Origin of the sequence: Simplicispira hankyongi (assembly GCF_003570885.1) — a bacterium.
Taxonomy (GTDB): Bacteria; Pseudomonadota; Gammaproteobacteria; order Burkholderiales; family Burkholderiaceae_C; genus Simplicispira; species Simplicispira hankyongi.
Map to the genome: position 1 here is coordinate 1 of NZ_QXJC01000003.1, position 114,589 is coordinate 114,589.

The 114,589-nt window shown below is 65.6% G+C and carries 102 protein-coding genes, 1 tRNA gene and 1 pseudogene (1 of these 104 cut by a window edge); 64 read left to right on the plus strand and 40 right to left on the minus strand.

The annotated features are described in order from the left end of the window. Together D3F03_RS06720 and arsB are read left to right on the plus strand one after the other, a co-directional pair. Positions 1–327, plus strand: a pseudogene (locus D3F03_RS06720) (hypothetical protein); the annotation flags it as partial. A gap of 1 nt (position 328) precedes the next feature. Then, entirely contained in the window at positions 329–1,411 is a 1,083-nt protein-coding gene (arsB, locus tag D3F03_RS06725) for an ACR3 family arsenite efflux transporter (RefSeq protein ID WP_199665424.1), read from the plus strand. A gap of 70 nt (positions 1,412–1,481) precedes the next feature. Here the strand turns inward: arsB and D3F03_RS06730 are convergent, their stop codons facing one another. Then, positions 1,482–2,048, minus strand: a complete 567-nt coding sequence (locus tag D3F03_RS06730) for an aspartate carbamoyltransferase (protein ID WP_119108643.1) — start codon at positions 2,046–2,048, stop codon at positions 1,482–1,484. 71 nt (positions 2,049–2,119) lie between these two features. Here D3F03_RS06730 and D3F03_RS06735 point away from each other — a divergent pair, with 71 nt between their 5' ends. The 12 genes from D3F03_RS06735 (at position 2,120) to pgm (ending at position 16,566) form a co-directional block, all read left to right on the plus strand. Next, positions 2,120–2,749 (plus strand): Crp/Fnr family transcriptional regulator, encoded by a 630-nt coding sequence (locus D3F03_RS06735; protein WP_119108644.1) that lies wholly within the window; start codon positions 2,120–2,122, stop codon positions 2,747–2,749. Between the two features lie 154 nt (positions 2,750–2,903). Then, entirely contained in the window at positions 2,904–5,495 is a 2,592-nt protein-coding gene (gene mutS / locus D3F03_RS06740; RefSeq protein WP_119108645.1) for a DNA mismatch repair protein MutS, read from the plus strand. Positions 5,496–5,694: 199 nt separating this feature from the next. Then, positions 5,695–5,994, plus strand: a complete 300-nt coding sequence (locus D3F03_RS06745) for a hypothetical protein (protein ID WP_147414709.1) — start codon at positions 5,695–5,697, stop codon at positions 5,992–5,994. Between the two features lie 3 nt (positions 5,995–5,997). Then, positions 5,998–6,312 carry a CcdB family protein gene (locus D3F03_RS06750; RefSeq protein WP_119108647.1) on the plus strand — a complete coding sequence of 105 codons (315 nt, stop codon included), beginning with the start codon at positions 5,998–6,000 and terminating at the stop codon, positions 6,310–6,312. A gap of 384 nt (positions 6,313–6,696) precedes the next feature. Further along, entirely contained in the window at positions 6,697–7,041 is a 345-nt protein-coding gene (locus D3F03_RS06755) for a hypothetical protein (RefSeq protein WP_199665425.1), read from the plus strand. 17 nt (positions 7,042–7,058) lie between these two features. Then, positions 7,059–7,322: a hypothetical protein gene (locus tag D3F03_RS06760; RefSeq protein ID WP_119108648.1), complete on the plus strand. Its 264-nt coding sequence runs from the start codon at positions 7,059–7,061 to the stop codon at positions 7,320–7,322. A gap of 204 nt (positions 7,323–7,526) precedes the next feature. After that, positions 7,527–8,561, plus strand: coding sequence for a phosphogluconate dehydrogenase (NAD(+)-dependent, decarboxylating) (gene gnd, locus D3F03_RS06765; RefSeq protein ID WP_119108649.1), 1,035 nt, complete (start codon positions 7,527–7,529; stop codon positions 8,559–8,561). Between the two features lies 1 nt (position 8,562). Next, entirely contained in the window at positions 8,563–9,990 is a 1,428-nt protein-coding gene (gene zwf, locus D3F03_RS06770) for a glucose-6-phosphate dehydrogenase (protein ID WP_119108650.1), read from the plus strand. Further along, the gene (gene tal / locus D3F03_RS06775; protein WP_119108651.1) at positions 9,987–11,078 is read left to right on the plus strand and encodes a transaldolase; all 1,092 of its coding nucleotides are present in this window, start codon (positions 9,987–9,989) and stop codon (positions 11,076–11,078) included. Before zwf ends, tal begins: the two co-directional genes overlap by 4 nt. Further along, positions 11,075–12,754: a glucose-6-phosphate isomerase gene (gene pgi, locus D3F03_RS06780; RefSeq protein ID WP_119108652.1), complete on the plus strand. Its 1,680-nt coding sequence runs from the start codon at positions 11,075–11,077 to the stop codon at positions 12,752–12,754. The genes tal and pgi overlap by 4 nt, the downstream gene beginning before the upstream one ends. Beyond that, the gene (gene tkt / locus D3F03_RS06785; RefSeq protein ID WP_245960535.1) at positions 12,751–14,904 is read left to right on the plus strand and encodes a transketolase; all 2,154 of its coding nucleotides are present in this window, start codon (positions 12,751–12,753) and stop codon (positions 14,902–14,904) included. The genes pgi and tkt overlap by 4 nt, the downstream gene beginning before the upstream one ends. 3 nt (positions 14,905–14,907) lie before the next feature. Beyond that, entirely contained in the window at positions 14,908–16,566 is a 1,659-nt protein-coding gene (pgm, locus tag D3F03_RS06790) for a phosphoglucomutase (alpha-D-glucose-1,6-bisphosphate-dependent) (protein ID WP_119108653.1), read from the plus strand. A gap of 273 nt (positions 16,567–16,839) precedes the next feature. On the opposite strand, the gene D3F03_RS06800 is transcribed toward pgm, so the two are convergent. Then, positions 16,840–18,072, minus strand: coding sequence for an alpha/beta hydrolase family protein (locus D3F03_RS06800; RefSeq protein WP_119108654.1), 1,233 nt, complete (start codon positions 18,070–18,072; stop codon positions 16,840–16,842). Between the two features lie 133 nt (positions 18,073–18,205). Here D3F03_RS06800 and D3F03_RS06805 point away from each other — a divergent pair, with 133 nt between their 5' ends. Further along, complete coding sequence (locus D3F03_RS06805) at positions 18,206–19,030, plus strand: alpha/beta fold hydrolase (RefSeq protein ID WP_119108655.1); 825 nt, start codon at positions 18,206–18,208, stop codon at positions 19,028–19,030. Here D3F03_RS06805 and D3F03_RS06810 read toward each other — a convergent pair. Together D3F03_RS06810 and D3F03_RS06815 are read right to left on the minus strand one after the other, a co-directional pair. Further along, the gene (locus D3F03_RS06810; RefSeq protein ID WP_158606141.1) at positions 19,027–19,884 is read right to left on the minus strand and encodes a MipA/OmpV family protein; all 858 of its coding nucleotides are present in this window, start codon (positions 19,882–19,884) and stop codon (positions 19,027–19,029) included. The genes D3F03_RS06805 and D3F03_RS06810 overlap by 4 nt on opposite strands. Before the next feature lie 8 nt (positions 19,885–19,892). Beyond that, positions 19,893–20,720, minus strand: coding sequence for an undecaprenyl-diphosphate phosphatase (locus tag D3F03_RS06815; RefSeq protein WP_119108657.1), 828 nt, complete (start codon positions 20,718–20,720; stop codon positions 19,893–19,895). Positions 20,721–20,883: 163 nt separating this feature from the next. On the opposite strand from D3F03_RS06815, the gene D3F03_RS06820 reads away from it, so the two are divergent. Further along, a complete protein-coding gene (locus D3F03_RS06820; RefSeq protein ID WP_119108658.1) occupies positions 20,884–22,389 on the plus strand; it encodes an FAD-binding oxidoreductase in 1,506 nt (501 codons plus the stop codon). On the opposite strand, the gene D3F03_RS06825 is transcribed toward D3F03_RS06820, so the two are convergent. Then, positions 22,368–23,687: a diguanylate cyclase domain-containing protein gene (locus tag D3F03_RS06825; RefSeq protein ID WP_119108659.1), complete on the minus strand. Its 1,320-nt coding sequence runs from the start codon at positions 23,685–23,687 to the stop codon at positions 22,368–22,370. The two genes, D3F03_RS06820 and D3F03_RS06825, sit on opposite strands and share 22 nt — an antisense overlap. A 302-nt stretch (positions 23,688–23,989) precedes the next feature. On the opposite strand from D3F03_RS06825, the gene D3F03_RS06830 reads away from it, so the two are divergent. Genes D3F03_RS06830 through D3F03_RS06855 form a run of 6 tightly spaced genes read left to right on the plus strand, consistent with a single transcriptional unit; the run spans position 23,990 to position 28,201 of the window. After that, positions 23,990–24,556 carry a DUF6622 family protein gene (locus D3F03_RS06830; RefSeq protein WP_119108660.1) on the plus strand — a complete coding sequence of 189 codons (567 nt, stop codon included), beginning with the start codon at positions 23,990–23,992 and terminating at the stop codon, positions 24,554–24,556. 11 nt (positions 24,557–24,567) lie between these two features. Further along, entirely contained in the window at positions 24,568–24,867 is a 300-nt protein-coding gene (locus tag D3F03_RS06835) for a 2TM domain-containing protein (RefSeq protein WP_119108661.1), read from the plus strand. A gap of 26 nt (positions 24,868–24,893) precedes the next feature. After that, positions 24,894–25,940 (plus strand): alpha/beta hydrolase family protein, encoded by a 1,047-nt coding sequence (locus D3F03_RS06840; protein ID WP_119108662.1) that lies wholly within the window; start codon positions 24,894–24,896, stop codon positions 25,938–25,940. Positions 25,941–25,999: 59 nt separating this feature from the next. After that, entirely contained in the window at positions 26,000–26,296 is a 297-nt protein-coding gene (locus D3F03_RS06845) for a 2TM domain-containing protein (RefSeq protein WP_199665426.1), read from the plus strand. After that, on the plus strand, positions 26,286–27,386 hold the full coding sequence (locus tag D3F03_RS06850; RefSeq protein WP_119108664.1) for a sensor histidine kinase: 1,101 nt from the start codon (positions 26,286–26,288) through the stop codon (positions 27,384–27,386). Before D3F03_RS06845 ends, D3F03_RS06850 begins: the two co-directional genes overlap by 11 nt. Beyond that, positions 27,383–28,201 (plus strand): LytR/AlgR family response regulator transcription factor, encoded by an 819-nt coding sequence (locus tag D3F03_RS06855; RefSeq protein WP_119108665.1) that lies wholly within the window; start codon positions 27,383–27,385, stop codon positions 28,199–28,201. The genes D3F03_RS06850 and D3F03_RS06855 overlap by 4 nt, the downstream gene beginning before the upstream one ends. A gap of 72 nt (positions 28,202–28,273) precedes the next feature. Here the strand turns inward: D3F03_RS06855 and D3F03_RS06860 are convergent, their stop codons facing one another. Then, positions 28,274–28,891 (minus strand): ABC transporter ATP-binding protein, encoded by a 618-nt coding sequence (locus D3F03_RS06860; RefSeq protein WP_158606142.1) that lies wholly within the window; start codon positions 28,889–28,891, stop codon positions 28,274–28,276. Between the two features lie 25 nt (positions 28,892–28,916). Between D3F03_RS06860 and D3F03_RS06865 the strand changes: the two genes are divergently transcribed. Next, a complete protein-coding gene (locus D3F03_RS06865) occupies positions 28,917–29,282 on the plus strand; it encodes a hypothetical protein (RefSeq protein ID WP_119108667.1) in 366 nt (121 codons plus the stop codon). Here D3F03_RS06865 and D3F03_RS06870 read toward each other — a convergent pair. The 12 genes from D3F03_RS06870 to D3F03_RS06925 all read right to left on the minus strand — a co-directional run bounded on the left by D3F03_RS06870 (position 29,271) and on the right by D3F03_RS06925 (position 49,648). Continuing rightward, on the minus strand, positions 29,271–30,710 hold the full coding sequence (locus D3F03_RS06870; protein ID WP_119108668.1) for an efflux transporter outer membrane subunit: 1,440 nt from the start codon (positions 30,708–30,710) through the stop codon (positions 29,271–29,273). The genes D3F03_RS06865 and D3F03_RS06870 overlap by 12 nt on opposite strands. Next, positions 30,710–33,799 (minus strand): efflux RND transporter permease subunit, encoded by a 3,090-nt coding sequence (locus D3F03_RS06875; protein WP_119108669.1) that lies wholly within the window; start codon positions 33,797–33,799, stop codon positions 30,710–30,712. The genes D3F03_RS06870 and D3F03_RS06875 overlap by 1 nt, the downstream gene beginning before the upstream one ends. A 1,008-nt stretch (positions 33,800–34,807) precedes the next feature. Then, a complete protein-coding gene (locus tag D3F03_RS06880) occupies positions 34,808–37,957 on the minus strand; it encodes an efflux RND transporter permease subunit (RefSeq protein WP_119108670.1) in 3,150 nt (1,049 codons plus the stop codon). 37 nt (positions 37,958–37,994) lie between these two features. Continuing rightward, positions 37,995–39,410, minus strand: coding sequence for an efflux RND transporter periplasmic adaptor subunit (locus tag D3F03_RS06885; RefSeq protein WP_119108671.1), 1,416 nt, complete (start codon positions 39,408–39,410; stop codon positions 37,995–37,997). Positions 39,411–39,662: 252 nt separating this feature from the next. Next, positions 39,663–41,351: an AMP-binding protein gene (locus D3F03_RS06890; RefSeq protein ID WP_119108672.1), complete on the minus strand. Its 1,689-nt coding sequence runs from the start codon at positions 41,349–41,351 to the stop codon at positions 39,663–39,665. A 142-nt stretch (positions 41,352–41,493) separates the two neighbouring features. Then, positions 41,494–42,519 (minus strand): XdhC family protein, encoded by a 1,026-nt coding sequence (locus D3F03_RS06895; RefSeq protein WP_119108673.1) that lies wholly within the window; start codon positions 42,517–42,519, stop codon positions 41,494–41,496. Positions 42,520–42,527: 8 nt separating this feature from the next. Beyond that, positions 42,528–43,187, minus strand: a complete 660-nt coding sequence (locus D3F03_RS06900; RefSeq protein WP_119108674.1) for an SRPBCC family protein — start codon at positions 43,185–43,187, stop codon at positions 42,528–42,530. 24 nt (positions 43,188–43,211) lie between these two features. Then, a complete protein-coding gene (locus D3F03_RS06905) occupies positions 43,212–44,438 on the minus strand; it encodes a vWA domain-containing protein (protein WP_199665427.1) in 1,227 nt (408 codons plus the stop codon). Between the two features lie 364 nt (positions 44,439–44,802). Further along, on the minus strand, positions 44,803–45,729 hold the full coding sequence (locus D3F03_RS06910; RefSeq protein ID WP_119108676.1) for an AAA family ATPase: 927 nt from the start codon (positions 45,727–45,729) through the stop codon (positions 44,803–44,805). Between the two features lie 84 nt (positions 45,730–45,813). Continuing rightward, the gene (locus D3F03_RS06915; protein WP_119108677.1) at positions 45,814–46,605 is read right to left on the minus strand and encodes an FAD binding domain-containing protein; all 792 of its coding nucleotides are present in this window, start codon (positions 46,603–46,605) and stop codon (positions 45,814–45,816) included. Between the two features lie 155 nt (positions 46,606–46,760). Beyond that, positions 46,761–49,148 carry a xanthine dehydrogenase family protein molybdopterin-binding subunit gene (locus D3F03_RS06920; protein ID WP_119108678.1) on the minus strand — a complete coding sequence of 796 codons (2,388 nt, stop codon included), beginning with the start codon at positions 49,146–49,148 and terminating at the stop codon, positions 46,761–46,763. 23 nt (positions 49,149–49,171) lie between these two features. Continuing rightward, entirely contained in the window at positions 49,172–49,648 is a 477-nt protein-coding gene (locus D3F03_RS06925; RefSeq protein ID WP_119108679.1) for a (2Fe-2S)-binding protein, read from the minus strand. 168 nt (positions 49,649–49,816) lie between these two features. On the opposite strand from D3F03_RS06925, the gene D3F03_RS06930 reads away from it, so the two are divergent. After that, a complete protein-coding gene (locus D3F03_RS06930) occupies positions 49,817–50,917 on the plus strand; it encodes a helix-turn-helix domain-containing protein (RefSeq protein ID WP_245960536.1) in 1,101 nt (366 codons plus the stop codon). 98 nt (positions 50,918–51,015) lie between these two features. Here the strand turns inward: D3F03_RS06930 and D3F03_RS06935 are convergent, their stop codons facing one another. Together D3F03_RS06935 and D3F03_RS06940 are read right to left on the minus strand one after the other, a co-directional pair. Next, entirely contained in the window at positions 51,016–51,699 is a 684-nt protein-coding gene (locus tag D3F03_RS06935) for an SRPBCC family protein (RefSeq protein ID WP_119108680.1), read from the minus strand. A 39-nt stretch (positions 51,700–51,738) separates the two neighbouring features. Further along, positions 51,739–52,575: a TOBE domain-containing protein gene (locus tag D3F03_RS06940; protein WP_119108681.1), complete on the minus strand. Its 837-nt coding sequence runs from the start codon at positions 52,573–52,575 to the stop codon at positions 51,739–51,741. A gap of 244 nt (positions 52,576–52,819) precedes the next feature. On the opposite strand from D3F03_RS06940, the gene D3F03_RS17215 reads away from it, so the two are divergent. The 3 genes from D3F03_RS17215 to D3F03_RS06955 are packed head-to-tail and all read left to right on the plus strand — an operon-like array spanning position 52,820 to position 55,976. Continuing rightward, positions 52,820–53,365 (plus strand): phosphatase PAP2 family protein, encoded by a 546-nt coding sequence (locus tag D3F03_RS17215; protein ID WP_158606143.1) that lies wholly within the window; start codon positions 52,820–52,822, stop codon positions 53,363–53,365. Continuing rightward, positions 53,362–54,432: a glycosyltransferase family 2 protein gene (locus D3F03_RS06950; protein ID WP_119108682.1), complete on the plus strand. Its 1,071-nt coding sequence runs from the start codon at positions 53,362–53,364 to the stop codon at positions 54,430–54,432. Before D3F03_RS17215 ends, D3F03_RS06950 begins: the two co-directional genes overlap by 4 nt. Beyond that, positions 54,432–55,976 carry a glycosyltransferase family 39 protein gene (locus D3F03_RS06955; RefSeq protein WP_119108683.1) on the plus strand — a complete coding sequence of 515 codons (1,545 nt, stop codon included), beginning with the start codon at positions 54,432–54,434 and terminating at the stop codon, positions 55,974–55,976. The genes D3F03_RS06950 and D3F03_RS06955 overlap by 1 nt, the downstream gene beginning before the upstream one ends. Here D3F03_RS06955 and D3F03_RS06960 read toward each other — a convergent pair. Next, entirely contained in the window at positions 55,954–56,439 is a 486-nt protein-coding gene (locus D3F03_RS06960; protein WP_342769305.1) for a GtrA family protein, read from the minus strand. The two genes, D3F03_RS06955 and D3F03_RS06960, sit on opposite strands and share 23 nt — an antisense overlap. A 21-nt stretch (positions 56,440–56,460) precedes the next feature. Here D3F03_RS06960 and D3F03_RS06965 point away from each other — a divergent pair, with 21 nt between their 5' ends. The 12 genes from D3F03_RS06965 (at position 56,461) to modC (ending at position 68,877) form a co-directional block, all read left to right on the plus strand. Then, positions 56,461–57,231 (plus strand): ChbG/HpnK family deacetylase, encoded by a 771-nt coding sequence (locus tag D3F03_RS06965; RefSeq protein WP_245960537.1) that lies wholly within the window; start codon positions 56,461–56,463, stop codon positions 57,229–57,231. Positions 57,232–57,518: 287 nt separating this feature from the next. Next, complete coding sequence (locus tag D3F03_RS06970) at positions 57,519–58,817, plus strand: ATP-grasp domain-containing protein (RefSeq protein ID WP_147414710.1); 1,299 nt, start codon at positions 57,519–57,521, stop codon at positions 58,815–58,817. Next, positions 58,814–59,983: a hypothetical protein gene (locus tag D3F03_RS06975; protein WP_119108685.1), complete on the plus strand. Its 1,170-nt coding sequence runs from the start codon at positions 58,814–58,816 to the stop codon at positions 59,981–59,983. The genes D3F03_RS06970 and D3F03_RS06975 overlap by 4 nt, the downstream gene beginning before the upstream one ends. Beyond that, positions 59,976–61,136, plus strand: a complete 1,161-nt coding sequence (locus D3F03_RS06980; protein ID WP_119108686.1) for a type III PLP-dependent enzyme domain-containing protein — start codon at positions 59,976–59,978, stop codon at positions 61,134–61,136. Before D3F03_RS06975 ends, D3F03_RS06980 begins: the two co-directional genes overlap by 8 nt. A gap of 219 nt (positions 61,137–61,355) precedes the next feature. After that, positions 61,356–62,135, plus strand: coding sequence for a COG4705 family protein (locus tag D3F03_RS06985; RefSeq protein WP_119108687.1), 780 nt, complete (start codon positions 61,356–61,358; stop codon positions 62,133–62,135). 40 nt (positions 62,136–62,175) lie between these two features. Next, positions 62,176–62,934, plus strand: a complete 759-nt coding sequence (locus D3F03_RS06990; protein ID WP_119108688.1) for a COG4705 family protein — start codon at positions 62,176–62,178, stop codon at positions 62,932–62,934. A gap of 22 nt (positions 62,935–62,956) precedes the next feature. Beyond that, complete coding sequence (locus D3F03_RS06995; protein ID WP_119108689.1) at positions 62,957–63,622, plus strand: response regulator; 666 nt, start codon at positions 62,957–62,959, stop codon at positions 63,620–63,622. Further along, positions 63,598–64,959 (plus strand): sensor histidine kinase, encoded by a 1,362-nt coding sequence (locus tag D3F03_RS07000; protein WP_119108690.1) that lies wholly within the window; start codon positions 63,598–63,600, stop codon positions 64,957–64,959. Before D3F03_RS06995 ends, D3F03_RS07000 begins: the two co-directional genes overlap by 25 nt. A gap of 239 nt (positions 64,960–65,198) precedes the next feature. After that, positions 65,199–66,248: a DMT family transporter gene (locus D3F03_RS07005; protein WP_281271418.1), complete on the plus strand. Its 1,050-nt coding sequence runs from the start codon at positions 65,199–65,201 to the stop codon at positions 66,246–66,248. A gap of 70 nt (positions 66,249–66,318) precedes the next feature. Next, entirely contained in the window at positions 66,319–67,077 is a 759-nt protein-coding gene (modA, locus tag D3F03_RS07010) for a molybdate ABC transporter substrate-binding protein (RefSeq protein WP_119108692.1), read from the plus strand. Positions 67,078–67,093: 16 nt separating this feature from the next. Next, a complete protein-coding gene (gene modB, locus D3F03_RS07015; RefSeq protein WP_119108693.1) occupies positions 67,094–67,771 on the plus strand; it encodes a molybdate ABC transporter permease subunit in 678 nt (225 codons plus the stop codon). Beyond that, on the plus strand, positions 67,768–68,877 hold the full coding sequence (modC, locus tag D3F03_RS07020) for a molybdenum ABC transporter ATP-binding protein (RefSeq protein WP_119108694.1): 1,110 nt from the start codon (positions 67,768–67,770) through the stop codon (positions 68,875–68,877). The genes modB and modC overlap by 4 nt, the downstream gene beginning before the upstream one ends. Before the next feature lie 95 nt (positions 68,878–68,972). Here modC and D3F03_RS07025 read toward each other — a convergent pair whose 3' ends face one another. From D3F03_RS07025 to D3F03_RS07035, 3 genes are read right to left on the minus strand one after another with little or no spacing between them, the layout of a single operon-like run. After that, positions 68,973–69,794 (minus strand): ABC transporter substrate-binding protein, encoded by an 822-nt coding sequence (locus D3F03_RS07025; protein WP_425453095.1) that lies wholly within the window; start codon positions 69,792–69,794, stop codon positions 68,973–68,975. Next, positions 69,791–70,513 carry an ATP-binding cassette domain-containing protein gene (locus tag D3F03_RS07030; protein ID WP_119108696.1) on the minus strand — a complete coding sequence of 241 codons (723 nt, stop codon included), beginning with the start codon at positions 70,511–70,513 and terminating at the stop codon, positions 69,791–69,793. The genes D3F03_RS07025 and D3F03_RS07030 overlap by 4 nt, the downstream gene beginning before the upstream one ends. Beyond that, the gene (locus D3F03_RS07035; protein ID WP_119108697.1) at positions 70,513–71,262 is read right to left on the minus strand and encodes an ABC transporter permease; all 750 of its coding nucleotides are present in this window, start codon (positions 71,260–71,262) and stop codon (positions 70,513–70,515) included. Before D3F03_RS07035 ends, D3F03_RS07030 begins: the two co-directional genes overlap by 1 nt. A gap of 65 nt (positions 71,263–71,327) precedes the next feature. On the opposite strand from D3F03_RS07035, the gene D3F03_RS07040 reads away from it, so the two are divergent. The 3 genes from D3F03_RS07040 (at position 71,328) to D3F03_RS07050 (ending at position 75,141) form a co-directional block, all read left to right on the plus strand. Next, complete coding sequence (locus D3F03_RS07040; protein WP_119108698.1) at positions 71,328–72,479, plus strand: substrate-binding domain-containing protein; 1,152 nt, start codon at positions 71,328–71,330, stop codon at positions 72,477–72,479. A 266-nt stretch (positions 72,480–72,745) separates the two neighbouring features. Beyond that, complete coding sequence (locus D3F03_RS07045) at positions 72,746–73,366, plus strand: TRAP transporter small permease subunit (RefSeq protein WP_119108699.1); 621 nt, start codon at positions 72,746–72,748, stop codon at positions 73,364–73,366. A gap of 14 nt (positions 73,367–73,380) precedes the next feature. Then, complete coding sequence (locus tag D3F03_RS07050) at positions 73,381–75,141, plus strand: TRAP transporter large permease (RefSeq protein ID WP_119108700.1); 1,761 nt, start codon at positions 73,381–73,383, stop codon at positions 75,139–75,141. 572 nt (positions 75,142–75,713) lie between these two features. On the opposite strand, the gene D3F03_RS07055 is transcribed toward D3F03_RS07050, so the two are convergent. From D3F03_RS07055 to xseB, 5 genes are all read right to left on the minus strand, one after another. After that, the gene (locus D3F03_RS07055) at positions 75,714–76,793 is read right to left on the minus strand and encodes a TRAP transporter substrate-binding protein (RefSeq protein WP_119108701.1); all 1,080 of its coding nucleotides are present in this window, start codon (positions 76,791–76,793) and stop codon (positions 75,714–75,716) included. Positions 76,794–76,946: 153 nt separating this feature from the next. Then, positions 76,947–78,029: a TRAP transporter substrate-binding protein gene (locus D3F03_RS07060; RefSeq protein WP_119108702.1), complete on the minus strand. Its 1,083-nt coding sequence runs from the start codon at positions 78,027–78,029 to the stop codon at positions 76,947–76,949. A 233-nt stretch (positions 78,030–78,262) separates the two neighbouring features. After that, the gene (gene dxs / locus D3F03_RS07065; RefSeq protein ID WP_119108703.1) at positions 78,263–80,179 is read right to left on the minus strand and encodes a 1-deoxy-D-xylulose-5-phosphate synthase; all 1,917 of its coding nucleotides are present in this window, start codon (positions 80,177–80,179) and stop codon (positions 78,263–78,265) included. 64 nt (positions 80,180–80,243) lie between these two features. Further along, complete coding sequence (locus tag D3F03_RS07070) at positions 80,244–81,182, minus strand: polyprenyl synthetase family protein (protein WP_119108704.1); 939 nt, start codon at positions 81,180–81,182, stop codon at positions 80,244–80,246. Next, positions 81,179–81,406, minus strand: coding sequence for an exodeoxyribonuclease VII small subunit (gene xseB / locus D3F03_RS07075; protein ID WP_119108705.1), 228 nt, complete (start codon positions 81,404–81,406; stop codon positions 81,179–81,181). Before xseB ends, D3F03_RS07070 begins: the two co-directional genes overlap by 4 nt. Positions 81,407–81,645: 239 nt before the next feature. Here xseB and D3F03_RS07080 point away from each other — a divergent pair, with 239 nt between their 5' ends. The 5 genes from D3F03_RS07080 to flhC all read left to right on the plus strand — a co-directional run bounded on the left by D3F03_RS07080 (position 81,646) and on the right by flhC (position 85,939). Beyond that, positions 81,646–82,776 (plus strand): aromatic ring-hydroxylating oxygenase subunit alpha, encoded by a 1,131-nt coding sequence (locus D3F03_RS07080; RefSeq protein WP_119108706.1) that lies wholly within the window; start codon positions 81,646–81,648, stop codon positions 82,774–82,776. A gap of 136 nt (positions 82,777–82,912) precedes the next feature. Continuing rightward, positions 82,913–83,830 carry a DMT family transporter gene (locus D3F03_RS07085; protein ID WP_119108707.1) on the plus strand — a complete coding sequence of 306 codons (918 nt, stop codon included), beginning with the start codon at positions 82,913–82,915 and terminating at the stop codon, positions 83,828–83,830. Between the two features lie 41 nt (positions 83,831–83,871). Further along, a complete protein-coding gene (locus tag D3F03_RS07090) occupies positions 83,872–84,774 on the plus strand; it encodes a sulfurtransferase (RefSeq protein WP_119108708.1) in 903 nt (300 codons plus the stop codon). 219 nt (positions 84,775–84,993) lie between these two features. After that, positions 84,994–85,323, plus strand: coding sequence for a flagellar transcriptional regulator FlhD (gene flhD, locus D3F03_RS07095; RefSeq protein WP_119108709.1), 330 nt, complete (start codon positions 84,994–84,996; stop codon positions 85,321–85,323). A gap of 43 nt (positions 85,324–85,366) precedes the next feature. Beyond that, positions 85,367–85,939, plus strand: a complete 573-nt coding sequence (gene flhC, locus D3F03_RS07100) for a flagellar transcriptional regulator FlhC (protein ID WP_119108710.1) — start codon at positions 85,367–85,369, stop codon at positions 85,937–85,939. A gap of 115 nt (positions 85,940–86,054) precedes the next feature. On the opposite strand, the gene D3F03_RS07105 is transcribed toward flhC, so the two are convergent. Then, positions 86,055–86,708 carry a FlgO family outer membrane protein gene (locus D3F03_RS07105; RefSeq protein ID WP_158606144.1) on the minus strand — a complete coding sequence of 218 codons (654 nt, stop codon included), beginning with the start codon at positions 86,706–86,708 and terminating at the stop codon, positions 86,055–86,057. After that, on the minus strand, positions 86,705–87,412 hold the full coding sequence (locus D3F03_RS07110; RefSeq protein ID WP_119108711.1) for a hypothetical protein: 708 nt from the start codon (positions 87,410–87,412) through the stop codon (positions 86,705–86,707). Before D3F03_RS07110 ends, D3F03_RS07105 begins: the two co-directional genes overlap by 4 nt. A 139-nt stretch (positions 87,413–87,551) precedes the next feature. On the opposite strand from D3F03_RS07110, the gene D3F03_RS07115 reads away from it, so the two are divergent. Then, positions 87,552–88,802, plus strand: coding sequence for an AI-2E family transporter (locus D3F03_RS07115; protein WP_119108712.1), 1,251 nt, complete (start codon positions 87,552–87,554; stop codon positions 88,800–88,802). A gap of 231 nt (positions 88,803–89,033) precedes the next feature. Here the strand turns inward: D3F03_RS07115 and ppc are convergent, their stop codons facing one another. Beyond that, positions 89,034–91,835, minus strand: a complete 2,802-nt coding sequence (gene ppc / locus D3F03_RS07120; RefSeq protein WP_119108713.1) for a phosphoenolpyruvate carboxylase — start codon at positions 91,833–91,835, stop codon at positions 89,034–89,036. A 92-nt stretch (positions 91,836–91,927) separates the two neighbouring features. Between ppc and hemC the strand changes: the two genes are divergently transcribed. The 5 genes from hemC to D3F03_RS07145 all read left to right on the plus strand — a co-directional run bounded on the left by hemC (position 91,928) and on the right by D3F03_RS07145 (position 96,661). Beyond that, complete coding sequence (hemC, locus tag D3F03_RS07125; protein WP_119108714.1) at positions 91,928–92,842, plus strand: hydroxymethylbilane synthase; 915 nt, start codon at positions 91,928–91,930, stop codon at positions 92,840–92,842. 14 nt (positions 92,843–92,856) lie between these two features. Continuing rightward, positions 92,857–93,663, plus strand: coding sequence for a uroporphyrinogen-III synthase (locus tag D3F03_RS07130; RefSeq protein ID WP_119108715.1), 807 nt, complete (start codon positions 92,857–92,859; stop codon positions 93,661–93,663). After that, positions 93,660–94,730, plus strand: coding sequence for a uroporphyrinogen-III C-methyltransferase (locus D3F03_RS07135; protein WP_119108716.1), 1,071 nt, complete (start codon positions 93,660–93,662; stop codon positions 94,728–94,730). Before D3F03_RS07130 ends, D3F03_RS07135 begins: the two co-directional genes overlap by 4 nt. Positions 94,731–94,745: 15 nt before the next feature. After that, entirely contained in the window at positions 94,746–96,026 is a 1,281-nt protein-coding gene (locus D3F03_RS07140) for a heme biosynthesis protein HemY (protein WP_119108717.1), read from the plus strand. Between the two features lie 71 nt (positions 96,027–96,097). Continuing rightward, a complete protein-coding gene (locus tag D3F03_RS07145; protein WP_119108718.1) occupies positions 96,098–96,661 on the plus strand; it encodes a YceI family protein in 564 nt (187 codons plus the stop codon). A 50-nt stretch (positions 96,662–96,711) separates the two neighbouring features. Here the strand turns inward: D3F03_RS07145 and D3F03_RS07150 are convergent, their stop codons facing one another. Beyond that, the gene (locus tag D3F03_RS07150) at positions 96,712–97,716 is read right to left on the minus strand and encodes an AraC family transcriptional regulator (protein ID WP_158606145.1); all 1,005 of its coding nucleotides are present in this window, start codon (positions 97,714–97,716) and stop codon (positions 96,712–96,714) included. A 144-nt stretch (positions 97,717–97,860) separates the two neighbouring features. Between D3F03_RS07150 and D3F03_RS07155 the strand changes: the two genes are divergently transcribed. The 7 genes from D3F03_RS07155 (at position 97,861) to galU (ending at position 107,527) form a co-directional block, all read left to right on the plus strand. Next, on the plus strand, positions 97,861–98,796 hold the full coding sequence (locus D3F03_RS07155) for a bile acid:sodium symporter family protein (RefSeq protein ID WP_119109428.1): 936 nt from the start codon (positions 97,861–97,863) through the stop codon (positions 98,794–98,796). Continuing rightward, a complete protein-coding gene (locus D3F03_RS07160) occupies positions 98,793–99,770 on the plus strand; it encodes an SDR family oxidoreductase (RefSeq protein ID WP_119108719.1) in 978 nt (325 codons plus the stop codon). The genes D3F03_RS07155 and D3F03_RS07160 overlap by 4 nt, the downstream gene beginning before the upstream one ends. Positions 99,771–99,772: 2 nt before the next feature. Further along, complete coding sequence (locus D3F03_RS07165; RefSeq protein WP_119108720.1) at positions 99,773–100,591, plus strand: SDR family oxidoreductase; 819 nt, start codon at positions 99,773–99,775, stop codon at positions 100,589–100,591. Positions 100,592–100,611: 20 nt separating this feature from the next. After that, the gene (locus D3F03_RS07170; RefSeq protein WP_147414712.1) at positions 100,612–102,411 is read left to right on the plus strand and encodes a Vgb family protein; all 1,800 of its coding nucleotides are present in this window, start codon (positions 100,612–100,614) and stop codon (positions 102,409–102,411) included. A 16-nt stretch (positions 102,412–102,427) separates the two neighbouring features. Next, the gene (locus D3F03_RS07175; protein ID WP_119108722.1) at positions 102,428–103,615 is read left to right on the plus strand and encodes an MFS transporter; all 1,188 of its coding nucleotides are present in this window, start codon (positions 102,428–102,430) and stop codon (positions 103,613–103,615) included. A gap of 109 nt (positions 103,616–103,724) precedes the next feature. Continuing rightward, positions 103,725–106,601: a valine--tRNA ligase gene (locus D3F03_RS07180; RefSeq protein ID WP_119108723.1), complete on the plus strand. Its 2,877-nt coding sequence runs from the start codon at positions 103,725–103,727 to the stop codon at positions 106,599–106,601. Between the two features lie 32 nt (positions 106,602–106,633). Beyond that, positions 106,634–107,527: a UTP--glucose-1-phosphate uridylyltransferase GalU gene (gene galU / locus D3F03_RS07185; RefSeq protein WP_119108724.1), complete on the plus strand. Its 894-nt coding sequence runs from the start codon at positions 106,634–106,636 to the stop codon at positions 107,525–107,527. Positions 107,528–107,629: 102 nt separating this feature from the next. On the opposite strand, the gene D3F03_RS07190 is transcribed toward galU, so the two are convergent. The 3 genes from D3F03_RS07190 to cysM all read right to left on the minus strand — a co-directional run bounded on the left by D3F03_RS07190 (position 107,630) and on the right by cysM (position 109,397). Further along, a complete protein-coding gene (locus D3F03_RS07190; protein WP_119108725.1) occupies positions 107,630–107,857 on the minus strand; it encodes a sulfurtransferase TusA family protein in 228 nt (75 codons plus the stop codon). Between the two features lie 5 nt (positions 107,858–107,862). Next, entirely contained in the window at positions 107,863–108,429 is a 567-nt protein-coding gene (locus tag D3F03_RS07195; protein WP_119108726.1) for an NUDIX domain-containing protein, read from the minus strand. A gap of 65 nt (positions 108,430–108,494) precedes the next feature. Continuing rightward, the gene (cysM, locus tag D3F03_RS07200; RefSeq protein ID WP_119109429.1) at positions 108,495–109,397 is read right to left on the minus strand and encodes a cysteine synthase CysM; all 903 of its coding nucleotides are present in this window, start codon (positions 109,395–109,397) and stop codon (positions 108,495–108,497) included. Positions 109,398–109,435: 38 nt separating this feature from the next. Here cysM and D3F03_RS07205 point away from each other — a divergent pair. Then, positions 109,436–109,520: transfer RNA gene (locus tag D3F03_RS07205), tRNA-Leu, on the plus strand. Positions 109,521–109,582: 62 nt separating this feature from the next. Here the strand turns inward: D3F03_RS07205 and D3F03_RS07210 are convergent. The 3 genes from D3F03_RS07210 to D3F03_RS07220 form a co-directional block, all read right to left on the minus strand. Then, positions 109,583–109,801 carry a hypothetical protein gene (locus D3F03_RS07210; RefSeq protein ID WP_119108727.1) on the minus strand — a complete coding sequence of 73 codons (219 nt, stop codon included), beginning with the start codon at positions 109,799–109,801 and terminating at the stop codon, positions 109,583–109,585. A gap of 27 nt (positions 109,802–109,828) precedes the next feature. Further along, positions 109,829–110,143, minus strand: coding sequence for a hypothetical protein (locus D3F03_RS07215; RefSeq protein WP_119108728.1), 315 nt, complete (start codon positions 110,141–110,143; stop codon positions 109,829–109,831). A 99-nt stretch (positions 110,144–110,242) separates the two neighbouring features. After that, a complete protein-coding gene (locus D3F03_RS07220; protein WP_119108729.1) occupies positions 110,243–111,160 on the minus strand; it encodes a LysR substrate-binding domain-containing protein in 918 nt (305 codons plus the stop codon). Positions 111,161–111,350: 190 nt separating this feature from the next. Between D3F03_RS07220 and D3F03_RS07225 the strand changes: the two genes are divergently transcribed. The 3 genes from D3F03_RS07225 (at position 111,351) to D3F03_RS07235 (ending at position 114,128) form a co-directional block, all read left to right on the plus strand. Then, positions 111,351–112,547, plus strand: coding sequence for an acyl-CoA dehydrogenase (locus D3F03_RS07225; protein ID WP_119109430.1), 1,197 nt, complete (start codon positions 111,351–111,353; stop codon positions 112,545–112,547). Positions 112,548–112,615: 68 nt separating this feature from the next. Continuing rightward, positions 112,616–113,875, plus strand: coding sequence for a CaiB/BaiF CoA transferase family protein (locus D3F03_RS07230; RefSeq protein ID WP_119108730.1), 1,260 nt, complete (start codon positions 112,616–112,618; stop codon positions 113,873–113,875). A gap of 40 nt (positions 113,876–113,915) precedes the next feature. Beyond that, complete coding sequence (locus D3F03_RS07235) at positions 113,916–114,128, plus strand: hypervirulence associated TUDOR domain-containing protein (protein ID WP_119108731.1); 213 nt, start codon at positions 113,916–113,918, stop codon at positions 114,126–114,128. 10 nt (positions 114,129–114,138) lie between these two features. Here D3F03_RS07235 and D3F03_RS07240 read toward each other — a convergent pair whose 3' ends face one another. Beyond that, positions 114,139–114,589, minus strand: partial view of a hypothetical protein gene (locus tag D3F03_RS07240; protein WP_119108732.1) — the 3' portion only. It continues 35 nt past the right edge of the window; 451 of the gene's 486 nt are visible here — the last part of the coding sequence; its start codon lies off the right edge, out of view; the stop codon is at positions 114,139–114,141.

Consider the following 114,589-nt stretch of genomic DNA (forward strand, 5'->3'; position numbering starts at 1 on the left):
CTGCGTTCCACCATGCCATATTCGGCAGGCCAACGCCACGTGTTTCTTCGGCACGATTTGCGGCACGGGCGGGCCGATTACTTCGCTAACCCCACCAAGGCAAACCCCATGAAACGATTCCATGTCCATGTGCATGTTGACACGCTCGCCAAATGGATGCTTGACGATCCTTCCAAAGGCGACGCGCCCGATGACCAGAAGTTTGAAGCCTTCCGCAAGACCGTTCACCTGATCAAGTGCCGGTTTGACCTTTTGATCAAGCTGCCGTCTGGCAAGCTGGACAAGGCTTTGCTTCAAACAACCGCCCGCGAACTCGCAAAGGAATGACATGAGCGTCCAATGTGCGGCAACAGCAAAACGGGCGACCGGCGCCCCCATGAGCGTGTTCGAGCGGTATCTAACCGTATGGGTGTTCCTATGCATCATCGCTGGCATCGCGCTGGGACAACTCCTGCCCAGCGTGTTTCAAGCGGTTGGCCGCATGGAGATCGCGAAGGTCAACCTGCCGGTGGGCCTGCTGATCTGGGTGATGATCATCCCGATGCTGGTCAAGGTGGACTTCTCCGCTCTGGGCGAAGTGCGCAAGCACGTCAAGGGCATTGGCGTAACGCTGTTTGTGAACTGGCTGGTCAAGCCGTTCTCGATGGCGTTTCTCGGCTGGCTATTTATTCGCCACTGGTTCGCTCCACTTTTGCCACCTGACCAGCTCGACAGCTACATTGCCGGACTGATTTTGCTGGCTGCCGCGCCGTGCACAGCCATGGTTTTCGTGTGGAGCCGACTCACTGGCGGTGATCCCCTGTTCACGCTCTCGCAAGTCGCGCTCAACGACAGCATCATGGTGATCGCCTTCGCGCCGCTGGTGGCGTTTCTGTTGGGCCTGTCCGCCATCACGGTGCCATGGGACACCCTGTTGACCTCGGTCGCCCTCTACATCGTGATTCCGGTGATCCTGGCGCAGTTGCTGCGCAAATTTCTGCTGTCCAAGGGGCAATCGGCATTCGACGCCACAATGGCCAAAATCGGACCGTGGTCGATCACGGCCCTGCTCGCCACGCTGGTGCTGCTGTTCGCCTTCCAGGGCGAGGCGATCCTAAAGCAGCCTCTCGTGATTGGCCTTCTGGCGGTGCCGATCCTGATTCAGGTGTTTTTCAATTCCGCGCTGGCCTATTGGCTCAATCGCGTGGCAGGAGAAAAGCACAACATTGCATGCCCATCCGCATTGATCGGTGCCTCCAATTTTTTCGAATTGGCGGTGGCCGCTGCGATCAGTCTTTTCGGCTTCAACTCCGGGGCGGCGCTGGCGACCGTGGTGGGCGTGTTGATCGAAGTGCCCGCTATGTTGCTGGTGGTGAGCATCGCCAACAACAGCAAAGGGTGGTATGAGCGTTCAGAGGTCCAATCGGCATGATCGAAATCGGCATCTATCACAACCCCAAGTGCGGCACACCAACGCTTTAAAGACGAAGTAGCGCTCTTTGCTACTTCATATCGCCGTGGTTGGCGTGACCTTCCATGGCATCCTTGCCGTGGTCGGCAAGCTGTGCGTCAAACCATGTGTGCAGGGCTGCCACCAAAGAGGCATCCGCCGTCCTGTAAGTCAACTGGCCGCCGCCCTTGATGTCTTGGTAGTCGATCGCGATTTGGCCCACCTTTGCCTCTTTGAGTTCGGCGAGACCGGGCATGTCCTGGCCGTGAATGTGCGATGGCCCTGAAAAATCCCCCTTCAAAAACTGCTCGCGAATCTCTTGCAGATGGCCACGCGCCAAGTGGACTTGCGCCGCATCGGTGGCTCTCTTGGCCACCACCTGTTGCACACCGCCCTCGGCGGTCTTGCTGAAGACGTGCGTGGTCGCCGCAAGGCTGAATGGCATCACATCCTTGCCGCGCTCGGCGACAGCGGCCTGGCGCTGAGTTTGTTCCATCATCGTAATATGGGCGGCATCGTCCATGTTTGAATGGTCCATGGCCGTGGAACCCCTCATTTGGGCTTGTGCTCCCGATGCGAGAGTGGCCAGGGCACATGAGGTGATGAGGGTTTTGAACATGGTGTTTCTCTGATAGCGACGCTGCCCCATCCTATGGTTCCATAGCCCTATAGGGTTATGATCCAAATCATATGCAATCCGCCATCGAAAAGCTGGACTGGCCTTCCCTCATTGAGGCCCAACCCGCCGCAGGCTTGATCCCGATCGGCCTGCGCCAACAAGCCAAACGCCTTGATGCACAGGCACACGAGCCACTCTTTCGCATTGGTGATCCCGTCCGTTGCGTCTATTTGGTGGTCTCAGGGGAGGCACGTTTGATTCGATTGGCCCGCAACGGCAGCGAGGTGATATTGCAGCGCTCGCGGGGCGGCTTCCTTGCCGAGGCGAGTCTTGAAGCCCGCTCTTACCACTGCGATGCAATCACGACCAAGCCCACGACCATCCTGATGCTTCCCGTCGCCGCGTTTCGCGCCGCCTTGGAAGAGGACCCCATATTTCGCAGCGCTTGGCAATCGCAGTTGACCAAAGAGATCCGAAAACTTCGGGCGCAATGCGAGCGCCTGAGCCTCAACAGCGCGGCCGACCGCATCAGCCATTACATTGAATCCGAAGGCGCCGACGGTATTTTGACTCTCAACCAATCCCGCAAGTCGTGGGCAGCCGAGCTTGGGCTGTCTCACGAAGCGCTTTACAGAACGCTGAGACGAATGCAAAGCGAGGGGGTGCTTGATGTTGACGGAGTCCGACTTGCAACAAAGTAATGGGCAGGTGCACATTCACGCCAACCCCACGCGAATGGTGGCGATGGTAGGCCTATGCCGCACGAATGGCTCCATTAAAATATCGTAACTTATTGATTTAAAACGGACTTTCAAATTGACATCGCAAGAAAAGGAGCCCATCCCTCATACCCCAATGATGCAGCAGTACCTCGCCCTCAAGGCCGGGTATCACGACACGCTGCTGCTCTACCGCATGGGCGATTTCTACGAGGTCTTTTTTGCCGATGCCGAAAAGGCCGCCCGCCTGCTCGACATCACGCTCACCCAGCGCGGCCAGTCGGCCGGCCAGCCCGTGGTGATGGCGGGCGTGCCCTTTCACGCGCTTGAGAACTACCTGGCACGCCTCATCCGCATGGGCGAATCGGTGGCCATTGCCGAGCAGGTGGGCGACGTGGCCACCGCCAAGGGCCCGGTGGAGCGCAAGGTGGTGCGCGTGGTGACCCCCGGCACGCTGACCGACACCGAGCTGCTGTCCGACAAGCAGGAGTCCACCCTGCTTGCCGTGCACGCCGGCAAGCGCGCACGCTGCGGCCTGGCGTGGCTGAGCGTGACGCAGGGCTGCGTGCTGCTGGCCGAGTGCGCACTGGACGAACTGCCCGCCTGGCTAGCCCGCATTGCGCCCAGCGAGCTGATCTACAGCGCCGGCGCCACCGAGCGCTTTGAGCACCACCTCAAAACCCTGCGCCAGCAAGGCGTTTTTGGCTGCCCGCTGGCGCCGCGCCCGGACTGGCAGTTCGACGCCGCGCTGGGCGAGCGCACCCTGCTCGCGCACCTGCAAGTGGCGACGCTGCAGGCCTTTGGCGCGCACGAGCTGCACGAGGCCCACGCCGCTGCCGCCGCGCTGCTGCACTACGCCGAGCACACGCAGGGCCGACCACTGACGCACATCCACAGCCTGCGCGTGCAGCGGGGCAGCGAGCTGATCGACCTGCCCGCCAGCACCCGGCGCAACCTCGAACTCGTCAAGACGCTGCGCGGCGACGACGCGCCCACGCTGTTTTCCTTGCTCGACACCTGCATGACCGGCATGGGCAGCCGCCTGCTGCGCCGCTGGCTGCTGGAGCCCGAGCGCGACCGCGCCCCGGCCCGCGCACGCCTCTCGGCAACTACTGCGCTGCGCAACGACGGCAGTTGGACGCGCCTGCGCGCCGCGCTCAAGGGCGTGTGCGATGTGGAGCGCATCACCGCCCGCGTGGCCCTCGGCCAGGTGCGCCCGCGCGAATTGCTGGCGCTGGGCCAGACACTACAAAAAACAGAGCTGCTAGCGCAAGCAGGGTATGCGCCAGAGCCCTATTTGACCCATATTTTTTCTGCGCTGACACCGCCCAGTGACTGCACCGCCCTGCTGGCGCGCGCCATCGCCCCCGAGCCCGCCGCGCTGGTGCGCGACGGCGGTGTCATCGCCACCGGCTACGACGCCGAGCTGGACGAGCTGCGCGCCATCCAGACCAACTGCGACACCTTCCTGCTCGACCTGGAAACGCGCGAGCGCGAACGCAGCGGCATCGCCAACCTGCGCGTGCAGTTCAACAAGGTGCACGGCTTCTATATCGAAGTCACCAGCAGCCAACTCGGCAAAGTTCCCGAGGATTACCGCCGCCGCCAGACTTTAAAGAACGCCGAGCGCTTCATCACCCCCGAACTCAAGGCATTTGAAGACAAGGCACTGTCGGCCTCCGAGCGGGCGCTGGCGCGCGAGAAATGGCTCTACGACCAGGTGCTGGTGCAGCTCCAGCCCCACGTGCCGGCGCTCACCCGCCTGGCCGAGGCGCTGGCCACGCTGGACGTGCTGTGCTGCCTGGCCGAGCGCTCGCTCACGCTGAACTGGTGCGCGCCGCAGTTTGTGGGCGAGCCCTGCATCGAGATCGAAGCCGGCCGCCACCCGGTGGTGGAAGCGCGCCTGGCGGAAACGTCGAGCGGCGCCTTCATCGCCAACAGCACACGCCTCAACGCCAACACGCGCATGCAGGTCATCACCGGCCCGAACATGGGCGGCAAATCGACCTACATGCGCCAGGTGGCGCTGATCGTGCTGCTCGCCAGCATCGGCAGCCATGTGCCGGCCGCCAGTTGCCGGCTCGGCCCGATCGACGCCATCCACACCCGCATTGGCGCGGCGGATGACTTGGCCAACGCGCAATCGACCTTCATGCTGGAGATGCTGGAGGCCGCGCAAATCCTGCACGCCGCCACGCCGCACAGTCTGGTGCTGATGGACGAAATCGGCCGCGGCACCAGCACCTTCGACGGCCTGGCGCTGGCCGGCAGCATCGCCACCCAACTGCACGACAAGACCCGCGCCTTCACGCTGTTTGCCACGCACTACTTCGAGCTGACCGAGCTGCCCGCCAAAGCGCGCCACGCGGTCAACATGCATGTCAGCGCGGCCGAATCGGGCAGCGACATCGTCTTCCTGCACGAAATCGCCCCCGGCCCGGCCAGCCGCAGCTACGGCATTCAGGTGGCGAAACTTGCCGGCATGCCCACCGCCGTGCTCAACCATGCGCGCCACGCGCTCGAAGCCCTGGAGGCGCGGGCCGGCGAAGGCAAGCTGCAAGTGGACCTGTTCGCCCCACCGCCGGCGCCCGAAATGCTGGCCCCCAGCCGCGTGGAAGCCGCCTTGGCCGCCATCGACCCCGACAAGCTCAGCCCACGCGAGGCGCTCGACGCGCTGTACCAGCTCAAGGCAGCGATGCCTAGGGCGATGCTGAATAAGTCACCATGATGATGCGCGCCGTGCATCGGGATGGGATGCAAGGCGCAAACCGCAGCCATAGCCGCAGCTATGGCGAGGATTTGCAACGCCGCAGACCGCCCGAGGTGCGGATGCGCGGCGCGTGAGGGACTTGTTCAGCATTGCCCTAGAGCTTGACCCGTGAAATTTCATGCCGCATGATGGCATGACACGCACCAGGAGCCATGCCATGTTGAAAGAAGTGGGCGCCAGCGGCCAGATCTCGCTGGGCAAGAGGTACGCCGGACAGTTGTTCCAAGTCGAGACCCTGGCGGACGGCAGCATCGTGATGCACCCCGTCAAAGTGGTGCCGGCCACCCCCTCGGTGCAGGAAGAGCCGGCTCGCTATGGCACGCAGCCTGCAACCACCGCGCCAACCGCGCAATGGGCAGAGCAGCATGCCGAGCAAATTGCGCAATACAACGCGTGGGCGACTGAGCGCGAACCCTACTCGCAGCGCGTGCGCCGCTGGCGCAGCGAAGGCGTTTAAGCCGTGGCGCGATTCGACATCTACCCCAACCCCATAGAGCCAGACCGGGCCGACTTCCCCTTTGTGCTGGAAATCCAGAGCGACCTGCTCTACCAGTTTGCCGAGCGCGTCTGCGTCCCCCTCGCACGGCCCGGCGCCTTTCCCGGCATGACCGAGCGCTTCAACCCGGCCATCGCGGTGGGCGGCCAAACGGTGCGCCTGCACCCACTGGGTATTGCCGTTTTCTTGCAGTCTGAGTTGCGCCAAAGCTGCAACAGCGCCATAGCGCAAATGCTGGAAATAGAAACCGCACTCGACATGCTGCTGCGCGGCTATTGAGTCAAAACTTGCCCTGCCATGACCCCCCAAGACTTCATCGCCAAATGGGGCACGCCCGGCGGCGTTCCCGGCCCTGCCTACGCGCGCAACGAAGAGCAAGCGCTCTTTGTGGAAGCGAATTGCCCCAAAGGTTCTGGATCACATGTCTTTCGGGCTCGGTAAGAGCATGCCTAGATTGCTTCGAAGCTCTCACGGCTGCAGTTGTAAAAGAACTGCCTGACGTAGAGACTCCCCACAAGGCTGGCAGTGCATCAGATGTATCCCTCCTGTGACTGCATGGCGCGTTCTCAGACGCCCCGACCAGCCTTCACAGCTAAATATTTAGAGCCAAATAGGCCTCTAGCGCATATGGGGCAAGCGCAACCAGCTATCGAAACAATAGTATTGCGGCAGCACGCCACCGCCATCGCCCAGGCCGCGCAGCGCCTGAACGCCCTGCGCGAAGCCTGGCTGAACCCGCCCGAATGGACAGCGCGCGTGCCCGAAGTGGTGCCGCTGGGCCTGGCCGCATCGCCCTACCCCGACCGCACCGTGGCCAAAGCGGGGTTCGAGAAAGAGCGGGCCAAGCGCACGCTCACCCAGCTCTACAACCAGCGCCCCGCCTGGCTCGCCGCCGCCGTGGCAGCGGCCTATGGCTGGCGCGACTACACGGGCGACATGCCTGACGACGAAATCCTGCGCCGCCTGCTGGCGCTGAACCTGGCGCGCAGCGCCGCTGGGGGCGCCTGATTGAGAAACGGAATGCCATGCCGCCACACCCGGACACACCCAACAACAGCGGCAACGGCGAAGACCGGCCCGTGGACGTGCACGCCCCCGAAGTGCCCGCCAGCGTGCGCCAGGCGGTGCTCGCCATCGTGCAGCCCGGCGACCAGCTCTGGCGCTGCCCGCGCCGCTCGGCGCCGCGCGGCGCGCTGGGCATTCTGGGGCTGGGGCCGCGCAGCGTGGTGATCGAATGGTGGCTGCTCGATGCCCAGGGCGCGCTGATCGAAGCGTTCTGGGAACAGTGACCGGCGTGGCACCCACGGCGCCTGCGAAACGCCACTGTCGGTCTTGGCCGACAGCCTTGCCCCGGCGCAAGGTCTAGCATCGTGGCTGCGCCCGGACCGCGAAACGCTCGGGTGTTGCCCGTGTGCCTGCCCACCTTCCCGTGCCGACGACAGCCGCGAACGCGCAGAAAACCACCAGTCGACGCGGAAGAACAGGACGATGGCATGCGACTGGGAATGATTGGTTTGGGACGCATGGGGGCCAGCATGAGCACCCGTTTGCTGCGCGGCGGGCACGCCTTGGTGGTGCACGACCAAAGTGCCGAGGCCGTCCAGCGGCTGGTGGGCCTGGGTGCCACGGGCAGCACCACGCTGCAAGATTTCGTCGCTGCCCTCGCCCTGCCCCGCGCCATCTGGCTCATGGTGCCGGCCGCCGTGGTCGATGGCGTGCTGGACGGTCTGGTGCCCTTGCTCAGCCCCGGTGACACCGTCATCGACGGCGGCAATTCGTACTACCACGACGACCTGCGCCGCGCCGCTGCGCTGGAGGCCAAGGGCATCCACTACCTCGACGTGGGCACCAGCGGCGGCGTGGCCGGCCTCACGCGCGGCTACTGCCAGATGGTGGGCGGCAAGGACGAGGCCGTCGCCCAACTGGCGCCGATTTTCGAGACGCTGGCGCCCGGCGCCGGTGTGCTGACACCCACTCCTGGCCGCAAGGCGGGCGGCGGCACCGCAGAGCGCGGCTGGCTGCACTGCGGCCCACACGGCGCGGGGCACTTTGTGAAGATGGTGCACAACGGCATTGAATACGGAATCATGGCCGCCTACGCCGAGGGACTGAACATCCTGCACCACGCCAATGTGGGCAAGCTCCAGCACGAAGTCGATGCCGAAACCACGCCGCTGCGCCACCCCGAGCACTACCAGTACGCGCTGGACCTGCCTGAAATCACCGAGCTGTGGCGGCGCGGCAGCGTGATTGGCTCGTGGCTGCTCGATTTGACCGCCGAGGCGCTGGCCGCCGACCCCCAACTCGACAACTTTGCCGGCCGCGTCTCCGATTCCGGCGAAGGCCGCTGGACGGTGCAGGCTGCGATTGACGCCGCCGTGCCGGCCCCCGTGCTGAGCGCTGCGCTCTATGCGCGCTTTGGCTCACGCGGCGAGGCCGACTTTGCCAACCGCGTGCAATCGGCCATGCGGCACGAGTTTGGCGGGCATGCGGAAAAAGCCGGCCCCGCACCCACGAGCGGGGGTTGACATGGCGCACGACGGCACGCAGCCACCCGCCCGCTCCGACGCCCTGGTGGTGTTTGGCGCCACGGGCGATCTGGCGCACAAGAAAGTCTTACCGGCACTCTATGCACTGCACCTGCGGGGCGACCTGAACGTGCCCGTCATTGGCGTGGCCTCGTCGCCCTGGAGCCAGGAGGAGTTTCGCACGCGCGCACGCGCCAGCGTGCAGGCCTCTGGCGCAGCGGCAGCGGGTGGCAAGCTCGACAGCTTCCTCGCGCAGCTGCAGTACGTCAGCGGCAACTACCAGGACAGCGCCACCTTCGGCGCGCTGAAAGCAGCCCTGGGAACCGCCCGGCGGCCGGCGCACTACCTCGCCATTCCGCCCGCGCTGTTCCCGGTGGTGATCCGCAGCCTCGGCGCTGCGGGCCTGGCACAGGACGCCCGCGTCATCATTGAGAAACCCTTTGGCCGCGATCTGGCTTCGGCGCGCACGCTCAACCAGGTGGCGCGGGAAGTGTTTGCCGACAACGCCATCTTTCGCATCGACCACTTCCTGGGCAAGGAAGCGATCATGAATTTGCTCTACTTCCGCTTTGCCAACGCGTTCCTGGAGCCGCTGTGGAACCGCCAGCACGTCAAAAGCGTGCAGATCACCCTGGCCGAAGATTTTGGCGTGCAGGGCCGGGGCGGTTTTTATGAAAGCGCCGGGTGCCTGCGCGACGTGGTGCAAAACCATTTGCTGCAAATCGTCGCCCTGCTGGCCATGGAGCCGCCGGGCGGCCAGCACTTCAGCGCGGTGGAGGCCGAGAAGTTCCAGGTGTTGAACGCCATGCGGCCCTTGCGGCCCGAAGACCTGGTGCGCGGCCAGTACCAGGGCTACCGTGATGAAGGGCAGGTGGCGGGCGACTCCGATGTGGAGACGTTCTGCGCGCTGCGCCTGTCCATCGACTCCTGGCGCTGGGCCGGCGTGCCCTGGTTCCTGCGCTCGGGCAAATGCCTGCCCACCACCGCCTGCGAAGTGCTGGTGCGGCTCGAACCCCCACCGGTGCGGCTGTTTGACGATGCCGGCGCGGGCGGAGACGAGGTGAACCACCTGCGCTTTCGCCTCTCGCCCCATTCGGTGATTGCCCTGGCAGCACGCGTCAAACGCGTCGGCAAAGCCTTTACCGGCGAACAAAAGGAACTGGTACTGACCGAAGAAGAAGCCGGCGAGCAAAGCCCGTATGAGCGCCTGTTGGGCGACGCCATGGCGGGCGACCCCGCCTTGTTCGCCAGCGAAGGCGCCATTGAAGCCGCCTGGCGCGTGGTGGACCCAGTGCTCACCGAGCACATGCCCGCCACACCCTACCCACAAGGCAGTTGGGGCCCCGCCGCAGCCGATACGCTGATGACAGTGCACGGCGGCTGGCACAACCCCAGTGTGCTGTCCCCTCCCGCAAAGGACACCCCATGAAAGCCACGCAACAACTCCACGCGCTCGGCCAGAGCCTGTGGCTCGACAACATCACCCGCCCGCTGCTCGACAGCGGCGCGCTGGCGCGCTACATCACGCAATATTCGATTACCGGGCTGACCTCGAACCCGACCATCTTCGAGCACGCCATCGGCACCTCGGACGCGTATGACGAGGCGATTGCACGCGGCACGTCCAAGGGCCAGGCGGGCGAAGCGCTGTTCTTCGACCTGGCCATTGCCGACCTGCGCCGCGCCGCCGACCTGTTCCGCCCGGTGTTCGAAGCCACGGGCGGCGTGGACGGCTGGGTGTCGCTGGAGGTCTCGCCGCTGCTGGCGCACGACGCCAAGGGCACGGTTGCGGCGGCGGTGCACCTGCACCAGCTGGCCGACCGGCCGAACCTGTACATCAAGATTCCCGGCACGCCCGAGGGCGTGGTGGCCATAGAAGAATCCATCTTTGCTGGCGTGCCGGTCAACGTCACGCTGCTGTTTTCGGCGGCACAGTACCAGGCGGCGGCCGAGGCCTATCTGCGCGGCATCGAGCGGCGCGTGGCCGCAGGGCTGGACGCCAAGGTGAATTCGGTCGCCTCGCTCTTTGTCAGCCGCTGGGACGTGGCCGCCAACAAGCGGCTGCCGGGCGCGCTGCACAACCGCCTGGGTATCGCGGTCGCCGCGCAGACCTACCGCGCCTACCGCGAGCTGCTGGCCTTGCCGCGCTGGCACCGCCTCGCCGCCGCTGGCGCGCATGTGCAGCGCCTGCTGTGGGCAAGCACCGGTACGAAAGACCCTGCGGCGCCCGACACGCTGTACGTCGAGGCACTGGCCGCGCCCGACACCATCAATACCCTGCCAGAAAAAACGCTGTTTGCGTTTTCTGACCACGGCAAGGTGCAGCCAAGCCTGCAGGGCGATGGCAATGGCGGCGACGCCACCATCGCCCAATGCCGCGAGGCAGGCATCGACATCGACGCGCTGGCTGAGCAATTGCAGCGCGAAGGCGCAGAGTCGTTTTCGCAGTCCTGGGCCAAGCTGCTGGACAACCTTGCCAACAAAGCCACGCCTTCCTCTGCGAAGACCGACCCATGACCGATTTCAACGCACCGCGCACACCGCCAAAACTGACAAGCTTGTCGGCGTGGCAGGCCCTCACCGCCCACCACGAGCAGCACCGCGGGCAGCACCTGCACGAGCTGTTTGCCAGCGACCCCGGCCGGGGTGAGCGCCTGAGCGCAGAGGCTGCCGGCTGGTACCTTGATTACTCGAAGCAGCGCATCACGGACGACACCCTGCGCCTGCTGCTCCAGCTAGCCGAGCAATGCGGCGTGAGCGAGCGCATTGCCGCCATGTTTCGCGGCGACGCCATCAACACCACCGAGCACCGCGCAGCCCTGCACACGGCCTTGCGCGCGCCCACGGGCACGCAGATTTTGGTGGACGGCGTCGATGTCGTGCCCGAGGTGCACGCCATGCTGCGCCGCATGGCAGCGTTTGCCGATGCCGTGCGCAGCGGCGCGTGGCGCGGCCACAGCGGCAAGCGCATTCGCACCGTCATCAACATTGGCATTGGCGGCTCCGATCTGGGGCCGGTGATGGCGTACGAGGCACTGCGCCACTACAGCCAGCGCGATCTGCAATGCCGCTTTGTCTCCAATGTGGACGCGACAGCACTGGTCGAGGCCACGCGCGACCTGGACGCGGGCGAGACGCTGTTCATCGTCTGCTCCAAGACCTTCACCACGCTGGAAACGCTGACCAACGCGCACGCCGCGCGTGCCTGGTGCGTGGCGCAACTGGGCAGCGACGCGGCGGTGGCCAGGCACTTCGTGGCCGTGTCCACCAATGCCGAGGGGGTGGCCCAATTTGGCATTGCGCCGGAACACATGTTCGGGTTCTGGGACTGGGTGGGCGGGCGCTACTCCATGGATTCGGCCATTGGCCTCTCACTCATGGTGGCCATTGGGCCGGTGCAGTTTGGCGACATGCTGGCCGGCTTTCGCGCCATGGACGAGCATTTCAAAAATACCCCGCTGGCGCAGAACCTGCCGGTGCTGATGGGCCTGTTGGCGGTGTGGAACACCAATTTCTTGGGGGCGCAGACACAAGCCGTGCTGCCTTATGCGCAGTACCTGAGCCGCTTTCCCGCCTACCTGCAGCAGCTCACGATGGAGAGCAACGGCAAGCACATGACGCTGACCGGTGCACGGGTGAACTACGCCACCTCAGCCATTGTGTGGGGCGAGCCGGGCACCAACGGCCAGCACTCGTTCTACCAACTGCTGCACCAGGGCACATCGACCGTGCCCTGCGACTTCATCGGCTTTTGCCAGACGCTCAACCCGCTGGAGCCAGACGCCAGCGGCAGCGACAGCCAGCACAACCTGCTGATGGCGAACTTCTTCGCGCAGACCGAGGCGCTGGCCTTCGGCAAGAGCTTGCAGCAGGTACTCAGCGAAGGCGCAGACCCCAGCGTTGCGCCGCACCGCACGTTCGAAGGCAACCGCCCCAGCAGCAGCTTGCTGGCCGAGCGCTTGAGCCCGCACTCGCTCGGTGCGCTGGTGGCGCTGTACGAGCACAGCGTGTTCACGCAGGGTGTGGTCTGGAACATCGACCCGTTCGACCAGTGGGGCGTGGAACTGGGCAAGGTGCTGGCGGGCACCACGGCGAAAGAGCTCGCCGCCGTTGATGCGCCGCAACTGGCGCACGACAGCTCTACCAACGCGCTGATGCGCCGTTACCGCCAACTGCGCAAGGAGATGGGATGACTGAACGCGACACCATGGACACCACAACCGCCACGGCCCCCGCCACGGAGCTGGACCAGTTGTGCATCAACACGCTGCGCACCCTGGCCATCGACATGGTACAACAGGCCGACTCCGGCCACCCCGGCACGCCCATGGGCGCGGCGCCCACGGCCTACTGCCTGTGGCAGCGCTTCCTCAACTACGATCCGCACGCACCCGCCTGGCCCAACCGCGACCGCTTCGTGCTCTCGTGCGGCCACGCCTGCGCCCTGCTCTACGGCCTGCTGTTCCTGGGCGACGTCAAGCCCGGCAGCGGCGACGATGCACGCGGTTCGCTGGGCCAAGCGGTCACGCTCGACGAGATCAGGAGCTTTCGCCAACTGGGCAGCCGCTGCACCGGCCACCCCGAGCACGGTTGGGCCACCGGGTTCGAGACCACCACTGGCCCGCTGGGCCAAGGCGTGGCCACGTCGGTCGGCATGGCGATGGCCGAGGCCTGGCTGGCCGCGACCTACAACCGCCCCGGTTTCACGCTGTTCGACCACAAGGTGTATGCCCTGGCAAGCGACGGCGACATGATGGAAGGCGTCAGCGCCGAGGCGGCTTCGCTGGCCGGCCATCTGCAGCTCGCCAACCTGTGCTGGATCTACGACAGCAACCACATCAGCATCGAAGGCGCGACGGACATCACGTTCACCGAAGACGTGGGTGCGCGCTTCGAGGCCTATGGCTGGCGCGTGCTGCACGTGGCAGATGCCAACGCCATTGAGCAGCTGTCTGCCCATCTCGAGACCTTTGCCCTGCAGCCGAGCCTGCCGACGCTGATCGTCGTGCAAAGCCACATCGGCTATGGCGCGCCGCACAAGCAGGACGAGAAAGAGGCCCACGGCGAGCCGCTGGGCGAAGACGAAGTGCGGCTGACCAAGGAGTTTTATGGTTGGGACCCGGACGCAAAATTTCTGGTGCCCAGCGTTGTGCCCCAGCACTTCAAGGCGCACTTCGGCCAGCGTGGAGCAAAGGCGCATGCCACCTGGGAATCGCTTTACCAAAAATACCAGGTGCAATACCCAGACTTGGCGCAGCAAATTGCCCACATGCAGGCGGGCACGCTGCCCGAAGGCTGGGACGCGCCATTGCCCCGCTTTGAAGCCAGTGCCAAGGGGGTCTCCACCCGCGACGCGGCAGGCAAGGTGCAGAACGCCATCGCCAGGCAGGTACCCTGGGTGCTGGGCGGCGCGGCCGACCTGGCGCCGTCCACCAAAACCGTGCTGACCTTCGATTTTGCGGGTGTCTTCGAGCCTGGTCCGCTGGCAGACGACGGCGAACGCGCGAAAGCCGACGCTCACAGTTTCGCTGGACGCAACTTCCATTTCGGTATCCGCGAGCACGCCATGTGCGCCGCCGTGAGCGGCATGGCGCTCGCCGGGCTGCGGCCCTTTGCGGCGGGCTTTCTGATCTTCACCGACTACGCGCGCGGTGCGATGCGCCTGGCCGCCATGATGGGCCTGCCCGTCACCTACATCTGGACGCACGACTCGATTGCGCTGGGCGAAGACGGCCCCACCCACCAGCCCATCGAGCAGCTCGCCTCGCTGCGCGCGATGCCCGGCATGCGCGTGCTGCGCCCGGCCGACGCCAACGAGACGGTGGAGGCCTGGCGGATTGCCATGCAGAGCACCGATGGCCCCACCAGCCTGGTGCTCACGCGCCAAGCCTTGCCCACACTGGACCGCACGCAGTACGCCAGCGCAGCAGGCGTGGCCCATGGCGCCTACGTGCTGGCCGATTGCGAGGGGGGATCGCCCGAGGTGCTGCTGCTGGCCACCGGCAGCGAAGTGGCGCTGTGCATCGCTGCGTACGAGCAACTTAAAAAAGATGGCGTTCGCGCCAGGGTGGTCAGCATGCCGTCGTGGGAGCTGTTCGAGCGCCAGGACGCGGCCTACCAGGAGAGCGTGCTGCCCGACGCGGTGCAGGCGCGCGTCTCGGTAGAAGCCGGCTCCGGCCTGGGCTGGGAGCGCTATGTGGGCCGCCATGGCGCCATTTTGGCCATGCACTCGTTTGGCACGTCGGCACCCGGCAAGGACGTACTGGCCCATTTTGGTTTCGACGCCGCCCACGTGGTGCGCGCTGCGCAAGAGCAACTGCGCCGCCACCAAGCGAAGGCCTGAGCCATGAACCCGCACCAAAGCCCTTTTGCCGGCCAGAGCGCACCGACGTCCGCGCTCATCGACGTGGACCAGCTGCTGGCGGCCTATTTTTCCGAGCGCCCCGACCCCAGCGTGGCCGTACAGCGCGTGGCGTTTGGCACTTCGGGCCACCGTGGTTCGGCGTTCGACGTGTCGTTCAACGAATGGCATGTTCTGGCCATCACCCAGGCCATTTGCGACCACCGCCGCGCGCAGGGCATTGCCGGGCCGCTGTTCCTGGGCATCGACACCCACGCGCTCTCCAAGCCCGCCTGCGACAGCGCGCTCGAAGTGCTTGCCGCCAATGGCGTGGACGTGATGCTGGCGCCGGGTGGAGAGTTCACCCCGACCCCAGCCGTTTCGCACGCCATCCTTGTGCACAACCGTACTGGCAGCAGCGCGCAGGCCGACGGCATCGTCGCCACGCCCTCGCACAACCCACCACGGGACGGTGGCTTCAAGTACAACCCGCCGCACGGCGGCCCGGCCGGTTCGGACATCACCCAGGCTATCGGCGCGGCTGCGAACCGCTATCTGGAGCAGGGCCTGCAAGGCGTACGCCGCATGCCGCTTACAGCGGCGCTGCGGGCCAGTACCACGCACCGCCACGATTTTCTGCGCCACTACGTGGACGACCTCGACCACGCCATCGACATGGAAGCCATTCGCGGCTCGGGGCTGCGTTTGGGGGTGGACCCGCTGGGCGGTGCCGGCGTGCACTACTGGCCGGCGATTGCCGAGCGCTGGCGGCTCGATCTCACCGTGCTGAGTGAGGTGGTGGACCCACAGTTCGCTTTCATGGCGCTGGACTGGGACGGGCAGATCCGCATGGACCCGTCGTCGCGTTTCGCCATGCAACGGCTCATTGCCGCCAAAGACCGGTTCGACGTCGGTTTTGCCTGCGACACCGACCACGACCGGCACGGCATCGTCACGCCCGGCGCGGGCTTGCTGGCGCCCAACCATTACCTCTCCGTAGTGGTCGACTACCTCTTTCGCCACCGTCCGAAATGGGGCGCACACGCGGCGGTGGGCAAGACGGTGGTGACCACCGCGCTGATCGAGCGCGTGGCCGCCCGGCTCAAGCGCGCGGTCTTCGACGTGCCCGTGGGCTTCAAGTGGTTCTCACAAGGTTTACTGGACGGCCGCCTGGGGTTTGCCGGCGAAGAGAGCGCCGGCGCGGCCTTTTTGCGCCGCGACGGGACGGCGTGGACGACAGACAAGGACGGCATTGCCGCCGCCCTGCTGGCCGCCGAGATCACCGCCGTCACCGGCAGCGACCCTGGCCGCTTGTACGGTGCCTTGACCAAAGACTTGGGTGAGCCTGCCGCAGACCGCGTGGAAGCACCGGCAAACGCGCAGCAGAAGCAGGCGCTGGCCGCACTTTCGGCGAGCCAGATCACCACCACCACGCTGGCGGGGGAACCCATCACCTCCGTGTGCACCCAGGCCCCCGGCAACGGCGCCGCCATCGGCGGCATCAAGGTGAGTGCCCCTAGCGGCTGGTATGCCGCACGGCCCTCGGGCACCGAAGACATCTACAAAATCTACGGCGAGAGTTTTCGCGGGGCGGAGCACCTGGCGCAGATTCTGGCCGAGGCACAAAAGACGGTGGACGCCGCCTTGCAGGCAGCCAGCAACTGAGAACGTGTTCACGATCTCGCAGGAGCCGCGTTGGAGCGAAATCGGGATGAGTGGATGCTTCGGATGCGCCGCATGGGCTCATGCCCATGCAAGCAGCCGGGGCGTCCAATCGCCCGATTTCGCTCCAACCCTTTGGGCAGTGGTCTTTGCGGGCGGTCTGCTGCGTTGCGGCGCTTGCCAATAGCGGGGCTATTGGCCGCCCACCGCGCCTTGCATCCCATCCCGCAAAGACCGCTGCGCGGCCTCTGGGAGATCGTAAACACGTTCTGAAAGCTACAGACCCTGCGCCACAGCCCCAACGCGCCCCAGCATGAACGCCACAAACGGCGGCACGCACGGAATGTGGCCAGCCGGAGTGGCTTGGCAATCGGTCAGCGACACCAGATCGCCCGCGCCCCTCTTTTGCATGGCTTGCAGGGTGTTCACTGAGCTGGCATAGGGCACGGTCTGGTCGTCCCGGCCATGGAACAGCGCCACCGGCACCTGCGGGCGCCAGTCGTAGACGCTGCTGTCCTGGGCAATGGCACGTGAGTCGTCAGCAAAAAAGCTGTCGAGGAAGCGCGTGTCGTAGACCACGTCGGCATCGCCCGGGATCAGCTGGCTCAGCACGGCGCGGCGCACTTCGCTCTGCACGCTGCTGCCCAGGTAGCGCAGAAAACCCAGGTTGATCAGGGCCCCCAGAAGCGGCTGTTTGGCACTCACCACAGCAATCAGGCTATCGAGCGTGGTCTGCACGTCGTAGGGCCCGGCGCCGAGCACTGCCATACGCAACTGGGCCAGCTGCGGCGAGCCGCTGGCCTGCAGGTCGCGGTGCGCGGCCATGGTGGCGTAGCCACCCTCCGAATAGCCGGTGAGGAAGAGCTGGCCGTTGTCCTGCACCCCATTGGCGGCACGCCAGTAGGTTGCCGCCGTGAGGAAATCGTTGACCGCCGCCGCCGTGGGCGCTGCCAGCAAATAGGGGTGCGGCGTGCCGCGCGAAACACCAAACCCCACGTAGTCGGGCGCCACCACCACGTAGCCCAGAGAGGCCAGCACCACCGCCACCTCGTTCGGCGCGGCATGGTTGCTGGGCGCCTCGGCGTCATGAAAAATGGTGCCGTGCTGGTAGCTGAGCACGGGACTGGTGCTGCCGGCAGGCTTTTGCGGCACGCTGATGAGGCCGGAGGCACGCACCTCGTGGCCGTCGGCGTCCAGTGTCGTGTATTCCAGCCGCCAGGAGGCCACGACATAGCGCGGCACGACACCCTGCACCTGCGTCTTGTCAAGGGCGAGCGCGTCGGCGATTGCGGCCGGGGCAATACTGCCCAAGGGGCTGCTGGCCTTGAGCTCACCCCGCCCCACCGGGTTGGCCGGGATCGGCGGCTGCACGGCCACGGGCCCGTCATCGTGGCCACCGCCACAGGCCACCAGTGCGGTGAGCGCTGCGCCGCAGACGACTGCGCGCCAGCGGTGGTGGATGCCGTACGGCCTACGGTCGCGCAGTGCGCATGGATTCACATCAGGCATGGTGGACCCCAGAAAACGAGCAGACACCGCTTCATGATAGAGGCATCACCCGCAAGTACAGGCCACTACACTTGCGCCCCTCACGCTCTCATGGCGCACTGCACCCGCTCGCCCACGCAACGCGCCTCCTCTCATGACCCCTATCGTTTTCTCGCACGGCAACAGCTTCCCAGGCGGCACCTACAGCCTGCTTTTTCAGCATCTGCGTGAGCGCGGCTTCACCCTGAGCGCCATCGACCGCTTTGGCCACGACCCGCGCTACCCCGTCACCAGCAACTGGCCGCACCTGGTGCAGCAGCTGGCGGATTTCGCAGCCGATGCGGTGGCCAAGCACGGTGGGCCGGTGTTTCTGGTCGGGCATTCGCTTGGTGGCATCGTCAGCGCGATGACCGCCGCCCTGCACCCGCAAATCGCGCGCGGAGTGCTCATGCTTGACTCCCCTCTCATCAGCGGCTGGCGCGCCAACGCGGTCAACGTCGCCAAGCGCACGCAGATGGTGGGCACGGTTTCGCCCGGACGGGTCAGCAGCCGCCGCCGCAAGCACTGGGCCAGCGATGAGGAAGCTCTGCAGCACTTCGCCCGCAAGAAGGCATTTGCCCGCTGGCACCCTCAGGTGCTCGCCGACTACATCACCCACGGGCTGCAGGACGAAGACGGCCAGCGCGCGCTGCGCTTCGACCGGGACGTGGAGACCGCCATCTACAACACACTGCCGCACAACCTGGTTGCGCTCTTGCGCAAGCACCCGCTGCGCTGCCCGGCGGCCTTCGTTGGCGGCCTTGCCTCGGTCGAAATGCAGCAGGTAGGCATGGCGCTGACGGCGCGCGTGACCGAGGGGCGCATCTCGATGCTGGACGGCACGCACCTCTTTCCCATGGAGCAGCCGCTCACCACGGCGGCTGCGGTGGAAGCGGCGCTGCTCAATCTGGAGAGCGTGGCTGCAGGATCGGTCCGCTAATGGCAGCAGCGGTAGGCAAGTCCCACCGTCACCCCATAGTTGTTCGGCTTGACCACGATCGGGCTGTTGCGCGCATCGCTGCGCAGTTGGCTCAAGCGCACGCCGCCAAACACGATCCACCGGTCGGTAATCGCGCTCTTGACTTCTAGCCCCAAGTCGGTGCTCATCACGCCTGCGCCGGGCGAATAGGCAGGGAACGGCGTACGCACCAAGGCCACGTCGGCGGGTACGCCAAAGTAGCTGCGCAGATAAATCGCGTCGGCCAGGGTGAAACCGGCGGCCAGGCCAATTTCGGTGCGCGGCGTCACCTGCCACTCATACTGCAGCGTCGTCTGCACCGTGGTTCCACCCCTGCGACCCAGCAAGTCCTGGTTAAGCGAGCTGCGCAGACTGAACTCTGGCGTCAGCATCCAGGCTGCTGACAGGCGCGCCAGCAGCGTGCGGCGCACATCGGGCAGGCCGTAGATCGGCGAATCGGCGTCAGGGGTACGGCCACCGCCGATGCGCAAGCCTGCACTCAGGTGAAAACGCTCGGCATCGAACAGCCGCGCGCTCAAGCCAGTGAAGCGCGGCTCCAAGTCGAAATCGAGCAGCGAGCCACCGCCACCGCTGCTGAGGGTGTAGCGCCCAATGTCCACGCCGATGACCGGGCGCAGGCTATTGCCGCGCTTGCTACTCCCTGCGTAGTCGGGTCCATTGGACGCCGCCAGCCCCAACGCCCAGGTATAGCCCGGGTCTTTTGCAACGGGCGATGCCTGGGCCGCATCAGCCGGCGCAGCCCATGCTGCGCAAGGAACCAGAAGCGTCGCGACGAAAGCGAGTGCTGTGGCATGGGGAAAGAGGAATGGGCGCATGGCCTGCATCATGCCGCGTCCCAGCGCACCCATCCAGCCAAAGAGGTGGCCATTACCACACACCCAAAGGCAATGCGGTACCAGGCAAAGGGCACGAAGCTGTGGCTGCTGATGTAGCGCAGCAGCCAGCGCACACAGATCCAGGCGCTGACGAAGGAAAACACCAGCCCGACCACAAACAGGGGCACATCGCCCACAGACAGTAGCGCACGCTCTTTGTACAGGCTGTAGACGCCTGCGCCAATCAAGGTGGGCATGGCAAGAAAGAACGAGTAATCGGTGGCCGCCTTGCGCGAGAGCCCCATGAGCATGCCGCCAATGATGGTGGCACCGCTGCGGCTGGTGCCCGGCACCAGCGCCAGGCACTGCGCCAGCCCGACCTTGAAGGCGTCGAGCGGCGTCATATCGTCCACCGTGGCCACCCGCGTGGCCACTGGCGCGCGCCGCTCGGCCCACAGGATGATGAAACCGCCCAGGATGAAGGTGCTGGCCACCACCAGCGGCGTGAACAGATGCTCCTTGATCACCTTGCCAAACGCCAGGCCGAGCACGACCGCAGGCAGGAAGCCAACGAACACGTTGAGGGCAAAGCGCTGCGCCTGCCGCGAGCTGGGCAGTGCGACCACGGTTTCGCGGATCTTTTGCCAGTACACCAGGATGACGGCAAAGATGGCGCCGGTCTGGATGGCGATATCAAACACCTTGGCCTTGTCGTCGTCAAAGCCCAGCAGCGCGCCTGCCAGGATGAGGTGGCCGGTGGAAGAAATGGGCAGAAACTCGGTCAGGCCCTCAACCACCCCCATGATGACCGCCTTGAGCAGCAAAACAGTGTCCACGCGTGCGTCCTTTGGCCCCTCGGGGCGTGCTGAAAGCGGTGGATTATCCCGCCCCGCCAAGCGCATGGCGGCACCGGCTGTGTACAGAATGCTTCTGATTCGCTTGCGCAAGTGAGGCAGGTTGCGCTACACACGAGGACTTTTCTCTCTGGAGCAGATTTCCATGGCCCATCGCAAGAGTCCAGCCCGCCTCGCCAAAGACGCCCGCGTAGCATATTTTCAAGCATTGGGGGCCAGTCAGGCGGCACCCCCCACCCTGCCATGGGATGCTGCGGCACGGCTGGAGGCGGCACTGGCGGGGCGCATCGTGCTGCCTTCGAGCCCCGACTACAACGCCGCCCGGCAAGAGTCGAATCCCGCGTTCCAGGCATTCCCGCAGCTCATCGTGTACTGCATCTGTGAGAACGATGTGCTCGAATGCCTGGCCGTCGCACAGCGATACAACCTCTGGGTGGCCGTGCGCTGCGGCGGCCACAGCACCGCCGGCTACTCGGTGAACGACGGCATGGTGGTGGATCTGAGCGAAATGCGCGGCGTGGTGCTCGACCGCCCGGCCCACCGGGTGCATGTGCTGCCCGGCACTGATTTCGACCATTTCAACGCTGCCATGAACCACACCGGCTGGCATGTGCCGACCGGGGCCTGCGGCAGCGTGTGTGTCGGCGGCTTTGTGCAGGGTGGCGGCTATGGCTACACCTCACGCGCGTTTGGCATCCAGAGCGATCTGGTCGAATCCATGCGCGTGGCGCTTGCCGATGGCCGTATCGTCACCGCCAGCGAGCGCGAAAACCCTCTGCTGTGGTGGGCCATGCGCGGAGGCACGGGCGGCAACTTCGGCGTGCTGCTACAGGTGACCTACCGCATGCTGCCGCTCGACCAGGTCTGGGCCTGGTCCATTGGCTGGGATGCTGCCAGCGCTGCGCAGGTGCTTGAACTGCTGCAGCGTCACTACATGCGCACAGGAGCGCCGGATGCGCTGGGCTACATGATGAACCTGGGCATCCTGAACGGGCAACCGGTGTACATGGCACAGGGCATGTTCTGCGGCACGGCCGAGGCGGGCATGCAGGCCATTGCGCCCTTGCTCGCCATCCCCGGCGCACAGTTGCTGGTCAGCAAAACCGGGACCTATCCGGACATGAACGTCTGGCTCGAAGACCACCCTTACACGCTGCCCGACGCCCTGCCAGAGGGTATTTGCGAAACCAAAGCCTGCGGTTACATCAGCCAACCCCTTACACAGGCGCAGTGGCAAAGCATCGTCGACTTCTTCGCCACCTCGCCCAACCCGTGGTCGCTTGCCTACCTGGAGCCATACGGTGGCGCCATCAACCGCTACCCGGTGCAGGACAGCGCCTTCATTCACCGCAATGTGGACGCCGACTTGGTGGTCGATGTGTTCTGGCGCAACCCGCAGGAGCGCGTACAGATGGAGGCCTGGCTCGATCGTTTCATGCAACTGGTACGCCCATTTCTGAACGGGCACGTGTACCAGAACTACCCCGACAGCCGTCTGCAAAATTTCAGCGACGCCTATTGGGGGCCAGCCTACCCGACCCTGCAGCGCGCCAAGGCAGCGTACGACCCAGGCAATTTCTTTTGCTTCGAACAAAGCATTGCCCTGCCAGGCGGCCAAGGGGGCAACGCTCAGGCAGGCATATCGGCGTAGCGCAGGCATCCTTTGCCTTCGCGCTTGGCGGCATACATCGCCTGGTCGGCAGCCCCCATTAGCACGTCGATCTCGCCCGCCATGGGTGGGTGCACCGCCACGCCAATGCTGGCGCCCACGCACAGGCTGTTTCCGTCCACCACCATGGGCTGATTCAGCGCTTCGATGATGCGGTGCCCTATGACATGGGGTTCGTGGAGCGTGAGGTCGCTGTCGAGCATGACGAGGAACTCATCTCCCCCCAGACGCGCCACGGTATCGCCCTCGCGCACCGCACCCATCAGCCGCTGCGCGACGATGCGCAGGACTTCGTCGCCCGCCTGGTGGCCCTGCTCATCATTGACGCGCTTGAAACCATCGAGGTCAATGAACAGCAGCGCCACGCCGCTGCCACCGCACTTGGCCAGCGCCAACGAGATGCCGAGTTGCTCATGAAACGCGGCGCGGTTGTACAAACCCGTGAGCGCATCGTGGTTCGCCACATACTGCTGTTGGCGCGCGATCTGCACCCGGTCCGACACATCCTGCACCAGCGCCATGATGGACGTGACACTGCCATGCGTGTCCGTCAACGCCGAGTTGAACCACTCGGCGTGAATTTCGGTGCCGTCTTGGCGCACCAAACAGGTTTCTGCACGGTTTTGCCCTTCGTGCCCTTGTTGCAGACGCTGCAGCGCCTGGTTCAGACGCTCGTCCACCGACTGAAGCAAATCCGGCAAATAGCGCCCCTCAAGCGTCTCCTCCTGCTCCCAGCCCATGAGTTGAACGGCACGTTCCGAGCAATGCAGCAGGCGCAGCTCCTGGTCCATCTCCAGCACCGCCAACGGGCTGTTGTCCATGTGCGAGGAGAGGCGCTGGTTCGCAGCCCGCAGGGCGCTCATGGTCACCTGCAGCTCGTGCACATCGAGCGCCGAGGTGATGAAACCGGCAATCTCGCCGCTGGCATTGCGCGCCGGCGTCAGGCAGATGGTGCGCCAATCCTCCGCGCCATAGGGGTTGCGCAGCAGGCGCTGGTATTCCATGCGCTCACCAGCTAACACCCGTTCGACAAAAGGCATGAAGCGCAGGCTGTCTGCAGCGCCATAGAGGTCAATGAGGGTCTTGCCCACAATTTGATCGCTCGTGGTTTCGAACCAGCGTGCGTATTCGTCGTTGCAATAGACCACCTGCAACTCGCGATTGATCAGCGCCACCGTTGCGCCAGTGCCGCGCGTGATCACGTCCAGGATGGCGCTGTCTGGCAGCCCCAGTGCAAGTGAACTGGCGGAATGGGGCGGTGGTGGGCAGTCGGTTGTCATGCGAAGACGAAAGCGGCGTCCAAATCGGTGAGCCGTCTGCAAGCGGCGGCACGTGGCATCAAGACAGCCCTTCTCGAATGAAGATTCGTTAGAGCGATGTAACCATTTGTTGAAACCAGCTTATCAGCTTTTGCGCAGGCACGTGCGCCGCCGAAACCGGGAGAAGACCCACAAGGGCAACGCATTTCACGCACCGATAAAGCACTTGGCGGCGGGAATTTCGCATTCTGTCGCAATCGTGTAGCCAGGAAAGGCCGTGGCAGCGAGAGTACGGCCTCCTCGCCAATATTCAAAGGTTCACCATGCTTCTGACCCTCGCCACCCAGCAGCCCCGCATGCTGCTAGCCATCGTCCAGCACACTCCCACCTGGGTGTGGATGCTGCTTGCCGCCCTGATCTGGCTGGGCGCCAGCCAGCTCTTTGCGCGCAGCGCCGGCCTGCGCCGGGTGCTGTTGATGCCAATGACCATGGCGGTGTTCTCGGCCTGGGGCATGGCTTCGGCCTTTGGCGGCGCATCGCAGATCGCCGGCATTCTGGCCGCCTGGCTGGCCACCGCCTGCGCCGTGGCGGCGGTCTCGCTGTGGCTGCACCGCGCGCCACCCGCGGGCGCACGCTACGACGCCACGAGCCAGCGCTTTCATCTGCCGGGCAGCGCCTGGCCCCTGCTGCTCATCGTGGGGATATTCTTGGTGAAATATGGGGTGGGCGTGGAGCTGGCCTTACAGCCGCCACTGGCACACGACAACCACTTTGCCTTCCAGGTTGCCATGCTGTATGGGGCTTTCAACGGCGTGTTTGCGGCCCGCGCCGGGCGGCTGCTGCGCCTGGCAAGAACCGGCACCCCCGCACAAACCATCGCCATCGCCTGAAAGACTACACCATGGCCCGCACCACATCCCCCCTGAGCGCCGAAGCACTCGAACGCTTGGCGCAGCGCCGCGCCAGGGCCAAAATGGGCTGGTACGCGCACGCCTCGGTGTACCTCCTGGTCAATCTGCTGCTGGTCACGCTGTCGGCGAGCAGCGGCCGCCACTGGGCGGTGTTCCCGGCGCTCGGCTGGGGTCTGGGCCTGCTGGTGCATGGTGTGTCCGTGTTTCTGTTGGCCAGCGGCAGCGATCTGCACGAGCGCCTGGTGCAGGCCGAGCGCAATCGCCTGGTTGCGCAAGACCGCCGCTCCTGAGTGCGCTACCCCCGAGAGACAGCTTCATGAAGCAGCTACTGACGGCATCTTGCCTGGCCTTTGCCACCATGGCAGGCCACGCGGGCGTGGGTTTGATGGAACTGCCCGGCGCCCAAGGTGATGGCCCGGTCACCGTGTTCTACCCAGCCAGCGAAGCAGACGAACCCGTTCAGCGCGGCCCCTTCTCGCTGCAACTGGCCTGGCAAGGCACCCCCGTGCAAGGCAATGGCCGGCTGGTTGTCATCTCGCATGGCTCCGGCGGCAGCCCCTGGGTGCACACCGATCTGGCCCGCGCGCTGGTCACGGCCGGATTCGTGGTGGCGCTGCCCGAACATGCGGGCGACAACTACAAAGACCCGTCCAGCCCCGGCCCAGAGAGCTGGAAACGGCGCCCCGCCGAGGTCTCCCGCGCGGTGGATACCGTGGCACGGGATGCCCGGCTGGCGCCCCTTCTGGCCCTGGACAAGGTGGGCATTTTCGGCGGCTCGGCCGGCGGCCATACGGCCCTGGTGTTCGCCGGGGGCCGCTGGTCCCCCGCGCGCTTTGCGCAGCATTGCGAAGCCCACATCGCAGAGGACTTCTCTTCCTGCGTGGGCTTCATTACGCGCTTGCACGGCGACCTGCTGGACGGGCTGAAGAAGGCCGTGGCGCTGGCCGTGATCCGCTACCGCTTTGGCGACGACACCCTGTACGCCTACCACGACCCGCGCGTGCAGGCGGCCGTGGCCAGCGTGCCCTTTGCCGCCGACTTCGACATGGCCAGCCTGGCCGCCCCGCGCATTCCCTTGGGCCTGGTCACCGCCGGGAAAGACACCAACCAGGTGCCGCGCTTTCACAGCAGCGCCGTGCTGGCCGCCTGCCAGGACCGCTGCACGCTCATCGCCCACCTGCCGAACGCGGGCCATGGCGCCATGCTCTCGCCGATGCCCCCATTGCGCCTGCTCAATGGCGTGGAGCGCGAACTGCTGGGCGACCCGCCCGATTTCGACCGCAGCGTATTGCCCCAGGTGGATGCACGCATCGTGGCCTTCTTTGCCGCGCACCTGCAACCCTTGCAACAGCGCGCGCAATGAAGGCGGACTTTGCCCCCGGTGCGCCAAGACCGAACACCCGCCCTTGCCTAAAATCCCCCATGCCCACACCCCTCTCCCCCGAAACGATCGAACAGCTCGCCCGCAGGCGTGCCGGCGCCAAGCTCGGCTGGTACCTGCACGCGCTGGTGTTCATCCTGGTGAATCTGGGGCTCTTCGCCCTGTCGCGCCATGGATTCGGCAGCCGGCCCTGGTCGGTCTTCCCGCTGCTGGGCTGGGGTTTGGGGCTGGCGCTGCACGGTATCTCGGTGTTTGTGCTGGGCACAGGCAGCAGCCTGCGCGAGCGCATGGTGCAAAAGGAGCGCGAGCGGTTGCAGCGCCAGCGCGATGGACACTGACACCGCGACCCAAGCGGCGCAAGCCCAAAGAATCGACTGGATCGACAAGCTGCGGCATCTGCTGCAGACCCTGGCCTTCTGCCTGGCCATCGCGGCCCTTCAATATGCCGTCCAGCCCGAACGGCCCTACGAATTCCCCCTGGTCTATTCGCTGGCCATCGGCAGCCTGACCTGGGCCTGCATCGATTTCGGGCGCCATCTGTTCCCCTCCAGTGCCGCGACCGGTTGGCCCGCCGGTGTGCCAGGCATTGCGCTGCCTGCGTGCGGCATGGTGCTGGGCTACCTGGGCGGCACGGCGCTAGCCGACGCGTGGTTTGGGTTTTCCTCGTGGGATACGGGTGGTCGGGCGCAACTGCGTATTTCGGTGGTCATCACGCTGGTGGCCGGGCTTGTGGGCACGTATTTCTTCTACAGCCGGGGGCACCGCGCCACGCTGCGTGCACAGATGAGCGAAGTCCGTGCCCAGGCCACCGAAACACGGCTCAAACTCCTGGAAGCCCAGTTGGAGCCTCACATGGTGTTCAACACCCTGGCCAACCTGCGCGTGCTGATCGCCACCGACCCGCCGCGCGCCCAGGCCATGCTGGACCACCTGATCGCCTACCTGCGCGCCACTCTGGGCGGTGCCCGCTCCGCGCTGCACCCGCTCGCCGATGAGTTTGCGCGCCTGGCCGACTACCTGGAAATCATGGCCGTGCGCATGGGGCCGCGCCTGGCCTTCACACTGGAGTTGCCCGATGCGCTGCGGGATATGCCGGTGCCGCCGCTGCTGCTGCAGCCACTGGTGGAGAACGCCATTCGCCACGGGCTGGAGCCGCAGGTCGGCGGTGGCCACATCGCTCTGCGCGCCAGCACCCTGCCCGGCCCTGCGGGCACGCTGCTGCGGCTCGAAGTGGTGGATACCGGCGTCGGCCTTCGTGCGTCGCCCGAGCACGCCACGGACCGCCCCGGCAGCCACTTTGGGCTGGTGCAGGTGCGCGAGCGGCTCAGCACCTTGTACGGCGAGCACGGAACTCTCGAATTGATAGCTTGTGGCGCAAGCGGAACAAGCGCTAGAGTCACTTTTCCATTGAATTCACCCACCCCATGAATCTCTCCCACCCGCGCGCCCTGATTGCCGAGGACGAGCCCCTGCTGGCAGCCGACCTGCAGCACGCGCTGGCCCAGGCCTGGCCCGAACTGCAGATTCTGGCCAGCGTGGGCGACGGCCTGTCTGCCGTGCGCGAAGCGCTGGCGCTGCAGCCTGAAGTGCTGTTCTTCGACATCCGCATGCCGGGCCAGAGTGGGCTGGACGCCGCCGCTGAACTGGTGGACGCCTGGCCGGACGGCAACCCCTTCCCGGCGCTGGTCTTCCTCACCGCCTACGACCAGTACGCCGTACAGGCTTTCGAGGCGCAGGCGGTGGACTATTTGCTCAAACCCCTGCAGGCCGGGCGCTTGCAGAAAACCGTGGCGCGCGTGCAGCAACTGCTGGCCGCACGCAGCAGCGCCGCGCTGCTGCCAGAGACCACGCTCGCCCAGTTGCGCAGCCTGCTCGGGGCCGGGCCCAGCCCTGCGACGGGCGCCGCCCCCGCAGGCGGCCTGCTGCGCTTCATCCAGGCCGGACACGGCAGCCGCATCGAGATGGTGCCGGTCGATGAGGTGCTGGTGTTCGAGGCGGCCGACAAATACGTGCGCGTGCTCACCGCCACGCGCGAGCACCTGATCCGCACGCCGCTGCGCGAACTGTTGGCCCAGCTCGACACGCAGCAGTTCTGGCAGATCCACCGTGGCACGCTGGTGCGCGCCAGCGCCATCGCCAGCGCGGTGCGCAGCGAGAGCGGCAAGCTCACCCTGCAGCTGCATGGCCGGGCGGAAGCATTCGCCGTCAGCCGGCTGTATGCGGCGCAGTTCCGGGCGATGTAGCCAGAATTTCAAGCATTTTTGGCCTCTAGCGCAATAGCAGCAAGCGCGAGCAGCTATTATTTCTGAAGCACTTTATGCCGCATCCGGCAGCGCCAGCTCCGCCGCCCAGGGCACATCCGCCAGAGGTGCATCGTGCGCCACCACGATCACGCGATTCGGCTGCTGCGCCGCTTCGGCAATGGCGGCTGCCAGGTAGCGTGCCGAAGCAAGGTCCAGCCCGGCCAGCGGCTCGTCGATCAGCGTCAGCGGCGCGCCACTGGCCAGCGCGGCCGCCAGCCAGGCCTTGCGGCGCGTGCCGGTCGAGAGCATGAAGAAGGCCTTTTCCTGGTGCGGCGCCAGCGCAAAGCCATCCACATGCCGCGCCAGTGCCGCGGCGTCCCAAGCCGGGTAGCGCGCCGCAAGCGCACGCCACCAGTCGCGCACCAGCCGCTTTTCGCAGCCCGCGGCGTCGCGCTCGGACCAGAACACCTGGGCAGGCTGCACGGGGGCGCCGTGCAGCAGAATGCGCCCCCGCGCTGCCGGCAAGGCACCTGCCAGCAAGCGCAAGACGGTGGTCTTGCCGCTGCCCGGCCCACCCTGCACCAGGGCGGCGCCAGCGGGCACGCGCCAGTCGAGCGCAGGAAACGGCGTGCCGTGCGGCCAGTGCACCTCTATCTGTTCAAGGACGAGAGCGGGTTCGATGCGGGTCATGGCGGGCGGAGGGGACAATGCCCCCATGGTGTTGAACTACCTCGATTTTGACTACAGCGAAGACGGCCATGGCAGCGCTAGCTGGGACGCCATGGCCTGCGTGCTGCCCGAGCGCCTGGACGCGGCGCTGCGCGAGGTGCAGGCCGTGCTCACCTGGGCGTGCGCCGAATGGGGAGCGCCCGTTGAAGGGGACGCTGCCGCCGACTGGGACTTCGACCTGCAATGCCAGCAGGAGGATGCGGGTGACCTGAGCACGCGCTTCGACGTCGAGACGGCCCGTCTGCAGCACAGCCCACCGGCCATGGGCGGCGGGCGCTGCACGCTCACGCTGACGTTGAGCGCCACCCCAGCTTTTGGCGAGGCCCTGCAGGAACGGTTCTCAATCGGTTAACGCCTGCTCGGGCCAGCCGCCCCCCAGGTTTTTCAACAAGGTGTTGACCGCCACCAGTTGCTGGCGCTGCAGCTCGATCAGGCTGCGCTGGCCCGCGAGTAGCGTGGCCTGCGCCGACAGCACGTTCAGGTAGCCGACGGTGCCCGCGCGGTACTGGTTTTGCGCCACCGCGAACGCCCGCTGGGCGGCGGCTACGGCAAGCTGCTGCGCCTGTGCCTGCTGTTGCAGGGAGGCGCCGGTACTGAGCGCATCTTCCACCTCCTGCAGCGCGGTAATGACCGCCCCCCGGTACGTGGCTGCCGCCAGGTCCACATTGGCCATGGCGCCCTCCACCGCCGCCGTGCGCGCACCACCGTCGAACAACGCCAGCGCCATTTGCGGCCCCAGCGACCACACCAAGTTGGGGGCCGAAATGAGCGATGCCAGGCTGCTGGCACGGTAGCCCGCACTGGCCGAGAGCGTGAGCGCCGGGAAAAAGGCGCTGTGCGCCACGCCGAGCTGGGCATTGGCGGCGGCCACGTTGAACTGGGCGGCAGCGATATCGGGGCGGCGCTGCAGCAGCTCGGCGGGCAGCGCCAGCGGCACAGCCGGCGGTCGGGGGAGCTGCGCCGACGGCGCCAGCGCAAAGTTGGCGGGCGCCTCGCCCACCAGCGCGGCCAGGGCGTGCTCCCATTGGGCGCGGGTGGCCTGCGCGTCCAGCCACTGGGCGCGTGTGCTCTGGTACTGGGACTCGGCTTGGTCAGCGTCGGACGGCGGGGCCACCCCAGCCTGCACACGGTTGCGGGTAAGCGTGCGGCTTTCGTCGTAGGCGGCGAGCGTGGAGGTCAGCAATTGCTCCTGCGCTTCGGCAGCGCGCAGCGCGAAATAGCTTTGTGCCACCAGCGCCTGCAGCGACAAGCGGGCCGCTGCCAGATCGGCGCTGCTGGCCTGGGCACTGGCCTGGGCGGCATCGACGCTGCCTGCCACGCGCCCCCACAGGTCAACTTCCCAACTGGCGTTCAGGCCCAGCGACTGGCTGTTGGCAGGGCTGCTGCCTGGCGTCGCCCGCGCGCGCTGGCTGCTGGCGGCCAGGCCCAGTTGCGGCAACAGCGGCGCACGCGCACCGGCCACGGCGGCCTGCGCGCCGCGCAGACGCGCAGCACTTTGCGCCAGGCCTGGGTTGCCGCGCTGCGCCTGGTCTTGCAGGGTGTTGAGCACCGGGTCGCCATAGCGCGTCCACCACTCTGTCTGCACCCCCTCCCCCGGCTGCGCCAGGTGCCAAAAGCCGGCCTGGGCCGCAGCGCCCTCTTTCCACGCGGCGGGCACCGGCGCGGCGGGCAATGCCTGTCTGGGGGGTGCGGCGCAGCCAACAAGCAGGCAGACCAGGGCGATCTGAGCCAGTGCGATTCGTGGCGGCGCGAACAGGAACAAGCGGTGCAAAGCCAACATCAAACGGTCTCCAGGCGGGGTACGGCTGCAGGGCGGGGCGGCGTGCGCTGCACCCGCTGGCGCAGGCGCTCAAGCACCATGTACACCACAGGCGTGGTGTACAGCGTGAGCAACTGGCTCACCAGCAGGCCACCGACCACGGCGATGCCCAGCGGCTGGCGCAGCTCGGCGCCGTCGCCCCGGCCGAGCGCCAGTGGCAGCGCACCGAATATGGCGGCCATGGTGGTCATCAAAATGGGGCGCAGACGCAGCGAGGCGGCGCGGTAGATGGACTGGGCAGCGCTGGCATGGCCGCTGCGCTGGTGCGCCAGGGCGAAGTCGATCATCAGGATGGCGTTTTTCTTGACGATGCCGATCAAGAGAAACACCCCAATCAGCGCGATGAGGGAAAACTCGGTGTGAAACAGCATCAGCGCCAGCAGCGCGCCGACCCCGGCCGACGGCAGGGTCGAAAGGATGGTGAGCGGGTGCACCAGGCTCTCGTACAACACCCCCAGTACCAGGTAAATGGTCACCAGGGCCGCAAGAATCAGCAGCGGCTGGCTTGCCAGCGCCTTCTGGAACGCCCCCGCGTTGCCGCCAAAGCTGCCGCGCACCGACACCGGAACGCCCAGGCTGGCCACGGCCTGCTCGATGGCGTCGGTGGCGTCCGACAGCGACATGTTTTGCGCCAGGCCAAAGCTGATGGTGCTGGCGGGCGTGCCGCCCTCGTGGCTCACGGCCAGCGGCGTAATGGTGCTGCGCAGTTTGGCAAAGGCCGACAGTGGCACCTGCTGGCCGGTTTTCGAGATGAAAAAGAAGCCGTCCAGGGCCTTGGGATCTTGCAGGAAGCGCGGCGCCGCCTCCATCACCACGCGGTACTGGTTGAGCGGGTTGTAGATGACGCCGACCTGGCGCTGGCCGAAGGCGTCGTTGAGCGTCGCGTCCACCTGCGCCACCGTGAGGCCCAGGCGCGCGAGGGCATCGCGGTCGATGTCCAGCGTGGTCTGCTCGCCGTGGTCCTGCACGTCGCTGTTGACGTCTTCGAGCTGCGGCAGCGCGGCCAGGGCCTCGCGGATGCGTGGCTCCCAGGTGCGCAGGTCGGCCACGTCGTCGGCCTGCAGCGTGTAGTCGTACGAGCCGCTGCTCTGGCGCCCACCAATGCGGATATCGCGCTGGGGCACCATGAACAGGCGCGCGCCAGGCTCATCCTTGAGCTGGTTGCGCAGGCGGGCAATCACCGCGTCGGACGACTGCCCCCGCTTGAGCGTCATGAACATGGCGCCCGCGTTGCTCTGGCCGCCCCCGGTGAAGCCTGTGACGTTTTCCACCGCCGGATCGGCCTCCACAATGGCGAGAAACCGCTTGATGCGCCGCTCCATCGCCTGGTAGGAACTGGCCTGGTCGGCGCGGATGAACCCCATGATGCGGCCCGTGTCCTGCTCGGGCAGGAAGCCCTTCTCAATCGTGGCGTACAGAAATACGTTGAGCCCGATGACCCCCACCAGCGCGCCGAGCACCAGCGCCGGGTGGCGCAGGCACCACGCGAGGCTGCGGCGGTACAGGCGCTGGCTGCGCGCCCCGAACCGGTCCATGACCTGGCCCATGCGCGAAGGAGCGCGCACGGGCCGCGGGCGCAGCAGCAAAGCGCACAAGGTGGGCGTGGTGGTGAGCGAGACCAGCATCGAAATCAAAATGGCGGCCGACATGACGACGGCAAACTCGCGGAAGAACCGGCCCACCACGTCGCCCATGAACATGATGGGGACGAACACCGCCACCAGCGAAATGCTCATCGAGAGCACGGTGAAGGCCATCTCGCGCGAACCCGCAAGCGCCGCCTGCAGCGCGCTCTTACCGCCCTCCATGTGGCGCGCGATGTTCTCCAGCACGGCAATGGCGTCGTCCACCACGAAACCCGTGGCAATGGTGAGTGCCATGAGCGAGAGGTTGTCCAGCGTATAGCCTGCCAGGTACATGACGCCAAACGCGCCCATGAGCGACGCCGGCACGGCCACGCTGGGCACCAGTGCGGCGCGAAAACTGCGCAGAAACAGGAACACCACCATCACCACCAGCGCCACGGCAAGCAACAGCGCACGCTGCACTTCGCGCACCGAGGCGCGCAGCGTGGGCGTGCGGTCGGAGACGATCTGCACGTTGATGGCCGCCGGGATGGAGGCTTCGAGCTGCGGCAACAAGGCCCGCACGCGATCCACCGCGTCCAGGATGTTCGCCCCCGGCTGCTTGTACACCTGCAGCAGGATGGCCGGCTTGCCATTGGCCACGCCGTAATTGCGCACGTCCTGCACGCCGTTGACCACGTCGGCCACGTCGCGCAGCAGCACGGCGCTGCCGTTGGCGTTCCAGCGCAGCACCAGCGGGGCGTAGTCGGCGGCCACGCTCGCCTGGTCGTTGGCGCCAATTTGCCAGTAATGGTCTTCACGCTCCACCACCCCCAAGGGCCGCCGGCCGTTGCTGCTGGTGATGGCGCTGCGCACCTGATCCAGCGAAATACCGTTGGCGGACAGGCGTGTCGGATCGAGCTCGACGCGCACGGCCGGCAGTGCGCCGCCACTCACCGTGGCCTGGCCCACGCCTTCGACCTGCGAGAGCTTTTGCGCCAGCACGGTGGAGGCGGCGTCGTACATCTGCCCGCGCGTCAGCGTGGGCGAAGTCAGCGCCAGGATCAGGATGGGCGAATCCGCCGGGTTGACCTTGCGGTAACTCGGGTTACTGGGCATGCCGCTGGGCAGCAGCCTGCGCGAGGCGTTGATGGCCGCCTGCACGTCGCGCGCCGCGCCATCGACCGTGCGGCCCAGGTCAAACTGCAGCGTGACGCGGGTACTGCCCTGGGACGAGCGCGATGTCATCTCGGTCACGCCGGCAATCGCGCCCAGCGCACGCTCAAGCGGCGTGGCCACGGTGGCGGCCATGGTGTCGGGGCTGGCGCCAGGCAGGCTAGCAGACACGGAAATGGTGGGGTAATCGACCTGCGGCAACGGCGCCACGGGCAGCAAAAAGTAGGCGACACCCCCCGCGAGCACCAGCGCCAGCGTCAGCAGCAGCGTGCCCACCGGGCGGTGGATGAAGGGGGTGGAGAGGCTCATGGCTGGCTTCTCCTGCAAGATTTATAGTGTTTTTGGCCTCTAGCGCTTATGGGTATTGCGCTGACAGCTATATTTTTTGACTGTTTGTTTTTGCTGAGGACGGAGGCCGGGGTATGCGCCTGGCAGCGTAGGGTGGAATTGGGGTCAGATTCCAATTCTTTGACTAATTTGAGGGCGGGAGCCGGGGTATGCGCCCGGCGGCGCAGTAACTTTCTCTTGGTCGCCAAGAGAAAGTCACCAAAGAGAAGGCGACCCTGCTGTCTGCGTCCCCTTCGCTGCGCTACGGGGCAACCTGCGGCGAAGCACTTGCGGGGTGCGCCGCATAACTCACTGCGCGCCTGCAGCGCTTCGTTCGGACAAATGCGGCGAATCAGTTGACGAAGCATGCGCGCTCCGACGCGCATACCACCCCGCAAGCACTCCGCCACAGGCGCATCCAGAAGGGGGTTGGGCACGACACGGGCCATCGCTGCGCTCGGCCTTGTTTTCGCGGCGCGCAGCGCCTGCCCCAGCGAGGCGGAGCGCAGCGATGGCCCGTATTGCCGGGGTCCCTTCTGGCCGTGCCGAGAAGCGCAGGGCGCGGGGCGGGCGTGTGCCGAAGGACACACGCCTTCGTCATCTGACTCGCCGTGGTTGTTCGAGCGAAGCGCGCCAGCGCGTAGCGAGTTCCACGGCGCGCTCCGCGAACGAGCATCGCAGGCGTTGGATTTTGGGGTCAGAGCCCCATTCCACCGCGCCTTTGGCGCGCCCGGAGGGTGCGGTGCAAAGCACCGCAGTGAAATGGGTGTCTGACCCCAATATTCCATCACGGCCAGCAGGGTCGCCCTTTCTTTGGTGACTTTCTTTCGGCGACGCGAAAGAAAGTTACTGCGCCGCCGGGCGCACACCCCGGCCTCCGCCCTCCAACCAGGCAAAAAATTGGAATCTGACCCCAATTTCAAGTTGCTATGTTTTTCGACTTCCATGCGCAAGCAGGACGTGCGCTTGCGGCCGATTTCGCCTAAAAAATCAGGTAGGTGCATGGCCCGATTCCTTGCGTGCCCGGCGCGCGTGCCAGCGTTCGGCGGCATGCTCAAACGTCAGATAAATCACCGGTGTCGTGAACAGCGTCAGCAACTGGCTCAGGATCAGCCCGCCCACCACCGTGACCCCCAGCGGAAAGCGCAGCTCGCTGCCCACGCCGCTGCCCAGCATCATTGGGAGCGCACCAAACAGCGCCGCCAGCGTGGTCATCAGGATGGGCCGAAAGCGCAGCAGGCAGGCCTCGGTGATGGAGGCGCGGGGCGTAAGGCCCCGCTCACGCTGGGCGTCGAGCGCGAAGTCGATCATCATGATGGCGTTCTTCTTGACGATGCCGATGAGCAGCACGATGCCGATCACGGCCACGATGTCGAGTTCGGCCCCGGCCAGCTTGAGCGCCAGCAACGCCCCCACCGTGGCCGAAGGCAGGGTCGAGAGAATCGTCACCGGATGCACCATGCTCTCGTAGAGCACGCCGAGCACGATGTACATGGTGACCACCGCCGCCAGGATCAGCAGCAGCGTGTTCGACAGCGACGCCTGAAAGGCCAGCGCCGCCCCTTGAAAGCTCGCGTCGACTGCGGCGCCGACAGCGCCGTCGGCGCGTGCCTGCTCCAGCGCCTTTTGCACCTGGGCGACCGCATCGCCCAGCGCCACCCCAGGCGCAGCGTTGAACGACAGCGTCGCAGCCGGCAACTGGCCCACATGGTTGACGGCCAGCGGTGTGTGCCGCTCTTCGATATGCGCCACGGATGAGAGCGGCACCGGCGCGCCGCCCGCCACCCCCGTTGTCGGCACGTAGATGCCGGCCAGTGCCTCCGGGCCGATGGCGAAGCGCGGTGCCACTTCCAGCACCACGCGGTACTGGTTGGACTGCGTGAAGATGGTGGATATCAGGCGCTGGCCGAAGGCGTTGTAGAGCGCGGTATCGATCGCCGCCACGGTGACACCCAGTCGGCCGGCCTGCGCGCGGTCGATGGCAACGTAGGCCTGCAAGCCCTGGTCCTGCAAGTCGCTGGCCACGTCCGAGAGCCCCGGCAGCGCGCGCAACCGCCCTTGCATCGCCTGGGTCGCCGTCTCGAGCGCCGCGGCATCGGGAGACGACAGCAGCAATTGGTACTGGGTGCGCGCCACGCGGTCTTCAATCGTCAAATCCTGCACCGGCTGCACGAACAGCCGGATGCCGGGCAGGCCCTGCGCGGCCGCCAGCAGCCGCTGCTGCACCACGGGAGCCGCATCGCGCGTGCTGTGTGGGCGCAGGTCGATCAGCATGCGGCCGCTGTTGAGCGTGGTGTTCTGCCCATCCACACCGATGAACGAGGAGACGCTTTGCACCGCCGGGTCTTGCAGCAAGCGCTCGGCCACGGCCTGCTGGCGCTCGGCCATGGCGGCAAACGAGATGGATTGGTCGGCCTCGGTGGTGGCCTGCAAAAGCCCCGTGTCCTGTGTCGGGAAAAACCCCTTGGGCACCCAGAAATAGAGCAGCGCCGTGAGCGCCAACGTGGCCAGGAACACCACCCAGGTCAATACGCTGTGGTCCAGCACCACTTCGAGCGTGCGGCCATAGGCGGCGATGGTGCGGTCAAAGAAGCGCCCCGTGGCGTTGAACAGCCGGCCGTGCTTTTTCGGATCGGGCGCGCGCAGCAGGCGCGCACTGAGCATGGGCGTGAGCGTCAGCGACACGCCAGCAGAGATCACGATGGACACCGCCATGGTGATGGCGAATTCATGGAACAAGCGCCCCACCACGTCGCCCATGAACAAGAGCGGAATCAGCACCGCGATGAGCGAAATCGTCAGCGAGATGATGGTGAAACCGATCTGGCGCGAGCCTTCGAGAGCGGCTTGAAGCGGGGTGAGCGGCACTGCCTCGGGATGCTCTAGATGACGGGCAATGTTCTCGATCATCACAATGGCATCGTCCACGACGAATCCGGTCGAAATCGTCAGCGCCATCAAAGTCAGGTTGTTGATGGAAAACCCAGCCAAATACATCACGCCCAAGGTGCCAATCAGCGAGAGCGGCACGGCCACGGCCGGGATCAGCGTGGCGGTGGGGCTGCGCAAAAACACGAAGATGACGGCCACCACCAGCGCAATGGCCAGCAGCAACTCGTACTGCATGTCGCGCACCGAGGCGCGGATGGTGACGGTGCGATCGCTCAGCACCTGCACGTCAAGCGAAGCCGGCAAGCTGCTGCGCAGTTGCGGCAGCAGCGCCTGGATGCGGTCCACCGTGTCAATGACGTTGGCGCCGGGCTGGCGCTGGATGTTGAGGATGACGCCGGCACGGCTGCCCGTCGCCGGTGTGCCAGCCCAGGCGGCCAGGCGCGTGTTCTCGGCGTCGTCCACGGTTTCGGCAATGTCGCTGAGGCGAATGGGGGACCCATTGCGAAACGCCAGCACCAGGTTGCGGTACTCGGTGGCCGATTGCAGCTGGTCGTTGGCGTCGATGCTCGACGCTCGATCCGGCCCGTCAAAGCTGCCCTTGGCCTGGCGCACGTTGGCCGCGGCTATTGCCGCGCGCACGTCGTCCAGGCCCAAACCCAGGCCCGCCAGCGTGGCCGGGTTGACCTGGATGCGCACGGCCGGCCGGCGCCCGCCCGCCACCGCCACCAGGCCCACACCGGACACCTGGGAAAGTCGCGGGGCCAGACGGTTTTCGACCAGGTCGTTGACGCGGATCACCGGCAGCGAGGGCGAGGTGATCGCCAGCGTCATGATGGGCGCATCCGCCGGGTTGACCTTGCTGTAGAGCGGCGGCATCGGCAAGTCGTTCGGCAGCAGGTTGCTGCCGGCATTGATGGCCGCCTGCACCTCCTGCTCGGCCACGTCCATGGCCACGCCCAGTGAAAAGCGCAGCGTGATCACCGAGGCGCCGCCCGAACTGGTGGACGACATCTGCGTCAGGCCCTGCATCTGGCCGAACTGGCGCTCCAGCGGCGCGGTGACCGTGGCGGTCATCACATCAGGGCTGGCGCCTGGGTAGAGCGTGGTGACCTGGATGGTGGGGTAATCCACCTCGGGCAGGGCCGACACCGGCAGCAGGCGCAGCGCCAGCAGGCCGCTGAGCAGCAAGGCGAGCATCAGCAGCGACGTTGCCACCGGCCGCAGGATGAAAAGGCGCGAGATATTCATGCGAAAAGGACCCGCCGCAAGAGACCGGCCGAGGCGATCACGGCCGACCGGCCGACGCTGGGACCGAGGCGGGCGCCGGGGCCGAGGCCGCAGCAGTGGCCGCTTCGACCGGACGGCTGGCCGCAGCCTTGGCCCGGCGCGCGGAGAGGAACGCGCGGCGCTCTTCGGGCGACATCGCGGCCAGCTTGGCGCGCACCTCGGGCGGCAGCGTCGAGGGGTCAAACCGCCGCGCCTTCACCACCGGCGCCACGCCCGGTGCGGCGGGCGCGATGACATTGACCTTGGCGCCATCGCGCAGGCGGTCCAGCCCATCGGTCACCACCTTCGCCCCCACGGGAAGATCCGCCTGCACGCTCAGTCGATCGCCGTCCTGCGGGCCGGCGCGCACCGCTGTCCAGGCCACGGTGCCATCGTCCTTGACCAGGTACACATGGCCATTTTGCAGGGCCGTGGCGGGGACCGTGAGCGTATCTTTCAAGGTGTCGAGTTCAAGCTTGACATTGACGAACTGGTTGGGAAACAGCGCGCCGTTCTCGTTGGGAAAGGCCGCCTTGATGCGGATGCTGCCCGTGGCGGTGTCGATGGCGTTGTCCAGCGCACTGACCACGCCCGATCCCAGGCGCTGGCGCATCTCGCGGTCCCACAGCTCGACGGGCAGCGGGGTCTTGCTCGCCAGGCGCGGTGTGATTTGCGGCAGCAGGCCTTCGGGCACCGAGAACACGGCGTCGATGGGCCGCACCTGCGTGATGGTGACGATGCCGTTCGCGTCCCCCGGGGCCACCACGTTGCCCCGGTCAGCCTGGCGCAGGCCGAGGCGCCCCGAAATGGGCGCCGTGATGCGGGTGTACGAGAGCTGCAGCTGTGCCGCATCGCGCGCCGCGCGGTCTGCGGCCACCGTGCCTTCGAGCTGGCGCACCAGGGCGGCCTGCGTGTCCACCTGCTGGCTGGCAATGGAGTTTTGCTGCTGCAGCTCGCGGTAGCGCGCCAGGTCCATGCGCGCGTTGGCCAGCAAGGCCTCGTCCCGGGTGAGCGCGCCCTGCACCTGGCCGAGCGCAGCCTGGTAGCTGCGCGGGTCGATGCGGGCCAGCAGCGTACCGGCCTTGACCTCGTCGCCTTCCTTGAAGTGCAGTTCGGTGAGTTCGCCCGACACCTTTGCCCTCACCACCGCCGTGGCGCGCGCGCTCATGCTGCCAATGGCGCTGACGCGCACCCGCAGGTTCTCGCGCCGCACCTCGCCCACCGATACGGGCTGTACGGCCGGCCCCGCGAAGCGCCCGCCACGTCCGCCCGGCTTGGTCGCCTCAACACCCTGGGCCTTGCCGGCGCGCTGTTGCCACCACCAGCCGCCGCCCGCCAGCAATGCCGCCAGCAACCCCAGGGTCAGCAGCAGGCCCCAGCGCATGCGGCCGCGCACAAAAACAAGGCGGAAGTGGTGGGGGCGGGAAATTGGCATGGGCAGGCAACGCGGCAAAGCGGGGCAATAGCCTGCGATGGTAGCCAGCCGGCACCCCGCCCACCCGCCACCACGGCAGGTTTTACCAACCCTTTACTGGCGCGTGCCCCCGCCCCGCTTGCAACCGAGCCGGAGCAGCTGCGGCCAAGCCAGTTCGATCGCTATGAATAAAAGAGCTGCAAACGCTTGTGGAATAAGCGCTTGAGGCATATTTTCATCAAAATTTCAGGGCATAGCAACGTGTTGGAGCTCCTACGACCAGAGCACCTTCTTGCGCGAGGTTTCCCATTCTTCAAATTTCGCGGCGTACAGGTCTTCGATACGGTTGCGCTTGACCTTGAAGGTGGGCGTGATGATGTCGTTCTCCACCGTCCAGGGCGTGCGGCTGACCACCAGGCACTGCAATTGCTCGTGCGGGTCCAGCGTGGCGTTCACCTTCGCCAGATGCTGCGCCAGCGAATGCTCGAGTGCCTTGCGCCCCTCGGCCGATTGGGCCTCTGCGGCGGCGTCGGCGTTCAGCATCAAAATGCCCAGCGGCTGGCCCAGGTTGGCGCCAGTGACCACGCAGGCCTCGATGGCCGGGTGGTCACCCAGCTTGTCTTCAATCGGCGCGGGCGCGACATACTTGCCCTTGCCGGTCTTGAACAAATCCTTCACGCGGCCGGTGATGTGCAAGCACTTGTCAGAATCGATGCGGCCCTTGTCGCCGGTGCGCAGCCAGCCGTCGTGCGTGAAGGCATCGCGCGTCTGCTCGGGGGCCTTGTAGTAGCCCTGCATCACCGCCGGGCTCTTCATCTGGATTTCGCCCGTTTCGGGGTCGATGCGGTCTTGCACACCCTCGTAGGCCGGGCCAACGCTGCCCTGCTGGTTCTTGCCCGGCACGGTGATGTGCGAGACGGCGAGGTTTTCCGTCATGCCGTAGCCTTCATTGATGGCGATGCCCAGCTTGCTGTACCACTGCAGCAGCGCCAGCGGCATGGGCGCGGCGCCACCGGCGCAGATGCGTGCCTGGTCCAGGCCCAGCGTCTTTTGAATCTTGCGCCGCACCAGGCCCCCGATGAGCGGCAGGCCGAGCAGGCGCTGGAGCTTGGGCTCAGGCATTTTGTGCTGAATGGCCTGCTGGAACTTGACCCACAGGCGCGGCACCGAGAAAAAGATGGTGGGCCGGGCGCGCTGCATGTCGGTGGTGAAAGTGTCGAGCGAGTCGGCAAAGAACACGTGCATGCCGGTGCGCAGCCAGCCGTGCTCCACCAGCACACGCTCGACCACGTGGGCCAAAGGCAGATAGGACAGCATGCGGTCGTCCTTGCCCATGGGCAGGCGGCGGATCCCGGCGTCCAGCGCCCAGGCGAAGTTGTGGAAGCTGTGCATCACGCCCTTTGGCATGCCCGTGGTGCCCGAGGTGTAGATCAGTGTGGCCAGATCATCGCCACCCCGCACCGGCTGGCCAGCAAGCGGCTTGGCAGCCTTGCACAGCGTGTCCCACAGCGGGTAGGCCTTGCGCGCGGACTCGGGCGAGAGGGCGTAACTGATGCAAGTCATGTCCGCTGGCACGCCGGGTGCCATGGCCTCCCAGCCGTCAAGCTTGCCGATGAAGCAGGCGCGCGCCTCGCTGTGCTTGAGGATGTGCGCAATGGTCTCGGGCGCCAGCGTGGGGTAGAGCGGCACCGAAACGCCGCCCACCATCCAGATGGCCAGATCGCTCATCAGCCACCAGGCACAGTTCTTGGACAGGATGGCCACCTTGTCACCAGGCTGGATGCCAATCGACTGGAGATGCCCTGCCATGCAGCGCACTTGCGCGGCCAGTTCGCCCCAGCTGAAGTCCCTCACCGTGCCGTCGCCCATCGGCTGGGTCAAGGCGACCCTTGTGGGCGCCTCGCTTTCCCAGGCGTACAGGCGCTGCAGGGCGAGCAGCTCAGGGGCAATCTTGGTCGTCATCGGGTCCTCCCACGGTGGTTATTACACCAGTGTAGGAGCCCCTACGGGGGCGGAGCGTGGGGAAAGACCCTCGGATAGAGTGGTATGCCTAGCCCAATGGGCGCCCCCCATTACCGCTTTCCGAGGGCGCCGGCGGCTCCGGTCAGGGCAAGCGCTCGTGCACCTGCTTGGCCTCCCCCACCCCCATGTCGCGCGGCAGGACCACGCCGTTCTTCACCGCCAGCACCTCGGCCATGACGCTTACGGCAATCTCGGGAGGCGTCTTGCTGCCGATGTAGATGCCGATCGGTCCGCGCAGGCGCGCCAGGCTCTCGTCCGTCTGGTCGAAGTGTGTTTTCAGGCGCTCGCGCCGCGCCGCGTTGTTGCGCCGCGAGCCGATGCCGCCGACGTAGAAGGCCTCGGTATCCAGCGCCTGCAAGAGCGCCAGATCGTCGAGCTTGGGGTCGTGCGTGAGCGCCACCACGCAGGTGCGCCGGTCCGGGCGCATGGCGCTGACCACGTCGTCCGGCATGTCGCTGACCACGCGGGCGCCGGCCACGCTCCAGCTGCTGCGGTATTCCTCGCGCGGGTCGCACACGGTGACGGCAAAGCCGGAGAACAGCGCCATGGTGGCAAGGTATTCCGACATCTGGCCCGCGCCGATGATGAGCATGCGGTACTCGGGGCCAAAGGTGTTGACCACCCGCTCGGCGTCGACCACCAAGGTGGCGGGCGTGGCGGCCGGGCCCTGCACGACCGCGCCATCCTGCAAGCGCACGCTGCGCTGCATCAGCTTGCCGGCTTCCAGCGCGGACAGCAGCTCGGCCAAGGCCCCGGCGTCGGGGTCGAACTCAATCAGCAGTTCCAGCGTGCCGCCGCAGGGCAGGCCAAAGCGGTGCGCTTCGTCCGCCGTGACACCGTACTTGGCGAACACCGGCGGGCCGGACACCAGCGCCGCGTCGTCCCCCTCGCCCGCCCAGGCACGGGTGTAGCGGGCCATCAGGTCGTCCTCGATGCAGCCGCCCGAGACCGAGCCCACCACGGCGCCGCTCTCGCACAGCGCCATGATCGAGCCCTCGGGGCGGGGGGACGACCCCCAGGTGCGCACCACCGTGGCGAGCAGCGCCCGCTGGCCGGTACTGCGCCAGTGGCCCAGCGCGCGCAATACGGTGACATCGAGATTGTCCATGTCCCACCTCAGCTCAGGTAAATCGCCACCGCCACCAGCGCCGCGGCAATCGCACCCCAGACCCACATCGGAATGCCGCCCGAGGGCGCCGCCCCCGCGCGTTCCGACGCATCAGCACCAGGCCGGGAATCGAGCAGGACCGTGGCGGCGCCTTCCCGTGCCTCGGCGTCCATCGGCTCGGTATCGGCCGGCGGCTCGGCACGCGGGTGGCGGCGGCGCAATTGCTCATCAAAGCGGCGAAAAAAGTCTTCGGCCATGCCTTTGGCGGCGCCGTCGATCAGGCGCTGGCCCAGTTGGGCGATCTTGCCGCCGACGGTGGCGTGCACGGTGTAATGCAGCTCGCAGCAGGGCTGGCCGAGGGCATCGTCCGCCACGGCTTCCAGCCGTACCTGCGCCTGGCCTTTGCCAAAGCCGGCCACGCCGCCCTGGCCGTCAAAGGCAAGCTGGTAGCTCGTGGGCGGGACAATATCGCTGAGCGCGAGCTTGCCACTGAACTTGGCCGAGACCGGGCCGATCTTGAGCGCCATGCCGACGGTGTACTGCCCCTCCCCAGTGGCTTCGAGCTTGTCGCAGCCCGGGATGCACAACTTGAGCATTTCCGGGTCATTGAGCGCGTCCCAGGCCTGTTGCTGGCTGGCGGGAAGCGCCCGGCTGGCTTGCATTTCCATAGGAAGTTCTCCTCGTCGTTCGGGTTATCGGGTGCGCGCGGGCGCACGCAGCACCTGCGCCAGGCTGCTGGCGAGCTGCTGCAAGCTTTGCAGGTTGTGCACCGCGAGCATGGCGTCAGCCGCGCGGTGCAGTTCGGCTGCGCCGCGCGCGCTGGGCTCGTAGCCACCAAAGCGCAGCAGCGGGTTGAGCCACAGCAATCGCGCGCAGTGGCGCCGCAGCCAGGCCAGTTCCTGTGCCAGCACGGCAGGCTCGCCCGTGTCGAGCCCATCGCTGACCAGCAGCACCAGCGTGCGCCGACCCACCAGGCGCCGGGCGTGCCGGGTGCGCAGCTGCGCCAGCGACTCGGCCAGGCGCGTGCCGCCGGCAAAATCGGGGATGGCGGCGCTGGCCCGCTCCAGCATGGTGTCCGGGTCCTGGTGGCGAAAGGCGGGCGTGAGGTCGGTCAGCGTGGTGCCAAAGGCAAACACGTCGCGCCTGCCTCCCCTATTTGCTGCTCCGCTGCCGGGGGCCGTGGCGGCATGCAAGAACGCCAGCAGCAGGCGTGCGTAGCGCTCCATGGAGCCCGAGACGTCGAGCAGCACCAAGAGCGGCAGCGGCTGGCTTTGGCGCGCCAGGCGCGGCACCTGCACCAGCTCGCCGCCCGTGCGCATCGCGCGCTGCAGGGCCAATGGCCAGTCGGCGCGCGCGCCATGCGGGCCAGGCCGGGTGCGGCGCGCCGCGTAGCGCGGCAGAGGCAGTGGCACGCGCTGGGCCAGGCGCTGCACCAACCGGTATTCGCTGGCGGAAAGCTGGTTGAAATCGGCCGCGTGCAGGCGTTCGCGCTCGCTTGCCGTCATGGCAGCGTCGAAATCAATTTTTTCCTCTTCAGGCTCTGTGGGCGCACGGGCCGCCCGCACGGGCGCAAGCGCTTCAGCCACCCGCGGGCGGCGCTTTACCGGTTCGGCGTGGCTTTCCGCGATAGGCAGCATCTGCGCCAACAATTTTTGCGCGACGTTGGGGTTGCGAAAGTAGGTCGCAAAGAGTTCGCGAAACACCAGCAGGTCTTGCTCACGGGCGACCAGCACGGTCTCCAGCGCGGCGCACAGGTCGGCCCGCGCCAAGCCGACGAGCAGGGCGGCCTCTTGCGCCAGTGCCATGCGGGCAGCGTCCACCGGGACACCGGCGCGGCGCAGGGCCCGGCCAAAGCCGGTGAGGTTGTCGGCCAACTTGCCACGCCGCGCGTCGCCCAACTGGCTGTATGTGGCCCCCACGCTCCCCGCTGCGCGTGGTTCGCTGCCCCCCGAGGGGGCGCGATTCGCCTTGGGGCGGCCCGGCGGCGAATCGGTAGCCCCCACGCTCCCCGCTGCGCGTGGTTCGCTGCCCCCCGAGGGGGCGCGATTCGCCTTGGGGCGGCCCGGCGGCGAATCGGTAGCCCCCACGCTCCCCGCTGCGCGTGGTTCGCTGCCCCCCGAGGGGGCGCGATTCGCCTTGGGGCGGCCCGGCGGCGAATCGGTAGCCCCCACGCTCCCCGCTGCGCGTGGTTCGCTGCCCCCCGAGGGGGCGCGATTCGCCTTCGGAAGCGCGCCCGGCGGCGAATCGGTAGCCCCCACGCTCCCCGCGTACTGCGTGTGCACGTTAGCTCTCCGCATCGCTGGGGGTGAGCAACTCCGCCGCCATGTCCTGCGTCAGCGCTGCGACATCTTCACGCTGCTTGAACAGGATGCCGGCGGTGTCCTGCACCACTTCCGGATCGACCACCAGGGTATCAAGCGCCACCAGGGCCTTGGCCCATTCCACCGCCTCGGCGATGCCGGGGGCGCGCTGGAAGGCATTGGCAAAGGGCTGGCTGCGCAGACGCGCCACGAAATCGGCCACCTGCTCCGACAGGGCACTGCTGGCGCCGGGCACCTGCGAGCGGACGATGGCCAGTTCGCGCTCGCGGTCGGGGTAGTCGAGCCAGTGGTACAGGCAGCGGCGCTTGACGGCGTCGTGCAGGTCGCGCGTGCGGTTGCTGGTGAGCAGGGTGACGGGTGGCACTGCGGCGCGCACCGTGCCGAGTTCAGGGATGCTGACCTGGTACTCGCCCAGGTATTCGAGCAAGAACGCCTCGAAGGGCTCGTCGGCGCGGTCAATTTCGTCCACCAGCAGCAGCGCGCCCGGCGCCGGTGTGCGCAGGGCTTGCAGGAGCGGCCGGCTGACGAGGTAGCGCTCCTGGTAAATCTCGCGCTCAATATGTGCCGTGTCCAGCCCACCCTGGGCTTCCGCAGCACGCATGTGCAAGAGCTGCGCGCTGTAGTTCCATTCGTACAAGGCTTCGCGCTGCTCCAGCCCGTCGTAGCACTGCAGGCGGATCAGCGGCCGCCCCAGCGCGCGCGCCAGGGCCTGGGCCAGCGCCGTCTTGCCGACGCCCGGCTCGCCTTCGAGCAGCAGCGGGCGCTGCAGTTTGAGCGCGAGCCAGGCCGCCGTGGCGAGGCGCCGGTCGGCGAAATAGCCTTCGGCTTGGAGCGCCTGGGCCAGCGCGTCGATGGACGCAGGCGCGAGAACCTGCGGGTCTGCGTTCATTTGCTATTGTTTAAATAGCTGCAAGCGCTTACCCAATAAGCGTTAGAGCCATATTTTCCTTGGAATTTCAAGCGGAGGCAGGCGTCAACCCAGCATCTGCGCCACGGCGCGCTGCGTGAGCACGCTGATGAGCTGCGCGCGGTACACCGGGCTGGCGTGGATGTCGCTGCCCAGGTCCGCAGCGTCCACCTTCACTGCCGCTGCCGAGGCTGCGGTGAAGCTCTGGTTCAGCGCGGCTTCCAGCGCACTTTGGCGGAACACGCTGCTGGCCGCGCCCGTAACGGCCACGCGCACACCGCTGGCGGTCTGGGCCACGAACACGCCCACCAAGGCAAAGCGCGAGGCGCCCTGGCGAAACTTCTGGTACGAGGCCTTGCGCGGAATGGGGAAGCGCACCGCTGTGATCAGCTCGCCCTCTTGCAGCGCCGTGGTGTACATGCCAACGAAGAAATCATCGGCCGCGATTTCCCTTTGGTTGGTGACGATGGTGGCGCCCAGCGCCAGCGCAGCGCTTGGGTAGCAGGCGGCAGGGTCGTTGTTGGCGAGCGAGCCGCCCAGCGTGCCGCGGGCGCGCACCTGGCGGTCGCCAATATGGTCCGCCAGATCGGCCAGCGCGGGGATGGCCGCGCGCACTTCGGCGCTGTCGGCGACTTGCTGGTGGCGGGTCATGGCGCCGATCACCATGTGCTCGCCCTCCTTGCGGATGCCGGCCAGCTCGGGGATGCGGCCCAGGTCCACCAGTTGGCCCGGATCGGCCAGGCGCAGGCGCAGCGAGGGCAGCAGGCTTTGCCCACCGGCAATCGGGCGCGCGCCGGCGGCGGCCTGCGCGGCAGCAGCGGCGGTCGAGGTGGGCGCTTCGTAGGTGAATGCGTACATATCGGTCTCCTGTTAGTTTTCCTGTTGCGGCTGTAGAAGCTCGCAAGCCGTGGAACACGCGCGGGGCACGCCAGCGGCCGCCGCGCAAGGGCCGCCCCGCCGCGCTGGCGGCGTCCCCCTAGAGGGGGAAGGCGCGAAGCGACTCAGGGGGTATTTCATGTTTTGGCGTTCTGGATGGCCTGCCACACACGGTGCGGCGTGGCTGGCATGTCGAAGTCCTTCACGCCCAGAGGCGCGAGGGCGTCGAGCACGGCGTTGATGACCGCTGGCGGCGAGCCAATGGCGCCCGCCTCACCGCAGCCCTTGGTGCCCAGCGGGTTGTGCGTGCAGGGGGTGCAGACATGGCCCAGCTTGAACTGTGGGAAATCGTCGGCCCGCGGCATGGCGTAATCCATGTAGCTGCCGGTGAGCAGTTGCCCGGTTTCGCGGTCGTAGACGCAGTTTTCCATCAGCGCCTGGCCGATGCCCTGGACCAGGCCGCCGTGCACCTGGCCCTCGACAATCATCGGGTTGATGATGGTGCCGAAGTCGTCCACCGCAGTGAAACGGTCCACGCGCACCACGCCGGTCTGCGGGTCCACCTCGACTTCGCAGATGTAGGTGCCGGCCGGGAACGTGAAGTTGGTGGGGTCGTAAAAGGCCGTTTCGTTCAGGCCGGGTTCGAGCTTGTCGAGCGGGTAGTTGTGCGGCACGTAGGCGGCGAGGGACACCTGGGCAAACGGGATTTTCTTGTCGGTGCCCTTGACGGTGAACTCGCCGCCGGCAAAGTCGATGTCGGCGTCGCTCGCTTCCATCAGGTGCGCGGCAATCTTCTTGGCCTTGGCCTCGATCTTGTCGAGCGCCTTCATGAGGGCGGCACCGCCCACGCTGATCGAGCGCGAGCCGTAGGTGCCCATGCCAAAGGGCACGCGGCCGGTGTCGCCGTGAACGATGTCCACGTTTTCCACCGGAATGCCCAGGCGCGCCGCCACCACCTGGGCAAACGTCGTTTCATGCCCCTGACCATGGCTGTGCGAGCCGGTGAACACCGTGACGCTACCGGTAGGGTGCACCCGCACTTCGCCGCATTCAAACAGGCCGGCGCGCGCGCCGAGGGCCCCGGCAATGTTCGAGGGCGCGATGCCGCAGGCTTCGATGTAGCTGCTGTAGCCCATGCCACGTTTGAGGCCCTTGGCTTCGCTGGCTGCCCGCCTGGCTGCAAAGCCCGCCACATCGGCCAGCTCCTGCGACTGCGTCATGCAGGCGTGGTAGTCGCCCACGTCGTACTGCAGCGCCACCGGTGTCTGGTAGGGGAAGCTGGTGATGAAGTTGCGCTTGCGGATGTCGTCTTGCGAGAGCCCCATGTCCCAGGCGCAGCGGCTCACCAGGCGCTCCAGCAAATAGGTGGCCTCGGGCCGGCCGGCGCCACGGTAGGCGTCCACGGGAGACGTGTTGGTGAACCAGGTGTCCACCTCCACGTACACCTGAGGCGTGCTGTATTGGCCGGCGAGCAACGTGGCGTACAGGATGGTCGGCACCGCACTGGCGAAGGTGGACAGGTAGGCGCCCACGTTGGCGTCGGTGTGCACGCGCATGGCGAGGAACTTGCCGCTCGCGTCCATCGCCATTTCGGCGTGGCTGGCGTGGTCGCGGCCATGGGCGTCGGTCAGAAAGGACTCGCTGCGGTCGGCCACCCACTTGATGTTGCGGTTGAGCTTTTTCGACGCCCAGGTGAGGCACACGTCCTCAGCATAGAGAAAGATTTTGGAGCCGAAGCCACCGCCCACATCAGGCGCAATCACCCGCACCTTGTGCTCAGGCAGGCCCATGACGAAGGCCGTCATGAGCAAGCGCTCGACGTGCGGGTTCTGGTTGCTGACGTAGAGCGTGTACTCGTCGGTGCCCCGGTTGTACGAGCCGATGGCGGCGCGCGGCTCCATGGCGTTGGGAATCAGGCGGTTGTTGACCAGATCGAGCTTGGTGACATGCGCCGCATTGGCAAACACCGCATCGACCGCCCCTTTGTCGCCAATCGCCCACTTGAAGCAGTGGTTGTCTTCGGCAATGTCGTGCAGGCCGGCACCTGCCACGGCGCCCGCGGCCGCATCCTGCACGTTGACAACCGCCGGCAGCACGTCGTAATCGACCTCGACACGTTCGGCGGCATCGCGCGCCTGTTGCAAGGTTTCGGCCACCACCATGGCCACGCCGTCGCCCACGTAGCGCACCTTGCCCTGTGCCAGGATGGGGTGCGGCGGCTCCTTCATGGGCTCGCCGTTGGTGCTGGTAATGAGCCAGCCGCAGGGCAGGCCGTTGATGTTGTCGGCCGCCACATCGGCGCCGGTAAAGACACCGATCACACCGGGGGCAGCTTTGGCCGCATCGGTGTTGATGCTGACCACCTTGGCGTGGGCGTGCGGCGAACGGACGAAAACGGCAAAACTTTGCGCAGCCAGGACGATGTCGTCGGTGTACTGGCCAGCGCCGGTGAGAAAGCGGTAGTCCTCCTTGCGGCGGACGGATTCGCCGATGTGCGGCAGCTTGGAAAAGTCGGATGCACCCATGGCTTGTGTCTCCTTCGTTGGTCTCAGGCTGCGGAGGCAGCCATGGCCTGCTGGCCCTGCTGCACGGCTTTGACGATGTTCTGGTAACCGGTGCAGCGGCACATATTGCCGTCAAGCAGCGCGCGGATCTCGGCCTCGCTCGCGCCGGGGTAGCGCTTCACCAGATCGACGGCGGAGAGCACCATTCCGGGCGTGCAGAAGCCGCACTGCAGGCCGTGGCACTCCTTGAACGCGGCCTGCATGGGGTGCATGCCGCCGTCCGCCGTGGCCAGGCCTTCGATGGTGGTGATCTCGCAGCCCTCGGCCTGCACGGCCAGCATGGCGCAGGATTTGATGGCGCGGCCATCGAGCAGCACGGTGCAGGCGCCGCACTGGCTGGTGTCGCACCCTACATGGGTGCCGGTGAGGTGGAGGTGCTCGCGCAGCGCGTGCACAAGCAGGGTGTTGGCGGGGGCGTCGACGCTGGCCGGCCGGCCATTGACGGTGAACTGCACGGGCATCGGGCTGTCTCCTGGTGGGGATTGGCTGGAAAAGAGCAATTGCCATCTTCTGCCCCCCACCTGGGCCGGTGGCTAGGGACAACCCTGAACCCGGCTGGGCCGCTTGGCGATATTCTCAATTTGAAACATGCTGCACCGCAGCGTGCGTCCACTTTCCTTGGCGCCACCGTGACCACCGTCTCTTCCCATACGCCAGACCGCAGCGCCTCTATCGCGCAGGCACGCCATGCCCTGCTGGTGCAAGGCCTGGGGGTGCCCCCGACAGGCATGGAGCCCTGGATCGTGCGCTCCTGGCGGCGCTGTTTGCAGGCGGGTCGCTCGCCGCAACATCCGCTGGCATTTGACGGCGTCAGCGCCGCCGCATTGCGCCGCGACCACGACGAGCATGCAAGCCTGCTGCGCGCTGCCCGGCCGGTGCTGGAGCATCTCACCCATGCCACCGGCGGCATGGGCTATTTCACCCTGCTGACCAATGCGCGCGGTGTGGTGCTGGACGTTACCGGCCCGGTGGACCACCACGACCCGCGCGCCCACGCCATTGGCCGCCGCGGTATTGATCTGTCGGAGGCAAGCGTGGGCACCGCTGCCATCGGTGCCGCATTGACCGAGTTACACCCGGTCTGGCTGCACCGTGGCGAGCATTTTTTCGACGCCAATGGCAGCTACAGTTGCGCCGGTGCACCGCTGTTCGACCCACAGGGTCGCTGCGTGGGCATGCTCGATCTGACGGGTGTCGACGTCCCCGAACGGCCCGAGCTGCGGCATGTGCTCGCCCGCTCGGCACGCGCACTGGAAGACGCCTTGCTGCGCCAGCAGCCCTATGCACTGCTGCTGCGCGTCAACTGGCCCGGCGCCCAACTGGGCAGCGAAGCCGACGGCCTGATGGCCCTCGACGCCGACGGCTACCTGCTGGGCTGCAACAGTGCGGCACGCCAACTCATGCCCATGCCGCAGCAATTGCCTGGCACGTGCCTGCACTGCAGCGACTTGCTGGCACTCGACTGGCCGCGCCTGTTTGACGCATCCACCCGCGGCCAGCGTGTGGACCTGCCACTGTGGTCGGGCCTGCGTTTGCAGGCCATGGCGGTGCGCCAGAGCGCGCCCGGAAGCGCGCCCGCCGCTGCCAGTGCCTCACTGCGAGAAACCGAAACCGAATGGATCCGCAGCGCGGTACGCGAGGCGCGCGGCAACGTGGCCGAGGCCGCACGCAGCCTGGGCATCAGCCGCGCCACCGTGTACCGCAAACTGGGCACACGCAAAAACGGGTAAGGCACCTGGCGGGTAAAAAAATGGGTGATATTCGGCCATTGCGCTTATTGGATAAGCGCTATTAGCTATTATTAAAATAGCAAATCTGCACCGCCGGCCTATCGCAGGCGCGCCAACAGATAGCCCCCTACCAACACCACGAGCGCGGCAAGTGCCGCCCACGCCCAGGCCGGTGTGCCCATGGTTTTGGGCGCCGGCTGCACACGCGCCGCGGGGCGGGCACGTGGCGAGCGGTCGAGCAGCATGGTGGGCGCACCAGCGCGCTCCTGGGCATCCATATCCTCGGGCACGGCCTCCGGTTCGGCTGGCGCCGCACGCGGGTAACGCCTGCGCAACTGCTCATCAAAGCGGCGAAAAAAATGCTCGATCAAGGCCCGCGCAGCGCCCTCGACGAGGCGCGGGTCAAGCAGGGCCATGTTCCCATCCAGCACAGCGTCGACGCTGTAGTGCAACTGGCAGCGCGGATGGCCTGGAGCGTAGTCGGCCAGCGGAATCAGCCGCGCCCGCGCCACCCCCTTGCCCACGCCCGCGACCCCACCATTGCCTTCGAACTGGACTTGGTAGCGATCAGGCTCAAAGCGATCCGCCACCTGCACGCTGCCGTTGAAGCGCACCATGCCCGCGCCAATTCTCAGCTCGAGGTCCACTGCATGCTGTCCAGCCTCGCCTATGTCGAACCTCTCACAGCCAGGGATGCATACCTTGAGCAATTCGGGGTCATTCAATGCATCCCACAGTTCTTGTTGGCCAGCGGCAAACGCGCGGCGACCTTCCATTTCCATGACAGACACTCCCCTAGGTTTGCTCGTGAGGCCCCAATCTCAGGCTTGCACCAGGACCACGGCATTTTCTTCCAGCTCAAGCACCACCCGGCTGCCAGCACGCAAACCGCTGCCGGGTGCCGCAAATCCCACCATCTGTAGACCCCACGGTGCGCTGCCCCACAGCTCGGCCGCGACTTCATCGCCCAATTGTCCACGCACAACGCGCACTGCCTTGGCTTGCAGTGCACAGGCGCCCGACCGCACCACCTCGCCGCCAGTGGCGGCACGCAGAACGCGCACGGCAGTGGCCTTGCACAGCGCCTGCACCGCCTGACCCGCCGCCAAGCCCAGTAACTCGGCACTCTCGCGGGTGATCCGCGAGGTCAGGCTGGGCCACGCAGCAGCATCCTTGTGCCCCCCCAGCTCGCTCCTTGAGTCCGCTTGCGCCGTTTGCGGCACCTCCAGGGTCAGATGCACCCGCACAATCGGCCCCAACGCCTCCAGGCGTTGCACCACGCATGGCAACTGGTTGCGCATGCTGGTGCGCACCGCCAGCCGGGCGAGCGCCTGGCCGGTGTAGGGCCGCGCCTGCCAGTCTGCAATGACCGCACCGCGTGCCTGCGCCATCGCATCGGCCGCGGCCAGCAATTCCCGGCCCGCAGAGGTCAAGGAAGCGCCGCCTCCACCCGCCCCACCCACAGCACGCGCCACCAACGGCACGCGCGCCAGATTGGTCAGCGTATCCACCGCTTGCCAGGCGGCCTTGTAGCTCACGCCGACAGCGCGGGCAGCTTGCGAAATGGAGCCGCACACGCCGATCTCGCGCAGAATGGCAATGCGCTTGTCGGTAAGCTCATGTCCGAGGGCGGCAGGCAGGGCAAGGGGCAAAGTCATAGGGCGCAATAGTGCCTCAGGAAGCAACCGGGCAAGGCTTGAGGAGTGTTGTCCCCTCCCCATACGGTGCAGGACGCCACCGCAAACGCGTTTTCCGGACCGCACCGAGGGAACGCAGGACGCTGCCCAAGGTGCGGATGCGCCCCCAGGCCGAGAAGAATTTGATCAGCGTCGCCCTAATTTTGTCCTAAGACTTGGCGTTGACAATTGCATGTTTGCTCTCCACCTGACCGAAGCTGTAGCCATGTCTCTCAACTCTGCGCTCTTTTTAGCGATCAATGGATCGGCAACTTCGCCGCATTGGTTGACAGCGCTGGCCCTGTTCGCAACCAACCATTTGCCGCAACTGATGGCAGGCGGAATTGCCGGCGTTTTTGTGGCGGGAGACCGCCAGGTGAAGTTGCGCGTGCTGCATGTGTTGATCGCCATGGCGATGGCATGGCTGCTGGCACGGCTGACCCAGCATTTCATTCCTGTCGATCGACCCTTTGTTCTCGGGCTTGGCAAACAGTTGCTGCCGCACGCAGCTTCCCCTAGCTTTCCCAGCAGCCATGCAAGCGTGGCCTTCGGGTTTGCCACGGCTGTCGCACTGACGGCGGGACGTGCGTATTGGGCGTTGCTGGCTCTGGCTGCTGCCGTGCTTGTGGCCTGGAGCCGTGTGTACCTTGGGCTGCATTTCCCCTCCGATGTTCTGGCCGGCGCCTTGGTGGGTGCCACCAGCGCCTGGCTAACATTTCACATCGTCTTCCGGCGTCCAATACGGTCAGCCACCACCATAGGACTTCCATGATCGCCAATCCAGGTGCTGCCACAGTGCCGCAGCATCACGAAGCCGACGCTTCGCCACGCTGCGACGTACGCCACCATGCCGCCCACACCGAAGCACCCGTCACCATCCAGCCACCACCGCGCGAATCCGGCTCTGTCTCTTGTGTTGTTCCCTGCCACAACGAAGCGAGGAACCTTGAACAATTGCTGCCCCAGTTGCGCGACACCCTCCAGGCTTGCTCGCACCCGTGGGAAGTGATTCTGGTGGACGATGGCAGCTCGGACGCCACCAGCCTGGTGCTTGCCAAATGGGCGCAGACACCGGGTTTTCGGGCGCTGCTGCTGTCACGCAACTTCGGCAAGGAGGCGGCGCTTACCGCCGGATTGGAGGCGGCGCGGGGAGATGCCATCGTGATGATGGATGCCGATCTGCAGCATTCGCCTTCATTTATTCCCACCTTCCTGGAGCATTGGCGCCAGGGCCGCGATGTGGTCTACGCGCTGCGCGAAGATCGGCAAGATGAAAGCCTGTTCAAACGCCTGGGCACGCGCGTGTTCTACAAGCTTGTCAATATGGCGGGGCGCTTCGAGGTGCCAGCCGGCGCAGGGGACTTTCGCCTGATGGACCGCGCCGTGGTAAATGCCCTGCTGTCGCTGCCAGAGCGCAACCGGTTCATGAAGGGACTGTACGCCTGGGTCGGCTTCGATGCCCTTGCCGTCCCCTACGTGCCAGATGGGCGGCTGCACGGCAAGACCACCTTCAACCCCTGGAGCTTGATTCGGCTCTCGGTCGACGGGCTGACCGGCTTTACCACCTGGCCGCTGCGTGCCGTCAGCTTCATGGGCTTCGTGTTGGCGTGTTTTGCGCTGCTCTATGGCGCCTACCTGACCGCCGTCTATCTGCTGTATGGCCACGTGATCAGCGGCTGGACCACCATCGCCGTGGGACTGATGGGGTTCTCCGGCATCCAGCTCCTCTCGCTCGGCGTGGTGGGCGAGTATGTGGGACGCATTTTCGAGGAAGTCAAGGCGCGACCTGTCTACATCGTCAAGCGTGCACTGGGCCAGGGCTTGAGGAAGGCCGATTGATGCAGGCACTGACAACCAAGAGAACGCCCACCACCACGGCTGTCACCTTGCTCGTGCTGGCTTGGCTGACCTGGACTGCATGGGCACGCCCCTTGATGCTGCCGGACGAGGGGCGCTACGTCGGCGTTGCCTGGGAAATGCTGCGCTCGGGCGACTGGCTCACGCCTACCCTCAACGGGCTGCCGTACTTCCACAAACCGCCGCTCTTCTACTGGATCACGGCAGCTTCCCTGTGGCTCTTTGGCCACCACGAGTGGGCGGCCAGAGTGGCTTCCTTGCTGGGCGCTGCACTCGGTACGACCGCCGCGTATGCATTCATTCGCCGGTGGTCGGGCGAGCGTGAGGCCCGCACAGGCCTGGTGGTGTTACTGGCGCAGCCTTTGTGGCTTGTCGCTGCGCAGTTTGCCAACCTGGACATGCTGGTGGCGGGCTGCATCAGCGCCACCATCGTGCTGCTGGCGCATGCGACCCTGCTGGCCGAGCATGGCAAGCCCTGGCGTGCGGTACTGACTGGCGCATGGGCCATGGCCGCCTTGGGCGTGCTGGCCAAGGGCTTGATTGGCTTTGTGCTTCCTGCAGGGGTAATCTTTGTCTGGCTCGTTCTGCAAAAACGCTGGCGCAGCCTGTTCGCTCTCTTGTGGTGGCCCGGGATACTGGTTTTTCTGGCGCTGACAGCCCCCTGGTTCGTGGCCATGCAGGATCGGTTTCCCGATTTTCTGAACTATTTTTTCGTCGTTCAGCACTTCAAGCGCTTCACCGAAAGCGGGTTCAACAACGTGATGCCGTTCTGGTTTTACCCCGCGGTGCTGTGCGTGTGCTTTCTGCCGTGGCTACCCTGGATGGCGCGCTCCATCAAGCCCAAGGTCGGCCTGTCAGCCCCACAACAGGCGGTCCGACTGCTGATGCTGGTTTGGCCCGCGATGATTGTTCTGTTCTTCTCGCTGCCCAAATCCAAGTTGCTGGGCTATGTACTGCCGGCAGTTCCACCGCTGGCGTTCCTCGCGGCAGATGGCTTTTTGTCGCAGGCTTTCTTGTCACGCGCATCCATCCGCCTATGGCGCATTGGTGCCGGCATCGGGTGCATGCTGACGCTGGGTATCCTGACCTGGATTGCCGTACATCCAGAGAAATCCACGCGTGCTTTTGCTCAGGTATTGCGCGAAAACCGCCAAATATCAGAACCTGTCGTCATGCTGGACCAATACTATTTCGACCTGCCGTTCTATGCCCGGTTGAATGCGCCCGTGGCGGTGGTGAGCAATTGGGACGACCCCGAACTCCACCGCCGCGACAACGAGCGCAAGGAAATCGCCGACGCCGGCCAGTTCGACAAGGCCGCTGCCGACAAGCGCCTCGTGCTGCCCGCTGCCTTGCCCGCCCTTTTGTGCCACTCGGCCACCACCTGGGTGCTTGGCCCCTCTTCAGCGCTGACCCGGTACCCCTTCCTCGGCGTTGCCACCGACATTCACCACGAAAGCGGAACCACCCTGTGGCGCATCGACACCAAAAACCCTGCCATGCTCAGCGCGCTGGCTTGCGGTTGAAAGCCCAATGGCGGCTCAAAAGGTAGGTGCCACCCGCCACAGCGACGAGCACCACGGCAAGGACCAGGTCGTAGCGCAGACCGCTCCAGTGCAGCAGCAAGGCATACGCGGCCTCGTTGATGGCGAAACCGCTTGCCGATACGGCGAAAAACCGCATGGCTGAGCGCCAGAGCGGTACGCCATGGTCACGGAAGGTCCAGCGGTAGTGCCCGGAAAACGAAACGCCAAAAGCAATCAACCACCCCAACACATTGGCCAGCAAGGGCCGCCAGCCAGCATGCGCCACCAACATCACGACCACACTCCAATGGACAGCAGCAGCAGCGGTGCCTACCAGCACGAACCAGGCAATGCGCCCCCGCAATCTGGAGGGGGGACTGGTGTGAACAAGGGAACGCGTGCGCATGAAGCTGTCGAGCATAGCCGCAGCCTGTGCATTGCTGTAGACGATTTTGGTCTGCATGCCGGCGTCTGTGAGGCGGCATTGCTGCTTGCCTGGCAAGGACGCACGCAGGCCATTGGCTGTATGGTGGGCGCTCCAGCATGGGGACAATGGGCCCCGGAGCTCGAAGAAATTGATCCCCGACAGACCGAGATCGGCCTGCACCTGGACCTCACGCAGCACCCGTTGCTGCTGCAGCCGCAGCAGCTTGGGCCGCTCATCCTGCGCAGTTGGCTGCGCACGCTCGACCGCACCAGTATCCGCAGCGAAATCCGCGCCCAACTCGATGCGTTTGAACAACAAACCGGCCGCCCACCCGCCTACGTGGACGGACACCAGCATGTTCACCAGTTCCCGGTCGTGCGGGGTGAACTGCTGACCGAGCTACAACGGCGGTATGCGGGCAACCTGCCATGGCTGAGAAACACGGCACGCGCGCACATCAACACGCCAATGCCTTGGCGGCAGGCATTCAAGCCCTGGACCATTGAAGCACTGGGGTCAGCCGCACTAACGCGGCAGGCACAGGCGCAAGGCTTCCGCCAGAACGCGCACCTGCTGGGTGTGCACGATTTCAGGGGCAACGAGGACAGCTACCTCAATTGGACAAGAAGGTGGCTGGGGGCGTGCCACAGCGGCGACCTGCTGATGTGCCACCCCAGCCTGGGTATTCACCCGCATGACCCTCTGGCGCCTGCACGCTTGCATGAGTACCAGGTGCTGTCTGGAAGTGCTTTTGGCGAATTGGTACAGGAAGAAGCCATCCGACTCGAACCTCTGGGTCAGACGTTGGCACAACGGTTCTCGATTTAAGAGCCACGGACCATGGGTGCAACGAAGTGCCTCACTATTGGCCAGACCAATGGCAGCGGACCGGGAAGCAGCGCACCAGAGAAGCGCACAGGTACGTCGACAGTCCTCGCCCTGGCACCCTCGCATGGGGACAAGACTCTGGCCTCGGACCGTCGCCATACCGCCGCCAGGGCGCAGGCAGAGGTGGAGCTGCAGAACTGCGCCCAGGATGCCACCCAATTGCCGCCATCACACGCGCCTGGATCGGAAACAATGCTCCCGACACCTTCTAGCGACCGACCCAACCGATGATTGAAAACCGCCCTTCAGTCGCTCCTTCCTCCTGCACCGTTCCGACTGCATTGTTCTATCCCGAGGCGGCTGACGACACAGCGCTCATCGGTCTTCCCACGTTGATGGAAATGGCCTTTCGGGGTCTGGACCTGAATCCGCAGCGCCAGCGCTTGCTCGATCGCCTGCGGCGCGACCCCAATGACGCCAACGCCATGCTGGACCTGTCGTCGGTCATGTTCCTGATGGATCAGGACGATCTGGGGTGCAGCCTGCAACGCGAAGCCCTGTCGATTTCCCGGCATTACACCTTGCCTGCCCGCGGGACCCCTCGCCTGCGCCTGCTGACCCTGATGACGCCGGGCAGATTGATGGCCAACATTCCGCTCGAATTTCTGCTGAGCGGCTCCAACGTGACGCTGGAGATGCTGTACCTGGACCCCAATGCCCCAGCCTTGTGGACCGAACTGCCGCCCCATGACGTGGCCTGTGTTGGGGTCTGCGTGTCACCCGCCACAAAGGGCATGCTGCAAGCCTTGGCAGGCGCGCGCAGCACCCTGCCCCATGCCACGCTCAATGATCCCAACAGGATTCTGGCACTGGCGCGCGAAACCGTCTGGCAGACCTTGCGCGACATCCCCGGCTGCACGATGCCGCCATCCAGGGCACTCGATCGCGCTGCGCTGAACGAGCTGACGGGGCAGCACGTCTCCCTCGATCAAGTGCTGCCGGGAGCTGCCTTTCCCATCATCTGCCGGCCCAACGGCAGCCACGCAGGTCAAGGGCTGGCCAAGCTCACAGGCCCTGCCGACCTGGCGGCCTACCTGTCCAGCGAAAGTGCAGACGAGTTTGTCATTTCGCCCTTTGTCGACTACGTCAGCGCGGACGGGCAATACCGCAAGTACCGCATTGCGTTCATTGGCGGCAAGCCGTTTCCGGTGCACATGGCGGCCTCGGCACGCTGGATGGTGCACTACCTGAACGGCGACATGCTCGATCGCCCGGACAACCGCGCCGAGGAGTGCCGCTTCTTTGACGAATTCACTGTCAGTTTTGGCCAGCGCCATGCATCAGCACTGGCCGCGATAGACGACCGTCTGGGCCTGGATTACGTCAGCATCGACTGCGGTGAAACCCAGGACGGTCGCCTGCTGGTGTTCGAGTGCGATACCGGCGGCGTCGCCCACGCCATGGACCCCCTGCAAGACTTCGGCTACAAGCGGCCCCACATGCTGGCCCTCTTCGCTGCCTTCCAGGACCTTCTGGCCCGCGCCGCGCAGGACCGCAGGCGCCTGAAACCCTGGATCTTGCAATGAGCGCCCTGGCCACCGCACCACAGCGCATGCTGCCGGCCGGTCTGGCCACCCTGCTGCAGGGTGTTGACGACCGCGGGCGCACCCGCTACGGCTTGCCTGCCCTGGCCGACGACAGGCTGGTCAACTTTGGCAGTTGCACTGCCAATCCGATCACACCGGCCTTGCTGGTGCAGTGGCACACGCTGGAGCACCGATCCACAGCCCTGGATCCGCAGCGCCACCTGCAGACCCTCTTTGGCGCCACACAGTGCAGATTGGCCGCCTCGGGCACCGACGCCGAATACAGCTGCGCCCTGGCCATGGGCTCGCAGCCTTACTGCACCGTGTTGATGGACCCACGTGAAATCGGGAGCGGCTGCGAACGCGCTGCTGCGGGCCTGACCCACACCTTGGGCTGCCCCGTAACCGCACCACTGGCGATCGATACCGCTATGGAAAAGGTGCTGCTGCGCGACGAGGCCGGCCGGGTACTGAGCCAGGACCAAATCGATTCGCAGCTTTTCGCCATCGCCCAGCGCCATGACCATCTGCCGCTACTGGTGCACCACGTATCCTGCTCCAAAACGGGCCTGAGTGCCCCCTCGGAGGCCGCTTGCAGACAACTGCAGGATGAACACGCCGCGGGCGTGCGGGTGGTGGTTGATGCATCACAAGGCCGCTTTGCCGCGCAGGATGTGCAACGCTGGCTGGCCCAGGGTTGGGCGGTGATCATCACCGGCTCCAAATACTTCGGCGCACCGCCATTTTGTGGTGCCACACTGTTTCCGGCCGGCTGGCCACAGGCCCGGGGATTCGCGGTAGCGCCCGGTTTGCTCGCTCGCTGGCGACTGGCCTTGGAGAACTTGGCACGACCACCGCAACGCAGCGCCTGGCGAAATGCCCTGCAAACCGCCTTCGTGCCGCAGTTGCCACGCGGCGCAGTTGACAACGATACCCCGCACGACAGGCAGGGCATTCTGAGTTTCGACCTTGGCCTGAACGCCGATCAGACACTCGCACTGCACCGGCGTTTGATTCAACGCGGCTTTTTCATCGGGCAACCAGTGGCAGCCGGCCGACGCAGCTTGCTGCGTGTGGCGCTCGGCGCCCACACCAACCCGGACCAGATGGTGCCCGACCTTGCGCGACTGGCCCGCACCCTGCGAGACGAACTGCGCCATGGCTGAACTGCACACCCGACTCCGCGGGCGTCTGCGCTTGACCGACGAGCAGCCCAGCGCCATCGTCTATGACCTTGACCAGCTAGAGGCCAGAGCCCTGGAGTTGCGCCACGCCCTGCCAAGCTTCCAGCACTGCCTGGCACTGAAGGCGGCACCCTTCGCAGCACTATTGCCCCGATTCGCCCGATGGGGTTTCGGCTTTGAAGCAGCCTCTTTGCAGGAAGGACTTGTCGCACACCAAGCCTGCCCGGGCGCAACGGTACTGTTCGACTCCCCCGCCAAAACCCGGACAGAAATCGCACGCGCCGAGGCCTTGGGCTGGGTGTTGAGCGCCAATAGCCTGGCCGAACTGGAACGCCTGAGTGCGCCCTGCTCCCTGCGTGTGAACACCTTGACCGGCCCCGGCCGCATCGCCCATACCAGCGTCGCCGACGCACGCAGCCGCTTTGGCGAGCCCCACGACAGCCTGCCCGAGGGCCTCGACTGCGCCGGCTGGCACGCCCACATCGGCTCCCAGGGCTGCTCCATTGAGCAATTGGTGCTGTCGGCCAGGCGCCTGGTCGACATTGCGCGACGACACCCCTCGACACGCTGGATCAATCTGGGCGGCGGCTTGGCCACCCAAGACAGCTACGAGGCCTATGCCCAGGCGCTGCGGTCGGCAGTGCCCGAGCTGTTCAGCGGCCGCTGGACGGTCTACACCGAAATGGGCCGCTCCCTGCTCGCGGCCAGCGCGCGGGCCTATTCCCGCGTCGAGTACATCTGCCGCGATGTGGCCACCATCCACCTCGGGGCCGACTTCCTGCTGCGCCGCGTCTACCGCCCCGACGACTGGGATTACCCGCTGGCTGCGCTGGACCCGCACTTCGCGCCGCGCATGGGCGCCTCGCGGCCCCAGGTCATCGCCGGCCCGCTGTGTTTTGCGGGCGACCTGTTGGGCAGTATCGATGCGCCAGCGATCCAGGAGGGCGACATCATCGAAATCGGACTGGCTGGCGCCTACAGCGCCTCGATGTGGAGTCGCCACTGCAGCCGTCGCATGCCACCGGTGTACGGCATCGATGCCACAGGGCAACTCCAGCCCCTGAGCGCTGGCGAAACCGACGCCGATCTTCTCTCCCTCTGGCGCGCCCCCGCATCGATACTGCCCACGGCGTGAACTTGCGGTTGGCAGCCGGCGACGCGTGACCCGAACACCACGCCACCCGGTGCATCACGGCCGAACGCACGGTGGTCGGTCGCCCGGCGCGGCCTCATCGCACACCCTCCTCGGATAACCCAAAATCACACACCATGAGGCGTGGCAGTGCCTCTATGCGTGCGCTAAGTATTGAACGGCACATTCAAGGCTTCTTCAGCCAAGCTCTGGAAGCAAGCGATGAAAACTGCCCCCACAGCCGACTCCCTAAAGAGTCTGTCCAACAAAGTCCCGGAAATCACCCTGTCGTTCTGGGTCATCAAGATCATGTCCACCACGGTCGGCGAAACTGGCGCTGACTTCCTGGCGTTCGACGCCGGACTCGGGCCAACCCTGACCATGGCCTTCATGGGGACATTGCTCGCGCTCGCCCTGTCCCTGCAACTGCGCACGCGGCGCTACACACCCTGGGCCTACTGGCTCACGGTCGTGCTCGTCAGCATCGTGGGCACCCAGATCACAGACTTCTTTACAGACAGCCTTGGCATCAGTTTGACGCTGAGCACGCCAATTTTGGCCGCGGTGCTGGCCGCCACGTTCCTCGTGTGGTATCGCGTGGAAAAAAGCCTGTCGATTCATGCAATCGTCACACGGCGCAGGGAACTGTTCTATTGGGCAGCCATCCTCTGCACCTTTGCCCTGGGCACGGCGGCAGGTGACCTGGCAAGTGAGACCCTCGGGCTAGGCTTTGCCTGGGGCGCTGTGGCCTTTGGCGCGCTGATCGCCATTGCCTTTGTCGCCTGGCGCATGGGCGGCAATGCGATTCTGATGTTCTGGATCGGCTACATCCTCACGCGCCCCTTCGGCGCCGCACTGGGGGACCTGCTGACGCAGACAAAAGCCGCAGGCGGCCTGGGAATGGGCGCGGCGTGGACCAGCACCCTGTTTTTGAGCGTGATCGTCCTCCTGGTCGGGTTTGCGCAATGGACTACGCAGCCCGCCGCAGTAGAGCCGCGTTGATCGCCCCCTTTCACAAGAATTACCACCAACTTCAACCGCTATGAACACCACCACAGGCCAAACTCTCAGCAAGGTGCCGGAAGTCACCCTGCTTTTCTGGATCATCAAAATTGCCGCCACCACGCTGGGCGAAACAGGAGGTGATGCGGTTTCCATGTCTATGCACCTGGGCTACTTGGTGGCCACCGGCATCTTTGCCGCCGTGTTCGCACTGGCCGTGGTGGCACAGATCAAGGCTAGAAAATTTCATCCTTCTCTGTACTGGGTCACCATCATCACCACCACCACCGTGGGCACCACGCTGGCGGATTTTTCTGACCGCTCGCTGGGCATTGGGTACGCAGGAGGATCGGCCCTGCTTCTGACCTTGCTGCTGGGCTCGTTGTTCGTCTGGCACCGCACGCTCGGGTCGGTGTCGGTCAACACGGTCAGCTCACCGAAGGCCGAAATGTTCTACTGGGTCACGATCATGTTTTCACAGACGCTAGGGACGGCGTTGGGAGATTGGACTGCAGACACAGCCGGTCTTGGCTACACCGGGGCAGCCGCAGTGTTTTCTGTATTGCTGGCATTGGTCGTGGCGGCGTATTTCTGGACGCAGGTGTCGCGCACGCTCTTGTTTTGGGCCGCTTTCATCCTGACGCGCCCCCTTGGTGCCGTGGTCGGGGATTTTCTGGACAAGCCTTTGAGCGCTGGTGGCCTGGCGCTCAGCCGCTACTCGGCTTCTGCGGCCCTGTTTGCCTTTATCGTAATCAGCATCGTGGTATTCCGGCAGCGCGCCGCTGCCACAGCACATTGACAGGTCACGAATTGGAGGGCCTATGCGGGTATTGCTGGTCGAAGACGACGCCATGATCGGCGAAGCCATCCAGGCCTCGCTGAAAGACGCAGCTTATGCAACCGACTGGGTCAAGGATGGTGCCATAGCCCTTGCCAGCTTGGCGTGCCAGCACTACGACCTGGTATTGCTCGACCTGGGGCTTCCCGGCAAGGATGGGCTGGAAGTGCTGCGCCACATTCGCGCCAGGGACAACCCAGTTCCCCTACTCATCATCACCGCACGCGATGGCCTGACCGACCGCCTGAGCGGTCTCGACGGTGGGGCTGACGACTACATCGTCAAGCCGTTTGAGGTGGCCGAGCTGCTGGCCCGCATGCGTGCAGTACTGCGCCGAAAAGGTGGAAATGCGGTCCCCTTGCTGGGCAATGGAACCGTCTCGCTAGACCCAGCCACCCGGCAAGCGACGGCTGCGGACGGTACGCCGGTTCAGCTGTCCCACCGGGAGTTTTCCCTCCTGCAGGCACTCCTCGTGCGGCCTGGGGCGATCCTCTCACGCAGCGACCTGGAAGACCGTATCTATGGATGGGGCGAAGAGGTGGACAGCAATGCCGTCGAGTTCCTGATCCATGCGCTGCGGCGCAAGCTGGGCAGCGAGGTCATCAAGAATGTCAGGGGAGCGGGATGGATGGTTTCAAAAAACGCCTGAATGCATCCTTGCAACTCAAGCTCTCTGTCGCGCTGTCGCTGACGATTTTGGTCGTCGCAGCGGTGGCAGGTGTGTTTTCGTTTGTCACCGCATTCAAGCAAGCCCATGAACTGCAGGATGTGACACTGCAACAAGTGGCCACATTGTTTGACCGGCAACACTTGGTCCCCAGCCTGCCCCAGAACGACAGCCTGGCCCGTCGCAATTACCGCGAGACGCGTGTCGTGGTGCAGTTTCTTTCCGAAGGCGCGCGCGCGGTGGGGCAAGGGCATATGGGCGCCGTACTACCGTTGCCCCTGCCCTTAGCCGACGGACTGCAGACAGTGGATGTCGAAGGCGAGTCCTTTCGTGTGCTGGTCAAGACAACCCCTTTGGGTGAGCGCATTGCTGTGGCACAGGAAACCGATGTGCGGGACGACATTGCCGAAATCAGCGCCCTGCGCACCTTGATGCCGTTCCTGATACTGGTACCCGTCCTGCTCCTGCTTGTCACGAGCCTGGTGAGACAGATGTTTCGGCCGATTGCCGCGCTCTCGGCAGAAGTCGACCGCCGTGCCGAAACAGCACTGCATCCGATTATGGAAGACGCCTTGCCCATCGAAGTGCTCCCGTTTGCTGGTGCCATCAACCGCTTGCTGGGCAGAGTGGAACGGTCCATGCAAGCGCAGCGCCGATTTGTTGCCGACGCCGCGCATGAACTCCGCTCCCCGTTGACCGCCATGTCACTACAGGCCGAGCGGCTGGCCGAAACGGACATGTCGGATCTCGCGCACGAGCGACTCACGACATTGCGCTGCGGCATCGAGCGCAGTCGCAGCCTGCTCGACCAGTTGCTTGCCCTGGCGAAGGCACAGACCGCACTCGACCATCCAAAATCGTCTGTGTCGATACAAAACATCTATCGCCGTGTTCTGGAAGACCTGATGCCGCTGGCCGAGGTGAAACAGATTGATGTGGGAATCGAAGGGTCGAACGATGCCCAAGTGTGGGTACACGAGCCAGACCTGATGACGCTGGTGAAAAACCTGGTCGATAACGCGATTCGCTACACACCCGCCGGAGGCAAGGTCGATCTCTCGGTCAGGACGGAAGGCGGTCATGTCGTTCTGCAAATCCGGGACTCTGGTCCGGGTATTCAAATCACCGAGAGAGAGCGCGTGTTCGACCCCTTCTATCGCACACTTGGCACCGACCAAATGGGTTCCGGGTTGGGGCTCTCCATTGTCAAGGCCATAGCGAACCGCCTGGGCGCGGAAATCCAAATAGGTTTCGCGGACGAAGAGAAACAATGCGGCCTGTGTGTCGACGTGCGCATTCAGGCAATTGAGCCGGTGTAAACGACGCGATCTAGTGACGTGAGTTGGAAGTAGGCTGAAAAAGTGAAAGATGTCGAAATCGGCGTCAGGCAAGGCGCAAGCCACAGCGATAGCCGGTGCTATCGCGAGGATTTGCAACGCGGCATGGCGGCGATTCTCGGCAGCTTCCTGAAACGAACTTCCAACTCACGACACTGGTGGCCAGCGTACTGGCATTGCTGCGTTGCGTGGCATCATGAAATTTTGTGCAAGGCGGTCCAGTGAACTCCCCTTCTCCAGCACGCAAGGGCGCATCGCTCGCGCTCATGGCGGCTGCCCTGTTTGGGCTCAGCACCCCTTTGGTCCAGCATTTCGGCCAGGGACTTGGCATGTTCACGACTGCGGGCTTGCTGTACCTGGGCGCGGCAGGCGTGGCACTGTGGCTGCGCCTGCCTGCCACCCGCGAGGCCCGCGTGACACGCAGCGATGCCCCGCGCTTGCTGTGGATGTCCTTTTTCGGTGCGGTCCTGGGGCCCGTTGCACTGGCCTGGGGCTTGCAGCGCACCAGTGGTACCAGCGCTTCCCTGATGCTGACACTGGAAACGGTTTTTACCGCACTGCTGGCCTGGCGCCTATACGGCGAAACCATGGACCGGCGCGTGGTGGCTGCCCTGCTGTTTCTGGTCGCTGGAGGTGCTGTGCTGGTGTTCGACCAAAGCCTCGCAGGCGACAACCAACTGCTGGGACTGCTGGCGGTTCTTGGTGCTACCGCAGCCTGGGGAGTGGACAACAGCCTGTCGCGGCAGGTTGCCGAGCGCGATCCAGGCCAAGTGGTTCTCTACAAATCGGGATTGGGCGCGGCCGTTACCCTCGTGCTGGCTCTGGTCTTTGCCGAACCCATGCCGGCATGGAGCGCAGCCATGGCCTTGCTGGCGGTTGGCGCCACGGGCTACGGCCTGAGCCTGCGTCTGTACCTGTTGGCGCAGCGGGCATTTGGCGCGGGCCGAACGGGGTCGGTATTTGGGTTTGCACCATTTATTGGCGCGCTGGGCGCGTGGATCATGGGAAGCCACTCAGGCACTTGGTTGCTGGCCGTCGGCGGGCTCTTGATGCTCGCGGGCGTCGGCCTGCATCTGCTCGAAAGCCACGACCACGAACACATCCACGCATTGCTGGAGCACGAGCACGCACATTCGCATGACGACGGCCACCATCTCCACCGCCACGAACCGATGCCGACCGGGCCACACAGCCATTGGCACCAGCATCCGCCAGTGCGGCATGCGCACCCGCATGTGCCGGATGCCCACCATTTGCACACCCATGTCTGACGACCCATGCAACGCGTGGGCCTATACTTTCGCTATTCCATAAATGAATAGCGCCTGAGCGCCAGCCACCATGCCGTCCCTTCTCCGCCTTCTCGCAGCCCTTGCCCTGAGCCTTTGTGCCTTCGCCGCCCAGGCCGGCGAAGTGCAGGTGGCGGTAGCCGCCAACTTCACAGCGCCCATGCAGGACATTGCCGCCCTTTTTGCCAAGGAAACCGGGCACAAGGCAGAGCTGACTATTGGCTCCACCGGCAAGTTCTACGCGCAGATCAGCCACGGCGCACCGTTTGACGTGTTCCTCTCGGCCGACGACAAGACGGCTGGGCGGCTGGTGTCGGACGGCAAGGCCGTCGGCACCAGCTTGGTCCCTTACGCTCTGGGCAGCCTGGTGCTGTGGAGCCCGGACGCGGGGATGGTGGACGCCGAAGGCAAAGTGCTGGCCACAGGCAGCTTTGCGCACCTGGCGATTGCCAACCCGAAACTCGCCCCTTACGGCGCAGCCGCGATGCAGACGCTCGACAAGCTGGGCCTGGCCGAGAGCTTGCAACCCAAACTGGTGATGGGCGAGAACATCGGGCAGACCTACCAGTTCGTCCACACAGGCAATGCCCAACTGGGCTTCGTCGCGCTGTCTCAGGTGATGAAGGACGGCAAGATCACCAAGGGCTCGGCCTGGCGCGTGCCGGCCGAGATGCACACCCGCATCCGCCAGGACGCCGTCGTGCTTGAGCACGGCAAGGACAATCCGGCGGCGGCGGCCCTCATGGAGTTCCTGCGCAGCGACGCGGCACACGCCGTCATGGCATCCTACGGCTACGGCATCATCAAATAAGTCGTTTGCGAGCTTCATGGGCTTCACTGAGACCGACCTGCGCGCCATCGGCCTGACGCTGCGCCTCGCGGTGACGACGATGGCGCTGCTGCTGCTGCTGTGCACACCGCTGGCCTGGTGGCTGGCGCGCACGCGCTCGCGCTGGCGCGGGCCGGTGTCGGCCGTAGTGGCGTTGCCATTGGTACTACCGCCCACGGTGATTGGCTTTTACATGCTGGCGGCGCTGGGGCCGAACGGCCCGCTGGGGCAGTTGACCACGGCGCTGGGTCTGGGCACGCTGCCCTTCACCTTCTGGGGGCTGGTGCTGGGCTCGCTCATTTATTCACTGCCGTTTGCCGTGCAACCGCTGCAGGGTGCGTTTGAGGCCGTGGGCGAGCGGCCCTTGGAAGCCGCCGCCACGCTGGGTGCGGGGCCGCTGGACCGCTTCCTGACCGTGGCCCTGCCACTGGCGCGCGGCGGTTTCGTCACCGCCGCCATCCTGAGCTTTGCGCACACCGTGGGCGAGTTCGGCGTAGTGCTCATGCTGGGCGGCAATATCCCCGGTGTGACGCGGGTGGTCTCGGTGCAAATTTACGACCATGTCGAGGCGCTGGAATACGCGCAGGCGCACTGGCTCGCAGGCGGCATGGTGGTGTTCTCGTTCCTGGTGCTGCTGGGGCTGAACCTGACGCGCCGCACGAGGCTGCTGCCATGAATGCGGAAAACCCTGGCATCCAGGCGCGCCTGCGGCTGGAGCGATCCCCGTTCACGCTGGACGTGGACCTGCAGTTGCCAGGGCACGGCTTTATTGCCCTGTTCGGCCCGTCTGGCTGCGGCAAGACCACCTGCCTGCGCGCACTCGCCGGTCTGGAGCGCGCCCACCCTGGCCTGGTGCGCGTGGCGGGCAGCACCTGGCAGGACGACGCGGCCGGCATCTGGCTGCCCACGCACCAACGGGCACTGGGCTTTGTGTTTCAGGAAGCCAGCCTGTTCGATCACCTCAGCGTGCGCGGCAACATCATGTATGCACAAAAGCGCGTCCAGTCTACCGGGCGCAGTGCGGTCGCAGGCGCTGCTGTCGCCGTCGAGCAAGCGGTCGATTTGCTCGGCCTTGCCGGCCTGATGGACCGGCGCCCGGCCACGCTCTCGGGCGGCGAGCGCCAGCGTGTGGCCATTGCGCGGGCGCTCGCCGCGCAGCCGCGCTTGCTGCTGATGGACGAGCCCCTGGCCGCCCTGGACGCCGGTCGCAAGGCCGAGCTGCTGCCCTATCTCGAAGCCCTGCAGCGCACACTGGCCATTCCGGTGCTGTATGTGAGCCACGCGCTCGACGAAGTCGCGCGCCTGGCCACGCACATGGTGCTGCTGGACGCCGGCCGCGTGCGCGCCAGCGGCAGCGCCGAAGTCCTGATGGCCCGCCTCGACCTGCCCCTGGCCCAGGGCGACGCGGCAGCCACCATCATCGAAGGAACACTCGTACGCCACGACAGCGCGGAGCATCTCTCCACCCTGGGCTTTGCCGGCGGCGAGCTGCACGTGATCAGTACCACGGCCCGCCCCCTGGGCCAGCGCCTGCGCGTACGCATCCAGGCGCGCGACGTGAGCCTGACACTGGAGCGCCAGAGCGGCACCAGCATTCTGAACATTGTCCCCGCCACCGTGACCGGCCTGCGCGAAGACAGCCCCGGCCAGTGGATGGTGGCGCTGGACGCCGGCGGCGCGCGGCTGCTGGCGCGCATTACGCAGCGCTCGGTGACGGCACTCGGCATAGCACCAGGGCGCTCGCTGTTCGCGCAAGTCAAAGGCGTGGCGTTGCTCGATTGAGGGGAATGCTATTCAAAGAATAGCTGCATACGCAGACCCTGCTTGCGCAGAAGGCCGAAAACACCTGAAGTTTCTCGGCACTTGGCTTTGGCAGCTTACTTGTCCGCGTTCGGGAAGAACAGCTGCTGCCCGTTGATTTTGTAATCGGCGATGGTGCTTTGGCCCGTGGGGGAGATCACCCAGTCAACGAACTTTTGCGCGTCCTTGAGCTTGACCTGTGGGTATTTGGCGGGGTTGACCACCATCACGCCGTACTGGTTGAACAAGCGCTTGTCGCCTTCCACCAGGATGCCCAGGTCGGCGCGGTTCTTGAAGTTCAGCCAGGTGCCGCGGTCGGTCAGCGCGTAGGCACCGCTGGCGGCAGCCATGTTGAGCGCCGGGCCCATGCCGCAGCCGCAGGCCTTGTAGCCCGTGCCTTTTTCGGTATCGGCAGCCTTCCAGTAGCGCAGCTCGGCCGCATAGGTGCCGCTCTTATCGCCACGCGAGATGAAGGGCGCGTTGGCGATGGCGATTTTTTTCAGCGCCGCAACCACATCCTTGCCAGCAATGCCTGCCGGGTCGGCCTGAGGGCCGACGATGACGAAGTCGTTGTACATGACCGGGTAGCGCTTGATTCCCCAACCCTCGGCTATGAATTTTTCCTCGGCGGCCTGGTCGTGCACGAAGAGCACGTCGGCATCGCCGCGTCTCGCCATGTCGAGCGCCTGGCCAGTCCCCACGGCCACCACCTTGATGTCGATGCCGGTGTCTTTCTTGAACGCCGGAAGCAAGTGGGAGAACAAACCAGATTGCTCGGTGGACGTCGTCGAGGCCATGGTGATAGTGTCGGCCCAAGCGGCGGTTCCAGCTACCAAAGAAATAGCTAGAAACCCTTTACACACAAGCGCTGAAGGGCTGAAAAGCCTGATATTTTTCACAGGGTATCTCCTTTGACGAACAAACGGGCAGCCTCTGGCAAGGGGCCATTAAAGAAATCGTGAACAGGCAGGTCGGCCAGCACGCGGCCCTGCTCCAGGTAGAGCACGCGGGTGGCCAGGCGCTTGACCTGGCCCAGGTTGTGGCTGCTGAACACGGTGGTGACAGGGCCGGCCTGCGCATCCGCCGAGGCCGAGCCAGCGAGCTGGGCAATCAGCGCCTCGACTTCGCGCTTGGCGTGCGGGTCCAGGCTGGACGTCGGTTCATCGAGCAGCAGTACCTGGGCTTGCAGCGCCCAGACGCGCGCCAGCGCCACGCGCTGCTGCTGCCCACCCGAGAGCGTGCGGCCGTTCTGCCGTGCGAGCGCCTCCAGGCCCACACGCGCCAGGGCCCGCAGCGCCTGTGCGCGCGCGTCGCGCCAGGCGTGGCCGCGCAGCCACAGCGCCAGCGCCACGTTGGTCTGCGTGCTGGCGCGCAGCAGGTGTGGGCGCTGAAACAGCATGGCCTGGCGGTGCGGCGCTCCGTGCACCATCTCGCCACTGGAGAGGCGCTGCAGGCCATGCAGCACGCGCAGCAGGGTGCTTTTCCCGCTGCCGTTGGCGCCTATCAGTGCCAGGCGCTCGCCGACATGCACGCTCAGGTTGACTTCTTGCAGTGCGTGCAGGGCACCAAAACGCACGCCGGCACTGCGCAGGGCCAGGAGCGGTGCCGGGTTGGGCATCACGCCGCCACCCCGGCAGCAAGCGTGAGGGCTGCGGCGCCGGTCGCCGCATCGCGCCGGCTGGCCCAGCGCTGCAGCAGCGCCACGCTGCCATGCAGCGCGAGCACCACAGCCAGCAGCACGGTGCCCAGCGCCAGAGCCAGCGGCAGGTCGCCCTTGCTGGTCTCAAGCGCAATGGCCGTGGTCATCACGCGGGTGAAGCCATCGATGTTGCCACCGACGATCATCACCGCGCCCACTTCAGAGATGGCTCGGCCAAAGGCGGCGACCAGGACCGTGAACAAGGCCAGGCGCGTGTCCCAGGCCAGCAGCAGGCTGCGCAGCATGCGCCCGGCGCCGAGCGACTGGAGCTGCTCGCCGTAGGCGCGTTCGGCGTCTTCCACCGTCTGGCGGGTCAGCGCCGTCACCACGGGCAGCACCAGCACGGCCTGGGCCAGTACCATGGCCTGGAAAGAAAACAGCCAACCCAGCCAGCCCAGCGGGCCACTGCGTGACAGCAGCAAATACACCAGCAGGCCGACCACCACCGACGGCAAGGCCAGCAAGGTGTTCAGCAGCAGCAGCAGCGCGCCACGCCCGCGAAAGCGCGCGACGCCCAGCCAGGCCCCCAGCGCCAGCCCCGCGCCAAAGGAAATTGCACACGCCGTGGTGCTGACCGCCAGTGAGCGGCCGACGATGCTCCAGAGCGCTGGATCGAAGCTGGCGATGAGCTGCAGCGCTGTGACGAAACTGGGGTACAGGGTGGACATGCCAATAGCAAAATGGGGCTGCGCTATCGTAGGCGCCCCGTCTGCAAGCCACCATATGAAACACCGTGCATAGGATTCAGCTCCACTACACACTGTCGCGCGACGCCGGCAACCGCCTGATCCGCAACCCACTGCCTGAAATGCTGGCCGCGGTGGCGCAGGAAGGCTCCATCTCGGGCGCCGCGCGCGCCCTGGGCCTGTCGTACCGCCACGTGTGGGGTGCGCTCAAGCGCTGGGAGATAGAGCTGGGCGGCACGCTCGTTGTCTGGGGCAAGGGCCAGGCCGCACAACTAAGCGAATTTGGCCAGAAGCTCCTGTGGGCCGAACGCCAGGCCCAGGCCCGCCTGGCGCCGCAGATCGCCGCGCTGCACGCTGACCTGGAGCGCGCCTTTGCCGTCGCCTTCGACCCAAGCGCCCACGTGCTCACGCTCTACGCCAGCCACGACGACGCCCTGGGGCTGCTGCGCGAAGTCGCTGCGGCGGGCGACCCGACAAGTGGGTCGGTCGGTCAGCCAAGGGCTCGGGGCGCTCTGCACCTTGACATCCGCTTCACCGGCAGCGTGGACGCCATTCGTGCGCTCAATGAGGGGCGCTGCACGCTCGCGGGCTTTCATACGCTGGAGGGCGCCGCGCCAGGCTCGGAGACAGCGCGCACGTACAAGCCGCTGCTCAAACCCGGCCTGCACAAGCTGATCGGCTTTGCACGGCGCACGCAAGGCCTTATCGTGGCGCGTGGCAACCCACTTGGCCTGCTGCGCCTGGCCGACGTGGCAGCGCGCGGCGCACGCTTTGTGCACCGGCCTTTGGGCACGGGTACGCGCGTGCTGCTGGGTGATTTGCTGGAGCGCGAAGGGCTGGAGGCCAGCGCCCTGGGCGCAGCCGGGCAAACCGAGCCTTCGCACGCCGCCGTGGCACAGGCCGTCGCTGCGGGCGCGGCCGATGTTGGCCTGGGCATCGAGATGGCGGCACGCGAACGCGGGCTCGATTTCATTCCCCTGGTGCACGAGCATTACCACCTGGCCTGTCTCAAATCCAGCCTGGACCAGGCACCCACTCTGGCGCTGCGAACGCTGCTGCAGTCGGCCGCCTGGCAGGCGCGCATGGCACAGCTAGCAGGCTACGCACCCGAGTACTGCGGCCAGGTTCTGGCCATGAGCGCTGTGCTGCCGTGGTGGAGGTTTTCCGCGCAAAAGCACGTTTTTCGTTCTAAGCGTTAACCCTAATTGCTATATTTTTAGTAGCTTCTGACGCATACCGCGCCTAGGGAATACACCGTCACGCTGCTGTCAGCCTGCGCCTACAGTGCTTCGTAGAATCGCTCGACTCGAAAAGTTACAAGCGCGCGCCGGGAGACTGTCGGGCTTGGAGCGTCAAAAGCGGAAATGGACCACTGCGGCCCATTTTGCAGCCGACGATTCCCAGCTCCGGCAGACTCCCATGGCACTCCGCCAGCGATTCGTCACCGTCCATTTTTGGAGACTCCATGCAGGCATTACTCAAACTATCCAGAGGCGTCGACTGGCTCAATGAGCGCGTCGGTCTCTTTGTCATCTGGCTGATCCTCGCGTCCACGGTGATCAGCGGCATCAACGCCATCGTGCGCAAGATCTTCAACTACAGCTCCAACGGCTTTCTGGAAGTGCAGTGGTACCTGTTTGCCGCAGCCTTCCTGCTCGCCTCAGGCTATACGTTGCTGCACCGCGAGCATGTGCGCGTGGACGTCGTCTCAAGCCGGTTTTCCAAGCGCACGCAGATCTGGCTCGACGTATTCGGCTTCGTGGTGTTCCTTACGCCGATGTGCGCGGCGGTACTGTGGTTCGGCATCCCGTTCTTCCTCCAGGGTTACCAATCCGGCGAAATGTCCAGCAACGCAGGCGGTCTGATCCGCTGGCCGGTGTACCTGATGATGCCGGTGGGCTTCGCGTTGCTGCTGCTGCAGGGTTGGTCGGAGCTGATCAAGCGCATCGCCTTCCTGAAGGGCCTGGTGCCTGATCCGACCGTCAAATCTGGCGAAAAAACGGCTGAGGAAGAACTGGCCGAATCCATCCGCCGCCTGGCCGAAGCCGCCAAAGGCGATGGCAACGCAGCCACCCAAGCCGATTGAGCGGAGACACATTCATGGAATTCTTTACCTCTAATCTGGCCCCGATCATGTTCGCGGGGCTGATCGTGTTCCTGCTGATGGGCTTTCCCGTGGCCTTCAGTCTCGGGGCTTGCGGTCTGTTCTTTGGTTTCGTTGGCATTGAACTGGGCCTGCTGCCCGAAGCACTGCTGCAGGCATTGCCGCTGCGGATCTACGGCATCATGCAGAACGACACACTGCTGGCGATTCCCTTCTTCACGCTGATGGGGTTGATCCTGGAGCGCAGCGGCATGGCGGAAGACCTGCTGGAGACCATCGGCCAGCTCTTCGGCCCGGTGCGAGGCGGTCTGGCACTCGCCGTGATCTTTGTGGGTGCGCTGCTCGCTGCAACCACCGGCGTGGTCGCCGCCTCCGTTATTTCCATGGGCCTGATCTCGTTGCCCATCATGCTGCGCTATGGCTACGACCGGCGCATTGCCACCGGTGTCATCGCCGCCTCCGGAACGCTGGCACAGATCATTCCGCCCTCGCTGGTGCTCATCGTGCTGGCTGACCAGTTGGGTCGCAGCGTGGGCGACATGTACAAGGGCGCATTCATCCCCGGTTTCATGCTCACGGGTTTCTACACCGGCTACGTGATTCTGCTGGCGATTTTCAAACCCAAGTGGGTGCCGGCGTTGCCGCCAGCGGCACGCACCATCCGCGAAGACAACGGCAGCAGCGGTCTGCCTTCGTTGCTGATCCTCACCATCGTCTCCGTGGGCGCCTCGCTGTTCTTCGCGCACCACATTGCCGACATTCACACCTGGTGGTCAGGTGAAACCGTCACCAGCGTCGCCAAGGACGAAACGATCGTCGTCTCCATGTGCGTTGGCGTGGCGCTGGCTTTTGTACTCTCCATGCTCAACAAGATCACGCACCTGGGCCTGCTCTCGCGTATGGCAGAGCGCGTGACCTTCGTGCTGATTCCACCGCTCTTGCTGATCTTCCTGGTGCTGGGCACCATCTTCCTCGGCATCGCCACCCCAACGGAAGGCGGCGCCATGGGTGCACTGGGCGCGTTCACCATGGCAATGGTTCGCGGGCGCCTGAATTTCAAGCTGCTCAAGCAGGCCCTCATCTCGACCACACGCTTGTCCACCTTCGTGGTGTTCATTTTGATCGGCTCGACCGTCTTCAGCCTGGTGTTTCAGGGCGTCGAGGGGCCGCGTTGGGTGGAACACCTGCTCACCGGCCTGCCCGGCGGCCAAGTGGGCTTCCTGATTCTGGTCAACCTGCTGATTTTCTTCCTGGCATTTTTCCTGGACTTCTTCGAACTGTCCTTCATCGTCGTGCCGCTGCTGGCTCCGGTCGCCGACAAGCTGGGGGTTGACCTGATCTGGTTTGGCGTGCTGCTGGCGGTGAACATGCAGACTTCATTCATGCACCCGCCGTTTGGCTTTGCGCTGTTCTACCTGCGCAGCGTGGCACCTGCCACGGCCTACACCGACCGCGTCACCAAGAAGCTGATCCAGCCCATCACTACCATGCAGATCTACTGGGGCGCCGTGCCGTTCGTGCTGATCCAGGTGATCATGGTCTCGTTGATCATCATCTTCCCAGGCATCGTCTCCAGCGGCCTCGACAAGAAGGAGGTGTACGATCTGGACAAGATTCGCCTGCAAATGGAATCCCAGATGCGCAAGCTCGACGCGCTGGACGCCGCTGCGCCGGAACCGGCTCCCGGCGAGCAACCCGAAGTCCCGGAAGATCCGATGAAGGCGGCACAGGAGGCTATTCAGAGCGAGAAAAAATAAAGCCAGCGGGCCCTCATTCCCGCTCCAAGCCAAGAGCCCTGCCGATCGCAGGGCTCTTTTTTTGCCCCTCCTCTTCAAGGAAGCGAGCAAAACTCTCTAGAAACGCATCGCCTCCAGGCCGGAACCATGCTCCAGAGCCATATCGGGCTCGATCCGTCAAAACCCAACCGATGCCCTGGCCCGTGCCGCTCGCGCGGCCTGCGCACCCCAATGCCGAGTTACTCACCGAACGCAGCAGACCAATGCACGCCACGACACCCACTTTTGCCGCAGACATTACCGGAATACGGGAGGCCTCTGGGCCATCAAATTCACAGGCACGGGTGCTTGCTGGAGCTTGCCGGTTGGATTAACGCGATGCCGCCGCTCCTGGCGCAGTAGGCGCACGCACCGCAGCGCCTTGCCATTGGGCGCCCTTCAGACTCGCCGTCCCCCGTGGAACCCTTGCCATTGCTAACGCTTCCCCATGCGGGGCGGGAAGAGGACTTTCTCCTCCGAGTAGGTGCGCCCCGCCGGGCGCACCACCCAAAAAAAAACCCCGCACCAGGCGGGGTTCTTCGGGCTGCTTGCGCTTAGAGTTTCTGGCGCTGCATGAAGTTGTCGAAGGTACCTTCCGCAAAGCGGAACCACAGCACTTCATCACGCTGGAAGTTCAGGTAGTCAGCGTAGATCTTCTTCCAGGCGGGGTTCTTCGCGTTCAGGTCGGCATAGACTTCCTTGGCCGCCTTGAACGAGGCGTCCATCACCGACTGCGGGAACGGCAGCACCTTGGTTTTGGCGCCAACCAGTTGCTTGAGTGCGCCAGGGTTGCGTGCATCGTAGCGCGCTTGCGTGGTCACATGGGCTTCGTAGGAAGCCGCCTTGATGATGGCCTTGTTCTCATCTGACAGACCATTGAAGGCCTTGTCATTGGCGTAGAACGACAGGTTCAAGCTGCCTTCCCACCAACCGGGGTAGTAGTAGAACGGGGCCACCTTGTTGATGCCCAGCTTCTGATCGTCGTAGGGGCCAATCCATTCGGCCGCGTCAATCGTGCCTTTTTCAAGCGCCTGGTAGATTTCGCCGCCAGGAATGTTTTGCGGCACACCGCCCATGCGTTCGATGACCCTGCCGCCAAAGCCGCCAATGCGGAATTTCAGGCCTTTGATGTCCTCAGGCGATTTGACTTCCTTGCGGAACCAGCCGCCCATCTGTGTGCCGGTATTGCCACCAATGAAGTCGATGATGTTGTACTGGGCATAGAACTCGCGCATGAGCTTTTCGCCGTTGCCGTCCACCATCCAGGCGGTGAGCTGGCGCGAGTTCATGCCGAAGGGAATGGCACCACCGATGGCGAACGCCTCGTTTTTGCCGAAGAAATAGTAGGGCGCGGTGTGCGCGATTTCGACGGTGCCGTTCTGCACCCCATCGACCACACCGAACGCAGGCATCAACTCGCCAGCAGCGTGGACCGAAACTTCAAACTTGCCGCCAGACATGCTCTTGACGGCATTGGAAAACACCTCGGCGGCACCGAAGATGGTATCCAACGATTTGGGGAAACTCGACGCCAGGCGCCAGCGCACCGCGGCCTGCGCATGCACAGCCGGTGCGACACCTGCCGCGAGCACCCCGGCGATGCCGGCATTTTTGATAAGGGAACGACGATCCATTGCAAGTCTCCTGTGGATGAAAAAAGGTGCTGGCGGTGCTGATGCGGTGCCAAAAAAAACCGGCGTCAGGCCCGCGCAGGTGCGGGCCTGAGACTCCGGCTGCTTGGGCGATCAATGCCGCCATGGCCTGATCGCGACAAGAACGATTGCGGGCTACAGCTTGACCGAAGTCATGTAGCTGTCGAAGCGGAACTCGGAGAAACGGCCCCACAGGATCTGATCGCGCTGGAAGGCTCGCATGTCCTGGTGGATTTTCTTGAACTCGGGCGACTTGGCTTCGTGCTCGGCAAACACTTCCATCGCCGACTTGAAGCCGGCGTCCATGAGCTCCTTGGAGAACGCCTTGAGCTGGGTCTTGGCGCCCACGAGCTTCTTGAGCGCAATGGGATTGAAGGCGTCGTACTTGGCCGTCATGTCGCGGGCTGCGACGGCCGTGGCGGCGTCCACCATGGCCTGGAACTCGGGCGTCAGCGCCGCGTAGGCCTTGGCGTTGATGAAGAATTCCAGCTCGGCGCCGCCTTCCCACCAGCCGGGGTAATAGTAGTAAGGCGCCACTTTGTTGAAGCCCAGCTTTTCGTCGTCGTAAGGGCCGACGAATTCGCAAGCGTCCAGCGTGCCCTTTTCCAGCGCCTGGTAGACCTCGCCCGCTGGCATGTTCTGCGACACCACGCCGAGCTTCTGCATGGATTCGCCGAACAGGCCACCGCCCATGCGCATCTTCAGGCCCTTCAAGTCTTCAGCGGTATTGATTTCCTTGCGGTACCAGCCGCCCATCTGCGTGCCGGTGTTGCCGGCGCTGCGGCTCTTGATGTTGTATTTGGCGTAGAACTCGTCCATCAGCTTGCGGCCGTTGCCGTGTTCCATCCACGCGTCCATCTGGCGCGCCGTCAGGCCAAAGGGTACCGCGCAGCCAAAGGCAAAAATGGAGTCTTTCCCGGTGAAGTAGTACGGCGCGGTCTGCGCCATTTCCACCGTGCCGTTTTGAATGGCATCCACCACGCCAAAGGGAGGCATCAGTTCGCCGGCGGCGTGCACCGAAACTTCAAACTTGCCACCAGACAAGGCCTTGAGCGTCTTGGCGAACATCTCGGCGCTGCCGAAAATGGTGTCGAGCGACTTGGGGAAACTCGATGCCAGGCGCCAGCGGACAGTGGCCTGGGCGTGCACGGCAGGGGCAACCCCTGCGGCCAGTACGCCAGCGACGCCGGCATGTTTGATGAGTGAGCGACGATCCATGAGAACCTCTTGAGAAACGGGGTTGCAATAGTGCCTAACGCGTGGCACATCCGCCGCGCGGCCCAGCCACTTTAGCAGCCATGGAGGAATTGTAAAAAGGCACTTTCCAGAGCCTCTGCGGGTTTTCCCGCGAAAGCCCGCGGCGAGGCGCATGCCTTCAGGGTTCTGCAAGCATGCACCTGCAGCCACTGCGCATCGGAAAGCGCAGCACCCCTACCTCCGCAGGGGAATTGTCAGGCTGCGCGCTCGCCCATAGCGCGCACCGATGCACCAAAGCGCGCCTGCACCGAGGCTGCGATGCCTGGCGCGTCGAGCCCCTGCAAAGACAGGAGCGTGGCCGGGTCACCGTGCTCAATGAAGACGTCGGGCAGACCGAGCTGCAGCACCGGTCGCTGCATGCCCGCGGCGGCCAGGGCTTCAAGCACCGCGCTGCCTGCACCGCCCTGGATGCAGCCCTCTTCGAGCGTGACGAGCGCGTCGTGCTCGGCGGCGAGTTGCAGCAGCAATTCGGTATCCAGCGGCTTGGCCCAGCGCATGTTGGCCACGGTCGCGTCAAACTGCTCGGCGGCTTCGAGGGCCGGGTACAGCAAGGTGCCAAACGCCAGGATGGCGATGCGTGGCAGGCCGGCTGGCCGCAAGGCACTGCTGCGGGTGCGGCGGATTTCGCCTTTGCCGTACGGCAAGGCGTCCAGCCCCGGCAACGGCGCGGTGCCGGCACCGCTGCCGCGCGGGTAGCGCACAGCGACCGGGTGGTTCTGGGCGAAGGCGGTGCAGAGCAACTGGCGACACTCACGTTCGTCGGCCGGGCAGGCCATGGCCATGTTGGGGATGCAGCGCACAAAGGCGATGTCGTAGGCGCCCGCATGGGTCGCGCCGTCGGCGCCCACCAGACCTGCGCGATCAAGCGCAAAAACCACGGGCAGGTTTTGCAAGGCAACGTCGTGGATCAACTGGTCGTAGGCGCGCTGCAAGAAGGTGGAATAGATGGCGACCACCGGCTTGACGCCCTCGCAGGCCATGCCCGCAGCGAATGTCACCGCGTGCTGCTCGGCAATGCCCACGTCGTAGTACCGATCAGGGAAACGCCGCTCGAACTCCACCATGCCCGAGCCTTCGCGCATCGCCGGTGTGATGCCCACCAGGCGCTCGTCGTGCGCCGCCATGTCGCAGAGCCACTGGCCGAACACCTGCGTGAAAGTCTGGCGTGGCGGCGTGGCGGGCTTGACCAGGCCAATCTTCGGATCAAACCGCGAGGGGCCGTGGTAGGCCACCGGGTCGGCCTCGGCCAGCTTGTAGCCCTGGCCCTTCTTGGTGACCACGTGCAGAAACTGCGGGCCCTTGAGCTCCTGGATATTCTGCAGCGTCGGAATGAGCGAATCCAGATCGTGCCCATCAATGGGCCCGATGTAATTGAAGCCAAACTTCTCGAACAGCGTCGCCGGCACCACCATGCCCTTGGCCTGCTGCTCAAGGCGCTTGGCGAGTTCCAGCAGCGGCGGCACAGGGCGCAGCACCGTCTTGCCGACGTTCTTGGCGGCCGCATAGAACTGCCCGCTCATGAGCTGCGCCAGGTAGCGGTTCAGCGCCCCCACTGGCGGGCTGATGCTCATGTCGTTGTCGTTGAGGATGACCAGCAGGTTGCAATCCGCTACGCCGGCATTGTTCAGCGCCTCGAAGGCCATACCGGCCGTCATGGCGCCGTCGCCAATGATGGCCACCGCATAGCGCTCATCGCCGCGCCGCTTGGCAGCCATCGCCATGCCCAGGGCGGCGGAAATGCTGGTGCTCGAATGCGCGGTGCCAAAGGTGTCGTATTCGCTCTCGGCGCGCTGCGGGAAACCCGAGATGCCGCCGAGCTGGCGCAGCGTCCCCATGCGCTCGCGCCGGCCGGTCAGGATCTTGTGCGGGTAGGTCTGGTGGCCCACATCCCACACCAGGCGGTCGCGCGGGGTGTCGAAGACGTAGTGCAGCGCCACGGTGAGTTCCACTGTCCCCAGGTTGGAGCTCAGGTGCCCGCCCGTTTTGGAGACGCTGTCAAGCACGAAGGCGCGCAGTTCGTCGGCCAGGCGCTTGAGCTCGGCGCGTGAGAGCCGGCGCAGATCCGCCGGGTCGTTCACGGTCTCAAGCAGGGGGTAGGCGTTCGTGGACATTCAATACTATATTTTTAATAGCTTATAGCGCTTACTCCATAAGCGCTAGGAGGCATTTTTACTTCTAATTTGAGCGCAGCAGCACCATGTCTGCCAGCGCCGCGAGCCACGTGGTGTCGGGCAGGCCGCTAGCGTCCAGCCCGGCCAGTGCTTCGCGGTGGAGATTCTGCGCGCATTGCCGCGCAGGCTCCAGGCCGAGCAGTGACACGTAGGTGGGTTTGGCATCGGCCGCGTCCTTGCCAGCCGTCTTGCCCAGCGTGGCCGAATCCTGCGTCACGTCCAGGATATCGTCGACCACCTGGAACGCCAACCCGAGAGAGGCCCCGTAACGCGCCAGGCCCGCAAGCGCCAGCGCACCCGGCGTGCCGCAGGCGGCGCCCATCATCACACTGGCTTGCAGGAGCGCGCCGGTCTTGAGCTGGTGCATGCGCCGCAGTTGAGATTCGTCAAGCTGCAGGCCGACACTGGCCAAATCGATCGCCTGCCCGCCCGCCATGCCCGCCGCGCCCGCCGCGCGCGCGAGCTGCCGACACAGGGCAGCTTGCACGTTCGCCGGGATGGCGCTGTGCTCGGGTGTGAGCAGCTCGAAGGCCAGCGCCTGCAACGCGTCGCCCGCGAGCAGTGCGCCGGATTCGCCAAACTGCACATGCACGGTAGGCTTGCCCCGGCGCAGCACGTCGTTGTCCATGCAGGGCATGTCGTCGTGCACCAAGGAGTAGGCATGAATGAGCTCAACGGCGCACGCGGCGCGCAGCGCCGCATCGTCGAGCGCTGCGCGCATCGCTGCATTGCCAGGCAAAGCCCCTTCGTCAGCCACCGCCTCGCGCGCCGCCAGCACCAGCAGCGGCCGCAGACGCTTGCCACCACCTTGCACCGCATAGCGCATGGCTTGGCCCAGGTCTTCAGGTGCGCCCGGCCCCACCCACCGAGACAGGGCGGCTTCGGTGCGGGCCAGTTGCGCCGCATTCCAGGCGGCAAATGCCTGATCGGGTACGCCGCTCATTCGCCGGCCCAGGTTTGGATAACGCCGGCGTCCAGCACCTTGATCTGGTCCTGCACGGCTTCAAGCCGCTCGCGACAGAAAGCCAGCAGCACGGCCCCACGCTGGTAGCCGATGAGCAGTTGCTCGAGCGGCATTTGGCCCGACTCGATCCGCGCGACCAATTGCTCGAGCTCTTCGAGCGCAGTTTCGTAGCTGGCCGGTTCGGTTGTCTTGGGTTTTGCCATGGGCGGGAGGTGGTCAACAAGCAAAGCCGGCAATTTTAGGACGAGAGCACAGGCGGCCTCCCCGCAAGGCGATGCTGCCGGCCAGCGCAATACACGTGGCACCCCTGCGGGCTTTGCCAGCGCAGCAATAACCCCGCTGCCTATAATCCCATTCCATACCGAACCGGCACCACGCCGGTTTCATTTTTTTCACTGACGCTGTGCGTCTCTCCCTGTGGGGAGTCTTTATCAGGTCACCCATGTCTGATGTAAGCCTTCGACTGCAGCCGGCCACGAGCCAACTACCGGTTTCCAGCTATTTCGACCCCGCGTTGTTCGAGCGCGAGAAGGCCACGCTGTTCCAGCGCGGCCCGCGTTATGTGGGGCATGCGCTCAGCGTGCCGCAAGCGGGCGATTACCACGCCCTGCCCCAGGAAGGCGAGGGCCGCGCGCTGGTGCGGGGCCCTGGCGGCCAGGTGGAGCTCATCTCCAACGTCTGCCGCCACCGCCAGGCCATCATGCTGGGCGGGCGCGGCACGCTGCAGGAGCAGGCCAAGGGCAGCGCTGGCGGCAACATCGTCTGCCCGGTGCACCGATGGACGTACAGCCCCGGCGGCGAGCTGCTGGGCGCGCCGCATTTCAAGCACGACCCTTGCCTGAACCTGAAAAACTACCCGCTGCGCGAGTGGAACGGGCTTTTGTTCGAGGACAACGGCCGCGATATCGAAGCCGACCTCTCGGGCATGGGTCCGCGCAAGGAACTCTCATTCGACGGCTACACGCTGGACCGCATCGAGCTGCACGAGTGCAACTACAACTGGAAGACCTTTATCGAGGTCTATCTGGAGGACTACCACGTCGGCCCCTTCCACCCAGGGCTGGGCAACTTCGTCACCTGCGACGACCTGCGCTGGGAGTTCCAGAACGAATACTCGGTGCAGACCGTGGGAGTCGCGGCCACCTTCGGCCAGCCGGGTTCCCAGGTCTACAAGAAGTGGCACGAGGTGCTGCTCAAGTACCGGCACGGCAAGCTGCCCGAGCGCGGCGCCATCTGGCTCACCTACTACCCGCACATCATGGTCGAGTGGTACCCGCACGTGCTCACCGTCTCCACGCTGCACCCGGTTGGCCCGAGCAAGACGCTGAACATGGTCGAATTCTTCTACCCCGAGGAAATCACGGCCTTCGAGCGCGAGTTCGTCGAGGCCCAGCAGGCCGCCTACATGGAAACCTGCCTTGAAGATGATGAAATCGGCGAGCGCATGGACGCCGGCCGCAAGGCTTTGTTTGAGCGCGGCGACAACGAAGTCGGCCCCTACCAGAGCCCGATGGAAGACGGCATGCAGCACTTCCACGAGTGGTACCGCCAGCGCATGGGAGCAAGCCTCTGAGGCGCCAGTGGCCGGGCAGGGCCAGTTCCAGGGCGCCCAATCGCGGGAAGCACGGCCACGATGCTATTGTTACAGTAGCTGAAAACGCTTGCTGAATAAGCGCTAAAAGCCATTTTCATTTAATTTTCACACGCCCATGCAAGCCCTGTGGATGGTGCTCGCCGCCTTTTTGTTCGCCAGCATGAGCGTGTGCGTCAAGTTTGGCTCGGCGTACTTCACCTCGGCCGAGCTGGTGCTCGCGCGCGGGCTGATCGGCATGGCGCTGCTCGCCTGGCTGGCGCGTGCGCGCGGCGTGGCGCTGGCCACGCGCTACCCGCGCATGCACGCCTGGCGCGCCTTCATCGGCGTGATCTCGCTCGGCGGCTGGTTCTACGCCATCGCCCAGCTGCCGCTGCCCACGGCCGTCACGCTCAACTACATGAGCAGTGTCTGGATCGCCGCGTTCCTGGTCGGCGGCGCCCTGGTGAACTGGCGCCCCTCGCCCGAAACGCCGCGCCCGGCTTTGCAGGGCCCCCTGCTGCTCACCGTGGCCGCTGGTTTCGTTGGTGTGGTCCTGCTGCTGCGCCCCAGCCTCGGGCAGGGGCCTGGGCAGGCGCTGGGGGCTCTGGTGGGTCTGCTTTCAGGCATGTGCGCGGCGCTGGCCTACATGCAGGTGGTGGCCCTTTCGCGCATCGGCGAGCCCGAGGAGCGCACGGTGTTCTATTTTGGTGTGGGCTCGGTCGTGGCGGGCGGCGCCGCGGTGCTGGCCACCGGCCACTCGGCGTGGCCTGGCTGGCCGGTGCTGTGGCTGCTGCCCATCGGCGTGCTGGCCGCCGGCGGCCAGTTGTGCATGACACGCGCCTACGCCAGCGCCCACACCCCGCGCGCCACGCTGGTGGTGGCGAACCTGCAGTATTCGGGCATTGTGTTTGGCGCGCTCTACGGCATGGCGATCTTTGGCGACATCATCGCGCCTTCAGGCTGGGCCGGCATGGGGCTGATCATCGCCAGCGGCATCGTTGCCACCGCCCTGCGTACCCGCAGCGTGGCGTCGGCGCCTGCCGAAGAGCTCTGACGTGCGCACAATGGAGGCCTGACACGCACTTTTTCCCACCCATGGTCTACACCCACCTCATTTCCGCCGAGCAGTTGCTGGCCTTGCACGCGGGCGACGCGCCCTGCATGGTGTTCGATTGCAGCTTCGACCTGCCCCAGCCATCGGCCGGCCGCAGCGCCTTTCTCGAAGCGCATATCCCCGGCGCGGTCTATGCCCACCTGGACGAGGCCCTGAGCGCGCCGCACGGTGCGCCCGGCGCGGGCGGCAGCATCGTCACCGCCCATGCGGTCGACGGGCCGATGTCCGGCGGGCGCCACCCACTGCCGACACGCGAGCGCTTTGCCGTATGGCTCTCAAGCGTGGGGTTTGCCAACCGCATGCAAGCGGTGGTCTATGACCGCAACGGCAGCGCCTTCTGCGGCCGCCTGTGGTGGATGCTCAAGTGGATGGGCCACGATGCGGTGGCGGTGCTCGACGGAGGCCTCGCCGCCTGGCGTACCGCCGGCGGTGGCACCACAACCGGCGAGGAACCGGCGCACTTCCAGTCCAATTTCCACCTGCACCCACCGCTGCGCGAGTTGCGCAGCGCACTCCAGGTACAGGCGCAACTGGGCACGCCAAGCCAGACGCTGATCGACGCCCGCGCTCCCGAGCGCTACCGGGGCGAAGTCGAGCCACTGGACCCGGTGGCGGGCCACATCCCGGGCGCGCTCAACCGGCCCTTCTCGCAGAATTTCGGGCCTGGCGGACGCTTCAAGGACGCCGTGCAACTGCGCAGCGAGTTCGAAGCGCTGCTGGGCGCGCACGACCCCGCCACGGTGGTGCACCACTGCGGCAGCGGCGTCACCGCCAACCCCAACCTGCTGGCCATGGAGCTTGCCGGTTACGCGCCCACTGCCCTTTTTGCCGGCAGTTGGAGCGAATGGTGCAGCGACCCAACACGGCCCGTGGAACGCGGTTGACGGAGAAAGCGCAGCAGGTCCGCTCCTCTGCGCAGTCGGCCAAAAACAGCGGGCGGTGTAAGGCAACTTCCTACAAACCCCACCCCGAAACCAGACACGCTGCGCAGCCGAATGCCGACTTAATTTCTTTTTAGGCCGGTTTCACAATCCATTTCACCGGATCGCCAAAGCATGCACACGGCATGCAAAGCGCCCCCGGACCTGAAAAGGATGTGCCCCATGACCCAAGAACAAGTGCTCGCCGAAATCCGCGAAGCCAACCTGACCTACCTGATGCTGGCGCAGACGCTGATCCGCCAGGACAAGGCCGAGGCGGTGTTCCGTCTCGGGCTCAACGAAGAAGCGGCCGACCTGCTGGCCTCGCTCTCGCCCGCACAGGTGATGAAGATTGCGTCCCGCAACACGCTGCTGTGCAGCTTCCGCGTGGACGACAGCCTGGTCTGGGGGCTGCTGACCAACCACGATACGCCGCGCAAGGTGGGCAACGAAGCCACCAACACCTTGCACGCCAACATCCTGATGGCCAGCCGCGTCTCCGAAGTGCTCTGAGCACCCGGACCTTCGCTCTTCACCCCACCCGCCCGAAACTGCCATGACCGACACCACCGCCAGCACCAGCGCTCCCAAGCGCGCCGCATCCAAGAGCGTGCTCAACGAATCGCGCCAGATCGAGCGCGCCGCCCTGCTGATCGGCATGGGCGCCCGCATGCAGGTGCTCGAATCGGAAACCACGCTGTCCTACGAGCGGCTGATCCGCTTGTACAAGGAGATCGCGGGCAAGTCGCCGTCCAAAGGACAGTTGCCGTTCTCGACCGACTGGTTCCTGACCTGGCAGGAAAATATCCACAGTTCGCTGTTCCTGAACATTTACGAATACCTGGGCAAGGGCATGGACCTGGACTCGGTGGAACTGCTCACCAAGGCCTACCGGCTCTACAGCGAGCAGATCGAAATCGCCCAGGTGGAGCCCCTGTTGTCCTTCACCCGCGCCTGGCGCCTGGTGAAGTTTGTCGACGCCGGCATGCTCACCCGCACCCAGTGCAGCGACTGCAAGGGCCAGTTTGTCACCGAGCTGTACGAAAACCGCGGCTACACCTGCGGCCTGTGCAACCCGCCGGCGCGCGCGGGCAAGAGCAAAACCAGCGGCGCCTTGATGCTGCACTGAAAATTTCAAGGTTTTTTGGCCTCTAGCGCTTATGCAGCAAGCGCTGTAAGCTATCAAAATAAAAGAAAACCCGGCAAACCCGGCGCATGGCAGCGGCCGGGTTTTCGCTTTCTGGTCAACGCAGACCGAGCAGGCTGCGAAGCTCGTCGTCCAGCACCAGCGCGTAGTCGTGCGCGGCAATGGTCAAGTTGCCTTCCGGGCGCACGAGCTTGAGGCTGACGAACACCTGCCGGCTCGACACGGCATACGTGCCCACCACCACGGCCTGCGCTGCATGCGCCCGACTCACCTCACGCAGCTCGCGCGAGAGCAGCAGCGCACCCTCATGCGGCACCAGCGCCACGGATTCGCGCAAGCGCAGCTCGGGCACGGGCAGACCGCGCTGCGTCAGGCGCCCGGCAATCTGTTCGGAGACCACGCGGCCAAAACGCGACGAAGCACCCAGGTGATCCAGATCGACCAGCGTCGCCACCAGCACCGGCGCACGCAGGTCCAGCGGCGCGTTTTGCAAAAGTGCATCAGCGGCGGCGTAGCTGCTGCCCACCATATCGGCGTGCGGCGACAGGGCCAGTGTTGGGCCGTACTTCTCGCCGTAGTAGTAGCCGGCGCAGCCGGTCAGCGACCCAGCGGCGAGCGAGAGCAGCAGCGCTGAAGCACTGCGCAGAACCAGTCTTTGGCGCGCCCGTTTCACTGGCGCAAGTTCGGTGCTGCGTATGGCAGTGCAGGCTCGCGCGTCCGACGTACGGGCGCTGGACACAAGATATTTCATGGCTTGACCACCTGCCAGGTCTTCACCAGCAACGGCGGTGCGGTAGGCGATGCGCTGCGGTAGAGCGCAGCCTCGGCGGGTTCGATGTAGTACATGTCGGCAGTGCTGGCGAGATAGCGCCCGCCGCTCTCTAGCGATGTGGTCACCAGCACCTCGGTGCGTGTGGGTCCACCAGCAGCGGTCTCGTTGGGATGCAGGTTTGCAGCATCCATGGCCGTCCCAAGCACCAACCCGGTGCCAATGCCCGAGGAATCCGACTCGGGATGTACCGCGATGTCGCGCGCCACCACCACGCCAGCGGCCAGGCGCGCATGCGGCAGGCCGATCCTGCTGTCCATCGGCGCTCCGTGCTGCACCAGTTGGGTTTCGAAGTGCAGTTGCACTGCACTGGGTTCACTGGAAAGCACCACCCCGTGCTCAAGCAAATGCGCAATCAGCAGTTTGTGAAACCCCTGGTTGAAGCTGCTCTCAAGGGGTGGGGCAATGTAGATCGGATGCTCCCCGACAGGCCACTCGCTGATCTTGTCAGCAATACGCTGTGCCACATCGCCCGCCAGCACATCCCAGTGGTGTACGGCACGCACCGTCTTCTGGCCGCTGGCTGCAAAATTGTCGGCATGCGGCACGTCGAGCGAGGAGCAGCCTGCCGCAAGCAGCAACAGAGCCCACAGCGCCGGCCGGACAAAGTTCTGGAGAGATCGCATGGCAGCGATGGTAGGTCCAAGCCCCACGCCCCAATCGACGCAACAGCGCGGTATTTACCGCGTATTCCCGCACACGTGACACCGCATTCTGCGAAGCCGACCTACGCCCGCGCAGCCCTTGGCCGGCGGACAATGCCGCATGCTGCCACCCAACCCTGACCTCATGGCCAGTCCGGCCGATCCGGACGCGCCCGCAACGCCGGCATCGTCCTCGCCTCCCCCCACACCCTGCCAGCCCTGTGAAGACGCCGGTACGGTGGTGCTCACCCCCACCGAACACCGATCGGAGGCCGTGTCGCTGCATGTGCCGGTGGGCGCGCGCAGCGCTTCGCTGGCCATCATTGCGCTGTGCGCCTGCCTGGCCGTGCTGCACTGGGCGGCGGCGGTGTTCATCCCCATCGCCACGAGCGCTCTGCTGATTTGCGCGCTCTCGCCCGTCGTCGGCTGGCTCAATCGCCACCGCGTGCCGCGCAGCATCGCGGCGGCGGCCCTGCTGCTGGCCCTGAGCGGCGGCCTGGCGGGCACGGTGTACCAACTGAGCGACGGCGCTTCGCAGGTGGTCGATTCGCTGCCAAAAGCCGCCTCCAAGGTGCGCGACAAGATGCGCGAGCGCGCCCGCCAGCCCAGCCCTATCGAGACGGTGCAAAAGGCGGCTTCGCAGATCGAGCAGGCCGCCGCCGAAACCAGCGCGCCTTCCGTGGCCCGGCGCGGCGTGCAGCGGGTGCAGATCGAGCGCAGCCCGCTCGACATCCGCGACTACCTCTGGAGCGGCACCATGGGGCTGATGTCGGTGCTGGGCCAGTTGACCATCGTGCTGTTCCTCACCTTCTTCGCGCTCGCCGCCGGCGACACCTTTCGCCTCAAGCTCATGCGCATCGCCGGCCGCAGCCTGGCGCGGCGCAAGGTGACGCTGCAGGTCATCGATGAGATCAACGGCCAGGTGCAGCGCTACCTGCTGGTGCAACTGGCGACCAGCGCCATCGTGGGCCTGGCCACGGGCCTGGTGTACGCCATCTTGGGCCTGGAAAACGCGGCAGTCTGGGGCGTGATCGCCGCGGTTCTCAACCTGGCGCCTTATATCGGCTCGCTCGCCGTCACGGGCGCGTCGGCGCTGGTGGCGTTTCTGCAGTTCGGCACCCTCGACATGGCCTTTGCCGTGGGCGGCGCGTCGCTGGTGATCCACACCCTGGTGGGCAGCCTGCTCACGCCCTGGCTCACCAGCCGCGCCAGCAGCCTGAGCCCGGTGGCCGTTTTCGTCAGCGTTCTGGCCTGGGGCTGGCTCTGGGGCCTGTGGGGGTTGCTGCTGGGCATCCCCATCATGATGGCCGTGAAGGCGGTGTGCGACCGCGTGGAAGACCTGCACGCGGTGGGGGAGCTGCTGGGGAGTTGAATTTTGACGAAACTACCCCTCTAGTGCTTACCCAATAAGCGCTAGAGAGCCTCTGCACGAATCGCGTGGCAAGTGGGCGCTGCGGATCGGGATGAGCTGCAAGGCGCAAACTGCAGCGATAGCCGTAGCTATCGCGAGGATTTGCAACGCTGCAGATCGCCCGAGGCCGCAGATGCACACGGCGCGACGATTCATGCAGAGGCTCCCTAGCAGCTATAAATCCAATAGCAATCAACCTGTATTGCGCAACCCCGCCGCAATCCCGTTGATCGAAATGTGAATCCCGGTCTGCACCCGCTCGTCGCCCTGCCCGGCGCGCCAGCGGCGGATCAGCTCGACCTGCAGGTGGTGCAGCGGGTCGATGTAGGGGAAGCGGTGTTTGATGGAGCGCGCCAGCGCGGTGTTGTGCGCCAGGCGCTGCTTGTCGCCGGTGATGCGGGTCAGCACGTCGGCCGTGCGGTGCCACTCGGCCTCGATGGCGCCGAACACTTTTTTGCGCAGGCGGGCGTCCTGCACCAGCTCGCTGTAGCGCGACGCCAGCGCCAGGTCGCTCTTGGCGAGCACCATGTCCATGTTGGACAGCAAGGTGCTGAAGAAGGGCCATTCGCGCACCATCTTGCGCAAGAGCGCGAGCTGGGCCTTGGGGTCTTTGCCGGGGGCGTTCAAAAACGCCTCCACAGCCGAGCCAAAACCGTACCAGCCCGGCAGGGTGAGGCGGCACTGGCCCCAGCTGAAGCCCCAGGGAATGGCCCGCAGGTCTTCAATCTTCTGGCTGGGCTTGCGCGACGCAGGGCGCGAGCCGATGTTGAGTTCGGCAATTTCGCGAATCGGCGTGGAGTTGAAGAAGTAGTCCGTGAAACCGGGCGTCTCGTACACCAGCGCCCGGTAGGCCGCCATGCTGGCCACCGACAACTGCGCCGCCGCGTCCAGAAATGCGGGTGTGGCCGGCTTGGTGGGCTGCAATAGCGTGGCCTCCAGGGTGGCGGCCACCAGGGTTTCCAGGTTGCGCCGGCCGATCTCGGGGTTGGCGTACTTCGAGGCGATGACTTCGCCCTGCTCGGTCAGCCGGATCTGGCCGCGCACGGTGCCGGGCGGCTGCGCCAGGATGGCCTGGTAGCTCGGGCCGCCGCCGCGCCCCACGGTGCCGCCACGGCCGTGGAACATGCGCAGGCGGATGGGGGTGGTGGCAGCCAGCTCGTCGAAAAACTCCACCAGCGCGATCTCGGCGCGGTACAGCTCCCAGTTGCTGGTGAAGATGCCGCCGTCCTTGTTGCTGTCCGAGTAGCCCAGCATGATGTCCTGCTGGCCGCCCGAGCGCTGCACCAGCGCGGCGATGCCGGGGGTCTGGTAGAAGCCGCGCATGATGCTGGCGGCGCTCTGCAGGTCTTCAATCGTCTCGAACAGCGGCACGACGATGAGGTTGGCGCGGGCTTCCGGTGTGCCCAGGCTGCCTTGCATCAGCCCCACTTCCTTTTGCAGCAGCAGCACTTCGAGCAGGTCGCTCACGGTTTCGGTGTGGCTGATGATGTAGTGAATGATGGCGTCATTGCCAAAGCGCTGGCGCATGGCCAGCGCGGTCTCAAACACCGCAATCTCGCCCAGCGTGTGCGCGCTGTACTGCGCGCCCATGACGCGCAGCGGCCTGGCATCCTGCAGCAGTTGCAGCAGCAAGGCACAGCGCGCCTCCTCATTCAGCAGCGTGTAGTCAGGCACCACGCGCGCCGTGGCCAGCAGTTCGGTCAGCACGCGTTCGTGCTGGTCGGAGCTTTGGCGCAAATCCACCGTCGCCAGATGAAAGCCAAACACCTCCACCGCACGGATCAACGGGTGCAGGCGCTGCGCGCCCAGGGCCTCGCCGTGGTGCGTGGCGAGCGATTGCTCAATGGTGCGCAGCTCGGCCAGAAACTCGTGTGCGTGCGGGTAGGCATTTTGCGGCGCCACCGCATGGCGCGCCGCCTGGCCGCCGCTCAGCTCGGCCAGCGTGGCCGCCAGGCGCGCGTAAATGCCGGTGAGCGCGCGGCGGTAGGGTTCGTCCTGGCGGTGCTCGCTGGTGTCGGGCGAGCTTTCCGCCAGGCGCTGCATGTCGTTCGAGACCTCCACCAGCCGGGCGGAAAGCGAGAGCTCGGCACCCAGCAAATGCACTTCGGTCAGGTAGTGGCGCAGCGCCACCTCGCTTTGCCGGCGCAGCGCCTGCACCAGGGTGTCGGCGCCCACGTTGGGGTTGCCGTCGCGGTCGCCGCCAATCCACTGGCCCATGCGCAGAAAGCTGGCCACGCTGCCCTGGCCCAGGGATTGTTCAAGTTCGGCGTAGATTTTGGGAATCTCGCGCAGGAAAGTGGCTTCGTAATACGACAGCGCGTTCTCGATCTCGTCGGCCACCGTCAGCTTGCTGTAGCGCAGCAACCGCGTCTGCCAAAGCTGCGTGACGCGGGCGCTCAGCTGCGCCTCGTTGCTTGCCAGTTCGCGGGGCGTGAGGGCGTCGCGGGCGCTGTTGTAGAGCTGGGCGCGCTCGGCCAGCTCGCCGCGCTCGGCCAGCAGCTTGGCAATGGCGCGTTCGGCGTCCAGAATGCTTTTGCGCTGCACCTCGGTGGGGTGGGCGGTGAGCACGGGCGAGACGTAGCTGCCGGCCAGGGTTTGCGCCACGGTGCTGGGCGCAATGCCGGCCCAGCGCAGGCGCGCCAGGGCGACGTCGATGCTGCCTTCCTGAGTGTCGCCCGCGCGCTCGCGGATGGTGCGGCGGCGAATGTGGTGGCGGTCTTCGGCCAGGTTGGCCAAGTGTGAAAAATAGGTGAAGGCGCGGATCACGCTCACCGTCTGGTCGGCCGAGAGTCCCTTGAGCAACTTCTTGAGCGCCCGGTCGGCCTCGTGGTCGGCGTCCCGCCGGAAGGCGACCGAGAGCTGGCGCACCTGCTCGATCAGGTCAAAGGCCGCAGCGCCCTCCTGCTCACGAATCACATCGCCCAAAATGCGGCCGAGCAGGCGGATATCGTCGATGAGGGGTTGGTCTTTGTCGTTCTTGCGCGTGCTGGCCATGCATGGTCTCCGAAAGGGGTGCGCCGCGCGGCGGGCGCTGCTGCGGCGCAGCATGCTAGCATCCCTGGCTCAAGTTTTTCCTCTGCCGCGCCGTGAATTCCAAACCCCTGAAGATCGTCATCGCCACGCGCGAAAGCCGTTTGGCCCTGTGGCAGGCCGAACATGTGCAAGCCCTGCTGGCGGCACGCGGCCACCAAGTCAGCCTGCTGGGCATGACCACGCTGGGCGACCAGATTCTGGACCGCACGCTCTCCAAGGTCGGCGGCAAAGGCCTGTTCGTGAAAGAGCTGGAAGCCGCGTTGGAGGACGGCCGCGCCGACATCGCCGTGCACTCGCTCAAGGACGTTCCCATGGAATTGCCCGAAGGCTTTGCCCTGGCCTGCGTGATGGAGCGCGAGGACGCACGCGACGCCTTCGTCTCGCCGCGCCATGCCCGCCTGCAAGACCTGCCCCAGGGCGCGGTGGTCGGCACGTCGAGCCTGCGCCGCACCGTGCTGCTGCAAGCGCTGCGGCCCGACCTGCGCATCGAGCCACTGCGCGGCAACCTCGACACCCGTTTGCGCAAGCTCGATGAAGGCCAGTACGAAGCCATCGTGCTGGCGGCCGCTGGCTTGAAACGCCTGGGGCTGCAAGAGCGCATTCGCTGCGAGTTCGACGAGTCCGAAATGCTGCCCGCCGCCGGCCAGGGCGCGCTGGGCATCGAAGTCCGCGCCGACCGCAGCGATCTGCTCGAAGCCCTGGCGCCGCTCGCCCACCTGCCCACCTGGCTGCGCGTGGCGGCCGAGCGCGCCGTGAGCCGCTGCATGGGCGGCAGTTGCTCCATGCCCCTGGCCGCGCACGCCCGGCTCGATGGCGCGCAACTGCACATCGACGCCGCCTGGGGCGACCCGGAACTGCGCACGCCCCTGGTGCGTGCCAGCGCGAGCGGGTCGGCGACCACGCTGGCGCAGGCCGACGCGCTGGGCCAGGCCGTGGCCGCGCAGCTGCGCGAACGCGGCGCGCACTAGGGCCTGTTCCCCAGATGCCAGCTGCCGCGCCCCGCGCCCTCATCACGCGCCCAGAACCCGAGGCCTCGCAGTGGGTGCAGGCGCTTGCCGCGCGCGGCATTGCGGCGGCGGCGCTGCCGCTGATGGCGATTGCCCCGGCCAGCGACCCGCAGGCGCTGGCCGCGGTGCAAAGGCGCCTGGCCGATTACACCGCCGTGATGCTTGTCAGCGGCAATGCAGCCCGCCATTTTTTTGAGTCAAATCAGGCCTTAGCGCTTATGCAGCAAGCGCAAGCAGCTATCAAAACAAGAGTCTGGTCACCGGGGCCGGGCACCGCCAGCGTGCTGCGCGCCCTGGGCGTTCCTGCCGAGCGCATTGACCAGCCCGCAGCCGAGGCCCGCCAGTTCGATTCCGAATCCCTGTGGGAGCGCGTGGGCCCCGGCGTCAGCGCAGGCGACCGGGTATTGGTAGTGCGCGGCAGCGAACCCGGCGCCAGCACCACCGGCAGCGGGCGCGACTGGCTGAGTGCGCAAATCCGCGCGGCGGGCGGCGAGGTGGATTTTGTCGTCGCCTACACGCGCGCCGCGCCACAGTTCACCCATGACCAGCTTGCGCTGGCCCGCAGCACCGCAGCCACCGGCGGCCCGCTGTGGGTGCTGAGCAGCGCACAGGCCCTGGGCCACCTCTGCGCGGCGCTTCCCGACCAGCGTTGGGACGGCGCACGCGCTCTGGCCACGCACCCGCGCATCGCCGAGGCGGCGCGCGCAGCAGGCTTCGGAGCGGTTTTCGAGTGCCGACCCGCGCTGGCGGACGTGGCGACGTCGATAGAATCCCACGCATGAGCACACCCGACGAACCGGCCGCAGCCCCTGGCGCCTTCGCGTCCAGCGCCCGCATGCTGGGCTGGGCACTGGCCCTGGTGGCCGTGCTGGCCGTACTCGGCCTGGCGGGCAGCGCCCTGCTGTGGCAGAGGCTCAGCGGCATTCAGGAAGCGCTGGCTCGCCAAAGCCAGGACGCCGGCCGCCAGGCGATCGAGGCGCGCGCCCTGGCACGCCAGGCGAGCGACCTGGCGCAGGAAACCTCGGCCAAGCTGGCGGTGCAGGAAACACGCGTCAACGAAGTGGCCCTACAGCGCAGCCAGCTCGAAGAATTGATGCAAAGCCTGTCGCGCTCGCGCGACGAAAACCTGGTGGTCGATATCGACGCCGGCCTGCGCCTGGCGCAGCAGCAGGCGCAGCTCACCGGCAGCATGCAGCCGCTGGTGGCAGCCATCAAAAGTGCGCAGCAGCGCATCGAGCGTGCCGCGCAGCCTCGCCTGTCCCCGGTGCAGCGCGCGCTGGCGCTGGACTTGGAGCGCATCTCCAGCGCCAGCGTGACCGACACGGCAGGCCTGCTTGCGCGGCTCGATGAGTTGCTGCGCCAAATCGACGACTTGCCGCTGAAGAACGCCGTGGCCCAGGCGGCGGCCACGCAGCGCCTCGCCGCCAGTGCACACCCCGCGGCGCCAGCGGGCGCGCCTGCGTCCGAGCCCTCTCCCGCCTGGCTGGCGCTGCTCCAGCGCGGCTGGCTGGCGGTGCAGGACGAACTGCGCAGCCTCGTGCGCATCCGCCGCATCGACCAGCCAGAAGCCATCCTGATATCGCCCGACCAGGCCTTTTTCCTGCGCGAAAACCTCAAGCTCATGCTGCTCAATGCCCGTTTGGGCATCCTCGCGCGCCAGCTTGACGCCGCGCGCTCCGACATGACCATCGCCAGCAGCGCGCTGAACAAATACTTCGACCCGGCATCGCGCCGCACGCAAAACGCCGCCACGGCACTGCAGCAGATTCAGTCGCACCTGAAGACGGCCGAGGCACCCCGCCTGGACGAAACCCTCTCCGCGCTCGCCACGGCGGCCGCTGGGCGCTGAGAACCGGGCCCGCCGATGCGCGCAACCCTCTGGCTCCTGGCGCTGTTTGCCGTGGCGGTGGCCTCGGCCCTGTTTGCCGGCAACAACCAGGGAACGGTCACCGTCTTCTGGCCGCCCTGGCGGCTCGACCTCTCGCTCAACCTGGTCCTGCTGGGCCTTGCCCTGGCATTCACGACGCTGTACGCCGCACTGCGCGGATTCGCGGCGCTCATCGCCCTGCCGCGCCAGGCCCAGCGCTGGCGCCTGCAGCAGAAGGAACGCGCCATGCACGGCGCCCTGCTGGACGCGCTGGCGCAGCTCATGAGCGGGCGGTTCCTGCGCTCGCGCAAGGCCGCCCAGGTGGCGCTCGACCAGGAGGCAAGCCTGCGCAGCACCGGCAGTGCGTTGCCGCAGGCCGAATCGGTCCGTGTGCTGGCCAACCTGGTCGCAGCCGATGCCTCGCACGCGTTGCAAGACCGCGGCGAGCGCGAACGCCACCTGGAAGCCGCCTTGCTGCCACCCACCGGCATGGCGAGCGCGCTCGCGCAAGACCTGCGCGAGGGCGCCCAACTGCGCGCCGCCCGCTGGTCGCTCGACGACCGCGAACCCGCTGCGGCGCTGGCGGGTCTCGCTGCACTGCCACAGGGCGCGGCGCGGCGCACGCTGGCCCTGCGCATCAAGCTCAAGGCCACGCGGCTGTCGCAGCAAACGCAAGAAGCACTGGAAACGGCACGCCTGCTGGGCAAGCACCGCGCCTTCTCACCGGCCGCTGCGCAAAGCATCGTGCGGGGCCTGGCCACGGAGCTGATTCGCAGCGCCCACGACCCAGAACAACTCACTGCCAGCTGGCTGGCGCTGGACGCAAGCGAGCGCGCCATGCCCGAGCTGGCCATCCATGCCGCGCAGCGCCTGGCCGAACTCGGCGGCGAGCCAGCCCAGGTGCGCCGCTGGCTCGAACCCGTGTGGCAGCAACTGGTGGAGCACCCTGGCAATCTGGCCGAACTGGACGCGCGCCGTCTGGTGCGCGCACTCGAGACCGCACTCGATTCGCTCGATGCCACCTGGCTGGCACGCATCGAGGCCGCGCAACTGGCCAACCCCCGCGACACGCGCCTGCAATACCTCGCGGGCGTCGCCTGCATGCAGCGCCAACTCTGGGGCAAGGCACAGCAACTGCTGGCCCAGGCTGCACCTGCGCTGCAGGACTCCGGCCTGCGTGCCAACGCCTGGCGGCATCTGGCGCGCCTGGCCGAGCAGCGCGGCGACACCGAGGGCGCGCTTGCCGCCTGGAAGCGCGCAGCACTGGACGCGGCCTGATACCGGGGCGCGGTTGATCGCAGGCTGCGGACAACGGCCTAAACTGGTGGTTTTGCTCGCTGGAGGTTTTCATGCGCACTGCCATCACCCTCGCCGCCCTGCTCGTCACCACGGGTCCCGCCATCGCCGCAGAGTACGCAATCGACCCCGATCACACTTTTGTCACGTTTGCGATAGGGCACTTTGGCACCTCGACCAACCGTGCGCAATTCGAGAAGACAAGCGGCAGCGTGCAGTTTGACCGCGCCGCCAGGACCGGCCAGGTGGACGTGCGCGTCGATACGCACTCGGTGCACAGTGGCAGCCCGGGGTTCAACAAACACCTGCAAAGCGCCGACCTGTTCAACGCCGACAAGTACCCTGAAATGCGCTTTGTCTCCGACCGCTTCGAATTCGACGGCGACCGGGTTGCCAAGGTGCACGGACAGCTGACGCTGCTGGGAAAAACGGCGCCCCTGGTGCTGAGCAGCACGCAGTTCAACTGCTACCAGAGCCCGATCCTCAAGGCCGAGGTGTGTGGCGGTGATTTCGAAGGCAGTATCGACCGCACACAGTGGGGCATGGACTACCTCGTCGCCATGGGCATGCCCAAGACAGTGCAGCTGACGGTGCAGATCGAGGCGGCAAGGAAGTAGCGCGGCCGGGCCTATATCGCCTACGCTGTGAACTACTATTTTTATAGCTACTAAGGCTTATTTGATAAGCGATAGAGGCTATTTTTCCATGTTTTTGTGTACTGCGCCGGGGACTCCCCAGTCCAGCGGCGAAAGGCGCGCGCAAAGGCGTTGTCGTCGGAAAACCCCAGCGCCTGGCCCACGGCACCGATCGCCTGGCCTGAGCGCAGCGCCTGCAGCGCCATGTCGTGCAGCAGCGCCTCACGCAGACCCTTGAAGGACACGGCTTCCAAGGCCAGCTTGCGGTTGAGGTGGCGCCCGCTCATGCCCAACTGCTCGGCGATGCGCTCTTTTCCCCAGCGCGGGTGGGCGCGCACCAGTTGCTGGACCCGCGCCGAAACGCCGTCCTGCGCCAGCGACGCCAGCACGCCATCGGCCAGTGCACGCAGGTGCTGGTGCAGGCTGCTGCCGGCCTGCACCAGGGCATGGTGCAGTTCGGAGGCATCCATGCACACGGCGTTGACCGCCTGGTCAAAATGCACGGGGCACCCCAGCAAGGCTTCGTAGGCCGCCGGATCGGCGCGCGGCGCGTGCGCCAGCAACACCGCACGCGCCCGGAACCGCCCGTTGGTCATCCAGCGCGCCAGGCTCACCACGCAGCCCATCACGGCCTCCACCCGCTGCGGCAGGCACAGCACATAGTCTGGCAGGTAGCGCAACTGCACCTCGGCGCCTTGTGGCGCTATTTCGAAGCGCGCGTTGTCCCCGATGATGGGGGCGTATTCGGTCAGCACCTCCAGGCCATCGCCCAGGGTGTCGCAACTGAGCAGCAGCATGCCGACGATGTCCAGATGCCCGGCCTGCAGGTCGGTTCCCAGGCGCAGCGCGGCCAGCGGGTCGCCCGGACAGGCGGCGATGAACAGCGCCCACAGGGCCTCCTGGCGCGCCATGTCCACCCGCCCCTCCTGCGCCGTGTCGTCGCACATGGCTTCGGGCACCTTGCCTCCCTGGCGCTCGATGGCTGCCACCAGAGCATGGGTAAACCGCGCCGTCACGCTGAAACTCTCGCGCTGCATGCTGCTCCTTTGCCTCCCGGTCATGAATTGACGTGCCAGTGTCCTGTATGGACCGCCGCGGCGTCCAGTAGCCCTTTTACAGTCCCATGCAAAACCCGGCAGCAGGCGGTTGCGCGCTGTCCAATAATATTCAGGAGACACACCATGGCGCCCATTGACCAGGTGCAATTGCATTTCAACCCGCAGACGCTGCAGCTCCTCAACGCCGTTCTGGGTCTGGTGATGTTCGGCGTGGCGCTGGACCTCAAGGTCGAGGATTTTCGCAGCGCCCTCAAAACGCCCAAGGCGCTGGCCCTGGGCCTGTTCGGGCACCACGTGCTGTTTCCGGCCATGACCTATGTGCTGGTCTGGATGCTGCAACCCCAGCCCAGCATCGCGCTGGGCATGATCCTGGTGTCGTCCTGTCCGGCCGGGCACATCTCCAACTTTCTGGTGCATTTCTCGCGCGGCAACACGGCGCTGTCGGTCAGCGTGAGCGCGCTGTCCACGCTGGTGGCGCTGGTGATGACGCCGCTCAACTTTGCCTTCTGGGGCAACCTGAGCCCGGTCACCAGCGGCCTGATGAAGCAAGTGGCAATGAGCCCCTGGGAGATGCTTGAAATCGTCGTGCTGTTGCTGGGGGTGCCGCTGGTGCTTGGCATGGCGGTGGCGCACCGCTACCCCGGCTTTGCCGCACGCATTCGCAAGCCCATGAAATGGCTGTCGCTTCTGGTGCTGCTGGGTTTCATCGTGGGCGCGCTGGCCGCCAACTTCCAGCATTTTCTGGCGTACATCCAGTTTGTGGTCCTGGTGGTGTTTCTCCACAACCTGCTGGCGCTGGCCACGGGCTATGGCCTTTCGACCGCACTGGGGCTGGCCGAGCGCGACCGGCGCGCCATCACCTTTGAGATGGGCATCCAGAACTCGGGCCTGGGGCTGATCCTGATCTTCAACTTCTTCAACGGTCTGGGTGGCATGGCCATCGTCACCGCGTGGTGGGGTATCTGGCACATTGTGGCGGGCATGACGCTGGCCCTGTTCTGGAAGCGCCGCGACCCTGGCGGCGCCCCGGCCACTCAAGCCGCGGCGACTGCACCATGACCGCCCTCCGCGTTCTTGTGACGGGTGCCAGCGGCTACCTGGGCCGCCAGGTGGTCGCCCAACTCGCCGACCCGGCCCTGCCCGGCCGCCCGGCGCACATCGTGGCGCACGACATCCGCTCGCCCGCCGAACACCTGCCCGGCGTGGTGTACGAGGAAGCCGACATCCGCGACCCGCGCATCGCCGATGCCCTGGCAGAGCAGGCCATCGATACCGTGGTGCACCTGGCCTCCATCGTGACGCCCGGCAAGGGAAGCCGCCGCGACTTTGAATACGACGTCGACGTGAACGGCACCCGCAACCTGCTGCAAGCCTGCGTGCAGCAAGGCGTGCGGCGCATCGTGGTGTCGTCCAGCGGCGCCGCCTATGGCTACCACGCCGACAACCCGGCCTGGCTGACCGAGGACATGCCGGTGCGCGGCAACGAGGTGTTTGCCTATGCCCACCACAAGCGGCTGGTGGAAGAGATGCTGGCCGAGTACCGCCACAGCCACCCCGCGCTGGAACAGGTGGTGCTGCGCATCGGCACCATCCTGGGCGCCACGGTGCACAACCAGATCACCGATCTGTTTGAAAAACCGCGCCTGCTGGCCATCCGGGGCAGCGACAGCCCGTTCGTCTTCATCTGGGACCAGGATGTGGTGGGCATCATCCTGCGCGCCGTCTCGGGCGGCCCACCGGGCATCTACAACGTGGCGGGCGATGGTGCCCTCACCATCCACGAGATTGCAGAGCGCCTGGGAAAACCCACGCTGCAGTTGCCCGCCTGGCTGCTGCAGGGCGCGCTGGCCGGGCTCAAACCGCTGGGGCTCACGCAATACGGCCCCGAGCAACTGGACTTTCTGCGCTACCGCCCGGTGCTGCTGAACACCAAGCTCAAAACCACGTTTGGCTACACGCCCACCTACACCTCGGCCGAGGTGTTCGAGCTGTACCGCCAGGCGCGCATGCAAACCCGCAAGGAGAGTGCCTAAACATGCGCAGCTTTGAAGCACGCGGTGTCGTCATCACCGGCGCAGCGGGTGGCCTGGGCCAGGCGCTGGTAGCTGCATTCCTGCAAGCCGGCGCACGCGTGCTGGCACTCGACTGCAACGCCACAGCGCTCGCCGCCATGCAGGAGGCAATGTCCGCCCAGGCAACAGGCCACGCCCTCGCGCTGACGACCCTGGTGTGCGACATCACCCAGCCCCAGGACTGCGACGCTGCCATCGCCCATGCGGTGGCCCTGTGGGGCGGCGTGGATGTGCTGGTCAACAACGCCGGCATTTCCCACCGCAGCCTGTTCGCCGACACCGACCCGAAGGTCATTCGCAAAGTGATGGAGGTGAACTTCTTTGGCGCCGTGCACATGACCCATGCCGCCCTGCCCCACATCGTGGCTCGGCGCGGGGTCGTGGCAGCGCTCTCCAGCGTGGCGGGCTACGCCCCTTTGCTGGGCCGCACCGGCTATTGCGCCAGCAAGCACGCCCTGCACGGCTTCTTTGACACCCTGCGCACCGAGGTGCAGGAGCGCGGCGTGCAGGTCACGCTCATCTGCCCGTCCTTCATTGCCACGGGCATTGGCGCGGCAGCGCTGGGCGGCTCCGGGGCAGCGGCCACGGCACCCCGCATCACCACCGGGGGCGAGTCTGCACCGCAGGACATCGCCCAGCGCATCCTGGCCGCGCTGGCGCAGGGCCGCACGCAGCTTTTGCCTGACCGCACCTCACGTATGGCCTGGTGGGCCAGCCGACTGGCCCCCCGCTGGTACGCCCGCGCCATGCAGCGCCGCGTTCGCACCGAATTTGAAAAATGAACAGTCCAGGAGACAGCACCATGCACGCACGCATCCCCCACCACGCAGCACCCCTCATGGCGGTATGCCTGGCCTGCGCAGCTCTGCTCGCCGCACCGGCCAGTGCCGTCCCCATTGCGGTACAAGACCCTGACGGCAAACCGGTTCCCACCGTGATGGTGAGCCGCCAGCCGGTCAACATGGCAGCAGTGGACACCTCCGACAACGGCTACCCAGCCAGCGGCCAACAGCAGCAAGCCTATGTGGAGCTGGCCCGCTTTACCGATGCGCGGGGGCAGGTCGATATTCCCCCGGCCGAATTCCCCTGGAAGATTCGCCTGCGCAAGCCCGGTTACAAGGATCGAACGCTCCTGGCCAAGGAGCTTGGCAGCACGGCCGTCGTCATGGCCCCGGAGCATGACCCCGCCGCCTTGGCCGAGCAGCAGCCAGCCAATGCCTGGTCGTCCACCATCGACTTTGCAAACGCCACGCTGAAAAAGGAGTTCATGCTGCAATGCAATTTCTGCCACCAACAGGGCGGGCCTCAGCTGCGCCGCGAACGTTCGGCCGATGAATGGCGCGCCGCCATCCAACGCATGATGCGCTATGGCTCGCGCCTGTCCAGCCAGGAGCAGAAAGAGATTCCCGCCCTGCTGGAGGCGCACTGGAAGAAGATCCACGCCAACCCCTCACTGGTGCCGGCCGGCACACCCTGGGGGGCATCCCTGGCCAAAGCCACCATCCGCGAACTGCCCATTGGCGACAGCATGTCGCAAATGCACGATTTGCTGCTGCATTCCAACGGCATGGTGTATGTGGGGGACAACCTGCAGGACCGGGTCTACGAAGTGGACCCGGCCACGGGCCGGTACACCGTCTACAAGATTCCGCCACGGCCGGGCGACAAGCTCGGCGGCCTGCTGGCGGGTCGCCTGCGCGATTTCCCCAAGCACGAAACCTACCAGGGCATCCACTCGCTGGCCGAGTCCCCCAAAGACGGGCACATCTTCATCACGCCCTCGTACCAGCGGCGCCTGATCGAATTCGACCCAAAGACCAAGGCATTCATTTACCACGACATGGACGGCGGCTTTTACCCGCACACCGTGCGTTTCGACGCCAAGAACCGTGTCTGGTTCACGCTGGCGCTCAGCAACCAGGTCGGCATGTACGACCGTGCAGCGGACAAGTTCACCTTCTACGATCTGCCATTTCGCAGCCTGATGGAACGCATCACCGTCAAGCTCACGCCGTTCATCTTCAAGCTGCTGGGCTGGGGCATCCCGATTGCCAACTACGTCAACGTGGACCACGTTTCCACCGGCGTCCCCCTGCCCTACGGCATTGACATCACCCCAGACGGCAAGGCCTGGATTGCCCGGCTGCACACCGACGAGATCGCCTCGGTGGACCCCGATACCGGCAAAGTGACCATGGTCAAAACCCCGTTCAGCGCGCCCCGGCGCCTGCGCAGTGATCGGGAGGGCAACCTGTGGATCACGGCCTTCAACGAATCGCAAATCGTGCGCTACACCCCCAGCACCGGTGCGTTCATGCGCCTGGACCTGCCGGTCGTTCCCAAGGGCAGCGACACCCCGTACGCGCTCAATGTGGACCGGGTGCGCAACCAGGTATGGGTCAACGGCACCAACTCCGATTCGGTCTACCGCTACGACATCGCCACACAGACCTGGAGCATGTTCCCCATGCAGCGCCACGTCACCTTTACCCGCGACGTGGAAATCTCACCGGCCGGAAAGGTCTATGTCACCAGCGCCTCATTTCCCAGCTGGCAGATCGAGGATGGCCAGCCCACCCTGATCGAAATCACCCCGCAATAGGCGCTGAGTTGCGAGCATGCCAATCTCCCTGCGGCGCTTTTACCTCTCGTGCCTGCTGGCGTTTACCGGCGGGCACATGGTCAACTACACCGTCATCCTGTACCTGCAGGAGAAGGTGGGTTCGGACTGGCTCTCCGGCGTGGGGTTTGGCCTGTCGTTCGGCAGCTCGCTCGTGTTTGGCTGGTTTGCCGGGGTTTTGTGCGACCGCATGGCTCCGGCAAGGGTGATCCACGGCGCCCAGGCTCTGTTTGTGCTGTGCCTGGCAGGCCTGTGGTGGACCGACGCGGCAACCACCGGCCAGAGCCGCGTGGCCTGGACCCTGTTCTCGGCATTTCTGGGCGGCCTGGCCTGGTCTTTTGTCGGCCCGGCCCGACTGGCCACTCTGGGGCAGATTGCCCCGGCGGACAAGCTCAAGCCCGCGACCATCGTCTTCAACCTGCAGGTGCTGCTGGGGTTTGGCCTGGCGCCCGTGGTGATTGGCGTGGTGCGCAGCCATTTTGGCTGGCCCGCCGTGTTTGCCACGGGCATGGGCTTGTTTGCCGCCTCTTCCCTGCTGCTGCTGGGCACCCGCACCCACGGCAGCGACCGCCCCCGCCTGGGTGTAGCGCAGGAAATGCGCGAAGGTTTTGCCGCCGTGGGCGCCAACCCCTTGCTGGCACAACTCATCGTGGCCGCCATCGTGGCCTATGCCATGACCGGCCCCATGCAGATTCTGCTGCCCAAATTGGCGCGTGAAGTGCTCGGCCTGTCGGAACTGCAGCGCGGCGGCTACCTGGGCCTGATGGCGCTGACGCTGATTGCCGGGGGCGTCACGGCCTTGCTTCTCAGCAAGCACCTGCACCACGGCGCTGCCATCTTCGTCGGCACCGTCACGGCCAGCCTGCTCTTTGCGTCGCTCAGCCACTGGAGCAGCGCCGCCGCATCGGCCACGGCGCTGAGCGGCATGGGCCTGCTGGGCGGCATGGTCATCAGCTTCGTCATCGCCGGCATCCAGGGCCAGGCGCCCGATGCCCTGCGCGGGCGCATCAGGGGCATTTATTCCATCATTTCACAGGTGGTGCCAGCCGCCTCGGGCGTGGCCGCCGGTGCGCTGGTGCGCAGCACCGGTGTCACAAGCGCCATCGCCATGGCGGGCGTGGGACTGGCGGGCGTGGCATTGCTGGCCGCGCTGGCAATGCCCCAACTGCGCCGCATGCGGGCCTGACGCCACTGCATTCGCATAAAATTGCCCGCACCTCCCCACACTGCCACGCCCAGTGGCCCAGCGGCATCCCGAGGGATGCCGTTGTGTTTTTCTGAAGACAGCCCCAGCCATGACCGACCCCGCCCGCCAACCCGGCCTGCAATCCCTGTCCAAATCCTTCGAGCCCGCTGCGCTGGAAGCGCACTGGGGCCCCGAATGGGAAAAGCGCGGCTACGGCAGGGCCGGCGTGCGCGGCACCGGCGTGCCACAGGCCGACGCGCCCTCGTTTGCCATCCAGTTGCCGCCGCCCAATGTGACGGGCACGCTGCACATGGGGCACGCGTTCAACCAGACCATCATGGACAGCCTGACCCGCTACCACCGCATGCGGGGCTTCAACACCGTGTGGGTGCCGGGCACCGACCATGCGGGCATTGCCACGCAGATCGTCGTCGAGCGCCAGTTGCAAGAACAAGGCATCAACCGCCACGACATGGGCCCGACGCCGGATGTGGCGCGCAAGAACTTCGTCGCCAAGGTCTGGGAGTGGAAGGAGCACAGCGGCAACACCATCACCACGCAGATGCGCCGCATGGGCGACAGCGTGGACTGGAGCCGCGAATACTTCACCATGGACGACAAGCTCTCCAAGGTGGTGACCGACACCTTCGTAAAGCTGTACGAGCAGGGCCTGATCTACCGCGGCAAGCGCCTGGTGAACTGGGACCCCAAGCTGCAGTCCGCCGTGTCCGACCTCGAAGTGGAAAACGAGGAAAAAGACGGCTCGTTGTGGCACATCGCCTACCCGCTGGCCGATGGCTCGGGCCAGTTGGTGGTGGCCACCACGCGGCCCGAGACCATGCTGGGCGACGTGGCGGTGATGGTGCACCCCGAGGACGAGCGCTACCAGCACCTGATTGGCAAGATGGTGACGCTGCCCCTGGTGGGGCGCGAGATTCCCGTGATTGCCGACGAGTACGTGGACAAGGCATTCGGCACCGGCGTGGTCAAGGTCACGCCCGCGCACGACCAGAACGACTACGCCGTGGGCCAGCGCCACAAGCTGCCGATGATTTGCGTGCTGACGCTTGCCGCCACCATCAACGATGAGGCGCCCGAAAAGTACCGCGGTATGGACCGCTTTGTCGCCCGCAAAGCCGTGGTGGCCGACCTCGAAGCCATTGGCGCGCTGGTCGAGGTGAAGAAGCACAAGCTCATGGTCCCCATCTGCACGCGCACCGGCCAGGTGGTGGAACCCATGCTGACCGACCAGTGGTTCGTCGCCATGAGCAAGGTGGGCGAAGGCGATACCACCGGCAAAAGCATCGCGCAAAAGGCCATCGACGCCGTCGCCTCGGGCGAAGTGCAGTTCGTGCCCGAAAACTGGGTCAACACCTACAACCAGTGGATGAACAACATCCAGGACTGGTGCATCAGCCGCCAGCTCTGGTGGGGCCACCAGATTCCGGCGTGGTACGACGAGGACGGCAACGTGATCGTGGCGCGCAGCGCAGCCGAAGCGCAAGCCAAGGCGCCCGGCAAAACGCTGCGCCGCGACGAGGACGTGCTCGACACCTGGTACTCATCGGCGCTGGTGCCCTTCAGCACCATGGGTTGGCCGAACCAGGGCGACAGCGCCACTGACGACTTCAACCTGTACCTGCCCAGCAGCGTGCTGGTAACGGGCTACGACATCATCTTCTTCTGGGTGGCCAGGATGATCATGATGACCACGCATTTCACCGGCCGCGTGCCATTCAAGCATGTGTACATCCACGGCCTGGTGCGCGACGCGCAGGGCAAGAAGATGAGCAAGAGCGAGGGCAACGTGCTCGACCCGGTCGACCTGATCGACGGCATTGCGCTGGAGCCCCTGCTCGGCAAGCGCACCACCGGCCTGCGCAGGCCCGAGACCGCGCCCACCGTGCGCAAGAACACGCAAAAGGAATTCCCCGAGGGCATTCCGGCCTACGGCGCCGACGCGCTGCGCTTTACCTTTGCGGCGCTGGCCAGCCTGGGCCGCAGCATCAACTTCGACAGCAAGCGCTGCGAGGGCTACCGCAACTTCTGCAACAAGCTCTGGAACGCCAGCCGCTTCGTGCTGATGAACTGCGAGGGCCAGGACTGCGGGCTGGACACCAGCCACGGCTGCACCGAGGACTACCTGCACTTCAGCCCGTGCGACCGCTGGATCGTCTCGACCCTGCAAAAAACCGAGAGCGACGTCGCCAAGGGCTTTGCCGAATATCGCCTCGACAACGTTGCCAACACGATTTACGACTTCGTCTGGAACGAGTTCTGCGACTGGTACCTGGAAATCGCCAAGGTGCAGATCCAGACCGGCGATGCAGCGCAGCAGCGCGCCACGCGGCGCACGCTGATTCGGGTGCTCGAAGCCATCCTGCGCCTCGCCCACCCCGTCATCCCTTTCATTACCGAGGAGCTCTGGCAGAAGGTAGCGCCTGTCGCCGGCCTGGCGGGTGAATCGGTCTCCATCGCCCGCTACCCTGAGAGCCAGAGCGAAAAAATCGACCAGGAGGCCGATGCCTATGTCGCGCGCCTGAAAGCCTTGGTGGACGCTTGCCGCACGCTGCGTGGCGAAATGAACGTCTCGCCCGCCACGCGCCTGCCGCTGTATGCGCTGGGCGACGCAGAGTTCCTGCGCACGTCGGCACCCGTGCTGCAGGCCCTGGCCAAGCTCTCCGAAGTGCGGGTGTTTGACCAGGAGGCCACCTGGCAAGCCGCCGCCCAGGCGGCGCCGGTGGCGGTGGTCGGCAGCGCGCGCCTGTGCCTGCACATGGAAATTGATGTCACGGCCGAGCGCGCGCGTCTGACAAAAGAAGCCGCTCGCATCGAAGGCGAACTGGGCAAGGCGCGTGCCAAACTGGCCAACGAAGCCTTCGTCGCCAAGGCGCCCGCTGCCGTGCTCGACCAGGAAAGGCGCCGCATGGCCGACTTCACCAGCACGCTTGATCGCCTGCAGGAGCAATTGCAGCGACTGGGCTAGGCATTGCATTGAAGAACCCGCAAAGGATTGTCATGGCCTCCACCCCACACGCCACCGTTCGCAAAGCCGTCTTCCCCGTCGCCGGCCTGGGCACCCGCTTTCTGCCGGCCACCAAGGCCAGCCCGAAGGAAATGCTGCCGGTGGTGGACAAGCCGCTGATTCAGTACGCGGTGGAAGAGGCCTACGCCGCCGGCATCCGCCACATGGTCTTCGTCACCGGGCGCAGCAAGCGCGCCATTGAAGACCATTTCGACACCGCCTATGAGTTGGAAAACGAGCTGGAGACCGCCGGAAAGACCGATCTGCTCGAACTCGTGCGCTCGGTGCAGCCCCGTGACATGGACTGCGCCTTTGTGCGCCAGCCACGCTCGCTCGGCCTGGGCCACGCCGTGCTGTGCGCCGAACCGCTCATCGGCAACGAACCCTTTGCCGTGCTGCTGGCCGACGACCTGATGCGCGGCCCGGTGGGCGGCATGCCCGTGCTGGCGCAAATGGTGCAGGCCTTTCGCCAGCAGGGCCGCTCGGTGATTGCGGTGCAGGAAGTGCCGCAAGAGCAGGTCAACCGCTACGGCATCGTGGCGGGCGAGCCGGCCGGCGGCCCACTGATCCGCATCGACCGCATCGTGGAAAAACCTGCTCCCAAGGATGCGCCATCCCGCATGGGCGTGGCGGGCCGCTACATCCTCACACCGGCCATCTTCGATCAGATCCGCAACCAGCCCACAGGCGCGGGCGGCGAGATCCAGCTCACCGATGCCATCGGGCGCCTGATGGAGCATGAGGCGGTGTATGCCTTCCAGTACGAAGGCAAGCGCTACGACTGCGGCAGCAAGGAAGGCTTCTTGCAGGCCACGGTGGAACTGGCGCTGGAGCACCCGGAAGTGGGGGCTTCGTTTCGCAGCTACCTCAAGACGCTAACGCTTTGAGGCAGGGCGGTTTGCTACTTGTTTGATAGCTTCTAACGCTTGCGTACAAAGCGCTAGAAGCCTATTTGGCTTAATATTTTCTTCAGCGAAGCCAAGGAAAATCTACCGCCGCCGCAACAGGTGGATGTATTCGTCGCCCACCGTCTCCTGCCCCACCAGCTCGTTGCCGGTCTGCTTGGCAAAGGCCTGGAAGTCGCGCACCGAGCCGCTGTCGGTCGCCACCACCTTGAGCACTTGGCCGCTGTCCATATCGGCCAAAGCCTTTTTGGCCTTGAGGATGGGCAGCGGGCAATTGAGGCCCCGGGTATCGATTTCCTTGTCGATGTTCATCGTATTCAGTCCTTTGGCGGCAGATCGAGCCCACGGCGCCGCTCTGCATTTTCTTCGTCCGTGAAAAATACCGGCTCATGCCCGCGGGTGCGCAGCCAGTCGGCCAGCGCGTACCCCGTGCCGGCGGGCCAGCATTTGAGATCCTGCAGATCGTACAGCCGGTAGTCCACCAGTTCGGGCGACAGCCGCACCTGCCCCGTGGCCACCACGTGGTAGGCAATGATGACCTGGTTCATGCGCAGAAATTCATAGGAACCGACCAAGGCGCTGCTCTGCACGTCGAGATTGGTTTCCTCCTTGACCTCGCGCGCGATACCGGCTTGGGGAGATTCACCCGCCTCCATGAAGCCGGTGATCAGCGCAAACATCTTGCCCGGCCAGGCAGCGTTGCGCGCCAGCAGCACCTTGCCGTCGATCTCGACGATGGCAGCGAGCACCGGCGTGGGGTTGTTCCAGTGCGTCCAGCCGCAGGCCGGGCAGCGCAGGCGCTCCACATCGCCGCTGTCTTCTGCCTGGGTAATCAGGGCCAATGGCGTGGCGCAGTGGGTGCAAAAGCGCGTTTCGTACTGCATCGCTTCCTTTTTGATAGCCGGTAGCGCTTATGGATTAAGCGCTAGAGGCCGATTTGACTAAAATTCTAGGCGGGAAAAACGCCGGTGGAGAGGTAGCGATCGCCCCGATCGCACACCACAAAGGCAATCGTCGCATCGTGCTCGCGCAGCGCAATCTGCTGCGCCACCCAGCAGGCGCCCGCCGCCGAGATGCCCGCAAAAATGCCCTCTTCGCGCGCCATGCGGCGGCACATGTCTTCGGCGTCGTCCTGGCTGACCAGTACCAGCTCGTCAATGGCTTTGGCGTCGTAGATGGCAGGCATGTAGGCCTCGGGCCACTTGCGGATGCCGGGAATGCGCGAGCCCTCTTGCGGCTGCGCGCCGATCACCAGAATCTTCGGGTTTTTTTCTTTGAGAAAGCGCGACACCCCGGTGATGGTGCCTGTCGTCCCCATGGCGCTGACGAAGTGCGTGATGCGGCCTTCGGTCTGCTCCCACAGCTCAGGCCCGGTGGTCTCATAGTGGATGCGGGGATTGTCGGGGTTGGCAAATTGGTCCAGCACGCGCCCCTTGCCTTGCTTTTGCATGCCGACCGCCAGATCGCGCGCGTATTCCATGCCGCCGCTCTTGGGCGTGAGGATCAGCTCGGCGCCAAACGCCTTCATGGCCTGGGCACGCTCGGCCGAACCATCTTCGGGCATGACCAGCACCATGCGGTAACCGCGAATCGCCGCCGCCATGGCCAGGGCAATGCCGGTATTGCCCGAGGTCGCCTCGATCAGCGTGTCGCCAGGGCGGATATCGCCGCGCTCCTCGGCACGCCGGATCATCGAGAGCGCCGGCCGATCCTTGACCGAACCGGCAGGGTTGTTGCCTTCGAGCTTGGCCAGCACCACGTTGCGCCGCTCGGCGTTGTCTTGCACACCAATGCGCTGCAGTGCCACCAAGGGCGTTTTTCCTACCGTGTCCTCAATTGTTGGGTATTGCATGCGCCCTACTGTGCCATAATTTGCGGCTGCATACATTTGCCCGGGTGGTGAAATTGGTAGACGCAGGGGACTCAAAATCCCCCGCCGCAAGGCGTGCCGGTTCGATTCCGGCCCCGGGCACCAAATTGAATAAGGCCAGCACTTTTCCAAGTGCTGGCCTTTTTTTGTTGACTACAGCGGGGTGCTTAGCTGTCCTGGCGCCGGATCAGCGTTCGGCCCTTGGGCGTGATGACAAACTCATTGCGCGTATCGCGTGCCACGTAACCGTATTCCAGCAGGCGCCCCGACAAATGCCGGTGCAAAGCCTCAGGAATGCTCAGGGCCTCGCCCATTTCCAGGCGCTTGAGGGCTTCGAGCTCATCGACCGTGGGGTCGTCGTGTACGGGGGTTTGTGTGTGCGGCATGTTTTCTCCTTGTAGATACCTGCCCAATCAAAAGCGAGGCAGATCGCGCAGACCCGGGGTCTTTCCATCGTCTGGAAAGGCAATACTTTCTTCCCAGCCGCCGTGCAGGCTGTCCTGCACTTGCAAAGCCGCAGGCCCGCTGTGCACCAGTTTGCCACCAGACGCCTCGCACACCGCCACTATTTCATCGCCTTCGAGCAACCGGTCAATCACTGCCGCAAGCGGAACGGAGGCTGGCGGCAGATCCCATCCACTGCCATCGCGGGCCAATAAGCCCATCAACACCTGATCGATACGCGGTGCGCCCGAAGGTTCAAAACGCACTGCCGTGATTCCGTACATTCGCTTCCTTCCCTTGGTCTTTGGAACCAGACGCAGCCTACGCGGCTCGCCCGAACGTCGGTGTAGGAAGAGCAGCCGACCGCGAGCTAATGCGTACGGCTACGCCTGCCCCTGCAGCCACTGCAAAAACGCACCGAGTGCCGGGGTGCTTGCCTGGACTGGGGTCACGAGGTAGTAGCCACGCTCACCGCGCAGCGGCTGCGGGCACGCCACCACCAATTCACCGCGCGCCAATTCGGCTTCGATCAGCATGGCCGGCATGAGCGCCACCCCCAGGCCATGCGTGGCGGCGACGGCGAGCATGGAGAACAGCTCGTAGCGCGGGCCTTCCAGCGCGCGTGGTGCCGGCGTTCCCATGGCTTCGAACCACTGGCGCCAGCCGTAGGGGCGCGTGCTTTGCTGAAGCAGCGGCAGTTCGGCCAGCACCTGCGGTGAGACGCCTTGGTGGGCGCGCCCACGGCCGCGCTGCTCAGCGGCCTCCAGCAGCCTGGGGCTGCAGACGGGCAGCACGTCCTCGTGCATCAGCCAATGCGCCTGCGTGCCCGGCCAGTGGGCGACCTGCTCGGGTGTACCGGCATAGAGCGCGGCATCAAAACCGGTATCGGCAAACAAAAAGGGACGTGTGCGGGTGTCGATATGCACCACGATGTCGGGGTGCACGGCGGCAAATTCCGGCAAGCGTGGAATAAGCCAGCGGGTGGCAAAGGTCGGCACCGCCGCCAGCGTGAGCGCGCCGCCATGGCCCTGGTGCGCCATCACGTCGAGCGTGTCGCGCTCAAGCGCCTGCAGGCGCGGGCCGACCTGGCGGGCGTAGCTGCGGCCGGCCGGCGTCAAGGCCACGCCGTGGCGGGTGCGGCGAAACAGCGCCACGCCCAAAAAGTCTTCCAGGCCAAGAATCTGGCGCGACACGGCGCTTTGCGTGAGCGCAAGCTCATCGGCGGCGCGGGTGTAACTTTCGTGGCGCGCAGCGGCGTCGAAACAGGCCAGGGCCTGGGTAGAGGGAAGGGTGCGGCGCATGGGCGAGCAACGAGGGTTTGGCGGACCATATTCTGAGGCAAACAGGCCGCTTGTATGACACAACCGCATAACTGAGTTCCATATTCTCGCTTGCGGCGTATGGCACAAGGCTTCTACCATGGCGCACCATTCGCATTTAATGCGTTTTTTGCACATCAACCCACTCACCCAAAACCCACCGGAGACCACCATGGCCCACGCCACTTTTCATTGGGACGACCCCTTCTTGCTCGACCAGCAACTGAGCGACGACGAGCGCATGGTGCGCAATGCCGCTGCCGCCTACTGCCAGGACAAGCTGGCACCGCGCGTGCTCGAAGCCTTCCGCCACGAACGCATGGACACCGGCATCTTTCGCGAGATGGGCGAAGTCGGCCTGCTCGGCCCCACCATCCCCGAGCAGTACGGCGGCCCGGGGCTGAATTACGTGGCCTATGGGCTGATTGCCCGCGAAATCGAGCGCGTCGATTCGGGCTACCGCTCCATGGCCAGCGTGCAGAGTTCATTGGTGATGGTGCCAATATTTGAATTCGGCACCGAGGCGCAGCGCCAGAAATACCTGCCCAAACTGGCCAGCGGCGAATGGATCGGCTGCTTCGGCCTGACCGAGCCCGACCACGGCTCGGACCCTGGCAGCATGGCCAGCCGCGCGAAGAAGGTGGCGGGCGGCTATGAGCTTTCGGGCAGCAAGATGTGGATCACCAACAGCCCGGTGGCCGACGTGTTTGTCGTTTGGGCCAAGGAAGTGAGCGAGGCCGGTGCCGTCGGGCCGATTCGCGGCTTCATTCTCGACAAGGGCATGAAAGGCCTCTCAGCCCCCGCCATCCACGGCAAGGTGGGCTTGCGGGCCAGCGTGACGGGTGAGATCGTCATGGACAAGGTGTTTGTGCCTGAAGACAACGCCTTCCCTGAGGTGCAGGGTTTGAAGGGCCCTTTCACCTGCCTCAACAGTGCGCGCTACGGCATCGCCTGGGGCGCATTGGGCGCGGCAGAGTTCTGCTGGCACACCTCGCGCCAGTACACGCTGGACCGCAAACAGTTCGGCCGGCCCCTGGCCGCCAACCAGCTGATCCAGAAAAAGCTCGCCGACATGCAGACCGAAATCGCCCTGGGCCTGCAAGGGTGCCTGCGCCTGGGGCGCATGAAGGACGAAGGCACGGCCGCCGTCGAAGCCACTTCGATCATCAAGCGCAACAGTTGCGGCAAGGCGCTCGACATTGCCCGCATGGCACGCGACATGATGGGCGGCAACGGCATCAGCGACGAGTTCGGCGTGGCCCGGCATCTGGTGAACCTGGAAGTGGTCAACACCTACGAGGGCACGCACGATGTGCACGCGCTGATCCTGGGCCGCGCTATCACGGGCATTGCCGCCTTTGCGAATTAAAACTTTAAGAGAAATTGGCCTCTAGCGCTTACCCCATAAGCGCAGTCAGCTATCTTTTTAAAAGCATCATGAGCCCTACTTCCAACCCCGCAGGCGCCCTGGACGGCATCCGCGTGCTCGACCTCTCACGCGTGCTGGCCGGCCCCTGGTGCACGCAAATACTGGCGGACCTGGGCGCCGACGTGGTCAAGATCGAGCGGCCCGGCGCCGGGGACGACACGCGCCACTGGGGCCCGCCCTTTCTGAAGGACGCCGACGGCCACGACACCGACCAGGCCAGCTACTACACCGCCTGCAACCGCAACAAGCGCTCGGTCACGCTGGACATCGCGACGCCCGAGGGCCAGGCGCTGATCCGCCAGATGGCACTGCAGGCCGACGTGCTGGTGGAGAACTTCAAGGTGGGCGGGCTGGCGCAGTACGGCCTGGACCACGCCAGCCTGATGGCGCTGAACCCGCGCCTGATCTACTGCTCGGTCACCGGCTTCGGCCAGGATGGGCCCTATGCCGAGCGCGCCGGCTACGACCTGATGATCCAGGCCATGACCGGGATGATGAGCATCACCGGTCGGCCGGACAGCGAGAGTGGCGGCGGGCCACTGCGGGTCGGCGTGGCGCTGACGGACCTATTCACCGGCGTTTATGCCAGCAGCGCCATCCTGGCCGCCATCCACGTGCGCCACAGCACCGGGCAGGGGCAGCACATCGATATGGCCTTGCTCGACGTGGGCATGGCCATCCTTGCCAACCAGGCATCCGGCTTTTTGGCTACGGGCGTGGCCCCCATGCGGCAGGGCAACAGCCACCCCAGCCTGGCGCCCTATCAGGACTTCGCCACGCTGGACGGCGCCATGCTGCTGGCCATCGGCAACGACGGCCAATTCGCCCGTTTCTGCCAGGCCGCCGGCCACCCGGAATGGGCCAAAGACCCCCGCTTTGCCAGCAACACCTTGCGCGTGCGCCACCGCGGCGACCTGATCCCCGCGATGGAAGCAGTCACGCGCACCCGCAGCACCGCCGACTGGGTGACGCTGTTGGAGGGCATTGCCGTTCCCTGCGGCCCCATCAACGACATTGCCCAGGCGTTTGCCGACCCCCAGGTGCAAGCGCGCGGCCTGGCCGTTGCGCTGCCCCGCTGGAAGAGCGGCGACGCGCCCGATGGTGTGGCGACGATCACCGGCGTGGCCAGCCCGCTGCGCCTCTCCGGCAACCCGCCGGTGCTGCGCAACGCACCGCCGGCGCTGGGCCAGCACACCGAGGAAGTGCTGCAGGAGCTGGGGCTGGATGCCACGCGCATCGAACAACTGCGCGCCAGCGGAGTGATTTGAGCCAGCCTGTCGCACGCTCCCCCAACGCCAGGACCACGCCATGCCTTCAAGCTTCAAAGTGGGTGACCACGTCACCTGGAATTCCGAAGCCGGCCACGTCAGCGGCCACATCACCAAGGTGCACACAAAGGACTTCGACTACAAAGGCCACACGCACCGCGCCAGTGAAGATGAGCCGCAGTACGAAATCAAGAGCGACAAAACGGACCACATCGCCGCGCACAAGGGCGCAGCGTTGAAGAAAATCGCGTAAATCCTGGCGCTCAGCGCGGGCGCTCAAACCCGCTGTGCGCCCACTGCAGGGCACTGTCCACGGTCAGCTTGAAGGTGGGCGGGACGGCTACCCGCGCCAGCTCCAAGCCCAAGGCATCCTCCGCGCTCAGCGTGGCCGTGGCGCCCTCTTCGTCGGGCACGATCGCAAGCAGCACCCGGACGCGCTCGCCCCCAAACGTGACCGTGACGTTCTTGTTCAGCTGCGCATGCAACTGTTGCTCGTGGCGGCGCAGCACTTCGCTGGCGGTCTTGACCAGGGTGTTGAAGGCGTTCACATCCAGCGGCTTGGGGTTTTTCTTGTCGCGCCCCATGGTCCAGGGGCCCACCAGCGCAGGTTCGTCTTCGCCCTGCAAGGTCATGGCCACGGCCCAGCCGTCGTCGTCTTCGTTCTTGATGACCTGCGCTGTCCAGCGCCCATCGCTCCACTGGCGGGCTTCCTGG

Coding starts and splice junctions, on each gene's coding strand:
- D3F03_RS06805 (WP_119108655.1), top strand. CDS start 18,206: ATGACCCCTATCGTTTTCTCGCACGGCAACAGCTTCCCAGGCGGCACC.
- D3F03_RS06890 (WP_119108672.1), bottom strand. CDS start 41,351: ATGACGACCAAGATTGCCCCTGAGCTGCTCGCCCTGCAGCGCCTGTAC.
- cysM (WP_119109429.1), bottom strand. CDS start 109,397: ATGCAATACCCAACAATTGAGGACACGGTAGGAAAAACGCCCTTGGTG.
- D3F03_RS06970 (WP_147414710.1), top strand. CDS start 57,519: ATGATTGAAAACCGCCCTTCAGTCGCTCCTTCCTCCTGCACCGTTCCG.
- modC (WP_119108694.1), top strand. CDS start 67,768: ATGAATGCGGAAAACCCTGGCATCCAGGCGCGCCTGCGGCTGGAGCGA.
- D3F03_RS07155 (WP_119109428.1), top strand. CDS start 97,861: ATGGCGCCCATTGACCAGGTGCAATTGCATTTCAACCCGCAGACGCTG.
- D3F03_RS07150 (WP_158606145.1), bottom strand. CDS start 97,716: ATGCAGCGCGAGAGTTTCAGCGTGACGGCGCGGTTTACCCATGCTCTG.
- D3F03_RS07085 (WP_119108707.1), top strand. CDS start 82,913: ATGCAAGCCCTGTGGATGGTGCTCGCCGCCTTTTTGTTCGCCAGCATG.
- D3F03_RS07215 (WP_119108728.1), bottom strand. CDS start 110,143: ATGTACGGAATCACGGCAGTGCGTTTTGAACCTTCGGGCGCACCGCGT.
- D3F03_RS07055 (WP_119108701.1), bottom strand. CDS start 76,793: ATGGATCGTCGTTCCCTTATCAAAAATGCCGGCATCGCCGGGGTGCTC.
- D3F03_RS06940 (WP_119108681.1), bottom strand. CDS start 52,575: ATGACTTTGCCCCTTGCCCTGCCTGCCGCCCTCGGACATGAGCTTACC.
- modB (WP_119108693.1), top strand. CDS start 67,094: ATGGGCTTCACTGAGACCGACCTGCGCGCCATCGGCCTGACGCTGCGC.
- D3F03_RS07105 (WP_158606144.1), bottom strand. CDS start 86,708: ATGAAATATCTTGTGTCCAGCGCCCGTACGTCGGACGCGCGAGCCTGC.
- D3F03_RS06825 (WP_119108659.1), bottom strand. CDS start 23,687: ATGACAACCGACTGCCCACCACCGCCCCATTCCGCCAGTTCACTTGCA.
- D3F03_RS07220 (WP_119108729.1), bottom strand. CDS start 111,160: ATGCGCCGCACCCTTCCCTCTACCCAGGCCCTGGCCTGTTTCGACGCC.
- D3F03_RS07045 (WP_119108699.1), top strand. CDS start 72,746: ATGCAGGCATTACTCAAACTATCCAGAGGCGTCGACTGGCTCAATGAG.
- D3F03_RS06810 (WP_158606141.1), bottom strand. CDS start 19,884: ATGCGCCCATTCCTCTTTCCCCATGCCACAGCACTCGCTTTCGTCGCG.
- D3F03_RS06870 (WP_119108668.1), bottom strand. CDS start 30,710: ATGTTGGCTTTGCACCGCTTGTTCCTGTTCGCGCCGCCACGAATCGCA.
- flhD (WP_119108709.1), top strand. CDS start 84,994: ATGACCCAAGAACAAGTGCTCGCCGAAATCCGCGAAGCCAACCTGACC.
- D3F03_RS07140 (WP_119108717.1), top strand. CDS start 94,746: ATGCGCGCAACCCTCTGGCTCCTGGCGCTGTTTGCCGTGGCGGTGGCC.
- D3F03_RS06830 (WP_119108660.1), top strand. CDS start 23,990: ATGCTTCTGACCCTCGCCACCCAGCAGCCCCGCATGCTGCTAGCCATC.
- D3F03_RS07190 (WP_119108725.1), bottom strand. CDS start 107,857: ATGAACATCGACAAGGAAATCGATACCCGGGGCCTCAATTGCCCGCTG.
- D3F03_RS07070 (WP_119108704.1), bottom strand. CDS start 81,182: ATGAGCGGCGTACCCGATCAGGCATTTGCCGCCTGGAATGCGGCGCAA.
- D3F03_RS06730 (WP_119108643.1), bottom strand. CDS start 2,048: ATGTTCAAAACCCTCATCACCTCATGTGCCCTGGCCACTCTCGCATCG.
- D3F03_RS06910 (WP_119108676.1), bottom strand. CDS start 45,729: ATGAACGCAGACCCGCAGGTTCTCGCGCCTGCGTCCATCGACGCGCTG.
- galU (WP_119108724.1), top strand. CDS start 106,634: ATGGCCTCCACCCCACACGCCACCGTTCGCAAAGCCGTCTTCCCCGTC.
- D3F03_RS06995 (WP_119108689.1), top strand. CDS start 62,957: ATGCGGGTATTGCTGGTCGAAGACGACGCCATGATCGGCGAAGCCATC.
- dxs (WP_119108703.1), bottom strand. CDS start 80,179: ATGTCCACGAACGCCTACCCCCTGCTTGAGACCGTGAACGACCCGGCG.
- modA (WP_119108692.1), top strand. CDS start 66,319: ATGCCGTCCCTTCTCCGCCTTCTCGCAGCCCTTGCCCTGAGCCTTTGT.
- D3F03_RS06900 (WP_119108674.1), bottom strand. CDS start 43,187: ATGGAAATGCAAGCCAGCCGGGCGCTTCCCGCCAGCCAGCAACAGGCC.
- D3F03_RS06895 (WP_119108673.1), bottom strand. CDS start 42,519: ATGGACAATCTCGATGTCACCGTATTGCGCGCGCTGGGCCACTGGCGC.
- D3F03_RS07135 (WP_119108716.1), top strand. CDS start 93,660: ATGAGCACACCCGACGAACCGGCCGCAGCCCCTGGCGCCTTCGCGTCC.
- D3F03_RS07035 (WP_119108697.1), bottom strand. CDS start 71,262: ATGTCCACCCTGTACCCCAGTTTCGTCACAGCGCTGCAGCTCATCGCC.
- D3F03_RS07145 (WP_119108718.1), top strand. CDS start 96,098: ATGCGCACTGCCATCACCCTCGCCGCCCTGCTCGTCACCACGGGTCCC.
- D3F03_RS06990 (WP_119108688.1), top strand. CDS start 62,176: ATGAACACCACCACAGGCCAAACTCTCAGCAAGGTGCCGGAAGTCACC.
- xseB (WP_119108705.1), bottom strand. CDS start 81,406: ATGGCAAAACCCAAGACAACCGAACCGGCCAGCTACGAAACTGCGCTC.
- D3F03_RS06835 (WP_119108661.1), top strand. CDS start 24,568: ATGGCCCGCACCACATCCCCCCTGAGCGCCGAAGCACTCGAACGCTTG.
- D3F03_RS07000 (WP_119108690.1), top strand. CDS start 63,598: ATGGATGGTTTCAAAAAACGCCTGAATGCATCCTTGCAACTCAAGCTC.
- D3F03_RS07175 (WP_119108722.1), top strand. CDS start 102,428: ATGCCAATCTCCCTGCGGCGCTTTTACCTCTCGTGCCTGCTGGCGTTT.
- D3F03_RS06865 (WP_119108667.1), top strand. CDS start 28,917: ATGGTGTTGAACTACCTCGATTTTGACTACAGCGAAGACGGCCATGGC.
- D3F03_RS07210 (WP_119108727.1), bottom strand. CDS start 109,801: ATGCCGCACACACAAACCCCCGTACACGACGACCCCACGGTCGATGAG.
- D3F03_RS07030 (WP_119108696.1), bottom strand. CDS start 70,513: ATGCCCAACCCGGCACCGCTCCTGGCCCTGCGCAGTGCCGGCGTGCGT.
- D3F03_RS07050 (WP_119108700.1), top strand. CDS start 73,381: ATGGAATTCTTTACCTCTAATCTGGCCCCGATCATGTTCGCGGGGCTG.
- D3F03_RS06955 (WP_119108683.1), top strand. CDS start 54,432: ATGCAGGCACTGACAACCAAGAGAACGCCCACCACCACGGCTGTCACC.
- gnd (WP_119108649.1), top strand. CDS start 7,527: ATGCGACTGGGAATGATTGGTTTGGGACGCATGGGGGCCAGCATGAGC.
- D3F03_RS06820 (WP_119108658.1), top strand. CDS start 20,884: ATGGCCCATCGCAAGAGTCCAGCCCGCCTCGCCAAAGACGCCCGCGTA.
- D3F03_RS07160 (WP_119108719.1), top strand. CDS start 98,793: ATGACCGCCCTCCGCGTTCTTGTGACGGGTGCCAGCGGCTACCTGGGC.
- D3F03_RS07230 (WP_119108730.1), top strand. CDS start 112,616: ATGAGCCCTACTTCCAACCCCGCAGGCGCCCTGGACGGCATCCGCGTG.
- D3F03_RS06960 (WP_342769305.1), bottom strand. CDS start 56,439: ATGCAGACCAAAATCGTCTACAGCAATGCACAGGCTGCGGCTATGCTC.
- D3F03_RS06745 (WP_147414709.1), top strand. CDS start 5,695: ATGTTGAAAGAAGTGGGCGCCAGCGGCCAGATCTCGCTGGGCAAGAGG.
- D3F03_RS07195 (WP_119108726.1), bottom strand. CDS start 108,429: ATGCAGTACGAAACGCGCTTTTGCACCCACTGCGCCACGCCATTGGCC.
- D3F03_RS06735 (WP_119108644.1), top strand. CDS start 2,120: ATGCAATCCGCCATCGAAAAGCTGGACTGGCCTTCCCTCATTGAGGCC.
- D3F03_RS07165 (WP_119108720.1), top strand. CDS start 99,773: ATGCGCAGCTTTGAAGCACGCGGTGTCGTCATCACCGGCGCAGCGGGT.
- D3F03_RS06885 (WP_119108671.1), bottom strand. CDS start 39,410: ATGCCAATTTCCCGCCCCCACCACTTCCGCCTTGTTTTTGTGCGCGGC.
- pgm (WP_119108653.1), top strand. CDS start 14,908: ATGAACCCGCACCAAAGCCCTTTTGCCGGCCAGAGCGCACCGACGTCC.
- mutS (WP_119108645.1), top strand. CDS start 2,904: ATGATGCAGCAGTACCTCGCCCTCAAGGCCGGGTATCACGACACGCTG.
- D3F03_RS07115 (WP_119108712.1), top strand. CDS start 87,552: ATGCTGCCACCCAACCCTGACCTCATGGCCAGTCCGGCCGATCCGGAC.
- D3F03_RS06925 (WP_119108679.1), bottom strand. CDS start 49,648: ATGCCCGTGCAGTTCACCGTCAATGGCCGGCCGGCCAGCGTCGACGCC.
- D3F03_RS06850 (WP_119108664.1), top strand. CDS start 26,286: ATGGACACTGACACCGCGACCCAAGCGGCGCAAGCCCAAAGAATCGAC.
- D3F03_RS06950 (WP_119108682.1), top strand. CDS start 53,362: ATGATCGCCAATCCAGGTGCTGCCACAGTGCCGCAGCATCACGAAGCC.
- D3F03_RS06875 (WP_119108669.1), bottom strand. CDS start 33,799: ATGAGCCTCTCCACCCCCTTCATCCACCGCCCGGTGGGCACGCTGCTG.
- D3F03_RS17215 (WP_158606143.1), top strand. CDS start 52,820: ATGTCTCTCAACTCTGCGCTCTTTTTAGCGATCAATGGATCGGCAACT.
- ppc (WP_119108713.1), bottom strand. CDS start 91,835: ATGGCCAGCACGCGCAAGAACGACAAAGACCAACCCCTCATCGACGAT.
- D3F03_RS07170 (WP_147414712.1), top strand. CDS start 100,612: ATGCACGCACGCATCCCCCACCACGCAGCACCCCTCATGGCGGTATGC.
- tkt (WP_245960535.1), top strand. CDS start 12,751: ATGACTGAACGCGACACCATGGACACCACAACCGCCACGGCCCCCGCC.
- D3F03_RS06980 (WP_119108686.1), top strand. CDS start 59,976: ATGGCTGAACTGCACACCCGACTCCGCGGGCGTCTGCGCTTGACCGAC.
- D3F03_RS07060 (WP_119108702.1), bottom strand. CDS start 78,029: ATGGATCGTCGCTCACTCATCAAACATGCCGGCGTCGCTGGCGTACTG.
- D3F03_RS07090 (WP_119108708.1), top strand. CDS start 83,872: ATGGTCTACACCCACCTCATTTCCGCCGAGCAGTTGCTGGCCTTGCAC.
- D3F03_RS07180 (WP_119108723.1), top strand. CDS start 103,725: ATGACCGACCCCGCCCGCCAACCCGGCCTGCAATCCCTGTCCAAATCC.
- D3F03_RS06880 (WP_119108670.1), bottom strand. CDS start 37,957: ATGAATATCTCGCGCCTTTTCATCCTGCGGCCGGTGGCAACGTCGCTG.
- tal (WP_119108651.1), top strand. CDS start 9,987: ATGAAAGCCACGCAACAACTCCACGCGCTCGGCCAGAGCCTGTGGCTC.
- D3F03_RS06935 (WP_119108680.1), bottom strand. CDS start 51,699: ATGGAAATGGAAGGTCGCCGCGCGTTTGCCGCTGGCCAACAAGAACTG.
- D3F03_RS06845 (WP_199665426.1), top strand. CDS start 26,000: ATGCCCACACCCCTCTCCCCCGAAACGATCGAACAGCTCGCCCGCAGG.
- D3F03_RS06840 (WP_119108662.1), top strand. CDS start 24,894: ATGAAGCAGCTACTGACGGCATCTTGCCTGGCCTTTGCCACCATGGCA.
- D3F03_RS07235 (WP_119108731.1), top strand. CDS start 113,916: ATGCCTTCAAGCTTCAAAGTGGGTGACCACGTCACCTGGAATTCCGAA.
- D3F03_RS06915 (WP_119108677.1), bottom strand. CDS start 46,605: ATGTACGCATTCACCTACGAAGCGCCCACCTCGACCGCCGCTGCTGCC.
- D3F03_RS06920 (WP_119108678.1), bottom strand. CDS start 49,148: ATGGGTGCATCCGACTTTTCCAAGCTGCCGCACATCGGCGAATCCGTC.
- D3F03_RS06855 (WP_119108665.1), top strand. CDS start 27,383: ATGAATCTCTCCCACCCGCGCGCCCTGATTGCCGAGGACGAGCCCCTG.
- flhC (WP_119108710.1), top strand. CDS start 85,367: ATGACCGACACCACCGCCAGCACCAGCGCTCCCAAGCGCGCCGCATCC.
- pgi (WP_119108652.1), top strand. CDS start 11,075: ATGACCGATTTCAACGCACCGCGCACACCGCCAAAACTGACAAGCTTG.
- D3F03_RS06760 (WP_119108648.1), top strand. CDS start 7,059: ATGCCGCCACACCCGGACACACCCAACAACAGCGGCAACGGCGAAGAC.
- D3F03_RS07130 (WP_119108715.1), top strand. CDS start 92,857: ATGCCAGCTGCCGCGCCCCGCGCCCTCATCACGCGCCCAGAACCCGAG.
- D3F03_RS06985 (WP_119108687.1), top strand. CDS start 61,356: ATGAAAACTGCCCCCACAGCCGACTCCCTAAAGAGTCTGTCCAACAAA.
- D3F03_RS06860 (WP_158606142.1), bottom strand. CDS start 28,891: ATGACCCGCATCGAACCCGCTCTCGTCCTTGAACAGATAGAGGTGCAC.
- D3F03_RS07080 (WP_119108706.1), top strand. CDS start 81,646: ATGTCTGATGTAAGCCTTCGACTGCAGCCGGCCACGAGCCAACTACCG.
- D3F03_RS07225 (WP_119109430.1), top strand. CDS start 111,351: ATGGCCCACGCCACTTTTCATTGGGACGACCCCTTCTTGCTCGACCAG.
- D3F03_RS06800 (WP_119108654.1), bottom strand. CDS start 18,072: ATGCCTGATGTGAATCCATGCGCACTGCGCGACCGTAGGCCGTACGGC.
- D3F03_RS07110 (WP_119108711.1), bottom strand. CDS start 87,412: ATGCGATCTCTCCAGAACTTTGTCCGGCCGGCGCTGTGGGCTCTGTTG.
- arsB (WP_199665424.1), top strand. CDS start 329: ATGAGCGTCCAATGTGCGGCAACAGCAAAACGGGCGACCGGCGCCCCC.
- zwf (WP_119108650.1), top strand. CDS start 8,563: ATGGCGCACGACGGCACGCAGCCACCCGCCCGCTCCGACGCCCTGGTG.
- D3F03_RS06975 (WP_119108685.1), top strand. CDS start 58,814: ATGAGCGCCCTGGCCACCGCACCACAGCGCATGCTGCCGGCCGGTCTG.